The following is a 115,343-nucleotide window of genomic DNA, read 5'->3' on the forward strand; positions in this document are numbered from 1 at the left end:
ATCACAGACAAATCTGCCAAACGACTGTATGTGGTGAATTTAGATAACGGACTAACCGAAAAACAGTTCCAGTTCACCTTCATGCCTGAGCGTATGACGCTTTCTACTGATGGTAACCAGCTTTATGTTGCGTTATTAGTACAAGAGCACAGCTCATATACCTGGGAAGAAGAACAATCCGGTTATATAGCCACCTTTGATTTGACCCAGCAGACACAAACTAACCTGTTCAAAGTGCCTGCAGACCCGTACGATCTAGTCGTTAACCAGCACGGTAAACTCATCATTTCCTCCGGCTCTGGTCAATGGACAAATATTTATGCACTTGATGTCGAAGACGGCACGGTGTTAGGTACAGCAATGATACGTCAAGCATCAAGGCTTACCTTACATCCTTCCGGTGATTATGTGTTTGCAGCCGATACTGATTCATCTCCTTCAGATTTTGAAAAATTTGATATTAGTGGAACAGGCATTCTATCTCTCGGTGACAGTCCTTATCATGGCGACTATAGTATTAGCGGCAATGTCTGGGCGACACCTGACGGCCAATACATCATTTCTCGCGGCGGCAATATCTTTCTGGCCAGTGATATGACTTACGTAAACAAGCTAAATAATATCAGCGAACCTATTCAAGATATCGTGTTTGACGTAAACAACGGGCTAGCCTTTATCACGACAGATAACGGCTCGTTAGAATACTTCAACTTAGCATCATTGCAGCATATCGGACAATTATCTGCCGACGGTACTCAGCATATGTTATTAAGCGCTGATAAAATCGTTGTAATGACACAATCACAAGACTCAACGCTCAATTTAGACTCCCTAGCTCACCCATGTCTTGACTGTAATAGCAATGTCCCCCCTATCGCTGACTTTTCTTACACTTACGCAGCTGATGGTACGACTTTCGATACGTTTGAGTTTGACGCCTCAGCCAGTAGTGATGCAGAAGATAATACTTCATTACAGTATCGCTGGGACTTTAATAATGACAATGCCTGGGATACTGACTTTACCACTACCTCAGTTTATAAGCAGCAGTTCCTAATAGCAGGTACTAAACAAGTTACCTTGCAGGTTAAAGACGCCGCTGGACTGGTAAACAGTAAAACCCTGTCCATTGATATTGCACAAGGCATTGACTCCGGTAGTGAAGTTGATAACAGCAATGCTTATCAACTACAGTTCAGCGTCACAGATGTCATCACAGACACAACTCGTAACAAAGCCTACATCACAGACAAATCTGCCAAACGACTGTATGTGGTGAATTTAGATAACGGACTAACCGAAAAACAGTTCCAGTTCACCTTCATGCCTGAGCGTATGACGCTTTCTGCTGATGGTAACCAGCTTTATGTTGCGTTATTAGTACAGGAGCACAGCTCATATACCTGGGAAGAAGAACAATCCGGTTATATAGCCACCTTTGATTTGACCCAGCAGACACAAACTAACCTGTTCAAAGTGCCTGCCGACCCGTACGATTTAGTCGTTAACCAGCACGGTAAACTCATCGTTTCCTCCGGCTCTGGTCAATGGACAAATATTTATGCACTTGATGTCGAAGACGGCACGGTGTTAGGTACAGCAATGATACGTCAAGCATCAAGGCTTACCTTACATCCTTCCGGTGATTATGTGTTTGCAGCCGATACTGATTCATCTCCTTCAGATTTTGAAAAATTTGATATTAGTGGAACAGGCATTCTATCACTCGGTGACAGCCCTTATCATGGCGACTATAGTATTAGCGGCAATGTCTGGGCGACACCTGACGGCCAATACATCATTTCTCGCGGCGGCAATATCTTTCTGGCCAGTGATATGACTTACGTAAACAAGCTAAATAATATCAGCGAACCTATTCAAGATATCGTGTTTGACGAAAGTAATATGCAGTTTTATGTATTAGCAGAAGAAAATATAACTCTGTTTAAATCTGATACTTTTGAAGTTATAAATACAATATCATCACCTTCTTCAAGTAGACTTTTACTTACAGCCGAACAAGTATTTACTATAAATACCAGCAGCCCATCAATACAGCAGGTTACTTTATCCTTGTAAATTAAAAACCAGAGTAAGTGTATTACCCATAGAGAAGCAAGTCCTGTTGAGCTTGCTTCTCTTTCACAAACTGAATTCAGCGGTATTGAGGGGCACCTCTGTATTATGGAAAGCTTGATTAGTTTTGTTAATGAAAAGTATTTTTTCATAGAAGTTATGATATTAAAAAATAGGTTCTATACGATTATCAGATAGAACATAGGCGGCGTTAATACAGATTGAGAGGGAATTTTTTTAAAAGAAAAATAAGGATTGAAGCGACAGCAATACGGGATATAAACCCAGTATCAAGAACAGTAACTAATGTAAGCCTTTGATTTTATTCCCCACAAAATCAAAGGCTTAATTTACAAAAAGAAAAATACAAGACTTAACTATATGCCTGTATTAATAAAAATCAGTGTGAATGCTAGTTTGCTACGATGCAATTAGCTTTGGGGGCGGTGCTATGTTTCCCACAACAAAGTCTAATAACCCCTGCCTTGTGAGCTCATCTAACCCTAACGAAGCCAGTGTTCTGCCTTCTTTATAGAAATCTATTCCTAGAAGGCCGCCGCACATCTCAATCAAACGATTACACTCAGGCATGTTAATACCTAATTTTTCACCTAATGACGACAATAAAACCAGCCCCATAGGAACATCCTCTGTGATGTACCTATTATCGAAACTATAAGGCCCTGGTGGTGATGATAGTTTATAGCTTTCAAAAACGTCTCGAGGATCCTGGGTCATATCTTGTTCATTTCTGAATAAACACGCGTCCAGGTAAGGAATTGGTTTACAGCCTAGCGCACTTAATACCGCCATTTTTTCCGCGTCCAATTTTGCTATCATCAGCCATGCCATTTCAGTTGAAAGTGCATCTCTGTACATATACGGGACTTCCTCAGGATGATGTTTTGCACAATACTCAAGCATTGGATACATAACATACAGACCTATTGTGTGAACAATAATATTGGGATTATGCAGTGCCGATTCGAATATATTTTTGCGAACACTATTCATTTCAATGTTGTAGGCAGGAAACAAACGGGATGCAACGGCCATTCCTTCTTCCGTTCTTGCGGCAGGATTAAATGCCAGTGAATTCCTAACATTTTTAAATAATACTTTTACAGTGCCAGGCTCAACTATTCTTGCGTCATTTGGGGTAGATTCTCCCTCTGCAAAGATTGGATTATTATCGCAAAACCGGCTGTAGAATATACTGCCTGCATATCCTGGGATTAAGATAACCAGCTGCTCATCTTGAAAATATTTTGCGATTCTTTCAGCTAAGGCCCGATGGTATGTGGTTTGAATAAAAATCATCACCACATCCGCCCCCTCAATCGCTTTTTTAGGGTCCCTAGTAATCAATTCTAATGGTTCGAATGTTTTTCCGGCATCATCCGCGCTGTCTGTAAAATGCCCTTTTTTTGTGTTATCAATGCAGTATATTCCTTTATTGCTGACCATTGCTTCAAAATGTTCATCATGAGTTATCTGATTTGAAGTCTTCAATAGTCTAACTTTATGTCCTGCCTCAGCAGCCATAAACGCACAAGCCGAACCAGCATTGCCAGCTCCAACTATGGTGATTTTCATTTATTTTCCTTTTATAGTTTGATCTTATTTCAAAGGTTATAAAAATGAACTCCCTTGAAAGCGTAAAACAGTCGAGATATGGAAATGTGAAAATGTTGAGATATGGAAATGTCGAGATGTGGAAATGTCGAGATGTGGAAATGTCGAGATGTGGAAATGTCGAGATGTGGAAATGTCGAGATGTGGAAATATCGAGATATGGAGATGTAAAAGTGTTGCAATGTCGAGATGTAAAAATTTTAGAGATGCTGAAATGTAAAAGGGTACAGATGTCGATACGCGGAGACGGCTTTAAAGTGAATTTTCTAAAGCGCTAATTATGCAGAATATAATTCCAATCACCGAACAACAATTGCAAGCAGTAACGTTGTCAGTGTGAATTAAACGAGTCTATCATACCCTATACTTCTTTTTTATGTCGGGATATATTCAGATCAGCCCAAGCAAACACCGGACTTTATAAATTTTCAGAGTTAATCGGCGTAAATTTCGAGTGTTGTATGAAGTTATTCATTGCTCTAATATCCCATATTAATGAATAACTTAAGGGTATGTAAAATGCGGAAAATCTTAAAAGAAAAAATGCTTTGTGTCTGCGATAAAAAAATTGCACAAAAAGGAAACAATGTGGGTTTATCCTTTTATGCATTTTTTGCCAATAAAAACGATGATCCGCAGTTGTTAATGGAAGCAGCCCGCTGGTGGATTGAAACACACAAGCTTGATCACTTTGAGAAAGCGGTGAAAATCAAAAAAATGGTTGAAGCGATATAGTCGGCCGTTTTAGGGCGATGCTCCGAGACTGTAATAAAAACTGTTCCGTTACATTATTTTAAATTAACTTTATCGCTATTCTGATGAGCTTTCATATTAAAAATATAATCCCCCTGTGCATCAGCAGTTATTTTTTCAAAAGGTAACGCATCCCAATTTTTGGTTATTAAACAGCGATAAAACTCGGTATCTGGTTTAATAAGCTGAAACAGTGGATCGCGCACTAGCTTAGGTAAGTTTTTCCCTTTACTGTGTTGATTTGCCAGCACTAATGCCCATCCTGCAGCTGTAAAATGCCCACCACCTAATGTACTTACTTTGCCAGCCTTTTTTAACGCTAATACTTTAGCTGATGTATTAATTGTACTAATAAATACATCTTCACCAGCTTGTAAATCATGTGCGCCTAAGGCATCTAAACTGCCAAATGCCATAAGATCATTAGCTGTCCAAATATATTTAAGTTTAGGAACGCGACCCACTAGCGTCAGTGATTTCTTATAACTAACCTTTTGGCTCCAGTCTGCATAAACCACATGGTTAAGTTTTATATGCGGCTGCGAGTTAAAATAATCGATCGCACCGGCTTGGCGCTCTATGGATGCTGGAGTTGTTTTATCGCCCGATATCATAATGACATCCCCTGCTTGACCGTTGCCGGCGGCAATAAGTCCTTTTGCAGTCTGCAGCCCTATCCAGTAATTATCGGGAATGAGACTCGTTAGCAGGTATTTTTGCCAGTGCGGCTTTTCTAATAATTTACTGCGCTGCTGAGGGGGTAAACCATTTAAAATAACAAATACATAGACATCCTGACCTTCTAATAAGGTGAGTAATTTGGGTAATATTTTTTTCTCATTGACCAGCAGCAGGTAATCTGGAAGCTGTTTATTTTTAATTAACCTTTCAACTTCTTTAATAATTAAATAATTATTACGCTCTGCATGGAATATATTAAATTCAAGCTCAAGGCGGGCAGCCGCTGCATTGGCAAACAGATCAACGTCTTGCCAAAAACTTTCACTTCTTTTCCCAGGGTTAAGTAATAAAGCTGAAGGTTTAGCGAATCCTAGAGCAGGGAATAAAACGATAAGTAAAATGAGCTGTTTGAGTATTTTATGCATATTAACCCAGAGGTAATGACTACAGGCTGTGATAGCTAAATAATGTCTAAAGCATGCCTATTGTGAAGAATAATATTCTTAGCATAGTTTTATTTATGCATTATTGAGACATCATTATTCTCATAAATATCTAATGATTCATTACCGTAAGCGGTGATAATTGGTCTGTATTTAAAAACGTGACAGGTTTAAATCAGCCGCATAGTTAATGATAGCGCGCCTTAAATCACTAAATGTAATTTGAGACGCGAATTCAAAAAGCCGTTAGCTATTACGCTGCCGCTCTTTAACAGCTTTTTTCTTAATACGATTGTTCTCAAGCTGAGTTAATGCTGCTGAGCCGATGTGTGTTTCTCCACGCGCTTTGGCTAAACCTATTTGTTTTTCACGTTGTGCGAAGCGCTGTTTCTGCTCATCAGTGATCCTGTCAAAACACTGGTGGCAGCTGATGCCTTTCATGTATTCAGCTGATTTTTTATCATCTTCTGTAATCGGTAAACGACAGCCATGACATTGATCATACTGACCTTTTTCTAACTGATGGTTAACCGATACACGGTTATCAAAAACAAAACACTCACCTTTCCACATGGTTTCCTGTTCAGGCACTTCTTCAAGGTATTTAAGAACACCACCTTCTAAGTGATAAACCTCATCAAATCCCTGCTCTTTTAAATAAGCCGTTGATTTTTCACAGCGGATCCCACCCGTGCAGAACATCGCTACTTTTTTATGCTTTTCAGGATCTAAGTTATCTTTAACGTACTGCGGAAATTCTCGGAAATTAGTGGTATTAGGATCGACTGCATTTTCAAAAGTACCAATGCTGATCTCATAATCATTACGGGTATCCACCAGCAAGACTTCCGGATCGCTGATTAAGGCATTCCAGTCTTTTGGTTTAACGTAGGTACCTACGGTTTTCTTAGGGTCAATTCCTTCAATCCCCATGGTCACAATCTCTTTTTTAAGTTTTACCTTAGTACGGTAAAACGGATTTTCTAGATCATAAGACTCTTTAGTGGTTAACTTAACTAAACGAGGATCTGACTTTAACCAGTTGATTAAATTATCAATTCCCTCACGGCTCCCTGCAACGGTACCATTAATACCTTCGCTAGCTAATAGTAAAGTACCTTTAATATCATTGGCCTGCATTATTGCTAATAAAGGAGCTTGGATCTCTTGGTAATTTTCCAATGAGACAAATCGATATAATGCACAGACAACAGTGTTTGACATGTTTTCTTCCTCATAGCTAACTGAAACGTAAATTCAGCGCGGTGGTTAATTGAGCAGAGATTATACGAAGTTGATAACAGTCCTCAAATCAATTGTTTAACATCCCCGTTACATTAGTGCAAAGAAAAGCGACAGCATAGCGGCGGTGTTTAACTAACTATTTTATTTTAAAGTGAAAATTTATATGGAAGGAAAATCATTGCACATCCAAAATACTGTGTGATTTTTGATATGTTGGTGATTATATTTATTCAGATATAATAATCATGTCGACGTTATCGTTGTAAGCAATTCATTGGCTCATTTGAAAAGTAGATAAAACAGCGCACTTTTTGCAGCAGGTAACTGTGATGTGCTAAATCACAAACAGACCAAAACTTAAGGTTTTATGTTCAGGTAAGACTGCAGTCAGCAAACCTTGGTTAAGTGCAGCACGATCCTAAGACCTTATTTGGAGGTGCCGAAAAGGACTTACTGATTACCCGGAATATAGTGAGTAGGTTATAACCGTAAAACAGCGTCTGCAGGTAATATGAAGGGCTGTTTTATCACCATCAGCCTAAAATCATATACGGCAGCATTTGAAGACAGCCTTAAAAGCTAGGTTTAAAATTATCACTATTCCAGCGCATCTAATACTTCATCCAACAGTTTTTTCTGAGACTCAATACTCATCTCAATCACTTTGGCGTCACGGAAATCCTGCTCTGTTTTAATTAACAGCTCGGCATTGTAATGGTAGGTTTCACCACCTTCTATTTGAGAGGTTATTTTGTCGCCAGCCATAAACCCTTTTTTGAATTTTTCTTGTCCTTCAAGACTGCTTAGTTCTAAACTGCCCTCTTTCAAGAAATATAAACTGTTGCTGCTTTCACTCTCCCGCTCTGTCTCCTGGAACCGGTATTCACCCAAACCATGATATATTTTTTCACGCAGATACTCTTTGCTGTCACGATTTTGTTTCATCGCCTGCATTGAAAAATCTTGAATAACCGCGCTCACTTCATATTTTTCATTTAATCGATGATCTCGTTCACTAATACCGCCGCGCATCACGCCGTCAAATTGAACTGTGCGGGTTTGTTTTACGGCATCTTTAATCCCGTCGGGTGTTGTTTCAACAGCGACGCGAGTTCGCTGTTTTAAATCAATCTGGTAGCCGGTTTTAGGATCCTGAGCGCCCTGACTGATCATACCGCCTTCATTACTCATAAAATTCGCACTAAAATCAACCATACGGTTAAAGCCTTCTTTAAACCGGGCTTTATCTTCATCTTTCAAACCTAAACGGGTGCTCTGCTCATGATTCATTTTAGTAAACACTGTATCGGCTAACGTTCTCGCCTGATCAAACTTTTTATCCGCTTTATCAAGGCTTTTACCAAGATCTTCAGCTAAATTCATAAAATTGGTCAGCGTATTTTTAAACAGATCACTGCTTCTATCTTTTTCTTTTTCGTTTTCATTAAATTTATAACTTGCATCGGCGGCTTCTTCAATCAAATCTAAATACTGAGCCAGTTCATATTCATTGGTTGTACCACCAAGTTTTGAGTTTAAACTGAACTTAGCCATCACCTGATTATCCTGAGTCCAGCTCCCCTGCAGATTCTGATCACGGCCGTCTTGGTCATAATGATATTCAACGGTTTGACCACTGCCTTTAAGATTTAATGAAAAATCAGCTAACTGCCTGCCGTTAAATTCTTTAATCCCCATTATTTCATTTAAATCAGCGCCCGCTAATAAACTGTCCGACGCACTGCCGATAGCATTCATCAGATCGCTCAAAGCTTCGTGTTCACTGGCCGATAAGTAGCCTTCGACTTCATATTTCACACTAATTTCATCACCACGCGTTAAATCAAATACACCACGGCTTTGCCTGATTGAAATACTTATTTCATCACCTTCTCTGGTGGTTACCTGTAGAGAGAACTCTTTTTTATGATCCGTTGTTTTATCAAATTGTTCATCCACACCAATCTTCGAGCTTAATTCAGTTATACCTAAACGCGTATAACTCTGGCTTTCGCTGATATAACTTTCCGTGGCCGGATCGAGTTTACTTAACCCGGCTAATATATTACGTGTTTCACTGTAAGCCTCTTCCGCACCACGGCTGATTCGATCCATTAATGAATTAAGCTGCTCGGCACTTTCACCCTGCGCTTTACCGTAATTAACATGGCGAGTCACCTTATCAATAAATGCTTTGTGGGGCTCTAGTGCACCATCTTCATTTTTAGCATAAATTGTCACCCGGTTATCGACGGCAGATTCATAAACCTGGTTAAGTTTCTGTGGAGAGTATTCATGCAGTGCAGAACGCAGAATTTGTTTGGTTCTTTTTAACTCTTCCGCACTTTGCGGCGCTTCTACAACTACTTTTGGAGCAGCCGCTGCCGTGCTTACTTCTGCCTTGCCGACAATGAGATTGTGTTTCTGTAATGGTGCAGCGGCGGTTAACAAAGGGCTGGACAGATCAAAGCGAACATTCATTAAGTAGCTCCAAAGAACAAATATTGACTCTGTTATCGGCTTCAAAACAATAACCTTTAGCAGTTATTTACAGTTAAGTGATTATAATTTGACGCCACATTGGGGTCTGTTGATCTTTGCCGGCTGAATTTCGTTCTACAAAAAGCAGGACTTTATCTCATACATTGAGCAAGTTTTTTTATCTGTTCTTCTCGAAATTAAAAACTTAAATACCTGACCATGTCGATGCTATTTACTGACCCTCTTTACTGACTTTCCCCCGTCGAATTTTAGTACAAACTGACATTGCAGCAGTGACATTTACACAACTAAAACTTGACACGCAGTGCAGTTAAGCCCACTTTTAAGTGTAATAAGAAGTTTCTAAAAAACTCAATCAGTAGGAATCTTTGATGCGTAAAATCATTCCATCACTAAGTACTGCGCTAGTAAGACGCCTGATCATTTCCACTATTTTGTTCACATCATTACTATTAAATTCGATTTATTGTCTGGCTGCGGCTCCCAGTCAAAGTCCAGCAAAGATTACTTTTCTGACTTGGGGAGATTATATAAACCCCGAGCTAGTTACTCAATTTGAAGCCGAATATAATGCAAAAGTTAATTTTGTCTATTTTGAGTCAGACGACGATCGTGATGAACTATTAATCAACACGGATGCGCTGGGTTATGACATGTTGATGGTGGACTCCGTTAATCTATTATCCTACAAAAAACTGGGCTGGATCAGTGCGTTTAATACGCAGTCTGCCCCTAATATTAACTTTGCACAGTTACCTGAGTTATCCAGTTTAAATAAAAGAGATCAAATCTGTGCCCCTTATAGCTGGGGAACTACAGGTATTGCATATCGTAAGGATCTTGTCGCTGAGCCTATTACCAGCTGGAAACAGGTATTTACTCCCGCTCCTGAATTACAGGGGAAAATACTGATGTCGAATATGAGCAAAGAGGTAGTCGGCATGGCACTAAAATCTCTGGGTTACTCCATGACCAGCTCAGATTCTCAAGAGCTTGAACAAGCTCGCCAGCTGCTGCTCGCCCAAGCCCCCTCAGTGGCAGGCTACTCACCTGTTGCCAGCGATACTAAAAAAGCAAAACTGGTCACGGGTCAAGCCAGTGTTACGCTTACCTATAGTGGTGATGCACTGATGCTGCAGGCGCTAGAGCCACAAGTTGAATACGTTCTGCCTAAAGAAGGCGGCGGTGTCTGGGCTGATTTTATCTGCCTGTCAGCAAAAGCAAGCAGCGTTGAATTAGCACATCAGTTTATTAATTATATTAACAGACCTCAGCAAGCCGCAGATAATGCCCAATATATTTACTGTGCCACGCCCAATTCGGAAGCTGAAAAACTGCTGCCCAGTGAATTCTTAAACAACTCGATTATCTATCCAGATAAAGCGCTCGTCGCACAATCTGAAACATACACGCTGCTTTCTCCCCGCACTATTAAAAAGCACAATACGATTATGAGGGAACTGAGAAACGCAATTAAATAATTATCTTCTTCATGATTGAACTGGTAACTAAATATGCTCCTGAAACCCAAAATTGCATTGTCAATTTTACCCGTAATACTGCTGCAGATTATTGTATTAGTTATTCCTTCCTTCCTGCTTTATCAGGAGTATTTTGCTGAGCAGATTAAAGAACATATTAGTGATTCAATCTCGCAAGTAGAAAACCCCCTGCAGCTGCAGTTAAATGCAATGCAGGCTAACAGCTTACTTTTTTCGCAAAGTTCGATACTTAGTCGTTATCTTCGTACTGAAGATGAAAGCATACGTTTTAATTTAATGCATAAAGTGCTGGTAAATGAGTTCTCCTCTTTTATAGATGCCTATCCCGAATATCTTGAAATTAGCCTGTTGATGCTGGACGGTTATGAGGAAGTGAGTTTACTTAAGAATTCCGGCCGCAGCCTTAGTGATCAAGAGCAGAATAATTTATATTTCAAAAGCATTGCAAAATCACCACATAATTTCACCATCATTCCGCAGATCAACCCCGATACAAAACAGTGGGTGTTAGTGCTAGCTCGAAAAGTTTTTCAAAAAAACATTATTGAGCAGTCAACCACCACGAAAGAGGAACTCAAGGCTTATCTTATTATTAAAACCAACTTTGATTTTATTGATAGCATCATTACCAGCAATAGCTTGATAAAGCATGGCTTTATGGTGCTGCAGGACACTAAGGGCAGCCCTATTTTAGTTAATGGCGATAAAAAACTCACTGGCAGCTCCCTATCTGAAATATTTACAACCATGCCCCGTAACCATGAGCTGAAGCTTACCGATTGGCGGCTGCAGAAAAAAAACTATATTGTTGGGCAAAAGGAACTGTTCAACGGCTTGTTCTTCAGCATTGGCTGGTCTAAATCGGAATTAAATCACCTATTAAAAGAGATGGGCTATACCTCTTTAATCAGCTCTTTTTTGGTGATGCTGGTCAGTGCGGTAACGCTGTTTTGGCTGCTTAATAAACTCTTAATTCACCCTATTCTTAAGTTAAGTCTTTCTGCCCGAAAAATGGGAGTAAAAGGCGGGCGTTGGTCATTCTACTCAAAATCTAATGACGAACTAAGCGATCTGGCTAATACCGTCAAAGAGATGGGCGTAGGGCTGCTTAGGCAAAAACAAAAAGTACATGAAATAGCCTATATTGACAGCCTTACTAAATTACCTAACCGCCGCCAGTTTACAGATGAGCTAAATCACCACTATTGCAGAACGAATAATCAATTACCCGATATTGCTTTATTGTTTATTGATTTAGACGGATTTAAAGAGGTCAATGATAACTTTGGCCATGTGACTGGTGATCACCTGCTGATAGCCGTCGCTAAACGACTTAAAAATGTACTGCGAGCAGAGGATTATATTAAGCCTGGACAGCATAACATTGCCCGTTTAGGGGGGGATGAGTTCACCGTTTTATTAACAAGTACAAATGGCCGTCATGCTGCAGAACAGGTTGCTAAGCGGATACTTAAGGTATTCAGCCTCCCCTTTATGATAGCGGAGCGGGAGTTTTTAATGGGAGCAAGTATTGGCATTGCTATCGCGGCAGAGACAGGTGAAAGCGCTATTGATCTTCTTAAAAATGCTGATACTGCGATGTATGAAGCTAAAGTGATGGGCAAAAATACCTATCGCTTCTTCAGCAAAACAGCCGCATTAAAATCATTAAAAGCGATGGAGATAAAAGAAGATCTGCGCCGTGCCATCAATAATAACGAGCTCCAGTTGAACTATCAGCCGCAAATCTGCAGCAAAAGCGGAAAAATGGTTGGTTGCGAAGCACTAGTACGCTGGTACAAACCGGGTAAGGGCTGGATACCACCGGATGTATTTATCCCGATTGCTGAAGAGTCGGGGTTGATTATTTCGCTAGGACGATGGGTAATGCTGGAAGCATGTCACCAGGTTAAATTGTGGCAGGCAATGGGCTACCCCGTAGTACCGGTGTGGGTCAACGTATCCTGTGTGCAGTTAGAAAGAGAAGATATGCATAGCGTCATTATTGACTGTCTAATGGAAACCGGGCTGAGTGCTGAGTTATTAGCAATGGAAATCACTGAGACCAGTATTATGCAGGGTAAAGATTCAATTCTTCAACTGAAGAAAATTCAATCTTCCGGTATTCAAATAGCGCTGGATGATTTTGGTACCGGCTACTCTTCATTAAGCGCATTAAGAGGGTTACCCATTAATAAATTGAAAATAGATAAAAGTTTTATTACGGATCTAAATAGTGGTGATGACGGTAAAGCAATTGTTTCCGCTATTATTGCCATGGCACATCAACTGCATCTGCAGGTAGTCGCAGAAGGGGTAGAAACAGCCGAAGAATTAAATTTCCTGAAGCAGTGTAGTGCAGATATTATTCAGGGCTATTATTTCAGTAAACCACTACAGCCTAATGAACTCAGCGAAATATTCGCAAAGTCTGTAAATATTAAAGCAGTGAGCTAATACAGCGTTAAAGAATAAGGTGAAACAGACTGTATTTCCCAGTTTTATAAGCAGCACAACCCGCCCCTAAACAGATGTATTTCCTAACCGTTGAGTGGTGCTGGCTAGCCGCAAGCATTCAGCTATTTTAGTGAGTACTGCTTCATCGATCATTGGTGAATGAATCATATGCATATTGAGCAGTAAATTACTTTTTAAAATATTTGAAGGTACCTCTTGGGTTTTACACACATCAAATATCGATTCTGGCAACAGCGATATAGCGAAACCGGAATTAACGGCCGTGGCAACATTCTCAAGTATTGAACTACTGAACACCTGCCTATATGAGATATTGGATTTTTTCAATTCACTGATACACAAATCGCTAACGATGCAGTTATCATCATAAATGGCGACAGGTACTTCTTTCTGCTCTTTTAAATTGATGCGGGGAGAGACTGACCATATCAGTCGCTCACTCCAGAGTAAGAGCTCATCGGTGTAGTCTGCTTCCCCTGCAACAATCGCAATATCCAATTCGCCGGCCTGCAGCCTCTCTCGTAAGTTTCGGCTGCGATCACAGACTATTTTCGCTTCAAGGTTGGGGATCTCACGCGTCAATACCGGCATAAAGTAATTTATAAAATTCTGCGCATAATCCGTCGGAACGCCAAAATTGAACTGACCAGATAAGTCTCGCTCATTTAATGCCGAAAAAGCCGCATTATTGAGTTTCAGAAACTGTTCGCTGTAGCCGAGTAAGGTTTCTCCTGCATCGGTCAATTGTATCCCCCGGTTGCTGCGTTCCATCAGCGTACAGCCAACCAGTTCTTCTAGCCTCTTCATCTGCATACTTACAGCAGCCTGGGAACGAAAAATGGCCTCAGCTGCTTTCTTTAATTCTCCAGTCTTAACGACCATGACAAAAGTACGTAATAACTCAAGATCGAGCAATAGATCCATTTTCAACTTTTTATCCATCTCAGCCATCTCTTCTGCTTTATAAATTAGATACTTACCATTCAGTTCACAAATTCTGAATCGAAGGTTAACTATTATTCGTTTGATTGAAGTATACGTTTTTTCTATTGTGATAGGTAATTGAGCTGTTCCAGCTTTCAAACGCAGATACATGAATAAAGAATAGGAACAGCTATAAAGTGAACACGTTGTTGTCGTTCAATAAGATCAAGGAGAGTAATATCACAATGAACAAGCTACCTAAGAAAATGTCTGGCGTTCTACTGAATGGTCACGGAGGTTTAGAGAAACTGGAATATCGCACTGACTTGCCGCTGCCAATTCCCGAAAAAGGTGAGGTACTTATCAAGGTTGGCGCTAGTGCAGTGAACAATACCGATATTAATACCCGTATCGGCTGGTATTCAAAAGCCGTTATAGAACAAACTAATGCAGGCGCTTCCGACGGCTTTGAAACTATTAATGACAATGATGCCAGTTGGTCTGGTATTCCAATCAAGTTTCCCCTGATACAAGGTGCCGACTGCTGCGGTGAAATAGCAGCAGTCGGAGAACAAGTCAACTCTAAGCGAATTGGGGAACGGGTGCTGGTGCGATCTTTGCAGCAAACGGGAATGACAGAGGCTGATCACCGTTGTATTACTTATGGCTCTGAGTGTGACGGCGGCTTTGCCCAATATACCAAGGTACTGGCAACAGAAGCATTTCCGATTCGAAGTTCATTGAGTGATTCTGAATTAGCTTCGTTTCCATGCGCCTATTCAACGGCTGAAAATATGATCGAGCGGGCTAACGTTAAGCCTAATGACACCGTCATCATTACCGGTGCATCCGGTGGTGTTGGTTCAGCCGCAGTGCAGTTGGCCAAACGCCGTAATGCTAAGGTGATTGCTGTCTGCAGTGAAAATAAAATGGAACAACTTACTGCACTAGGGGCTGATAAAGTGATTTCACGAGGACAAAAACTGCTTGATTTTTTGGGGCAAAACTCAGTGGATGTTGTCATTGATCTTGTTGCTGGGAAGCAATGGCCGGAACTGCTCGATCTACTACGAAGAGGCGGCCGCTATGCTGTTGCAGGAGCAATTGCGGGGCCAATAGTGGAACTGGATGTTAGAACGTTATATTTAAAGGATTTGAGTTTTTTTGGCTGTACCTACCAGTCTAGAGAAGTATTCGAGAACCTGATCCGATATATTGAGCGTAGTGAACTTCAGCCCTTAGTTGCAAAACAATATCCATTGAAAGAAATTAAAAACGCACAACAAGATTTTATGGCTAAAAAATTTGTGGGGAAACTGGTATTACTGCCGTCTCAGTTGTAATAAACCCTCATACAATGCGGCTAGCATCTTAGCTTAGCCTTTGTTGTTTGATTTCTAACTTTAACATAAAACAAAAATGGGGCATCCAATGGTTATAAACCATAACGTAATGATTTTAAATAACTCAACGTATGTCCTATCTTTTTTCAACTTGAAGCAATGAAATTACCCATCTTTGCAGTGCATCTTCATTGTAGCGAGGATGCCAGGCGGCGATAACATCAAACTTATCAGGTGATTGTTCAAGCGTGATTTCTACCAGATCTAACTCTTTAACCGCTCTAGAAGGTAAAAATGCAATTGAATCCGTTGTTTCAAGATACATAGGAACAATAGAAAAACATGGTGCTGATACAACAACATTACGTTTTAAGCCGAATTGCTTAAACCAGTCATCGATAGAGCCTTTAAAATTTGGCCGTGAAGGTGAAGCTATAATGTTTGGATAACCAGCTACATCCTCTAAAGAAGGCTTTGTTTGCGAAATAGATGAATTGGGCGATGCGACGCAAACATGATGCTCTTCAAACAATTTAACTAACGGGTAACTGTCAGGGATGTAATCAGGAAAGGCTATTGCTAAGTTAACTTTACCGCTTTCCATTAATTCATGCAGCTTATCAATTTCAAAGTCTCTGACTATAAGCTTTAAATTAGGCGACTGCTGCCTTAACTTTGAAATCAAAGAGGGTAAAACAACTTGTTGAGCATAATCGGTTGCTGCGATAACGAACGTACCACTAACAGTTTCAGGGTCAAAGGCTGCAGGTGATAACAGTGCCTTAAAATCATTTAACAGCTTGTCGACACCAATAGATAACTCTTCAGCGAACGGGGTTGCTACAAAACCATTGGTTTTTCTTAAAAACAGCCTGTCATCAAACACATCACGTAATTTTTTTAAGTGTTCACTTACGGCTTGCTGGGTCAGCCCTAACTGACCAGCTGCTTTCGAGGCATTTTTTTCTCGAATAAGCGCCTGAAATACCCTTAGCTGCTTAATGTCTAACCTGTCTAATTTACTCAAAACTTACCGCCGTTATTATCTATTCACCCTACAACAACTTAGCACATAACAATAAAACCTTGTATCACTAACAATAAATGATTGTTTCTAATTGTTTTACTGGTTATTTATGATTTCTCCATCAAATCAAGTTCAATAAATGGAGAAGAAAATGAAAACAGTTATTTTAATCGGTGCATTAGGCAAAATGGGTCAAGCAGCATTAACAGGTTTGGGTAATCACAAGGTTATTACAGCAGGCCGCAGTGGTGATGTTGACCATATTGTTGATATTACCAGTGAGCAATCCATACGAGACTTATATAAAAAAGTAGGCCATTTTGATGCAGTAGTTAATACGGTGGGGTTTTGTGAGTATACCAGTTTTGCAGAAATGACTGAAACGCAGTGGATGACAACAGTCATGAGTAAAATGATGGGCCAGATTAATCTGGTGCGTATTGGTCAAGAATATATTGCAGACAGCGGCTCATTTACTTTAATAAGCGGTATTTTGAATACTAAACCTATTCCGTATGCGATTGCTGATGCAACCACAAGCGGAGCAATTGATACCTTTGTAAAATGCGTAGCCTTTGAAATGCCTAGAAACACTCGTATCAATGTAATTAACCCTACTGTGCTGGCGGAAGCCTGGCATGTATATGGTGAAATGATGCCGGGATTCGAACCTGTACCAGGAAAGCTTGTAGGTAAAGCGTTTGAGCGTTCCGTAGATGGATTCATTACAGGTGAAATTATTTTTGTTGATGCTTAGTATTTAAAATGCGTTAACCATCAGGGACAGATTTTTAATCTTGCTCCTGTATTTTTTATCTGTCTTCTTGAAATTCAAAACTAAAAAGCAGAGCTAGTCGCTCGCTGACTTCATTGTTTTCAAAATCAATCTGGGAAGTTTACTTATTATAGTTGTGAATTCACTATTAAAAGCTCTCTAATCAATACTTCAGGCATACATATGTTTAGATTAGTTAAAAACATCCTTAAATAATGACAGCACTTGTTCAGCCTCTACAACGACCTCTTCCTGTGTCGGCACGACAGCCTGCCAGCTTCCACTATTCTCTGCAATAACAAATGAGAAGGGGTAGAGTTCTTCGGTTCCCATACGAATGTCGGTGACAATCAGTTTATTATCTTTGCTGTCAAAACGTAGATAACCACGGCTCATCCATTCGAGCTGTTTCAGATGAGTGGTTTGTAATCCTTTGATTAACTCCCGATTATGTTTATAGGCATGCCATTGCAGCGGTTGATTTCTGCCTAATAGTGCCAACGCTTCATAATATTTGTCATCATGGTAACTCACCACTCGCCAAAGCAGAGTATTAAATGGTGTCGGCACAATTAATACCTGACCATTTTCAACAATTTTATCATTTTCAATCTGTCTGCTGATAGACCATTGCGCATATTGCCCAAAACCTAAATATAAGCAGCTTAAAAACAGTGCAGCTGAATTGATACGCTGCCATTTTTGTGTGTTACGGCTAAACCATAAACCTAATATCGCAATCAGCAGCGGTAAGGTATACAGCGGGTCGATAATAAAGATACTGTTCCACGCGACGGGGGTAGTTGATAGCGGCCAAAACAGTTGAGTGCCGTAAGAAGTAAAAGCATCAAGCAACGGATGGGTAATTAAGGGTAGGAAAATTACCGTAAATAGTATGCCTTTATGAGCCGCATAGTGAGGTTTAAACTTAATAGTAAGCAGATAAAGAATAATAGAGAATGCAGCTAAGACAAACAGTGAGTGGCTGAAGGAGCGATGAAAAACATAGTTTTCCACAACACCGCCATAATCGACAAACACATCTAAATCCGGAACGGTACCTAATACTGCACCGGCAATCAGCACCTTGCGCCCGAAAACTTTACTTCCAACCGCCCCCGCAATACTGGCGCCTAATGCAATCTGTGTTAATGAATCCATGGTCTGATTACCCCTGATAAGCTTCAATGTACGTTATAGCAGATTATTGTGGCAATTTGTTATAACGTCCCCTTAAAATAGACTAAAGCTTGTTGATAACGGGCTGCATAATGGCGCGGGTGAGATGCCGCTGCTCGGCATTCCTATCACCCGCTAACAAGGACAAAGTTCAGGACACCCAAACCTTTTGACTGATTTGTAATTTATACCTATAAAAGATTTGACTGTCCCGCCTTTTTTACGCCTTTTTGCCTTGCGAATAATTCCCAGGAGTGCTGATACAACCTTGAAGAACCCAATCCTGAATAATTAATCTTGATCTAGTCTGGCGGCTATACATTACTCAGCAAGAAACACACCTTTAATACTTAGAGTGCAACTCATTATATTATCATTTCCTCTGACTTATAAACCATTAAATAATTAGGCAACTAACCTTTACCTTCCTTGCACCACCCATTTTTATGCATAAATATGCGGTTTAATGAGTACAAGTCAGACTTATTTGGCTTTTTTCATCACTTTTGATACTATCCTGCAAAATTTTTATTAAGTGCACTAAGTAATTTGTTTTTTAAACATTACAAAAAACCGCTTCAATGCCACTCAAAATGATTAGTGCACGAATCGATTAAGGAAAAAAATGTCGCAAGTTACAGATAAGTACAGTATCGACAATACTGACTACAGTGTCGGTCAGGATAACGTCCAGAAATGGGGATTTGACGTTCATAATCCAGTGTTTGGCATAAGTGCAGGACTGATTATATTCTTCATCGTTGCGCTGCTTGCAACGGATGCCTCAACAGCAAAAGCAGCACTAGACGATATCAAGTGGCAGATCATCAATAACTTTGATGGTTTGATCATGTGGTCAGGTAATATATTTGTTATTTTCAGTTTGGCTTTGGTTGTCTCACCTTTTGGTAAAATCCGTATCGGCGGAATAAATGCCAAACCGGAACACTCCAATATCTCCTGGTTTGCGATGTTATTTGCAGCAGGTATGGGTATTGGCCTTATGTTCTGGGGGGTCGCAGAGCCTGTTGCTTACTATACAGGCTGGTATGAAACGCCGCTTGGTGTAGATGCATATACAGCTGAAGCTGCTAAAGTCGCCCTAGGTGCAACGATGTTTCACTGGGGCTTCCACCCGTGGGCAATCTATGCCGTAGTTGCACTTTCTCTCGCTTTTTTCGCCTACAACAAAGGCCTGCCGCTTTCAATGCGTTCCATTTTTTACCCTATCCTCGGTGATCGCACCTGGGGCTGGTTTGGCCACATCATTGATATATTATCGGTTATTGCAACGTTGTTTGGCCTTGCGACCTCACTTGGCTTAGGTGCACAGCAGGCTGCAAGCGGTATTAGTCACGTATTTGGTATCGATAGCGGCATTGGTCTGCAGATTGGTGTCATTATTTTTGTCACCTGCCTGGCTGTGGTGTCGGTAATTCGCGGTATCAATGGCGGTGTTAAAGTTCTCAGTAATGCAAACTTACTCATTGCATTTGCCTTGTTATTGTTTGTGACCCTTGCTGGTTTTGCAATTGCACTTAATACGCTTCCGACAACCCTGATGGGCTATATTGAAAACATTTTACCGCTCAGTAATCCTCATGGTCGCGAAGACGAAGCCTGGATGCATGGCTGGACAGTATTCTACTGGGCCTGGTGGATTTCCTGGTCTCCATGTGTAGGTATGTTTATTGCACGTGTATCAAAAGGCCGTACCGTACGTGAGTTTATCATTGCAGTGATCTTCATCCCTACTCTGATTACGCTGCTTTGGATGTCTGTCTTTGGTGGTATTGCCATTGACCAGGTAGCCAATAAAGTAGGAGAACTCGGTACAAACGGTTTGACAGACATTACTCTATCACTATTCAATGTCTACGAGGCGCTGCCGTTAAGCACGATGCTTTCAGTAGTCTCGATTATCCTTATTATGGTATTTTTTATTACCTCTTCGGACTCCGCTTCTCTGGTTATCGACAGTATTACAGCGGGCGGTAAAATAGATGCGCCAGTTCCTCAGCGTATTTTCTGGGCAACAACTGAAGGGACAATTGCAGCCGTTCTACTTTGGGTTGGCGGGACAGAGGCAATACAGGCGCTGCAGGCAGGGGCAATTTCCACAGCCTTGCCATTCACTATTATTTTATTAATAATGTGCGTGAGCCTGCTGATGGGGATGCGAACCGAAATGGTTCACTACAAGCCAGCCGATAACTAGCAGGAAATTCCTATAACACTACAAAACTCCACCAGCGCGGTGGAGTTTTGTATTCATCCAATATGTTGTGGCCGAGTGCTATTCGTCATAAATTTATCGCTTTCTGAGGTGGAACGGGACATAGCGTCTTAGCTTTTTATTCTTTAATATCAACTGACTCAACCGATATAGACTCATAGATCTTGCCTGTTTCCATGCGTAATAAGGTGTAAATTAATACTTGCTCTTTCGAGTAACATCTCCGGTTATCTATTTAAGCTCTGTCTACAATAGATTGATTATATTGACGATAAATTTTTAGGTTAGTAAATTATTTAGGATAACGGTTATGATAAAAAATCTATTAATGGAAGCAAAGACTCTATGCATAGCAAGTTAATTAAAAAAGGAATAATGTGTGCCTTTGCCCTGTAATATGTCACGAATAGGCGTTAAATCAACATGACTCATAGTGGAAGCACTATAATAGCTGCTCTGAGAATTTCTGCTCTCTCTAAACACCTGCATTTATCGTATTGAAAATACCAAGTTTTACAAACCAAGCATCATTTATAAATAACTATTTACAACAATGACTTGCTTTTAACTATTGCAGCCAAAGTTATCATAGCAAACAAGGACGAAACATGAAAAATCATAAATGGAAGCGAATTACATTAAAAGTAGGAAGCGCATTAATTGCACCGGATCGCAAAGGATGCACTTCTCGCTATCTCTTACATATCGCTAAATTCATTTTGCAATGCCGGGATATGGACATACAGGTTATTCTTGTTTCTTCAGGGTCAGTTGCCGCCGGCGCTCACTTTTTCGGCAATATAGAGAATCCTTCGCTGGCAATAAAAAAAGCGATGGCTGCTGCAGGACAGAATGAGATGATGACATCTTGGGATCGTTTTTTTGATTTTCCATCAGCACAAATTTTATTAACCCATGGTGACCTGCAGGACAGAGAACGATATGACAGTGTTCGCGAAACGATATTTGCGTTACTTGAACATGGTATTTTACCCGTTATTAATGAAAACGATACTGTGACAACCGATGAGTTAAAAGTAGGTGATAACGACAACCTTTCTGCCATGGTTGCGGCGGCCGCAGATGCCGATGCACTGATTATCTGTTCAGATGTAGACGGCTTGTACGATAAAAATCCTCATACCCACGACGATGCCAAACTGATTAAAGAAGTGTGTAATATCGGTCATGATATTTTTGCGATGGCGGGCGGTGCACAAGTGAGCGGTGTCGGCACTGGCGGAATGAAAACCAAGATAGAAGCAGCTGAAAAAGCCACTTCACACGGTATTAGAACCTACATTGTCAATGGTTTTAAGGAGAGTTCATTTGAGCTGTTGATGAGCGGTATTAATCCGGGAACTGTTTTCACCGCTTATGATCTGCCCATGCAGGAAAATCTGCATTGGATGACCCACACTTCCAAGGCACAAGGTGAACTGGTCGTTGAGTCTAACTTAGATCATCCTCTTGATGAACATAGTGAGCAGCTAACCAGTAATGAGATAGTGGAAGTCCATGGGGACTTCTCCGCAGGAGACACTATTTTAGTGCGCAGCGAGGATGGTAAACACTTAGCTAAAGCTGAGGCTAATTACAGCAGTTGTCTGCTTAGTTTTATTAATGACTACGATAGTGGTGAGGACGGTAGTGAATTACAACATCAGACTGGCCCTATCATTTCAGATAAAAATATTGCGGTTTTGGAGCAGGAAGAGCCGGATGATGATGATCAAAATAAGAAGTAAAGGACAGCAAAGCAGCCTATAGAGACCGCCATCGGGGGGGGGGGGGTTGCCTTTTAATGAAGCGACCTATAAAATTTCCGGCAGTTTTTTGTTGTCCGTTCACTGACTTCAACAAATGAAATCATAGATAAAACCGAATCACAGTTCAGGTATATAAGCGGGACAAGCTCTACAGCCCCGCTTTTTCATCCTTACCTGCAGCAAGCTAGATGCAATGCACTACAGTCCTGTCAGCTGTTAACTAGCAGGCAGAATGCTCGGTACTGTATTCTCCACAGAATGTTTTCGAGCTTCAATTTTTTTCCATACTTTTTCATGAAAGTAGAAAACAACAGTATTCACCGCAGGTTCAACTAGGGCAACCGCCCCGCCGATCACTATGCTGCCGGTTAATAAATAAGTAACCGTAAAAGCTACTGAGAAATGTAATATTGCAAAAGTCATTGTCTTTTTCATGCTCGAGCCCTCTTTAGTGATGATTAAAAACGCCACTAGATGATAACGATTATCATTTACAATGTAAATAGCCCGCATAACAAATTGCATCTTTTAAATTTTGATAGCCCCCCCCCTATTACAATAATAAAAACAATCGAATATACCTATCTTTATTTTAGGCTTATTATTCACCTTCAATCACCAACATGTATTCACAAAGCAGTTTTTAGGAGAACAATATGAGCACAGCAGTGGTTAAAGAAATAATGAAAAAAAGTCCGTTCACCGTACAGTGCCAGACACCGTTAAACGAGATTGTTAAAACCTTAGTTAAAACGCAGCAGAGCCAGCTTCCTGTGGTTAATCAGTCGAATAAACTCATTGGTATGGTATCGCAGGTTGACTGTCACAAAGCATTGTTAGTGAGTGGTTACCACTGCGATCAGCCGGTGAAAGTAAACAACATTATGGCAGAATCTTACCCTGTACTTAATCCGCAGGACAGGCTCTCAGAAGCAGCTATTAAAACCCAGGAAGAAACTGCAGATATTTTTGCGGTAGTAGAAGAAGACAGGTTAGTGGGGATAGTAAAGCGCGTGGACTTATTGACCCTGTTAAATGAAAACCTTTCTTTATGCTCACCGGCTTAAAGATAATTAATGCTTTATCACTAGGCGGGACAGCCAGGCCTTTCCCCCTCGTACGCTGCATTGAATGATACCTCTAATACCAATTCGTCAAACTAACTGGTCTCTTTTTTTATTTGGAAGTGCAATTTTAACCCAGCGTTTTTGATTTTTGCTCTCAACATAATGCCGAAGCTAAAGCACCGGCTTCGGGTGTTATGGCAGTGTCTTTGGAACTGAGGTTTTAACCTCGGGGGGTTGTGCTTTCAGCGCAATGCCGGAGCTGAAGCACTGGTCCCGGAAGCGTTTTCTGCATGTATGGAACAGGGGCTTTAACCGCGCAAGACAAGAGGCGAGGCTGAAGCCTCACTTCCTAAAACATAATATTAAGCGGATTGATATAACGATAAGTTATGACCTTACACAGATAATAATTATTCCTGAGCGCATCATTAATTTCACTTAATAACGCAGCACGTTACCTTCCCGTTACCCGTCCTTTCGTAAACTAGCTCTGTCAACTTGGTGCAAACACAAACAAAAGGAAAGGCTTATGTTCTGTTCTTCTCGCTATCTACAAAATATCTTTATTTTGAGTGCTTCAGCTGCTTTGGCTGCATGCTCTCCCGACTCAGCATCCACCACAGCCTCAACCGGCTCAACATCAGCAATCACTTCAACTGAGTCGCCGTCAACAATAACTCCAGCCGACACAACTAATATACGTGTTCCAGCTGAATGGGAACCCCAGGCAGCAGTGTGGATGCAGTATCCTGATCAATGGGAATCAAGTATGCGTCCGGCATTCGCCAGGATAGTTTCAGTCGTACAGCAGTATCAGCCGGTGCACATGCTTACACGTACCGAGCAGGAAAAAACTCAGGCTCAGGAATTATTAGGCGAACTCGAGGTCGCAGATAAGAATATTGAATGGCATGTTGTGCCGTTCGACAACGCCTGGATGCGTGACAACGGCCCTATTTATGTCACCAACGGTAAGAAAACCTGGATTCAAAACTGGAGTTTTGACGCCTGGGGAGGCAACTTTGGCGGTAATGTAAGCTACAGTAAAGATAACCTTATCCCGGATTATGTAGCCAAGCAGCTAAATGTCGAGTCTAAACAATATCTTGACTACATATTAGAGAAAGGTAATGTAGAGGTGAACGGCGACGGCATTCTAGTGATCAACTGGGACTGCCAGGATCAGCGTAACCCGGGTAAAACCAAACAGGAGCATGAAGCGATCTTAAAAGAAAAGCTTGGGGTACACACCATTGTCTGGGCTTATGGTCATTACCCGGAAGACGGCACAACCGGCCACATTGACGGCACAGCGCGATTCATCAGCAGTGATACATTAGTTATCACGGTGCTTGATGACAGTACAACAGACGATCAGTTAGTGACCGATGCTGCAGCTGCCGGGATCAAGGTGCTGCGTTATAACGGCAATCCTAACTGGCTGGTAGGAAACGGCTTTATTGTTGCTATGGGTGAACAAAATGACGACTACAATAAGGAGCTGAAAGTCCGGCTTGAGTCTTTCTATCCCGATAGAAATGTCCATCTGATCGACGCTTCTATTATTGCTGAAGCGGGAGGCGGCATACACTGTGTCACCAATGATCAGCCACTGTTTTAATTCAAAAGGAGCCGTTGAATGCAGATACTGCTTGTCGAAGACAATATGGACCTGGCTGAACTAATTATTGAATACCTTCAAGCCGAATATATTGAGTGTGATATTGCCTATAACGGCTCCATGGCTCTTAACCTCCTTGAAGATAATGCCTATCAGGTTATTGTCTCTGATGTGATGATGCCGAAAATGGACGGCTTCAGCTTCCTGGATCAACTGCGCAGCAGCGGCAATAACACGCCCTGCATGCTGCTCACGGCACGGAGCAGGCTGGAGGACAAGCTTAACGGCTTTGAAAAAGGTGCAGATGATTATTTAGTTAAACCTTTTGAGCTGGCCGAGCTGAGCGCACGGATCAAAGTCCTGGCACATCGACCCCGCCCGCCTGCAGATAAGATTAATATTGCCGACTTGGAGCTCGACCTGACCGCGCAGCAGGCCTGTCGAGCAGGTCAGCAGCTTACTCTAAGCGCAGCTGAATGGCGGCTGCTGAAAATTCTGGTCAAACACAGCCCGTCAGTAGTAGCAAAGGTTGATATTGAAAACTATGTCTGGGGCAGTGAAGCACCATCCAGAGATGCACTTAAGATGCTGATTTACCGATTACGTAAAGTTGTCGATACCCCGGAACTTAGCCCTCTTATCACCACTGTTCGCGGCCGGGGAGTGATGATCGCGACACCAGAGGAGCAGTCATAATGCAGCCTCGCAGTATCATCCGTTATATTTCAGTGCAGATCATGCTTCTGATTACGATTGTTATGCTGGTATTTATCGCCATGATCAATCTGGTTTACGACTGGGCCAGCGATGATTCAGTACATTACTTTATGAGCCAGGAAGCGGAAAACTATATCCAACATGAACGGCCGGCTGAAAGTAATGCATCTATAGCGGTTTATCCTGAATACAGCAGCCTGCCTAAAGCTGTTCAGAAAATATTCGAAAATCAGTCCTGGCTGGAGGAGGATCTCTATTATGAATACCAGAACGGCCGGCATCTCTACTTACTGCCCTACTACAATCCCAGTACAGAGCGGCTGCTTTTCATATTACACATCTATGATGAATCGCTCGATACAGCCATGCCCGGCCTGACCATTAGTCAAGTGACAACTCTGTTAGCATTAGTACTGGCGGTACTGAGTATCGGCGTCATTTACAACTTAGGCTGGTCTGTATTAATGCCTATCAAGGCATTATGCGAATGGAACCGGCAGATAGCCTCCAAAGATCTAAAATCCAAAAACACACTGCAGCAGCCCGATTTCCGTTTTGACGAGCTCAATGAAGTGGCCGGGCAGATCCAAAGCTCACTGATAGAAATCAGTCAACGCAACGAAAAAGAAAAGCAGTTATTACGCGCTTTAAGCCACGAGCTGAGAACGCCTCTGGCCATTACCAAGGCTTCATTAGAGCTGATCAACAAAACCGAATCGCAGCTGACGGCTAAACTTAGCAGCAAGCTGAGCAAGATCCAGCGGGCCAATAATAATATGTGCGCCACCAGCGAAACCCTGCTGTGGTTATGGTCTGATGATTTAGCTCAGTTTGACACTCAGTCCGTCAACCTTGCTGAAGTCATTAAACAAGAGTTAGACAACAACCGCTATTTAGCAGCCGATAAACCACTGGATATCAGCTTATTTGAGCAGGAAGTGAAAATTGAGGCTAATCCGGTATTGATACAGATATTAGTGCGTAATCTAGTTAGAAATGCCCTGCAGTATAGTGCGCAAGGTAAACTAGTGATCGATTTCCAGCTTGATACGGGGTTAACAATCCGCAATCCAGTCGCAGTTAATACTGATTATGCCAATGAATCCAATGATTACGGCTATGGCGTAGGCATGTACCTGGTCACCACGCTTTGCCGAAAAATAGGATGGCAATGCACGATTTCACAAGAGACTGAACAGTTTACAGTTCGAATAGATAAATTTGTAATATCGGCAAAGGCATAAACTTATATGGCCTGTAATACACTCTTATATAATGCGCCTGCCATACCTTTAGGTGATGAACTATCACCTAAAGGCAAATTTATATACACAGCTTTTTTACCGTAAAGTTCTCTATAGGCTTTTTCTTTGAATGCTAACGGCTCCTCAATATAAACACTCAAACTGTCTTTAATGCGTTTGGCAAAGTCTCTATTTTCATCACCTTTATAATAAACACCTTCACTTCCCGGCTCTGCATGCAGATTGATCAACATACAACCCGGATCATTACTCACGATATCAACCCGCTCATTCAAGCTTATGTAATCATCAGTCTTTCTAACGTTATTAACCTCTATTCCCTGAGCTTCTAGCAGTGGTTCAAGCTGCTGTGCGACCTCTAAAACAAACTGGCTTTCCATAATACTATTATGCATAAAGCCGCTGTCTCTGCCGCCATGCCCGGCATTGAGATTAACACACAGCTCTTCTGATACTGCGTTTAAAGAAAAAAAAGTGCATGCTATAACAATATACTTATTCATTTATATTCCTCTGCGTAAAGATTATAACTGCCTCTGCATGGGCTGAAACAGTTGTTATTAAAACTGATGATATTTGTTACCTCGTTCCCGCGCTCCGCGTGGGAATGCATAGATTGATAGTTAACACAGCCGACACTGACCGGAGCTCCTGCTCAGAGCATGGTAACCAGATAAATTTGTAAGCGGCAGCTAACTAGCTATGCGTCTCCACAGCTCTTCAACAGGTCCCATCTTTCTTCGTTTCAACCACTCGATAGACAGGAAAAGCTGCACGGCAATAATCACTATACTGAGAATATAGGCCTGAAAGAGAGGCACTTCAGCGAACAAACCAAGCCCCTGAAAGATCACAAAGCCGATGACCGACTGCAGTATATAATTAGTCAGCGGCACACGGCCCAATGTCTGCAGCCACCTGCCGACAAGGGTCTGCTGCAGATTATTTCCAAAATAGGCAATAAGGGCAATGTAACCTAACGACATGCCGGTAACAGAAATAACATACAGAAATTCCTTCACCAAAGTCGCGGTCATTTTGGTAAAACCATAATCATAATAACTGGCACCGGTTTTTAATAAACTCAGCGGCAGAGCAACAAGCAGCGCAAATGCTATCAGGCGTTTCTGCATAAGAGATGAGCGGGCTGATTCAGTGAAAAAACGGATCTGCCCGAAATAGTAACCCATAATAAACATGCCCATAATCCGCAGTAATCTGCCGCTGTTAATATTTCCCTGCAGCCCTATCAGCATGCGGTCAAAATTGGCATCAAACCATTGTCCCTGCTGATAAAGACCAAGCAGTACCGTTTTATTTGACTCAGGCGCAAAAGACAAATTCAGTGATATAGACCACTGGGCATTAACAATATCCATTAGAAGCGGTGTCAGCAGTAAAGCCAGCGCCAGTTTAAGAAGATGCTCAGGTTTCCAGTCCTTTATCAGCAGCAGCACTAGCCCTATCAGGGCGTAATAGCGCAGGATGTCTCCCCACCAGATAAACACGGCATGAATGCAGCCGATAAGGAAAAGAATCAGCTGTCGTTTGATAAAATAGCGCGAAAATGACGGATAACGGCTGCTCGCCCTGCTGTACAGAATATAAAAACCAAGCCCGAATAAAAATGAGTAGATAAAGTAAAACTTGCCGTGAACCAGCAGCCGGGTCAAAAATAAAACCGTTTCATCGAAGATGCTGGTATTAAGCAGATCCCCTCGTACAATGTTCGGGCTGTCCAGATAGCCGCTGTACCATAGAATATTTGCAAATAAAATGCCGATTAATGCGAATCCTCTGAGCATATCAACAGACTGGATCCTTCCCGGGTTTTCTTTTTTTGTTGTTATATTTATTGATTTAGCATCAAGGTTCGCTGCCTGCTGCATTTTTTATCCTTTATATTTGAAGACATTTGTCTGCTGTTGATGACAGAAAAAGAACAAACAAACCATACTTATTATAACTTTATAGTTTTAAAGTTCTGATGCAGTCTCTCCACTTTTAACATTCTGATTTTCCATAAAAATATTGTTCTACAAGCCAAGTCACGGCATGTTCTAATCTAACCAGTCAAGCGGATAAACACTGACATAAAATAAACCGAGAGCCCACATATATAAGGTTATTGATTATCATTGATAATCAAAAAGGTGAAACTTGTGGACATGTCCCCTGCCCTTACCATTAAGCCGGTCAAGTTAAAGCCATAACGAAAATACAGGCAACCACTTTCCAAAACATTAAAAATCAATCAGTTACACCAAAAACACCATAAGATCACCCACATTTTTCCTCGCAGATAAGCCCTTGCCATTTGCTAATATTTAACGTTTAATAATTGTATTATTTTGAACGGTAATCGTCCTGCAGAGGACTTTCATCGTATCAGTTCGCCCATGAAGGGGTACACGAGACAAAGCACCTACTCATTACGGCATTAACTCTTTATTAAAGCGATTATATGGAACAGATTATTTGGTCAGAAGACCTCAGTGTTGGAGTAAAGTTATTCGACGAACAGCATAAAGTATTGATCGCCATGATTAATAAGCTGATTAACGACCCGGCGGCGACAACTATGTCAGAGACGGTCTCTGATATATTGACAGAGATGACACTTTACGCTCAGCAGCACTTCAAGTCAGAAGAAGATTTAATGATTGAATATGGCTATCCTCATTTTGATGAGCACAGGAGCCAGCATATAGCGTTCAGGAAAAAAGTGATTGAACTCTGTACATCAGCAGCAGGCGGCGCTGATGTTGTTCCTCAAGTTCTGCTTGAATATCTTAAGGAATGGATGACCCAGCACATATTATGTGAGGACATGGAATATAAACAATTTTTTAAGGAAAAAGGCGTCTGGTGAGAAAAGACAAACAGGAGAGCCAAACCTTTACAGTTTATGAGTATCCAGCCCAGTCGTTCCCCTAGATCGTCTGTTATTAAAAAAACAACACTGAAAAAAAGCCTGCAGCACTGAATTGAATCAGCGGCACAGGCCTCGTTTTTAGTCTGCTGTTTTATAAAGCTTAGCTCTGAGGCTGCAGTTCACTATCATCGCTCGTTCCCGCGTTTTTATCCGCATCAAAGAACAGTTTAGTTTCTGCAATAACAACATGACGTAAAGCGATTAAACCGATCAGGTTAGGAACAGCCATTAAGCCGTTAACGATATCAGCGATAATCCAGATCATATCCAGATGCAGGAATGCGCCCGATGCTACTAATCCAACAAAAATAACTTTATAAGTCAGTATACCTTTGGTGCCGAACAGGTAGACAACACAGCGTTCACCGTAATAGTTCCAGCCTAAAATGGTGGTAAAGGCAAAGAATATCAAACCGATAGAAACCAGTAACGGACCAACTGTCTGCGAATCCAGACCAACCGCAAATGCATGCGTGGTCATCTGCGCACCCGCTAAATCTGTCTGCCATGCACCGGTTAAGATAAGTGCAAGCCCGGTCATGGTACAAATAATAATGGTATCAAAGAAGGTGCCGGTCATAGAGATAAGCCCCTGCTTTACGCAGGAGTCCGTTTTGGCAGCAGCCGCCGCCATCGGCGCACTTCCAAGACCCGACTCATTTGAAAACACACCTCGCGCAACACCCGACTGAATGGCAAGCATAATACCCGCGCCTAAGAAACCACCGGTTGCCGCTGTTGATGTGAACGCTGAAGTAACCACAAGCTGCAGGGCGTCAAGCAGATGCTCGGCATTAGTAATAAGTACACTTAGGCAGGCCAGAATGTAAAACAGCGCCATAGTAGGAACGACTTTTCCAGCTACTTTAGCAATGGATTTGATCCCGCCTAGAGTAACAACGGCAACTAATATCGTTAGTACTGTCGCTGAGATTCCTCGTGATACACCAAAAGAAATTTCAGACGCGTCGAGAATGGCATTTACCTGCGGAAACGTACCGATACCAAAACAGGCTACGCCAAGCGCAAATACCGCAAACATAACCGCCAGCGCTTTCGAACCTACGCCGTACTGCAGGTAATACATGGGCCCGCCGACCATTTGTCCGTTCGAGTCGACTTTACGGTATTTAACCGCAAGCAGACACTCAGCATATTTGGTGGCCATGCCGAATACGGCAGCCAGCCACATCCAGAATAGTGCGCCGGGACCGCCGAGTTTTATAGCAGTCGCAACACCGACAATATTACCCGTTCCGATGGTTGCCGAAAGCGCAGTACACAGTGCGGCAAAGCTGGATATATCACCGCTGCCGGATTTATCTTTACTGAAAACCATTTTAAGTGCTGTAGGCAGGTGACGGAACTGCAGTAACCCTAAACGGAAAGTGTAATAGACACCCGTTCCGACCAGCAGAATAAGCAGCGGTGGTCCCCAGATAAAACTGTCGACGGTTTGTAATAAAGATTGAAAGTTGTTCATGATTTCCCCTTAATAAAAAGTAAATTTAAGGAGAAGAGGGAAAGGGCAATAGATCCATAGAAAAATTCTATAGACTATAGCTAAGCATTTCATTGTGCATTAGTTTGTGTAGCTTTCCACTCCTCTGTCCTTTGGCCTGAGAGTTTCACCCTAAACATTTAGGGCTTGCTCCTTCGGCGGCCGAGTTAACGGCTCTCTCCAGAGGTTCCTCCAACTACAGTCCTCGCTTCGCTCATCTAAACATTTCTGTTTAGCGCTATTCAAAATGAATAGAAAGCACCTGAAAGATTTAACTATGTAACGACTTACGCTACTTAGCCTTGCTTCTTCGGTAAGTTAAAACGCCAACGTAATCAACGTTTTAACTAATCTCCTGTAGTCTTCATCGGACCTTAGGCGGCTATGATATAGAATAGGGAATACAAATGACAAGTAATTTTATGATTAAATTAAGATGATTTTAAGGGGTGAAGGAGCTGACAGACTCAAGAGGGACACTAGAAACATAACAAGAGCTCAACTTAGCAGCAGGCATAAGCCGTTTTTAGCGGTTAAATACTGATAACTAAATGTAAATACTAATAAGCAAGGGGCACATTTACTTTAGCACCCGCAGGCAAAATCATACCTGCTATCATTCAAGACACAAAAGTCAATTCTACAAAGGATAAAGTAAATATAATCTGCGCATTGCTAGATATTTATCTAAGTCACTTTGCCAGCCTGCTTCAATCTGATGATATGGAATACGTGTTTTAATCATTTCTAAAACACTTTCACTACCGATTAAATTCGCCAGCCATTCTGGTCGATCCACAATTTCTTCACTTTTATAACCTAAATCACGCATTTTCCAATACCAGTCATAAAATGGTTTTATGCTGAATCGAGTATCTTGAGGAGCACTAATCCGATAACTTTCACCGTAACTATATCGCCCGCGCTGCGGCCATGCCTCAGGAATGTCTTGAATCTGCAGCTCGACATTAATTTTCAATTTTTCATCCGGATAAGCAATTACTTCAAAAGGCATTTTTGTTCCACGCCCTACACTAATCGTCGTTGATTCAAATAATCCAAGTGAAGGATAGTAACTAACGGCTTCATCAGTACGTAGATTAGGAGACGGTTCAACAGGTAAAGAATAGCCGTCGGCATGAGAATAATTAGCGACTTTAACAATGTGCAGATCTTGTGGTGCAAGTTGTATACCTTTATCCATCCATTTTTCACCATTGATCATCAAAGCGAGTTCACCAACGGTAAGCCCGTGCACAACCGGAATCTTGTGCATACCTACAAATGACTTCCATTTATCTTCACGAATTGGTCCTGCTGCATAATGCCCGTTTGGATTTGGACGGTCTAAAATAACAACCTGCTTGGCGTTTTCCGCAGCTGCCTCCATAATATAATGCATGGTACTGATATAAGTATAAAAACGAGTTCCCACATCTTGTATATCAAAAACTAATACATCAATATTTTTCAGGTTGTCGACGTTCGGTTTTCTGCTCTTTCCATATAAAGAGATAACCGTTATTCCCGTTGCTTGGTCAATAGAATTTTTAACCTGCTCTCCAGCGGCTGCATTGCCACGAATTCCATGCTCAGGAGAAAATAAAGCCGTGATATTAACCCCTTTACGCAGCATAAAGTCTATCAAGTGCTCATTATCTGAAACATAAGAGGTTTTGTTCACCACAAGGCCGACACGCTTGGAGGCTAACAAAGGAAGATACTCAGCACTGCGCTGTGCGCCGACAATAATTTGATTATGCTGACAGTTCTGGTGATCACATTCATTTGAATATGCATTAAGACTAAAAACAACAGCAATAATGAACATCATATATTGGATATTATTACTCCATAATATTCCAACGGGCTTGTTGTATTACAAGCCCGTAATAGCTATCAATAAATTGAGAGCTTAGTTGACGACGGTACTTACCAGTTATACTTCCAGCCAATTTGCCCGAGGTAGAACTTTTGGGTATTATCCGGACCGGAAGTTAACCCAGAGCCTTTAGCATCAGTCCAGTCAGTACTTTCATATGCTAACCCCATCCAAAATGTTGATTTCGGGGTAAAATTATAAAATATATTCATACCGATACGCAGGCCGTTATCCGTTTCATTCACAACGTCATAGTTTGCATCTCGAATTTTTTCCGATAAGAAATACCTAAAGTACGGCATCACAGACCAGGTCTCATTTATCTTGGACGGGAAATAACCACGGATCTGGTTCTGCTCCCATGTTTTTTCACCTGAATCATCCCATGTCCAGTCATTATACAAGTACACTTTAGCGGTGATATTTTCATTTACCTGATAAATTAAGCCATGCTCAGCTTCCCATTCTGTGCTGTTTTCATTGACGAAATTATCGTAGTAATAAAATGCATCCCAATATGAAAAAGCAAGTTTATCCGTTATTTTAATGCTGCCGCTGGGCATTAACCAGTACAGATTATAGGCACCTCTAGCATCCTGCCCAGGGGCCGCATCATTTGATTCTTTTCGATAGGTTGCATTTAAATTAAAAGTCCAATTTTCATTTTTTACAATATTTCGTGTCGCACCAATCTGCATTCTATTACGTTGAAAGGAGTTTTCTGTTGACTCGAGACCGTCTGTAAAATTACGCATTGCAACTTTATACTCTAAAAAATAGCTCCATGCCGAATCCGGATTACTAAGAAACAGCTGTCCAACAGGTGTCTGCTTGTCTGTTACAGAATTCCCATCTACATCTACATGGCCCTCAAATTTTTCAATTTCATAAAATAAGTTTGAGGTAATATTCCATGATGCCTCTGCGCTTTCTACTTCATTTAATAAGCGCGTGTATCTCTCTTTATAAGAGTCATCTCCCCCTTCACCGCGACTAGCTAAAGCATTGAAAGATAACAACATTGGGATAACCACTAACCCGCATTTAAATTTATTCATTTTATTTCCTTGCTGTTTTTATCAACAGATTAGTAAGTTAAACCAAGACCAATTGGATAAATTACTTTATTGCTTTCTTTATGTTTAATATCAACCGGTAATTTTCCTGACGGACTGTTAATCGGTAAGTTTGTCATTGGATCTAAAAATAATGTACGCACACCAGCTCTAATATTTGCTTCTAAGCTATTACGGTTATTATTTGTTACGTCAAAGCCTGTAATACCGTAAATTGCAATGTTTGCCTTAACCCCTTCTAAATATGCAATGTCATATGGATTCCTTGATGAAATAACAACGGTAGGTTTGCCCTGCTGATTAGTAATATCAATCAGCTTCTGTGCATTTGGCGAAGAACCCGTTAAGTTATAAGTAGCAGCGATGACATAGTCAGCATTTTCTACCGACTGCTTAAATTTATTTTCCTGGAGGTTATTTTCAATCATTTTTAGCGCTATTTTTTCAACTGAAATATCGATACCTTTGAACTTTTCGCTGATTAGCGCAATTTCGCCGGCAATCAAATTATTACGTGCAGACTCATCTGAAATGACTAATATTCTGGTTTTATTTTTCAGTTTGAAAGGCAAAACACTTTGGTTTTCAATTAGTGTTATTGAACGCTCAGCAATATGAGATTCTGCTGATTTATTAGCAGCGGACTGCACCACTTTTTCAGCGTGTTCTTTATCAACAGGCTGCGCTGATATCTTTTCTGACAACTTTTTAGTCACAACACGCAATGCTGACTGATCAATTCGTTTTGCCAGCTCAGGGTTAGACTTTGATTGTGTTTCTAGATGTGAGTAGATTTTTTCTAAATCAGAAACCGCTTCCTGGCTCCACACCCGTAACGGCATAAGTGTTATATCGGCACCAGCTAATAAAGCATGTTCTACTGTCCAGCTTGGTTCAAAGTTGTTTGCAATTGCCCCCATATCTAATGCGTCAGTTAAAATTAGGCCGTTAAATTTAAGCTCTTCACGCAGAACCCCAGTTAAGATCTTTTTAGAAAGAGTTGCAGGAGTACCGATGACTTCACCTGTTAATGGAGAAGTCAGTTTTGCATCATCCACGCTTGGTACAATTACATGCGCTGTCATTACTGAATCTGCACCGCTTTTAAATATGTTTTTAAAAGCTTGTAAATCAACAGCTTCCCATTCTTCTCGGGTATAAGGAACTGTCGCCAGTCCATAATGAGAATCTACTTCAACATTGCCGTGCCCTGGAAAATGCTTAACAGAATTCAATACACCGTATTCACTTAATCCTTCTATATAGGCACTGCCCATCTCATCAATTAATGTCAGATCACTACTATATGATCTCACCCCGATGATCGGGTTACGCTGCTCAGTATTAACATCCACAACAGGGCCGAAATTGAAATTAATACCTAAAGCAGAAAGCTCTAAACCGTGTACCTGCCCGGATTTTTTGGCTAATTGACTATCTCGAGTGGCTGCAACCGCCATATTACCCGGCATTTCAGTACCTTCTCGTAAACGGGTTACATAGCCGCCTTCTTGATCGGTTGCAATAAATAACGGCAGATTAGTACGTGAATCCTGCAGGTCTTGAATAAAATTAATTGTCTGCTCTGTGTTATATAAATTTTCTCGGAATAAAATCACATTACCCAGTTCATAATCACTGATTACCTTCTGGATTTGATCATTAACATTAACAACTAATTTAGGCTCATTATTTTGATCCATTCCCCAGTAGCGAAAATCCAGCATGATTAACTGACCGATCTTTTCTCTTAAACTCATTTCTGCAACAAGCTGCCGGGCAGCGCTTTCGGGAGTTTGATAAGCCTTATCTAGCTCCTTTTGACTTAATACATGTGCGTTAACTGAAAAAGCACAAGAAAGTAAAACGGATAAAGCTGTTTTCTTAAACATTGTTAAATTCCTCTATTAATAATAGTTATTTCAGGCATAAAGATTCATACAGCTTTGTCTCAACAAGCAAAGCCGGGTTATTTATTTAATTAAAAACAGTGAGTTAGGTTAGATCTATGTCTTTGGTTGCAAAAAACCAAGTTGCTAAAAAACCAACGACATATGAGATAAGTAAACCCGCGGCAAATACAGCCATTCCGGCAAAAATCCCCGAGTTAGAAGTCATCAGAGGCATTGCAACCACCCCCGAAGGGCCAAATACCGTGTTCAATCCGACCGGTAAGCCCATGTAAGAGACCATACCGATGAAGAATCCACCGGCAGCGCCACCAATACATGCTGTAATAAATGGTTTAACACGCGGCAGCGTTACGCCGTAAATCAGCGGCTCACCAATTCCAAAGATACCAGGTACAATGGCACCTTCTATTTGAATGCGTGTCATAGAGCCTTTTTCTGCTTTAAAAAACAGAGCAATAGAAGCCCCGACTAAACCACCGCCAGCCATTGCTAGAATAGGAAAAAGGGAGTTAAAGCCCTGAGTTTCCATTAGTGCAAAATAAACAGGCACAAAACCTTGATGGATACCAAACATCACTGAAATTAAGAACAACCCGGCTAAAATTGCACTCCCGAACGGATTTCCGTTTAAGTTAATAAACAACCACGACATACCTTGAAACAGCAGTCCGCCAACCGGCATGATGATAATAAAAACCATCGCCCCCATAATCAGCAAAGTAAAAAGTGAAGTGAGGATCATATCTAAGCTGTCAGGTATAAATTTCCGCACTTGACGCTCAACCCAGGCACCTAAAATAGCCGCAATCAATACACCGATAATGTTACCGCGAGGATCTATCGCAAAACCAAAAAAGTCTTCCATTCCGGAGTAGATACCCGTTGTAACTTCTGCGTCATAACCCATTACAAATAACGAGGCTAGAATTGCACCGTTTACGCCGGATCCGCCAAAAGCCTGCTGAGCATTGTAACCAATGAGAATACTTAAAAAGCTAAATAAACCTTTACCAAAGACGCGCATATACTCAATTAATTCAACTAAATGGGCATTAGGTGCAGAATTACCTACTATCCATATCTGCTCCATTAATGTCGCAAAACCGAGTAATAATCCAGCAGCAATAAAACCGGGAATTAACGGGGTAAATACAGTCGCAAATTTACTTAAAAAGCGTTGAACCGCACTGGTCTGCTTTTTTTTCATCTGCTGCTTTTTATCCGAGGCAATGTCTGCAAGCTGTGAGTTATCAGATGCATTACCGGCTCCACTCTGCTGAGATGAGTTTTCAATTATCTCATTCATCATTTCTGAAGCCTGCTGCGCTTTACCAGGCCCTAAAATTATTTGAAACTGATCGTCACTTTCAACGACTCCCAGTACACCGCCAAGTTTTTTAATCGCATCTTGTTCTGCTAATGAATCATCTTTAAGCGTTAAACGTAATCGAGTCATACAGTTACCACAACTTCTGACATTAGCCTGTCCGCCAATTAACTGCATTAACTGATCAATCATTGTGCTTGTTATTTTAGCCATGCTAGTAACCCTAATTGAGATAAATTATGCCGTGATCACTTGGCGTACAAAGCCGTTACATTGATTAAGCTGTTTTTCAGCATCAGCGACATCAATATTTAACAGCAGCATTACGATCGCTGTTTTACAATGATTATTGCATTCTGAAAGCGCGTCAGCCGCCTCTTTTTCACTGCACTCAGCGGCCTGCATCACGATGTTTTTCTGGCGCTGAACCAGCTTTGCATTGGTTGCTTCAACATCAACCATCAAGTTGCCGAATACTTTGCCGGTACGGATCATCGCACCTGTAGTGATCATATTTAGAACCAGCTTTTGCGCGGTTCCTGCTTTCATACGAGATGATCCCGTCACCACTTCTGGTCCCACAACAGGTGTGATAGAAATCTGTGCAAGCTCTGCCATTGGACTGTGCGGATTACAACTTATACTGGCAACAGTTGCCCCCACGGATAAACCATACTGCATCCCGCCTAATGCATACGGGGTACGACCACTGGCGGCGATACCGACCAATACATCATTTTTGCTCAGTGAAATTGACTGCAGATCTGAAACTGCAAGCTCTCTATTATCTTCAGCATTTTCAACAGCTTTTAAAATTGCTTTTTCACCACCGGCAATTAAGCCAATCACTAATTCAGGTGATGAACCGTAAGTTGGCGGACACTCACTTGCATCCAATATACCTAAGCGCCCGGAAGTACCTGCTCCGATATAAATAAGGCGGCCTCCTGACTGAAATGCCAGGGTGGCGGCATCAACTACTCTGCATATTTGCGGAATTGTTTTTTCTACAGCTGAGGCCACTTTTGCATCTTCATTATTAATCACTTTAAGCATCTCAAAAGTTGACAGAATATCTATTTTTTCAGAAGCACTGTTGCGGCTTTCAGTTACCATTTGGGTCAAATCAATTTTCATTTTTTATCCAGTTTTAAAGATTAATCTAATTCTTATTTGCCAGCATAATACCCGCCAGAACGAATATTAACGTGACTTAGATCGCACTAAAAATCATTCCCACAAGCAATATATCTGGAATAATTTATTCACAACTAAATGAAAAACAATCCATTTACAAAGTGATTTAAATATTTTCAGAGACTTAGCCACCAACTTGACTATGGAATAAAAAAACACAACAATGGAATAATATATTACAAAAAAAGAAGATTTTATGTCTATTCATCATGTTCTCTTGAGCCAACGCAGTTCACTTTCTCCAAGTGCAGCTCGAATTGCCGACTTCATTTTGGAAAACCTGCAGCTATGTAGTGAAATCACCAGTCAGGAACTCGCTGAAAAAGCGAACGTAAGTCAGTCGAGTATTATAAAATTTACTCAGAAGCTAGGATATAAAGGTTTTACTGCGTTCAAACTAATGTTGATAAAAGAGCAAAATCTTGAGTCAGTACTGCTCAATCCCCATACACCAATTCATAGCAAAATTAATGATCAAGACAGTGCTCTGACTGTGGCGCAGAAACTTGTCCAAGAAAAACAACAGGCGTTACTCAATACTACCAATGCAATAAACTATATTGAGTTTGAAAAAGTTGTTAACTTTATTAACCTGGCCGGCAGAGTACAAATTATGGGAATTGCCGGATCGGCATTAACCGCAAAAGATCTCTCGTTTAAATTATTAAAGTTAGGGATAACGGCCATCTCTGAGCAGGATAGTCATATACAAATGGCAACAGCTAATACCTTAAAAAAAGGAGATGTGCAGATATTAATCTCCTATTCAGGGACACGAAAAGAGATCTTAATTGCAGCACAGGCTGCACATGAAAAAGGAGCGACAATAATCGCTTTAACTGGGCTCAAAGCAAACCCTCTTAGAAAAATCGCACATTATTGTATTGATACAATTGCCGATGAAGAAAAGTACCGCAGTTCCTCTATTTCTTCACGCACCGCACAGAATGTAATAACAGATCTTATTTTCATGTCTGTTCTGCAAAAGAGAGGTGACAATATAAAACGTCTAATGCATGACATTTCATCAACAATAAAAAAAGTTTAAAGACCATATCGCCTTTTCAGCCGTATCCCTGTTCTATGTAGAACAGGGATATTGACACCAGCCTAAAAACCGCTTGAATAATTTTTACAATACGCACAGAAAATACCGTTTCAAACATCTATTTACACGATTATGAAGACATAACTCAGTCTTTCTATAGGAATTTCAACATAAAAAACATATAAATTTAGACATTTAACCAGAAGCTGACTCCCTACTAAAAACAATCTAACAGGTTGAAAAACAACCACTATAACTTAGTTCAACCCAAACAAACCCTATATCACATAATAATCAATAACGCACTTAAGAACAAAGTTGTGATTTAAAATACACTTACGCCTCAAAGTTTTCCCTTTTTGCGATGAACATCAATTTGTCACATTGAGTGTCTGTTAATATCCGCCCCGTTTAAAATTCTATTAACCACGAATTTATTAAGGATTATGTAATGTGGAATAAACTCAACAAGTCTATGATGTTCTGTCAGATGATGTTTGGACTTTCTTTCTATGGGGTGATGGTCATTCTGACCAGATTCTTTTTAGAAAACTTAAATTACAGCGAAGCCGATACCATGATGGTGGTCGGTGCGTTTGCATCCATCGGTCCATTATTTGCTATCGCCGGCGGTTTTATCGCTGACAAATTTTTGGGCGCATACCGCTCATTAACCATCGCTTATCTGGTTTTTGCCGCCGGTTATGCGTTACTGGTGCTTGGTGCGTCAATCGTTAACATACCAATGAGCTTATGCGGTATCGCGCTGGCCAGTTATGCCCGCGGTTTAATGTCCCCTTCTTACCCAAGCTTGTACAAACGTACTTTTGCCAGCCAGGAAGATTTTGAAAACGGCTACTCGGTAAACTATTCTGTGAATAATGTCGGCGCGCTTTTAGGTCAATATCTATTCCCGATGTTTGCACTGGCGATTGGTTTCTACGGCAGCTTCTTATTATCTTCACTATTAGCTTTCAGCGCTCTGGTACTTCTTGTTATATTCCGCAAGCCGTTACAAGGCGTTGGGGCAGACATTGACAAGCAGCCGGTCAGCACTAAAAACTGGATAACCTTTGCCGCTGTTTCTGTCGCGATGATCGCTTTAGTATTCTTTATGTTCTCTAATATGGACATTGGTCAGAATATTGTTTATGCCATTGGTGCAGCGGCAATTGCTTACTTCATCTCGCTGATGTTCAAAGCTAAAAAGTCTGACGCGTTAAAGATGGGCACTATTCTGATTATGACCGTATTAACTACCGCATTCTTTGTCTACTACGGCCAGATGATGACATCAATGACCATGGTAACCATCAATACAATGCGCGGTGATCTGTTCGGCATTATCCCTATCGCACCTGAAGCATCTATGGCGATGAATCCGTTATGGTGTATTGTCGCAGGCCCGGTAATCGCGCTCTTATTCTCTTCATTAGAAAAGAAAAACATTAATTTCTCTACGGCAACTAAAATCGGTTTTGCATTTATTCTTACCGCCGTGGCTTTCGGCATACTAGCCTTTGCAGTAATGAATATAGGCACTGATGTTATTATTCGTCCGGAAGTATTCCTGGTTATTCACTTCTTCCAGGCATTTGCAGAGGTTATTGTCGGCAGTATGGTGGTGGCATTTATCCTGTCAGTTGCACCAAAACATATCGAAAACTTTTCGGTCAGTCTGTTCTCAGTTGCTATTGCAATGAGTGGTATTGTCGGCGCAGTATTCTCAACATCCATCGCACTTGAAAAAGGCCAGGAGATCACCCAGGAGATTGTTCAGCAGGTATATGGTGATTACTTCAGCACATTAACATTCTGGGCAGTTGTAATGGTTGCAGTGGCATTCGGCGCATCAGTCGTTATCCGTAAAATGCTTGAAAAATGTGATGATTCAGACGATCTTAACCTTGCTGAAGCGAAGAGCTAAAGCTGATAATTTACTGAAATATCATTGTAGTTAACTACGAAATATACAAAAAGGGACAAGCAGTCAGCGAGTCCCTTTTTTGTATCCAATAACACAAAAAATTAAGCGGAAATTTCTTTAATCATCGCAAGCTCTTGTTGAGTAAAGTTCAGATTTTTTAATGCGTCTACCGCACTGCGGATCTGTTCTTTTTTACTCGCACCGATTAAACAAGAGGTAACAGCTGGATTATTCAGAGTCCACGCCACAGCCATTTGCGCAAGGTTTTGACCACGCGCTTGCGCCAGTTCATTTAAGGCCTTCACTTTTGTTATTTTTTCAGCGGTAATATGCTGCTCGCTTAAATGCACTATTTCCGAACGAGCTGCTCGTGAGTTCTCTGGGATCCCTTGTAAATATTTATCGGTTAACAAGCCCTGTGCCAGCGGTGAAAATACAACAGCCCCGACTGCCTGCTCCTTTAAAACATCTGTTAAGCCGTCTTCTATCCAACGGTCAAACATATTATAACGGGGCTGATGGATCAGCAGAGGCGTGCCTAACTCACGTAAAATTTCAACCGCTTTTTGAGTTTGCTCCGCTTGATAATTCGATATCCCTACATACAGCGCACGGCCGGAGCGTACAATAAAATCAAGTGCCTGCATGCTTTCCTCTAACGGCGTATCAGGATCGGGTTTATGGTGATAAAAAATATCAAAATAGTCGAGACCGGTTCGTTTTAAACTTTGATCGCAGCTTGAAACTAAGTACTTTCTGGAACCACCAATGCCGTAAGGTCCAGCCCACATATCATAACCGGCCTTACTGGAAACCAGCATCTCATCACGATAAGGCTGTAGATCCCGCTTGAAAATTTTTCCAAAAGTACTTTCAGCAGCGCCGTAACTAGGGCCGTAATTATTGGCCAGATCAAAGTGGTTAATACCCAGGTCGAAAGCAGTATGTAACAGGGTTCGAGCATTACTTAACGGATCAGTTTCACCAAAATTCTGCCATAAACCTAATGATAATTTAGGTAATAAAATACCGCTATTGCCGCAGCGCTGGTACTGCATTTGTGTATATCTATCTGCTTGTGCGCAATAAAGAGTATTGGGTTGTTCTGTCAGCATTTTATTTCCTCATCATATAATACGAAAGTAGTAACTTGATCAATCGTCACCAGTGTATATTAGACACGCCAAATAGTGGTGTAAAACTGACAATCTTTACACATCAATTCGAAGATTTTAAACTGCTGAATAGGAAGCTGATACAGCTAATTTACAGAAACAGCTGCATAGTCAACTGTAGAAAAAGAGCAAAGTAAACAAACCATAACGAGTCCTTTTTTACTTAAAATTCCAGCTCCAAGGCCTATTCATTTCATAAAATATTAACCAAACAATAATAAAACCTCCATAATAAGAAGGCAGTAGACATTACCTGTTACTTTCCATTAAAACAGCAAAGCGATTCAATTTTAAAATATCTCCAACCCGCCTTAATAACTGAAGTTAGGGCGCGTACCTCTTCTACTAAGCGTAAATAAAAAAATTAATCCTGTCGATTTCCCAGTATTTGCAGCCATCTCTTTAGAGGCATATAAATCACCAAGACTTTAACTTACATTGATTAATTCGAGGTGCGAAACATGTGTGTTTTATCACATTTAAAATCCCCCCCCTGCATTAGACTACCTCCTTCGAAATAGAGGGATATTCGTTTTTCTTTGCGCAGTAATAAAATGGCGCACATAACACACACTACTTTATGAGTATTTAAAAAGGTTGAATATGAAGAAGAAAACTATATTAGTTGCGATATTAGGATCATTAGGTTTATTTGCCTGCAACAATGACTCTGAGACTGAAAACATTGAGAATCTGCCGTTAAACGAAAAACCGATGGTGATCCCTTCATTATCAGAGTGGGAGTCAGGCCGCGGTGATTTCACTTTAACTGCACAAAGTAAAATTATCGTTGACTCAGTCGATCCTGAAATTCAAGAAACACTCGTTAGAACCGCACAGCTATTGAGTGAAAACATTAAAATCATGTCCGGCTTAGAACTGCCTGTTGTTGAATATACAGCCGCAGAAAAAGGCGATATTAAAATTAGTGTCGCCGGTGATACCCCGGAAACTAACGCTTTAGAAAGTGAAAACTACCAGATAAACATTGGTGAAACCTTAGTTGTTGAAAGTTCGACAGTACCAGGCGCAGCCTTTGCCACACAAACCATAAAACAGATTTTGATACAGGATAAAGACGGCGCGAATGATATTCCCCAGGGGATCATTAATGACCAGCCGAAGATTGAAACCCGCGGCCTAATGCTTGACCTGGGACGCCGTGCTGTCAGCCTGGATTTTGTCAAAGATTACGTTAAATTTATGGCCTATTACAAAATGAACGACCTGCAGCTGCACCTCAATGATAATCAGATTATCTGGGGTGACAGCGGTACACCGGAAGACGGCAGTAACTGGGATATAAACACCTGGCAGGAAACTATTTATCACGGCTTTAGGGTACAAATTGATGAGTATCCGGATTTAGCATCTGAAGATGTGGCTTATAGCAAAGAAGAATTAGCCGAACTGAAAGAGTTAGCAACTTCTTTAGGTGTTCAATTGACCGGTGAAATTGAAGCTCCGGCACATGCGGTATCCTTCAGCCGCATTGCACCGGAAATAAAACATCCTGATATGCGTCCGGATCATTTAGACCTGTCTAATCCGTTAACCTTTGAAATGATTGAAAACGTCTGGGATGAAATTTACCCTTACTTCGATAATGTGCATATCGGCGCCGATGAATACGGCGGTGCTAAACTGGAAGAAAAACTCTCTAAAGAGATGATTAACTACATGAATCACTTTAATGAGTTTTTGAAAGACAGAGGTCATGAAAATATTCGCGTATGGGGTAATACAACAACGCTGCATGATTTAGGGGATACATTAGATAAGGACATAGTACAGCAGATCTGGCTGGGTGGATTTGCAGATCCGCAGGACACGCTGGATAGAGGCTTCGATGTCATCAATACCAATGATGCTTTCTATACCGTACCTACCGGTAATAACGGTTATCATGACACGGTTGATCCTGAAGTGATGTACAGCGACTGGGAAGCAAACGTTTTTTCCGGCGGCTTTGAAATCGGTTACGATAACCCGCAGTTTAGAGGTGCTATTATTGCCCTGTGGAATGACCTGGGCTGGGACCCTGACTGGGCTTACACTGACGCCGATATTCATGTCCGCTTAAGAAACAAAGTAAAAGTAGCGGCACAGAAGATGTGGGCAGAAGAGCGTGAACTGCCCTTCGATAAATTCCAGAATGTTGCTTATAAATTAGGTGAGTCACCGGATTTCAGTGTCATTTATCAAATAACGGAAAATGATCTGGCATCTAAAAAACCTGTTTATGCTTCATCTTACAAAAATATTTTATATAGACTAGGTGATATTGAAGGCAAGCTTCTGGACAATAACTTCCTGGGACATCCAGCGGCCGTTGTTGACGGTTTAGATAATTCACGCTGGATAAGCGGTGACACAACCGCAAATGAATGGATTATGGTGGATCTACAGGCTGAAACCACAATCAACACAATTAATATCTCATGGGGTGTTGACTGGGCGGCAAAATATGAAATTGAACTGTCCAATGACGGCAAATCATGGACAACAGCAGCGTCAGTCGATAATGCGGTCGGTAACAATAATGACATCATAGAGATTGAACCCGCGGAAGCACGCTTTGTGCGTGTGAAAATGATAGAAAATGCAACGGATCAGCCTTATCAGATCCACTCCATAGAAATATTCAATAACTAATATTTTCCTGCATCTTCAAATTCAAGGGCTTAGATATTAAGCCCTTTTTCTACAAAGAAGCCTGCCTTTTCACTTTAACGCAGTAATAAATGCTGAAACGGCGCTTTGCGGATCAGCTGAATCAAAGCTAATGAAACAAAGAAGGCAGCCAAAGGCGTAATAATGCTCGCCAGGCTGCTGTTCATTTGTATTATTCCATTAATATTCATCATCACTATCACTACCAGCATATGCACCAGATAGATGCCCAGGCTGTGCTGCGCTGCGTTCTGCAGCCAGCGGTAATTTCCCCAGTTAGGGTGGTTTAGCAGCAGCATAAATAGGCCTAATGTCCAAAACAGTGTGCCGAACAGAAAATCATGTACGCTAAAACTCTGCCCGAAATAGGTCAGGTAATAGGCTTCACAAAAGTGAATAACGATGCCGGTGACAATAAACAGCCAGGCGCCGATATTCGTCATGGTAAATTCTCGACGGCGTATTTCAAATCCAATCGCAACAAACAAGGTCGAAAAAAATGGTCCGTTTCTGGTAAAAATCGGCGCACTCAGTTCGGTCATCGGCTGGTAAGAACCAGCCGCCACACCATAAATAAACAAGACAGCCGCTATGGTTAATAACCAGCGCACCTGTTTAGTCAGCAGCAGTAAAGCGATAATTGCAACGGCACAAATTAATGCAGGTAAAAACCACAAGTGGACAAGCCCCCCTTCAAACAAGCTGTTTAATGGTGATGCAGCTAACCTGTCCCAGTAACTTAAACGTTCCGCAAGATAACCCTTTTGGCTCAAAGCCAAGGCATTTATTGGGAATAATAGATAAATAACACTCCAGCTTACCCATATTTTCAGCAGAGGAAGTGAATAAATTTTCAAGTGTGCCAGCGGCGAAGCTATTAATTTAGGGGCAATAAAATAACCAGAAATAATGAAAAATAACGGTACGGCAAAACGACTGATTTGATTTAAAAACAAACCGAAGCTGGTGTCTTCTCCGCTGCCGAAAATCGTAGTGATAAACGGGCGGGTATGAATAAAAATGATAGCTATAATCGCTAACAGCCGTCCCAGCTCGATACTGGAGATCTTATTTTGGTGCATAGTTTCTTTCCTAGAATTGACAAATAAAGCGCCTGGAATACAGTTCATTCAGTCGCAGCAGTAAATTACCCTAGCTTTGAGACAATACCGTCATCATTACAGCTCGGTTAGTTATCATTTTCATTCTTAATTGTTTTTATTTGATCGCAGTCAAGTTCTATAAAAAGCAGAGATCTCTATATAAAACAGTGATTTTACAGAAGTACAAATAAGGAGGAAACGGCCGGACTGATGCGCCGCCAGCCCGTTAAATACATAACTAAGATTGATAGATGATATAGCTGGAGCTGATGTTTCTTCACTGCCAGCTGCTTTACAATAAGCCCTTTAAAGCTTAACCGCTTTTAACCCTGTTTATCCGGCCAGGCTGACATTCCTGTGCATACTTTTGAGGCGCTTATGAAATTCAAACAACCATTATTACCGGCATTACTTTTAAGTTTTTTGTCCATTTCCCAGGTTAATGCGGCAGCCGTCACCTTAAAAGACGGGCAGAGTTTTACAGGCCAGATAAAAAGCCAGAACACTGAAACACTTATACTCGATGCCGACGGTATTGAAATGCGCCTGCCGGTTAACAAAATCGCTTTCATTGATATCAATGATAACAGTCTAAATGCAGCCGAGAAGCCCGTTGAAAAAAACACACCGGCGGCAGACAACAGCACACCGGCAGCCGTCAATGCTGGTACTGCACTTACGATACGTATGTCTGAATCGGTCAACAGCCGCCACAATAAAAGCGGGCAGCGTTTTACTGCGGTACTGGAAACTAACCTGATGGCGGGTGATGTTATTGCCGCCCCAAAAGGCGCTAAAGTTTACGGCGTGTTAACGAATGTTAAAAAGGCCGGACGGATAGCGGGCTCAGCTTCTATGACTATGCAGCTGACCGGGATTTCTGTGAATGATCTAATGGTTGATATAAAAACGCAGAGTATCAGCGGTGAAGGTATAAATACCGCCCGAACTACCGCAAAAAGAACCGCAGGAACAGCAGCTGTCGGCGGTCTGATTGGCGGCAGTGACGGCGCAAAAACCGGTGCAAAAGTCGGGCTAGGCCTAGCTGTTCTGACCAAAGGCAACGATATTCAAATGCCTAAAGACGAATTAATTGATTTTGTTTTAGCAGCCCCGCTTAACATCTAAACGTCAATAAATGAAACCCTGCTGTATGCCGGGTTTCATTATCCATTGCTTAAAAGTCAGGCTGCAGTCACCGTTAAATTATTCATCCAGTAACGTTTTAAGTAGCGCTGGAAACACAAAGCAAACTTCACTAGTTCTTCTGCCAGCATCAGCATATATACGTATTTAAAATCCCAGTCCAATATGAATGCAGCAAATGCAGTAAGCGGCACCCCCACCATCCACATGGAAACAAAATCCATACGTAGACAAAAATAATTATCGCCGCCGGCCCGCAGAATACCGTTGATAATAATCATATTAAGCATACGCAGCCATATCGCACAGCAAAGTACCGTTAATGCTGGTGATGCAAGCAGATATAATTCCGCACTGCTCAGGTTTAACCCGGACAAAATCATATCTTTAGCGAATAAAAGCAGCAGCCCGACACACAAGCCAAATACCAGTACCGTCTTGATAAAGAACTGCGACATCTTAAAAGCTTCAGCAAATTCATCCCGCCCTAACGACTGTCCAAGCAGTACAGAACAGGCCACTGAAATACCGAAAAACAGTGAATAACACAAAGATTCAAAGGGCCCGATCATACTGAACACAGCCAGCTCTGTTGTGCCCATATGTCCGAAAATCATTTGGTATACCAGCGTACCGATTGCCCATACTACTGCGCTGGCAGTAGAAGGGATTGCTATGTGTTTGTATGACGCCCATAATTTAGCTGAGTCAGGCAGTGTTGCTGCACTGAGCAGCCAGTGTCTGCGCCAGTATAAAAAGCCGAACATCAGTACAACCTGCAGTAAGCGGGAAATGGTGGTCGCTAAAGCGGCACCTGCCACTCCCATTGCAGGAACACCGAATCCGCCTTTAATAAGCCAGAAATTCAGAGCTATATTAACGATAATTGTCAGTGCACCTAAATATAAAGGCGTGAGGGTATCACCAGTAGAGCGCAGAGCTGATTCAGAAACAATAATCAGATGGGTTAGGATCAAAACCGGAAAACTGTACCACAGGTAAGTTGAGCCTAACTCAATAACCTTTAAATCCGTTGTCTGCAGCATCATGATGCTGCCGGAAAACAGCGTAATAGCTAAGGTGACCGGCACTAATATTTTGGCACCGCAGCTCATCACCAGCATAGTAATCGTTTTAGCAGAACTGCGGTCATTTTTACCCCAGTACTGGGCGACTAATACCCCGTTAGCTGATGCCATTCCGGCCATGATCATGATTGCAACAAAATGCCATTTTGAGGCGATTCCCACAGACGCCGTTGCTTCGTTGCCGAAATCACTGACCATTAACACATCTGCCATGGCTAAGACGGCAACTAATGCACTTTGCACTGCGACGGGAAATCCAATTTTGATTACCTTAGATAACATACCATCAGGTGTGGATTTACGGTTTGAATTGAGGTAGTTTTTAACAGTCATATGCGCTCCTTATTTTGCAGGGCAACTATAGTTGAAGAGGAATTGAAATAAAATGTGCAAAAATAGACAAAACCTGTGCAAATCCGTCATCAGCAAAATCAAGCCTAAATCACAATGGCAGGAAGATGTCTATTTAGCGGATGCCTGTAAAGAGCGTTTTCTAACCACTTCTGATATTCCCGAGCTTCATCAGGAACAGATATTTATGGCAGGAATGGCCGAGCTTGCCGACGGTTATCATGTTGAGCGCTGCGGCGTTGCAATTCATACCTTGATTTTCACCTTAGAGGGCAGCGGGATTTTAACCACGGCAGAGCGGGTTGAATTGATCGAACCTTATACTCTACTGGTTATTCCTGCGCATATGCCGTTTCGCTTTGAACTCAATCCAGTTGATAACTATTGGAAGATGGTCTGGCTGCTGCCTCAGGTCAGCGAAAAATGGAAGCAGTTTGCAGAGCTGGGACAAACAATTCTGCCCTACCATCAGTGTGAACAGATATGGTCTCTGCTGAACTTGATTCATTGTGAAATTAACGGAAGAACAGCCTTTCGCCGTCTGCTGGTAAGTGAACTGAACTTGAAACTGACGGGGGTTGAATCCAAGTCCACCAGCTCAGTATCGCGTGTTCATACTTTGTTTAATGAAGTACAAAGTCAGCTGCATCTGCCGTGGACAGTGAAAGAGATGGCATCGCAATGCTTTATCAGTGAAGAGCAGCTGAATCGGATTTCAAAAAATTTGTATGCTATGTCCCCCAGAACCAGACTCATTCATCTGCGCATGGAGAAAGCTGCTGATTTACTGCAGTATCGCGAATGGACCATTTCGATGATCGCTCAGCGTTTAGGTTATAAAGATCCTTACAACTTCACCCATCGTTTCAGGAAATACTTCGGCTGTTCACCAAGTCGATATAGAAAGAACATTCTAGAAACGCATTTATGATGCTGAATATAAAAACGGAGCTGCTTCAACCCTGTAGAAGCGAAGGTAAACGGGTGCTCTAGTATCAGGCAATAATAAGAAATTGAAGCAGGCATTGCTCTGTTCGCTTTTAGGCAAGCCCCTCACTCAACAAAACGTAACAAGCACAACAAGTATCGTAAAAATTATCTATAATTACAGTCATTAAAAACAAAAAAAATCCAAACCAACCTCAAAATAACAGCCGTTAATAGAAAGAGGAGAAGAGCCAATGAATGAGTTCAAAGGACTAAATGTGCTGGTTTGTGATGACTCTATCACCAATACTGTCATTCTGATGCATTTAGTCGAACAAGAAATAAATACTAATGTTATTACTCTTATTGAGTCTCGAAAAATTGAAGCAACATTAGCCAAACAATCCGTTGATTTAATTCTACTTAATTTAGAAATGCCCGGTATGAAGGGGCTTGAAGTGATCGATATTGTAAGAAAATCCTATGAACAGGAACAGCTGCCTATTTTGCTTATTAGCGACGTTGAAAATAAAGAAATTCGCAATAAAGCTTTGAAAAATGGTGCAAACGATTTTCTGAATAAACCTTTCGATCAGGTTGAAGTGATATTACGGGTTAAAAATTTACTGAAAACACGTCAAAGTTACATTACACATACAGCAGGTAAATACCAGGTTGAACAGCTGGTACAAGAACGCACACGAGAATTAAATCTGTCAATTAAAGGACTGCTCTACAGCCTGGCTGCCGCGGGGGAGCTAAAAGACAATAGTAAGGGTAAACATGCTGTTAGGGTCGGAAAATATGCTCGAATATTAGCGGAAGGTGCGGGATTTCCGTTAGAATTAACCGATATGATCGAGTTAACTGCGCCTCTTCATGATATTGGAAAAATTGCTACGCCCGAAAGCATTTTATTAAAACCGGGCAGGCTCAATGGAGAAGAAAAGGAGATCATGCATCAGCACACCGTTAAAGCCAGATCTCTAATCAGCTCTGTTAACTCTCCGCTAATTCAAATGGTGCAGACTATTGCTGCAAACCACCATGAATGCTGGGACGGCAGCGGCTATCCCAAAAAGCTGTTAGGTGAATCAATACCAGTTGAAGCACGTATTACCGCTATTGCGGATGTTTTTGATGCATTAACCAGCAAAAGACCCTATAAAGATGCCTGGTCGCTCGATAATGCCGTTAATTTTGTTAAATACCAGGCAGGAAAAATGTTTGATCCGTTATTAGTCGCAGTGTTTGTGCAGCAGCAGCCGAAAGTTGTTAAAGTGATGCACGAATTAGCAGACTGATTAACTCAACTTTGCAAATAATTATACATACGGATTTTGCTTCTTGGGAAAAGACAGGATCCGTATCATACAAAGAAATGCCCCTGCCAAAGAACTTAAAATCCAAATCAATATGCTTTTCCAGCCCTTTAACAGCAGACTGCACACATTAATACATAAATATTTCTTATGTATTGTATACAAAATAGTTTATTTATCAGCCGCTGATACTCGTTCAATATACACGTCTCGAAACAAAACAGATATTTAGAGACGATTAGGAGTCCCTCATGCAAAAAACATTTAAACTGTCATTATTGACACTTGCCGGCCTTACCGCTGCAGCCCCAAGCTTTGCCGGCGGGCTTGCTTTATCACAAATAGGGACTGCTGAAAGTGTTGCTACTGCTGGTGTTGCCGGGGTTACCAATAATCGTGATTCATCCGCAGTGATCAGCAACCCTGCCGGTTTATCGGGTATTGAAAATAACAGCACAGTTCTTGGTGTACAGTATTTAAATTCAGAAAGTGAATTTGAACGTAATCTGGGTGGAGGTACAACCGCTAAATCGGACCAGGTTCTTCCACACCTCTCTTTTGCTCAGCGTATCAATGAAAACTGGGTCGCAGGTTTATCTGTACACTCTCCTGGCGGACTCGGAGTGGAGTACAGTAACGGTTTAACAGGAGGAGTTAACGGTGCCAGCCTGGTTGATGAAAACAGCATTGAAATGCTCAACCTGACGGCATCTGCCTCTTACCAGGTTAATCAGTAGCTTGCTTTAGGTGCTTCAATAATCGCCCAGTATGCTTCCGTCAGCACAAACTTTTCAGCAGGACAGCAGCAGGGCAATATTGATGCGGATAACTGGTCACCTTCCTTTGCACTGGGGGCTATTTACCAAGCATCTGATGCCACCCACCTTGGATTAACTTATAACTACGGCGGCAAACATAAATTAAATCTAGACACTGAAATCACCGGGCTTAACGAACAAGACTTAAACTGGCCGCAAAGTGTTGAAGCAGGCCTGCAGCATCAGGTTAATCAAGACCTTGCACTGATGTTAAGTGCAAACTGGCAGCAGTGGAGCCGTTTAGCTGACGATTTTGATGATACCTACGGCGCAGGTATTGCGATGAGTTATCAGCTGAGTGACTGGACTGTGCAGACAGGTTTCAGTATTGACTCCAGTCCGCTTAACTCAAAAGATCGCGGCCATGCATTACCCCTTGATCAGCAGTGGCGTTTCGGTGTCGGCGGTACAAAAACGCTAAGTAACGGTATGGGGCTTGGCTTAGCTTACCAGTATCAGTCTCTAGGTGACGGCGATATTACCGGCAGTCTGCTGAATAAGGGGCATTACGATACTAACCGGATTCATTTTATCACCGGCTCTTTAAGCTTTTAATTGTTTAGATTAGACCTTGTGACTGACAGCTCTGCACAATAGCTTTATGCTGAGCTTTTTTTGTTTTCTTATATGCACTCATCAGTAATAAAAACAGCTGTTCCGACACTACTGAAATTACTCATATCCCCCATGAACGACAGGAAGTACCTCTGCAGACTCATCATCCAGCATAGCAAGCAGACTTTCGTAACCCTGTTTCGGCGACCAGTCTAATTCGCACTGCGCCAGCGATGAATCATAAACTCGATCAAGTTTTCCAGGTAAACACCAGCCTCGTTCTGTAAATTCCTGCGCAAGTTTCGGTACATACTCTTGAATGACTTCATCTACACTTAGATACAACTCTTTGCAGCATGTTTTTTTAAAGGGTGTTTTGCCGGAGATTATATACCGCCTAAAACCTGATAGACGTTTCTCTACTGCACAGGCATGTGCACTGGCGGCATCCCGCGCGTCAATACCACGCGTTAAACGATAGACAGCCATTAAGTTTGCCGGTTCAGGGAAACAACGAGACATCTGCAGCACAGTAACAGGTAAAGCAAACAGGTTTGAGATATCTTCCAGAAGCTGCTCAGCCTTAATCTTTGATCTATGGTATATCGTTTTAGGTCTTGGAGTAACGGTTTCATTTATCCAGCCAGCTCTGCCCTCCGGCGTTGAAGCAGAACCATAAAGAGCTGTGGTACTGGTGAAAACAAAATGTTTAATCCCCTTTTCGACTGCCAGCAAAGCTAACTGCTCCGTTGCTTTTATATTAATTTCTTCAAATTCATTATCTGATACCAGCCCGACATGAGGAGCATGCAGCGCGGCGGTATGAATAATCACCTCCACGCCCTGTAAAGCTTTAGTTAACAAGGCTGTATCACGGATGTCTCCGACATAGTCAGCTGTTGAACAAGGCGTTCTATCTATCCCTACTACCTGGTGTTTTTTCATCAGGTTGATATAAACAGCGCGCCCTACCCGGCCCGCGGTCCCTGTAATTAAAATTTTCAATTTATGACACCTGTTTGAACATGGTAATGAGAAAAAGACAAAACTCTTAGCAGTCGAATCTTTAACAGATTATATGTTAAGGGTAAAAAACGGGATAGAAAAACCTTTTAATAACGCCTGTATCTTTATCTCACTAAAATAAGTTAGAAAGAGTTAGAAACCTATTGAATATCAGTATTGGCAGCCGATTAAGAGATATTCCACGCTCTAGCCTTATTTAAGGCTAGAGCGTTTTTATTCGTACCTTATTCACAATATCAAACAGACAGGCGTTTAACTACGCAATAAGCAGCTGCTGCAATTGATTAAATAAACTCTCACCTCTAACATGAACAGTGAAAATTGATCTTAATCAATTACCTTGCCTCTGTATAAATGGTTTCACTCATGTAACTTTTATCTTTATAAGGATATATATGTCCATAAAATACCGCTTAACTGCAAGCTATGCTGTCATTCTTGCGTTTCTGTTAATCACATTAACCGTTACGCTTTTTCGTTTTAATGGAGTTGCAGGCCAGGTTAGAGAAGTTGTTGAAGGAGATGCCTATAGAGCCGAACTGGCCAGTGAAATTAATATACAGGCAGAAAGCGTCGCCGGACGACTGTTATTACTTTTCATCCTTGAAGAACAGCAGCAGCGCACCGCTATTTATAATGAAATCGATTCACGAAATATAAAAATAGATGAGGCGATTGAAAAAATTTCCCCTTTAATGATCTCAGCTGCAGATAAAATTTCTTTACAAAAATTAATCGATCTCAGAGCCAGCTACCATAAGCAATTTTTTCTTACCGTTGATGCCATCGAATTTGGAGAAGAAAACGAAGCACGCGATCTGATGACAAACAAAACACGCCCTGCATTACAGGCTTTACTGGCCGAAACAACACAAATGAAACAACGTCAGCAGACCTCGATGAAAAGCCGGCAAAACGCAGTTGTAGAGCTGACTGAAGAGTCACTGCTGCTTGTCCTGGGACTGGGCATAAGTGTATTAATTATTAGCCTGCTGATGGCCGGTAAAATTACCCGCAGTATTATCAGCCCGCTTAATCAATCGCTGTCAACCGTTAACAGTATCGCCTCTGGTGATTTATCACAGGACATTTCCCCGGGTAAAAACGATGAACTGGGCAGCCTGCTTGCGAGCATGTTAAATATGCGCGATCACTTAAAAAGCATCATTAGTGAAATCCGCAATAATGCTGAAACGGTTAGCCAGTCGGCTGTTGACATGCAGGAAAGTACGGAGCACGTTAAAATCAGCTCTACTGCCCAAAGCCAGATGGCTGACAATATTAATATCAGTGTTTCCCATTTATCTAACGGTATCAAGACAACAGCAGACAGTGTAGCAAAGGCCAAAGAGCAGGCGACCAAAGCGCAGGACTTAGCGGTTCAAGGAGTGAGTTCTATTAATAATGCCTCACAGGAGATAAACCTGACGGCAGATATTGTTGCTGAGTCTGCACATTCAGTACAGTGTTTAAGCCAGAGCGCGGGCCAGGTTACCGAAGCTGTTAATCAGATTCGAGGCATAGCCGACCAGACTAACCTTTTGGCATTAAATGCATCTATCGAAGCCGCGCGGGCAGGAGAAAGTGGCCGGGGTTTTGCGGTTGTCGCAGATGAAGTGCGGGTACTTGCCAAACGGACAGCCGAAGTTACTGAACAGATAGACACGGTAATAGCCACCATGAACCAGCAGACCGAAGAAGTTTCCAGCCGGATAAATGCCGGAAAAGAAGGCATCGACCACGGGGTTGCGCTGATTGATGCGATCGTTGTACCGCTGCAGAATATGGAACAGGACGCTCAACAGTCAGTCGAAAATTTACAAGATATATCGCAGCTGTCCATTCATCAGGCAGAAGAGAGCAGCATAATTGCAGAAAATGTCGGTGAGATAGTCAACATGGCAAGTTCAAACACACAAACAACTGATAAACTGGCGGCGATTACAGAGCAGTTACTGGATACAGCACAACAGGTTGAGTCTTCATTAATGACTTTCAAACTTGAGCACAATAAATAACAAACGCAGGTGTCAAACTATATCACTAAAGGTGACTTAGGCACCTGTAATGGCACAAGAGAAAATATATAAAACAGAAAGCGGCTGCATTGGCAGGACACAGCCTAGTTCCTTAAGTGATCAATCCAAGTTATACAGCGAGCACTTAGGCATGCTGACCTTGCATTCAGCATGCCCTAATGGCTCCGCCAACAAAAACATCAACAAAACACCGCTATAATTTAAAGCGCCCGACAATACTCATAAGTTGATTATTTATATTAGAAATATTTTCTGCTTCTGAAAATGTTTCTTTTCCGTTGTTATCCAGCTCACCGACAATTTCACTGATGGCTGACATATTGCGGCTTACTTCTTGAGTAACACAGCTTTGCTCTTCAGCAGCTGTCGCAATCTGGGTGCTCAAATCATTCATCTCGCCGACAAACTGGGTCACTGTGCCAAGACTTTCAGTCATACCGCTCATCCCGTTTGCTGTTTCCTGGCAGCGCTCTTTGGTCATATCCATTGCATCTACAACCGATTGATTTCCTTTCAATAAACTACTGAGAGCGGACTCAATTTCTTCGGTACTGTCCTTTGTTCTACTTGCCAAATTCCGTACTTCGTCAGCAACGACAGCAAATCCTCGCCCTTGTTCTCCCGCTCTAGCCGCTTCTATTGCAGCATTAAGCGCCAATAAATTGGTCTGCTCTGCAATTGCACCAATAACGCTGAGAATTGCATTTATCCCGTCAGTTTCATCACTCATCTGCTGTACATTTAGTGCAGTAGCATCTACATCCTGCACCAGTGCAGTAACTGTCTGCTGGGCCTGGTTTACCGTTGATTGTGATAAATCACTGGCATCACTCGCCTTTTGAGTTAACTGCGCAGTATTAGCGGCATCTGTCGCCATTGCATCTGCAGTCGCGCTCATCTCTTCGACTGCAGCGACAATCTGCTCTGTTTCAGAAACATGGTTTTTCAACATAGAGGTATTCTGCGCTGACATCCCTTTAAGCCCGTTTACATTATCCTGCAGGTTGACAGATGCACTTTGAATTTCCAGCATCATGCTCTGCAGATTTTCAATAAACTTATTTACACCATCGGAAATCTGCCCAAGATCATCACGAGTTGTCACTTCTAACCGCTGAGTTAAATCTCCATCTCCTTGAGATAATCCTACTATGGTTTTTTTCAAATCAAGGATAGGCCGATACAGAATTTGAATGACAAAAAACGCAAGAGCAAGACTTAATAAACACGCGCTCAGCGATACGACAATCGCATTGAATTTGACATCTTCCAGCTGGGAAAATGCCACCGCTTTATCCAGACCTATGGCGAAATACCAATTTTTGTCTCCTACCTGAATCTGTTTAGAGAACATCAGTTTTTCGACACCATTTAAAGTGTATTCCTGCAGCGTACTGTTTTTCTGAGTTGCCGTAGTCAATACATTTTTAATTGATTGAATATCCGCCCCTTTATCTCCTACTTTCAATGAGGCAGAGCTAGACGCCAGAATTGATGTGTCTTCAGTCATGATGATGGCCGCAGAGCCGGGTATCTGGGCGGCATTTTTTACCATTTCATTCAGAAAGCCCAGCTTCATATCGACAGAAATCATACCGTTAAATGTTTGTTCGACGATACTTATCCAATAGACATCACCATCAGAGCTTAAATAAGGTTCCGTCACTGAAGTGCCGCTGCTTTTAAAGGCGGCCTGATACCAGGATCTTGTCGTTACATCCCCCTCATATTTGTGATTCGGCCAGGTAGGAGCGATCTGATTCCAATAAGCATCACCATTTTTAAACCCGATTACTGCACTGTTTAAATTTGCCGCGTTAGCTATCATTTTTGCTTGTTCAATAATCTCTTCGGGAGTGCCTTGAATACCTTTATTTTTGAACTGAGCAGCTAACTTCCCTATTGCATTCACTTTTTCACCCAGCAGCACTTCAACGAGTTTTGCCTGATCCGAGACATAATTACTTGTAGAATCACTTATCATGCCCGTAATCGTATTAGACTCCTTTGTATAAGATATGTAACTTGATATAGACACCGAAAGTGCGACTAAAACTAATATAGATATAAGTAGTAAATTTTTAAACCCAAGGTTTTTCATAAAGATCCGTCCTATTGATAAATACCTAAGGTAATTATGGGGAAACATCCTCATTTTACAAATACCAAAATCAATCAATCGTCACTCACACTCTGAAAGTAGGTCATGCAGCACTCTGCTAAAAGCGGCGTTGATAAAAACCTGACATTAATAGAAAACAGGCGGTAATGACCACATGTTTCTGGTCATTAATTTGTCGTTTTGCAGGGGGAAAAAAGAGCTGCGCAACAGCATTTTATATTTTAGAGAAAACTTGGTTATTGCACCCGAATAAAGCAGAGAAATTATACTGGAATAACTACACATTCGCGGCCAGTTTTACGTGACCACTACAATACCTTGTTCCACATATTTTGCCGTTTTGCAAAAGAAAAAAATTCATAAGGATGCCAGCACTTCGGGATCAAGTCGAGCTCTTCATGCCGCTCTTCAAAGTTGCTCCAGAGTTTACTCAGTATTCCTTTGAGTCTTTCAGGGCTAATCTTCGTCAATTTTTTTCGTGCATCCGCGAAATATAAGTTATTAACCGGCGCTATATTAAGATCCCCGCCTGATGAGATGAAAACCTGGTTTCTCGTGGCAATACGGCAGATAGGACTGTATGGTTCTTGAGGATAGAGTGTATTTACTATGGCGAACTCGTACCTCTCTAAATCATATCCCTTCGAGTTTTTAGGGATATAAGCAATGCCGTAACCTTGAGGAAAGATACCGGTAATTTTGAGCAGGGTCTCTACCACCTGCTTGTTAATGGATCCTCCTTCTACGCCTTTATTTAGCACTTGAAATACTTTAGGCAGGGAGGCATAAGTAAAATTTCGTTTGGTGGACAGGACCACTGAAGTGTAAATTTGAGGGACCTTAATCAGGTTACCAATGCCCTGTTTAGGATTGAGAGAGCTTTTCAACAACAAGCGGATAAAGGCAAGTTTTTCTTTTTCCTTCTGGTTAAATATTTCTCTTTCGGCTTTTGAGCCTCCAATATATTTATCAAGCCCCAAACCATCCGTTAGATAGTTTAACGTTTGCTGATAATTGCATTTTAACAAGTCTAGCCTTTCATCAGCACTTAATACTCTGAATTCATCTGCATCACCCGACTCTCCTTTCAATATCTGTTGTGCAGCAGGATGGCAAAGACCCACATCATGTAATAAAGAAGTCATTAATAAAGGGATTTGTACTTCCGCACCAAAGGAGAGGAGTTCTTCAGTATCGTCCGGCAAAATCCATTTAAGGATATACTCATTGGCTATTTTGTTATCTTCGAGTAGTTGATCAAGCAGTTTCAGACTGAGTACGGCTTGGTATAAGTGCTGACTTTGCTGATTGTACTGCAAGGCAGGATTTATTCCTTCAGGCGCCCTTAACGATAGAGTACCGAGTAACTTAGCAATTTTTTTATCTGTGTCATCCCTGTTTTGACCAATACAGAAAGATAAAATTTCATCGCATATACTTTTTAGTTTACGCAAGCGAGACAGCCGTTCTTCATCCTGTTGAGATTCAAACACCTTAATTTTTTTAAGGTTCTGTTCCACCTTAGATTTCAGTTTTTTGACGTTTTCTGATTTGCGGTTAGCAGATAAATTCTGCTGTGCAGTCGTTAAGTCCTGGTGCAGTGCAGCTAAACTTTCTTCTATCTCTGGTAATTGGGCAAAATAAGCTGCTGCTTCTTCGTATACAGAATCTTTTAGCGGTGATGATGTGTGAATTTTTTTAACAATATTGCTAATAGCTTTAGTACTTGACGATTCACTTGCCGAATTTTTTTTCATGTAATAACTTACCGTTATAGTTGATGAAACTCATTTTATAGCTTAGCATTTTTTTTCCAAAGGACCATTTGTGTAAAGTATATCGACGCAATATATACTCAATTTATGCACCTGATAATTTTTTATAATAGCCCTGCGTATTGATACATCAGATTGATTTAGATAAAAAAGTAAGCTGTCATTATATCCATCAATCTAAATTTTTATGGCGCTTTGAAGTGGTTAAGTAAGTCTAGCCACGGTTTTAGAAGAATCAAAAAAATTCTAAATCGCAATGTGCCGCCTTCCCCTTAGAAAGCAAATTCACAAAGGCCTTCTGTTTTTTCCATATCAAGAAACAAAAGCAGCTGATTTAACTCGTCGCTTTTGGTCGAACTACGAAATAGAAAAACGTTTTTTAAACTATAGAAAATAAGCATTACTGAATAAATTTTGAGTAAACTGCTGGTTAATCAGGCATTTAAAAGTGAAATTGTAAGTAATAGTTGATTTCCATATCGTTATACATATAATCTTTCCATCAAGTCGTTACGCGGCAATTGATAACAGTGACAATGGTAGGCTTCTTGGTTCCTCGCATTGATAACTTATTAACCTGGTCAGAGCCGGAAGGCAGCAGCCATAGTAGGTGATTCAAGTGCCGAGGGTTTGCTGGGGAGTCTGCCACCCACACTCTATTCTAATCATCATCCAATCTCAGCATTTTTTTTACGTACAATACCCACCGATTTTTGGTTATCTTGTTAAAATATTTCGCATCATATGAAATGCTAATGAACGACGCCTTTACGAATGCGCTATTCGTCTTCTCTAAATATCATATATAGCCCCATGCTTGTCACTGCTATGCTCGCTTCATGCCCTGTTCGTGTTTCCACTGCAAATACGAAATAATTTCCTCTTATGAGGCGCTGTACATTAAAAATACTGTGTCGGAAAATTTTACATTTTATAGTATCTAGACAATTAAAAAAACGTAACAACCAAATAAAACAACAGGTTACATGTCGTGGCATATTCTATGCTTAGTTTGTTCATACGCATCAGGACATGCCGAACTGGAATTTCAATTTATTCTGTATTGCCATAACGATGCGCTGAACGCAAATACGATTTTTTATAAAATAGAGGCAAACATTATGATAATAAAAAAAATAGTTGGGTTATTGATTATCTCTGTATTTGCTATGTCAGCAAATGCTTCAGTTATTAGAACGCTTATTTCGGAGGATGCGCCGGGTACAAATGGGTCATGGTCTTTCGGTACCATATTTACAGTTGGAACAAACAATCTTAATGTAACATCATTAGGTGCATATGATTATTTAGGTGATGGTTTTAGAAGTGGGTCAATAAAAGTTGGAATTTTTGATGAGGTTTTAGGGACGTTACTGGTTTCAACCAATGTCCAGTCAAGTGACCCTCTTCTTGATTCATACCGTTATTCCGCAGTCAACTTAGCTCTTTTAGCTGGGCAGCAGTATAGATTGGTAGGTGTAAGCGGCAGCGATAATTACATTCAAGGAAACGGTACCTGGACTTTCTCAAGTGATGTTGTTTTTGATGGCTATGGTTACTGTTCAGGCACATCTATCCAGCAATGTAATTCGTATACGGAAGGCGATTACGGCATGGCAAATATGCAGTATGATACAGCAAATGTCCCAGCACCAGCCTCAATTGCATTACTTGGACTTGCATTAGCAGGATTGGGTTTTTCAAGGAGAAAAAAAAGCACTTAATCAATTAATTGATTACACAAGTATAATATCAAAGCCTCACATTAACCGGGGCTTTTTTATGGCTATTTCTGAGTTAGCTGTTGCGGTGTTCGCCCAACAGCTTCAAATAAGTAAATATCTGGTGTCATTTCCATACGATAACGTTCTAGCATTCGACGCCCCAAAAGTATGCTTTGCTGTCTCATAGGCCTCTACAATCACTTCTTCATGCAAGGCTTGATGAGTCTTAGCTAAGGTGATAAATCGATGATGCTTCATAAAGGCTGTATTATTTTCAATACCACAAAATACAGCCACTTGCCTAATGCTCAAACCATCAATTAAAGCTGGGGCGTTAATACAGTATATTCCAAACTCTAATTATAAGGATAGATAGGTCTTTACGTTTGCTCATGGGAGAGCGAGCTTAAATGGCTAGTCGCAACAGAATAATAGTGCAAAAGTTATAAGTCGGTTCGTGTCCCTTTGTGACTTATAAAAAGCAAAATGCGCCCCATTGACATTGAGACACTATATCAATTTATGCTTTTCATCCTATGACAGCTTATACTTTATAAGTGGCAACTTATGCTTTATTCAAAAAAATGCACTGTCATTTCTAGTTATTTAAAAAACGAATCCATATCAATTACCCCTCTTGTTTAGCTCAACATTAACAATAATTAATGTTTGCAACAGCTTTAGTTAACCCAATCCACTTTATTCTTAACGCGAATTTTTAAAAGTGTAATTTGGTTTAACTAATTGAGGACGTGTTATGAGTGTATTAGGTTACATGCAGAAAGTGGGTAAGGCGCTGATGGTTCCAGTTGCTACACTACCTGCAGCTGCAATATTAATGGGTGTTGGATACTGGATGGATCCCGTCGGCTGGGGCTCTGAAAGTATTCTGGCGGCCTTTTTAATTAAATCCGGCGGTGCAATTATTGATAATATGGCTTTGTTATTTGCCATCGGTGTTGCATTTGGTTTAAGTAAAGATAAAAGCGGTAACGCGGCACTTTCTGGTTTTGTTGCATTTATGGTATTAACAACACTGCTTTCACCAGCATCCGTTGCGCAGTTGGAAGGTATTGATATAAGCGAAGTGCCGGCAGCGTTTGGACGCATTAATAACCAGTTTGTGGGTATTCTGGTGGGTATTATTTCTGCTGAAATTTATAATAAATACTCAGCAGTTGAGCTGCCGAAAGCATTAGCTTTCTTTAGCGGTAAACGTTTAGTTCCTATTTTAACCTCTGTAGCAGGCATGCTTTTAGCCTTTGTGTTTTTATACATATGGCCGCTTGTATTTGAAGGCTTAAGCGTATTTGGTCAATACCTGCAGTCTTTAGACGCCGTTGGTGCGGGTCTGTTTGGTTTCTTTAACCGCTTAATGTTAAGTGTCGGCATGCACCACGCTTTATACCCGGTATTCTGGTTTGATGTAGTAGGCATTAACGATATTCCTAACTTCTTAGGTGGCGCACAGTCAATTGCTGACGGTACTGCAGTGATTGGTAAAACGGGTATGTATCAAGCCGGTTTCTTCCCGATTATGATGTTTGGTCTACCTGGTGCTGCACTTGCTATGTACCACTGTGCAGAGCCTCGCAACAAAGATAAAGTTTTCTCTATTATGATAGCGGCTGCAATGGCTTCATTCTTTACCGGTATCACAGAGCCGCTTGAATTCAGCTTTATGTTCTTAGCACCGGTGCTGTATTTACTTCACGCAGTGTTAACCGGTATCTCTTTATACATAGCAGCAAGCATGGAATGGATGGCCGGCTTTGGCTTCTCGGCAGGTTTTGTAGACTTTGTATTATCCAGCCAGAATCCACTAGCGACTAAATGGTATATGTTAATCGCTCAAGGTTTAGTGTTCTTTGCTCTTTATTACACACTATTCCGCTTTGCGATTACCAAGTTTGATTTTAAAACACCAGGTCGTGGTGAAGATATGAATAATGATAACGGCAAAGAGGTAAACATTAACGAATTAACACATGCATACATTGCCGGCATTGGCGGTGCTGATAATATTCTTGAAGTAGATAACTGTATTACTCGGTTACGTTTAACAGTGAAAGACTCATCAAAAGCTGATGCGGCCGCATTAAAAGCAATTGGAGCTGCCGGTGTGGTTGTTATGGGTAAAGATGGTTTACAGGTAATTATCGGTCTCGGTAAAGTTGATAAAGTCGCAGCTGAGATGAAAAATATTCTTAATGTATAGCGGTTAATTTTATAAAGCATAACTCAAGAGCCTTAACCTGTTACAGTCAGGGCTCTTTATGATGTGTTTTGTGATAATTTCACATCGAATAAAGTAGCTCTCCGCTATTTATGGTGACCCTTATTTTAATAAAGGTCACCTTTTTTATTTTCCCCGCTTTTTGTTACACTGACCGCTTCATTCATAGAGATAATTAAATGAAAATACTAGTTGTTGAAGATGATCAAACTACCCGTGAATTTGTAATTAAAGCGCTGGAGCAGCAGGGTTTTGTGGCCGACGGGGCTGAGGACGGCAAAGAAGCACTGATTATGATTATCAGCTGTGAATACCAGCTAATTATCTTAGACCGCATGCTGCCGGGTTTAAACGGCTTAAAGGTATTATCTGCCATGCGCGCGGCCGGCGTTGATACCCCGGTGCTGATTTTAAGTGCCATGGATAGTGTTGAACAGCGGGTAGAGGGTTTAAATGCAGGCAGTGATGATTACCTTACAAAACCTTTTTCACTGGCTGAATTACTCGCGCGGGTAAATATTATTCTACGGCGAAACCGCCCTATCTCAGAAAATAATGAGATTGTTATCGGCAGCCTCTCTGTGAACCTGCTGTCACATAAAGTTTTTTTAAATAATCAAGCGATCACTCTACAGAATAAAGAGTTTATCTTATTAAGCTATTTAATGAAAAATGCCGGGGAAGTGATCTCCCGCATGCGTCTTTTTGAAGCGGTTTGGGATTATCATTTTGACCCTAAAACCAATGTCATTGATGTACATATCGCTAAATTACGTAAAAAATTAGAGGTTGATGGTCAGCCCTCCCCTATCGAAACCGTACGAGGCGCGGGTTATGTCATTCGCCAACCCTAATGAACTGTACCGTTCATCAATATTAAAGCTGCTTATCGGCTTTGCCGCAGCATTGTTTCTTATGATGAGCTTATTGATATATCAGCTCTACGCTACCTCGGTGAAGCTATACAACAGTAACCTTGATGACTGGCTAAGAGAAGAGAGCGCTCAACTTCTAGCGTTAGATAAAAAAGGCGGTTATCAGGCAGTACAGGGGAGTATTAACAACCTTAATAATGAGACCCGCTTTATCTACAAAATAGTCACGCCGGCAAAAAAAAAAGCGGCTGGACGCCCCGCCAATATGTACCCTGTGATTGCTCAGATTGATGCTGGCAGTGAGTATCAAATAGGCAGGTATACCCATAACCCGGCGATGCACGCTACCACAATACAACTTACCGACGGTCGTAAGTTATTAATTGGAATAGAAAAAGAGCGTTATAAAGAGTTTAAAACTAAACTAAATATCTCATTAGGCTGGGGGTTGTTATATCCTTTTCTTGCACTGCTGGTCATTGCAGCCTGGATTGCAGTACATGTCTTGAAACGCTTAAACCTAGTGAATGTAACCATGAACCGGGTAATGAGTGGTGAACGGGGAGTACGTTTATCCGTCGGCTCTGCAATGGATGAATTTGATCTGTTAGCGGTACACCTTAACCGTATGCTTGAGCAGATGGAAAAGAGTGAGTCACGTTTAAAGTCATTAACGGTAGATATTGCCCATGACCTGCGGACTCCGATGGGACGAATTAAATTACGCATTGAAGAGCTGCTGCAAAGCGGACAGTTTAATGAGCACAATGAAAATGAGTTAGAGAACATCCAGCAGGATTTTGCACTGTTATTAGATACTTTTAACGGCATGATGGAGCTGTACAACCTGGAAACAGGCCGTATGCCTATCACTAAAAAACGCTGTAATTTAAGTAAAATTGTCCATGATGTCATGGACTTCACAGAGCCCTTAGCTGCCGATAAAAATCAGAAAATTTATCTTACGATAGAAATGCCCTGCTTTTTACAGGCAAACCCGAGTTTATTATTCAGAGCCGTATTTAATGTATTAGATAATGCGATTAAATATACACCTGTTGATGGTGTTATTGAGATTATTATTGACTGTTTCGGCCTAGTTATAGCCGATAACGGCAGGGGAATAAAACCTGAAGATAGAGAGCGCGCATTAGATCAGTTAGTGCGTCTGGATCCGAGTCGTTCGGTTCATGGTTTTGGTTTGGGGCTGGCTTTAGTTAACACCGTGATGAAAACTCACAATGGTCAAATAAGCCTAAGTGATAATTACCCGGGGTTGAGAGTGCGTCTGCTGTTTAACGATTTAGTTGATAATTAACTTATAACGCGGATTAACCAGTACAAATCTAGACTGCGATAACTGTTTTACAGCCTAAAGATGATTACCTGCCGCCAGTAATGCTTTTTGATTAATTAACGGACTGCTTATAATCAGGATATTGCCATTGTTATCTTTCACCCTAAAATCCCGGCAGCCGTAATCACGATCAGAAATGTCACCGACAAACTCTATTTTTTTATCTTGATACTCCTGGTAAACCGCATCTACATCCGCCACAAACAGCAGACAAACCCCGGTGCCTGCTGACTGTTTACGCCCTTCACCAAACTCAATAACCGCCATGCCTCGAGCTACTACACCATAAGGTGGATCTTTCCAGAGTGTTTCAATATCAAAACCGAGCTGCTGCTGATAAAACCGAGCAGTATCAACAACACTGTTAACGGGTAATATCGGCGTTGCCCCCAAAAACAATTCATTCACCTGCTCATTGTGTTTCTGCAGTCTGCTGACGGGAACCAGCAGGCTGGCTGCAATACATTTTAATGACTCCAAACCCGCGTTTTGTCCCCGCTCTATACGCTGTATAGTACGCACACTCAGACCGCTAAACTCAGCTAGCTGCTCCTGAGACCAGCCGTTTTCTAAACGTAACTGCTTAATCATTATTTTCTCCGTCATTTTGTTACTTAGATAATCTCATAAGTAATGAAATTTGATAACGACAGAAACATGACAATAGATTAAAAAAGCCAAATATCATCTTCTGCATTTATTAATAAGTCAGCAGCCTCTAGGTTTATTATATTTTCACGATTTCTTGACGAAAGTACGAAAAATGGCTGATAGTTGAATGGGTGAATGGGAAGCTTACAGGAGCATGGATCTGTGAAAATTATCAATATTGTATTCGTATGTCATATTTCCTGCTCCAGTCTCTTTATTCCCCCGGGATTTGCGGACGAAGCAGAACCAGAGTTTGTCATTAATATCGGACGGCAGCAGGGCTCGTTTGTCGCTCTTGTCTACGAACGGGTGTATTCAACCCTCCTGCCCAGACTGGGACTCAAAGCAACGTTCAAATATCTGCCTTCGAAACGCTCCTTACGTGAAGCTAATTCGGGAATTACAGATGCCGATGCAGGGCGAATCGAAGGTATTGAAGAGAAAGATGTCGGCAGTAATCTGATTAGAATAGCTGAGCCGGTGTATGTTGATCATATATCGGTATTTGCCGTAAAACCGATAGAAATCAGTGGCCGCGGATGGGAAATATTTACCGATCTGTACCGTACACAGAGCATCATTCCTATTGCAGTTCAGGGAATAGTAACCATCAAAGTTCATATGCCGGAGGAGGTCTATCGCCATGCATGCCTGGTGAGGAACATTGACCTGGCACTGCATAACCTAAGAAACAAAAGTAACAATCATCTGAGAGATGTTTTAGTTCATTCCGAAAGCGCGACCAACGATGCGATAAAGAGACTGAATATTAGCGACGTCAAAAAAATTAAACAGCTTAACCAGCATACTCTCTATCCTGTTATTCATAAACAATGGAAACACCTCAGTGAACCGATGCTGGCAGAATTAAAAAAGATGAAAGCAAGCGGTGAGTATCAGGAGATTCTCTTACAGGTTGAGAATGAATTCTTTGTACAATAAGCGCTGAGACGGTTAAGCTCTCCATTAGAGATAAATCACCACAAAAATATAGGAAGCAGCAAATGAAATTTAAACAACTAACAGCGCTGACCTGCTGTTTTTACTTAAGCGGCTGTGCATATTTCTCCAGCCCGACATATTCGGTTGAAGAAGGCATAATTACTACCGCTGACGTAACCATTACTGCACTTGACAATTCCTATAAATTAACCAGCGGAGAGCGCTTTGAAATACCTCTGCAGTCTGGTATCGGAGGCCCTGTCGACGAACTGAAAAGCAGTGCGGGCAAGCTATTAACCGAGCATCAAGGCACAAAAGTCCGCGTCAGCCTTGCTGATAAAAACTTAGAATTGTATGGTTTATTAACCTTTTATGAGATCAACAACAGCGCAGACTGCAGAGGTTTGGCAACAACCAGCCACACCTTAATAATCCCCAAAAAAGTGATTAAGCAGGCATTAAGTGGTGAAACTGCGGTCGTGTATGATTATTACACCTGCGCAGGAACTGATACTGAAACCACTTCATGGGTCCTGTGGTTATCAAAAGAACCATTTTAGCCGCGTATTGCTAAAGTACTCAGCGGCTGTCCGAAGCAGCAAGTGTTAATGCAGACACAATAAGTGTCTGCTTCAGGCGGCTAAACCTGCAGCCCTAATGTTACTAATAATGATTTAAATTCATCATCAAGCGGCGCATGTATCTTCACTTTATGCCCGCTTACCGGATGCCTGAAAGCAAGATAAGCGGCATGAAGAAGCAGACGATGACTGGCAAATTCTTCCCTGAACATTTTATTATGCGGGCCGTCACCATGCGTTGTATCACCGATAATCGGATGGCACAGGTGTTTTAAATGACGGCGAAGCTGATGCCTTCTGCCTGTTTTCGGACTCAATTCCACCAGCGAATAACGTGACTGCGGATAAGGACGCACCGCTATCGGCAGTTCACATTGTGCGACGCCTTGATAGTAGGTGACAGCGGGCTGTGCTTCACTGTCCGGATCTGCATGTTTATCTGCAATTTTATCCAGTTTCTTTTTCAGCGCATAATCCAGCTTACCTTCGCCGATATGCCCTCTCACCACTGCTAAATAGCGTTTTTCTGTACTCTGCTGTGCAAACTGCTCCATCAGATCCGTGGCATAGGATTTATCTAGTAGAAACAGTAATACACCGGATGTTGCTCGGTCTAATCGATGTGCAGGGTAAACTTCCCGGCCAATCTGGTCGCGTAATTTCTGCACCGCGAACTCTGTTGCATGACTGTCCAGCCAACTGCGGTGCACTAATAAACCAGAAGGTTTATTAATGGCAATAAGCTGCTGATCTTGATAAATAATATCAAGATCCGGGCTTGTATTATTAATCGCTGAATCGGGTTCATTTAGCGGTTCATTATTTTCAGGCATCAAATTTCTCATTCATTAATCGTTCACTAGAGCCATTATCTCAGCTGCGGTAGATGCTCACAAATTAAAATAAACGCAGAACTGTGATAAAACGATGAAGACCGCCTGAAAACATTGATTTAGATCAACAAACTTTTATCAAGATGCGCCCCGATAAACCCACCAAACTCAGCAGCATATTCGTTACATGTAAGGCGTCTTTTGTAACAAATTCATCTACAGCACTACTAATTACTGGTGCAAATGTTAAATCCACCAAGGTGATAGTAAATTGATGTATTTAACATATACCTTTATGGGTAATTCCAGCCCCAGCAAACTATTGACCTAGATCAATTTTCATTCTAATTTGGACACAGTTTATTATTAATCTTAACCGAGAGGTCAACATGGAAAACTTCCAATTATCCCATCAAAAACCCAATAAAGTTTCAGAGTATATCGCTTACAAGATCACCCAGATTTTAAAGTTTATGCTCAATATTTTTTACGGTAGTAAATATGCAAAACGCGCCGTGATCCTAGAAACCATAGCTGCAGTACCCGGCATGGTGGCCGGTATGTTTAATCATCTAAAAGCACTGCGCCGTATGCGTGATGATCAAGGCTGGGTGCGGGAATTATTAGACGAAGCGGAAAATGAACGCATGCATTTAATGATCTTTTTAGATATTGCTAAACCCACCTGGATTGAACGCACCTTGGTATTATTAGGTCAGGGTGTATTTTTAGTGGTGTACAGTTTCTTATATCTTGTGTCGAGTAAAACGGCACACCGGGTAGTGGGTTACTTTGAAGAAGAAGCTTGTAAAAGTTACAGCGAATACCTGGAAAAAATTGACCAGGGTGTAGTAGAAAACACAGCAGCGCCGAGCATCGCAATTGACTATTATCAGTTAGCAAGTAATGCAAAATTAAGAGATGTGATACTGCGTATCCGTGAAGATGAAGCAGCCCATCGCGACCGCAACCATGAATTTGCAGACTCTTTTGAATCCGGTGTCCTACCGGCCCACCAGCAGTAATTGCTTTTACAGAGCCGTCTAAAGCGGCTCTATATTTTCTCAACAAAAGAGCTCACTGCTCTTTTGTTGAAGAAGAGTCACTTATCATGCACTCTTCGCTGTCTGCACACATATATGCCCGGCTCGAACAAAATGGAGTTAATGGTAAAGAGGAACTGACCGGCAGCTCATCTTGCTCATGCTCATCCTTACCTAAACGCTGCAGAATACGCTGCGCCCAGAACCAGGCCAACAAACCGAATATAACAGATCCCATCGCCTGGCCTGCCACTACCCCGACCGCGCCGTACCACTGCCCGCCAAAATAAACAAAGGGAATGGTTCCAAGGGTTGCTTTACCAATATTCATTAGCGTAGAAGTACTGGGGTAACCTAAGTTATTAAACGCGGCATTAGCGATAAACATAATACCGTTAAAGATAAAGGCGGCGCATAACCAGGTACAATAAAAACGGATCAATTCAGCGGCATCACCTTGTGCGCCAAAAATCAGGACCACTTGTTCCTGTAATAAATAAATCAGTAGTGCAAGCAGCGCAACGTAACCAGCAGTAAACTGTACCGCCCGTTTAACACTTAAGCGTACACGCTCATATAATTCAGCACCAAAGTTTTGTCCTATAATCGGCCCCACTGCCCCTGACATAGCGAATATCATTGCAAAAGCAACCGGTATTAATCGGCCGACAACAGCCCAGCCGGCTACATAACTATCACCAAAAGACGCAATCATCATGGTGACATACGCATTGCCTATCGGTGTTGCCACATTGGTGGTCATAGCAGGAATGGCTACTTTAAAAATTTCTTTTTGATCTGCTAACCACGGCTTATAGTGAAAGCGGCCGACTAAATGATGTTGAGTCATAACACCATGAAGCGCCACCCAGGCAACGGCACAACGCGCGACTACAGACGCAGCGGCAGCACCATGTAAACCCAGGCTGAAAGTAAAAATAAACAGAGGATCTAAAATCGCATTAACTCCGCCACCCGCTAAGGTTGAATACATTGCGCGTTTAGCATCACCAACCGAGCGAAGTGCAGCACCCGCACTCATGGCTATGCCTAAAACAGGTAACGAAGGAAGCAGGATGCGCAGATAGGTTACAGCGAGATCATGAGTTATACCTTTAGCACCAATCAGGCTAACCAGCTCAGGCGTAAAATACCACGCCACGGCAGCCACCACAGTACTGATAATCAGCCCGGTCACCAGCACATTAATCACCAGTCTGCGCGCTTTTTCACGGTCCTGCTGACCAATGGCTTTAGATACTAAAGCCGTCATCGAGATAGACAAACCAATAGAGATAGAAGTAGTAAAAAAAGCAATCGTGCCGGCATAACCAACAGCGGCCGCCAGTTCTGTTTCTCCAAGCAGACTGATGAAAAATAAATCTGCCAAGTCAACGAGAAACAGCGCGGTTAAACCAATCGCATTAGTTGATGACATGATAACTATGTGGCGGAAAATATTACCGCTGACAAACTTGCCTTTTGCCATATAAAAAATCCATTTTTTAAAAGAGTATATCAATGTAGCAGTCGGACCCAATTTAGTCATTAACATGCAGATGCTGCAGTATATTTTGTTATTACTCATAATAATGGATCTTATTTAATTCGACTTTTCTCGAATAATAGCTTGACGATAAAGTTGACCTGCCTTATATTTCGATCAATCCAGAAATAACGAAGAGGTTAAATAAATATTATGAGTCCTGAAATCTTAACTATGGCCAGAGAGACCCTAAACATGTTCGCTTTCTTAGCGACAGAATTAATTATTCTTTTTTTAGCCATCAGCTATCTTGTTGGTGTGCTGCAGGAGTTTATAACACCCGAAAAAATCCAGTCGATCCTGAGCTCACGCAAGGGAAAAGGCTATATCATAGCGGCGCTGCTGGGATCCATTACTCCATTTTGCTCCTGCTCAACTATTCCATTTCTAAAAGGACTGCTTAGAGCCAGGGCTGGATTTGGTCCTATGATGGTATTTTTATTCTCCAGCCCGCTGCTTAATCCCGTCATTATCGGCCTGTTTATCGTAACCTTCGGTATTAAAGTCGCCCTTTTCTACTTCCTTGTTGCCATCATTGTGGCAGTAACATCTGGTTTTGTGCTGGAAAAACTAGGGTTTGAAAGATATGTAAGACCTGAGGCCTATCAGGCAGTAGAAAGTTCAAGCGGCGCCACGTCATGCGGGACTGCAAAAGAACCAGCGGCTGCGTCTTGCAGCAGCGGACCAGAGCCGCTAAGCGCATCATGCAGTTCAGCCGCACCGGCTATGGCCGCGGCTGCATGCTGTGGCAGTGCTCCAGCAGCACCTTGCGGCGGCAGCGCCTCTGAAGTCAAAAAAGAAGATAACCGCTGGATGCGTATCTGGCTTTCAACCTGGAAAGATTTCAAACAGGTTTTTCCTTACTTATTAATAGGGATCACATTCGGTGCATTTATCTACGGCTTTATGCCGACAGATTTAATCGCTGAATATGCCGGCGAAGGTAAATGGTATGCTATTCCAATAGCGGCTGTTATCGGTATTCCATTATATATTCGAGCAGAAGCCGTTATCCCTCTCAGTGCGGCTCTGGTTGCTAAAGGCATGGCTTTAGGATCTGTAATGGCACTGATTATCGGCAGCGCCGGCGCCAGTTTGACCGAAGTTATCCTGTTGAAATCTATATTTAAAAACCAGATGATTATAGCATTTCTAACGGTGATCCTGGGTATGGCAGTTGCAGCCGGTTATCTTTACTCCTTTATATTCGGCTGATTAATCTGCAGATAAGGCCGGCGATTGCCGGCCTTACTTTTTATTATCGCCCAGCAAAATAACGCATAAGCATATTACTTATAGCTGTCAATAATCTTTTCAATTGTACCGTCTTGCTTCATTTTTCGGACTGCCATATTAATAGACTCCAGCAGCTCTGGCCGAGAGTTATGAATACGAATTTTTAGATCCGAACGATTGATAACCGGACCAATTTCGATTTCTGCGTATCGCTCTTTTAATACTTTGCTGTTTTTAAGCGCATAATAAAGTGCAGCTCGATCAATAATGCCTGCATCAGCTCGCTCCAGCGCCACCTTTTGTATTTGTGAAATGTTATCACTGCTGTCACTGCGTATAAAGAACTCACTGCCGACATAACCGTAACCTCGAACTGTTGATATTAATTTATCCTGCAGATCTTCAAGTTTATTAAATTCAAATGACTTACCAACAGGAAAAATCAGTACTTCTTCAACAGTCATTAATGTGTCTGTCCACAAAGAAACGTTAACCTGCTCTTCGGAGGCTCTCCAGGCTTCATTCACACAGCATTCTATCTGTGTATCTCCCTCTTTAAACCTTTTTTGTGCTCTTTTAGGCGGGCAAGGCTGATCTGCTGTTAATGATGATGCTGTACGTTGGTCAAGCTGAAGCATAATGTCATTCAGAATACCGCTGACATTCTTGGAATGAACTATCCAATAAGGGCTCCAGCTTTCATCTGTTATAGAGTACTTCGCTGATTGTGAAAAGGATGAAAGTGATAAGCTGAGCAATAAAGAAAACAAAACAAACTGCCTGCAAAGTTTAGTCATAAAGCGAACCTTCTCTATAGTGCTTTTCTATAGTTTAGACGTAAACGTCCTTTTATAGATTCTTCAGGCGCATAGGATGAATAAAAATTCTTCTTATTAGACTTACCTCTTTTATTTTCATCTCATCCTAAGTGGTAACGCTCTGAAATAAACAACTTACCCATTTCACTATGATCCGCTAATTTCCCCTTCCGAAAAATGAGACTACTCTCAATAGAGATCGCCATGTGGAGTTGAAAAGAATGAAAGCAGCCTTGTTCGTCTTGAGTTTTTTACTCTCACCTTTATGCTCAGCACTCGATCTAGATAAAATACAGCTGCCGCAGGGTTTTAGTATCGAGGTATATGTCGATAATATTGATAATGCCCGGCAGATGGCATTAGGCGACAAAGGTACTCTTTTTGTCGGCAGCCGCAGAGCCGGTAAGGTATATGCGGTGACTGACGTTAACGGCGAAAATCACGCCAGAAAAGTGTTTGAAATTGCAGCCGGATTGTTTATGCCGTCAGGACTCACATTTCATCAGGGTGACCTCTATGTTGCAGAAGTAGATAAGATCTGGCGCTATGCCGATATTGAAGCCGGCTTACCAGACGTTCCTGAACCTGAGCTTGTTTACGATAAATTGCCCGATAAGTCTCACCACGGCTGGAAATTCATTGCCTTTGGTCCGGACAATCAGCTTTACATTCCTATCGGTGCTCCCTGTAATATTTGTAAAAGTGATCCGCCTTTTGCCAGCATTATTAAAGTAGATCTGCACACAAAATTATCAACAGTAGTCGCTAAGGGAGTACGCAACAGTGTCGGCTTTGACTTTCACCCGCAAACCGGTGAACTGTGGTTTACTGACAACGGGCGCGACATGATGGGCGATGACCTGCCTGATGATGAACTTAACCATGTATCAAAACAGGCCCAGCATTTCGGCTTTCCTTATGTACATAATGACAATATCCTGGATCCCGAGTTTGGCATGGGCCGCAGGCCGCAGGACTACCGTAACCCTGCATTAAAACTTGGTGCTCATGTCGCTGCACTGGGCATGGAATTCTATAGCGGCAGTCAGTTTCCCGCTGAATACCAGGATAATATATTTATCGCCGAACACGGTTCCTGGAACCGCAGTTCCAAGGTCGGCTATCGAATAGTACGCGTTATACTAGAGAACAGTAAGGTGGTTGACTCACAGGTATTTGCATCAGGCTGGCTGCAGGGGGAAAGCAGCTGGGGACGCCCTGCTGCAGTATTGACAATGCCGGACGGCTCACTGCTTGTATCAGATGATGCTGCCGATGTCATTTATCGAATTAGTTATCGAGGGAAATAGAAAGCGATTTAGAACTGTAACGCAGGGCGAATTTTGAATACAAAAAACCAGTCCTAAGACTGGTTTCTACTTTAGTTTTAGATACTCAAGGATTTATTCCCCAGTGTCTGCAGTCTCCACTATAAAGCGCTCCTTTATTATCTCCGCCAAAGCGTTTAAACCACCTGCTTTGTTTACTTCCTTCATCGCAGCAGCGCCTCCAACCAGAAAAATATGGATCACCTTGTCTCAAGTCACGGCATACCGATTTTGCAGGGACGGCTTTTATCCCCCAAGACTCGCAGCTGCCTGTATAACGTATTTTTTCACCATTTCCTCCTCTTTTGATCCAGTAACTGTGTCCAACAGAGGTATCAAGATCACAGCAATAGGTCCAGCCGCTGTAATAAGGATCTGTTTCAACCAGGTTACGGCAGGCAGCACCAGCTTGTTGAGACAGCAAAAATCCAAAGGATACTATTAGAAGGACTTTTAGCGTACGTTTCAAATACTTCAATTCTTTCATTTAAATAACCCCTCTTATTCAGGAAGATACCAAAAGCTGCCATTGAAACTGGACTTGTAGAATTACTTTTTATCAACGACAGTAAACTGTATATATAGCCAAACGACTTGAATATGTAGGAATCAGCAAGTGGTTTGGCTATATTTATCTCCCTGTGAGAAATATGTCCGCTTCATTATTAATATAGACAGCCTGCAATGTTTTGCATTTATCCCACGTAAGTTGTTATAGCTAGTTAAAATTGGCCGCAGGAATAGAGTTATTAAAGAATATGCTAAACAGTTTTATGCTTCATAAAGCCTTAGAAAGCAGATCACCTAATTAAAGCTTGAAAGGAATCAGTTTTTGTTTACGCTAGATCAGCAGCTCGAGCATTTTTTCTTCCTGGCTTGGAAATTCATTACGCGGCCTTGGTTATCGATGGAGAATTCACAACACTCATTAAATAAACTGTGGAGTATCTTACGGCTTTTCTGCACTCTGGACTTAAGTGTTGAATATTTCATTCCTATCTTCTCGGCATACTCTTTCTGGGAGATACCATCAATTTCGACAGCAGTGAGTAAAGCAGCGTCTTCTCTAGGTAATTCATTGATAAACGGAACGACACACATTGATAACTGCTGCAGTACATTTTCTTCAGTATCGCTGTACCAAAGCTTATCTTGAGAGAGTTCAGCCCCTTTACCTCGCTGCCGGTAAAAATCAATAATAGTGTTATTGGCTACCTGAAATAACCAGGATTTAATCTTATTGCTGTCGTGTACAGTGGTTAGATTATGATAGGTTTTAATTAGAATCTCCTGCAGAAGGTCGTCGACATCATCTGAATTAGATATATTTTTGTGCAGAAATGCTTTGAGACTGGTTTGGTACTCAGAGCATATTTTTTCTATATTCATAACGATTCACTCCCAGAAGGGTTTCTCAATACTCGTTCACAATGAAAACAAGAAGTGCTCTTTCGAGCACTTCACTTATAAAAATCAGTTACAACAACTGCCGGAACTGCATCCCGGCTGATGCACATCTTTATCTTCTATCAGGTAAGTACCTGTCAGATAGAAACTTTTGAATAACTCTTCAAAATCCGGAGAAACGCTTTTCTCAACAAGGCCGGCAGCCAGAACAGCCTGCTGCCAGGCTTGTACTTTCGCTAAGCAGCACAAGAAATCGTATCCTGAGTGTTCTTTTACAATCGCGGCACGGTGAAGCAAAGGGAGCCAGGCAATATCTACATTACTCAATTTATCTGATTTGAAGAATAATGAATGGCCTGAAAGCTGCTTTTCAGCTTTCTCAAATGCGCTCTGGAGCTTTTCTGCGCGTAACTCAAACGTCACTTTATCTTTACTGCTCATTATTCCACATTGGGGCAGATAGTTTTTTGAACCTAAATAACTCCATGCTCTATCCAATGCACGTTGTTCATTACTTACACTTTGCTCTAACGGGCCATATTCATCATCGATATACTCGATAATCGCATCTGATTCAAACAGAGCTGTATCATTTTCTGTGATCATTACCGGGACTTGTCCATTTGGAGAGACACCAAGAAACCACTCCGGCTTATCTTTTAGATTGATGTACTCAATCTCATAAGGAATCTGTTTTGCTTCAAGTGCAGCAGTAACACGTTGAACAAAAGGACAAATTTTAAAACTAATTACTTTAAGCATTTTGGCTTCCTCTACAGGGGTTAAATTTAACTTCCACCTATAAGACGAGTGAACCATGAAAAAGACGAACTTATTTATCGAAATAAATTCAGCAGACAAGCAAAAGAAATAAGGGTTTTAATATATATCTATTATCAAAAACTTTTTTTTCACTTTAACATTGTATAATGCCCCCGGTTTAATAGATTTATTAATTTTAGGGCAGAGAGCAATGAGTAAAGTATTTACCTTTTTAAAAGGTATGGCGATGGGAGCCGCCGATGTTGTACCCGGCGTATCAGGCGGGACAGTCGCATTTGTCACTGGTATTTACGATACACTGCTGGAAAGTATTCGACGCATAAATCCGAGCTTAATAACTATTATTAAGCAGCAGGGAATTAAAGGAGCGTTCAATCATATTAACGGGAAATTCCTGATTCTTTTATTTTCAGGAATTTTAACCAGTATTTTCACTTTCGCGCAATTGATCACCTGGATGCTTGAAACACACCCCATTCCATTATGGTCATTTTTCTTCGGTTTAATTATTGTGTCAGTTATACATATGTTCAAACAGGTTGAGCAATGGCAGATAACACGCTTTATTTCAGTCGCTGCCGGCATTTTCTTTGCCTACGGCATCACCGTTCTTCATCCCGTGAGCATGGAACCGACGCAGCTTAATATGATGCTTGCGGGATCTATTGCAATATGCGCCATGATTCTACCGGGTATTTCCGGCAGCTTTATTCTGCTGTTACTGGGTATGTACGGTCCTATATTAACCGCGGCTAAATCATTTGATATTGTCACTCTGGCGCTCTTTGCTTCAGGCTGCTTAATCGGTCTGCTGTCATTCTCACATCTTTTATCCTGGCTGCTGCGCCGTTACCGTGACATCACCCTGACCTTCTTAACAGGCTTAATGATTGGTACATTGAATAAAATCTGGCCGTGGAAAGAAGTACTGACATGGCGGACAAATTCAAGCGGCGCACAGGTTCCTTTATTAGAGCAGAATTTATCGCCATTTGCCTTTGAGCAAGTTACTGGTAACAGTCCTTTAATGGCAGCGGCGCTTACTTCAGCACTGCTGGGTTTTGCCGCAGTATGGGCATTAGAAAGGTTTGCAGATAAAACGGCATAATCGGTTTTAAGCCTAAAAAGCCTTTGAGGTCTGCTCAAAGGCAAGTTCGAAAGTGGGCGGTCTAACCCTACTCGGAAGCCTTAGCGCATATTAAACAGCTCCCTTTGAAAGCGGACGGGGGCATTTTTACTTTTTGCTAAAGCATCACTCAGGGTCTCAGAAAATAGCGCCGGACCGCAAAAGCTCAGTGAATAGGCCTGCTTTTTAACTTTACTGATAATCTCATCAGCATTCAGAAGCTGTCCCTCCTGCGCAGTTAAAATATGCAGCCTCACATTGCTGAAAGACTGCGTCAGTGTCTGTAAACGCTGAGCAAAATAAGCATCGGATTTACAGTTAACACAATAATAAAAATCTACTTCAGCACGGCAGACTTTTTCTCTAACCATAAATTCAAGCCAGGCAATAAAAGGGGCAATACCAATCCCGGCCCCTACCCAGATCTGCCTTGCATGACTGTCAGGCTGAAATTCACCATAGGGCCCTTCCAAGGTTACAGCCTGCTTATTCGTTAAACTGGTAAGTAGAGACTGGGTATAATCCCCCAGATTTTTTATTGCAAACTCCGCTTCCCGGGTGCGGGGACAGTAATTAAGCACGGTAAAAGGATGCGGGGATTCTTTATCGTGAAAATCCAGGTAGGCAAATTGCCCAGGTTTATATTGAATTGTTTTTTGAAGGTGGATTTTTATATGTACACCATTATTAAACGGCTGCACATCGGTAATTTCGCCTGACGTTTTACGCTTTGCACCGATCTTACCCGTAAGAGAAATCAAAGAAGCCGCAGTACCCAATAGACATAACACCCAGATCAGTGCATTAAAAGGCAGCATAAAAAGATCATAGTCGAGCAGGGTTAAACTATGAAATGCACCCGCAATAAAAATAGCTCCCCCCAGTTTATGTATGAAACGAAATTTTTTATAACTAACGGCTTGAACCAGACTGATGACGGCAAAAACTAAAAATATCTTAAACGCAAAGTCCCCGACACCTTCACCGAGTTCCTGCCAGTCTATCCCCTCGATAAGTGTGCTGTTCTGTTTTTCAGGACGTGGAGCATACCCGAGCTGTACTATCCACTTACGACTATGCGCCAGCAGCCAGTGAACAATTAAGCTGATTAAAGCCGCTATACCCAGCTGTTTATGCAGCCGGTACATTTTATCCAGACCGTCGAAGGTTTTTTCTAACCATACAGGGCGAACAGCCAGCACCATCGCCAGGCTCATATATGTTACAGCTAAGCCGCCGCTTAATAAAATTAACTGATGCTGCCAGAAAAAAACAGACAGAGGTTCAGGTCGAAGTTGTGTAAGTAAAACCGGCAGCCAGAGAAGCATCACGAAAGCTGTGATTAAATAAAGGTAACGACTCATAATAAATTCCAAAATAGATATTTGATAAGCGATTAATTAAATCGCCGCATTAGGGCCGGTTTATCCCGCAGCATCGGAGTACGGCCCCTAAACACTAAAATCGATAGGTCAGCCCCGAACCGATTATGTATTCCTTTTTATCGTAGAAATTAATATTCGAATTATTAACATCAAATCCCATAAGACCGCTAAGCGCCCAGTTTTTCCAGCCCATTATCTGCTGATATTCATAAGCAATAAAAACGCCGTATTCAGTATCTTCCCGGGTTTTATCAAAGACAGGGTGCGATGAGTCAAAAGAAGTATACCCCCAGCTGACTGCGGCAGAAAAACTATGCGCCCCCATTTGACTTCTATAGCGGGCATCAACAGCGAATGCATCATTGGACATTGCACTGCCGTCTGCATCAAATGACTGATAAGTTAAAACCGGCTCAAATACTGATGTTTCACCGACTCTTACAGCGTATGATAATTGCGAATAAATCCCCGTTCCGCTTCTCTGAAGTGCTTGTGCCTCTCCAGCATTTAAAATGGATATACCAGAGCGTTCGTTCTCAACATCCAGAGTGTAATAGGCAATATCCACTGAAAACGGCGTCTGCAGTACACTGTTATACTTAACTCGATAAGCCGCACCTGAAACATCGGTAGTGCTTCGTTCCTGACTGGTCAAAAAAGGATCCTGCCATGTTTCACCGTCTATAATGGTCGGCAGAACAGAAAAAGCTACGCTGGAACGTTTATCCAGTGCAAACTCATAACCCAGTTCTAATACAAAATCACCTACCGCTATATCATCACGAGAGGTCCCGACAAATACTTTCTGCTCGTTCTTTGCGCCGAATGTATAGCGCAGCTGTCCAAGCGGCGCTATCAGAAATTCCGACTCAGATTCACCGGCACTATAAATACTTTCCAGCTTATTGTTATCCGTATTAAAGTTCGATTTCTCTGAGCTGTAGGCGGTAAAAGCGGTGAGTTCACCAGAAAACCCCGGTTTATCCTGACCTGCCGTTACCGCTGTAGATACCAAAGCAATACAGCCTGCTAATTTTATTTTTTCCATAATGCTTAATTTCCATCCCTGTTATTAAATTTAGTTTTCGAAACTGTTGTAACTTCTAGTGCACAAACTCCTCAGCGATGACTTTGGACTCCCGGTTTAACGGCCTTTTTATCAGCAGCTTAAAGACAGCCGGCACAAAGTAAAATGAAAGTATGGTGGTTAATGCAGTACCGCCGGCAATCGCAATAGCAAATGGGGGCCAGAATCCGCCGCCGGCTAAAATCAGCGGCAGGAATCCGCCTATAGTGGTAATAGTGGTGGAAGTGATATGACGGGTACAGCTCATGACCGTCTGCAGTATCGCTTCAGGATCCCCCTGACTGGCTTTAGGGCATGCTCTAAGTTCTGCGATAATAACAATGGCGGCATTGATAGCCAAACCTATTACCCCAAGTAAAGCGATGATAACGGTAAACCCGAATGGGTAGCTGAACAACCAGACAGATAATATTCCTAACCCGGCGGCGAGTCCGGCAACGGCAAAAATAATCCCGCTTAAACGGAAAGAGTTAAAAGACAACACCACCACCAGGATCATTAAAACAACAACCACAAAGACATTTCCAATCAGCTGGTTTACCGACTCATCCCTTTCAGCTGCTTCGCCACCGAACTCAACGCGATAACCGGGAGGAAACTCATAACTATCCAGCGCTTGTTTGAATTCATTTAATACCGTTTGCGGTAATACACCTGCTTCTATATAACCCTCAACGGTATTGACTCTTGTGCCGTTTCTTCTGGTTATTCCCCCGCTGCTCGGCACCAGCTCCAGACTAGCCAGGTTTAATACTGAAACACCGACATTTCCCTCTTGTGAAGGCACAGGAAATCTCAAATTACTCAAATCACTGTGATTTTCCCTTTCTTCATCTCGAACTCTGACCCTAACCGGTATAGATTCTGTTCCTTCTATAATACTGCCGCTCTCTCTGCCGACTAACGTTGACTGCAGCAGCCCGGCAAACTGGTTAAGACTGATATTATTCATCTGGATTGCTTCCTCGTCCACATCCAGCATGAACTGCGGGATCCCGGATGGAAGGCTCTCACGTGTATGGGTTACATGGGAAATATTAGACAGCATCAGGCGCATATCTTCGCCGATACTTTTCAGCTTAGCCAGATCACTACCGTATATTCTTAACTCAACCGGCGCGTTAAACGGAGGGCCCTGCTCTAACTTACGGACAAGTATCTGCGCCTGCGGGATACGCTTATTGAGCTTTTCTTGAAGCTCTGGAATGAGTTTATTTGCGGACTTAAAATCAGTGGTTTTAACCATAGCATGGGAGAAAAACGGCGCATTTTGTTCCGCTGGAATAACATTATAATAAAAAGACGGGAAAGAAGAGCCGATCAGCCAGTGGACCTGCTCTACCGAGGCTTCCTCGGTGATAAGCGCATGGATCTCTTCAGTGGTCGCTTTGGTCGCATAGATACTCGCCTGAGGGGGTAAATAAACTTGAATCTCGAACATATCTCTGTCGGAGGCTGGAAAAAACTGCTCAGTCAGCTGCGACGCACTCCAGTAGCCGCAGACAGGCAGCGCGGCGGCTAAGACTATCGCCGGCAGCGGATAACGTATTGCAGCAGCCACTGAACGGGAAAACCATTTGCTCAACACAGGAATACTGATCCCGGTTTGATACCAGCTTGACAATGTTTTGGTGCTTGGAAGACAGATACTGGATAGCGCAGCAATAATTGTATGGGAAATGACATAGGAGCCGACCAGCGAAAATGAGACGGTAAGTGCAATCGCGCCTACAAACTCTCCTGTCGCACCGGGCATAAGGAAAATAGGAGCAAACGCCAGTACTGTCGTTAACGTCGAGCCCAGCAGCGGCACCCAAAGATGCTCAATTGCCAGCATAGCAGATTCAAGCTTTTCCATCCCCTTAAGGCGGTAACTCTGTATGGTATCAACCATAACAACTGCATTGTCCACCATGATTCCAAGCGCAACAATAAAACCAGTTACGGACATTTGATTAATAGGAATACCCACATATTTCATCATCGTCAGTGTCAGCAGCATTGTCAGCGGCAGTGCTGAGGCAATGATAAAAGCTGCACGAAAGCCCAGGGTAAACAGCAGTACAAACACAACAAGACTAAATCCTATAATCAGGCTTTCCGAAAGTTCCAGTAAGCGGTTTTCTGTGTACCCCTGCTGGCTGAATATCACATCAGCTTTGATATTAGCGGGCAGTTCTTGACGAAACTGCTCCAGTAAATCCATGGAGGAAGGCGTCCATATATCAACGCGAAGCTTTGACTGCATTCGTACAGCCACAACCACTCCGGGCTGTCCGTTAATTAATGCCAGCTCATCGAAAGGTGTTTTATGTGAGCGTCTCACCTCTGCCACATCACCTACCCGAACTGTATGCCCACTGCTGTCAATCGAAACAGGGACCTGTTTCACCCGCTCAATTGAGTCAAGGCTTGAAGACAGCTCTAATCCAAATCTTGTCTCTTTATTTACTAACTGCCCGGCAGAGTTTTTAGCGTCAGCACCTTCCAGGGCGCTTGCTACCTGCTGAGCAGAGTAACCAAGTGCCACTGCGTCATTAGTATCGATATTGACGATAATCTCTTCATCGAGCAGACCGTACTCGTCTACAAATTCAGTTCCCGACAATACCCGCAGTCTTGTCGCCAGTTCTTTCGCATAGCGCCCTAAAATAAGTAAATCAGCTTCTCCCGGCCCCTGCCAGCTTAGCGAAATCATAGTTGTAAACGCACCAGCATGATCACTATCTAGTTCAGAAGCTAATGCTCCCTCAGGCAGCTCCGGCTGTACATCGGACAATTTGTCCCGTACTTTTGACCAGACCGGCTCCGCATCGATAACTTCTTCACTCAATTCAATACCGACAACTGAAATACCCAGCCGAGATGTGGAAGTGATAAGTGTGATTTCGTCAAGCTGTCTAAGCTTATTTTCAATCGCTTCTGTGACAAGAGACTCTACCCGCTTAGCACTTGCTCCCGGGTAAATGGTGGAGATGGTTGCATTACGGTTAACAATAGCCGGGTCTTCTGCACGCGGCAGTGTATTGAAAGCAGATAAGCCACTCACGATTAAAAACGCCACAACTAAAGTCATAAGGCGCGTGTTAGAGATGATATTTGAATAATTCATAACAGCCCCTATTGTGCAGCGTATACGGACTGGCCGGGTACAACTTTATGAAGCCCCGTCATGATAACTTCATCCCCGTTTGACAGCGCTCCCTGAACATAAACAGACTGACTATTGGCAAAAAGAACTTGAACGCTTCTACGCTCAACGATCTTGTGATTGTCTACAGTATTAAGGGTAAAGATATTCCATGTCCCCCGCATTCCGTCGATTAAAGCCGTATTCGGCAGCCAGTACCCCTTAGCCGGGTATATTTTCTTATAGGATAAATAGGCAAGCTCACCATCTAAAAGAGAAGGCTCATTTTCTAACAAAAATCGTAGGCTGACACTTCTTGAAGTACTGTCAATATTAGAGGCTTGAGAAATTAATTTAGCGCTATACCCTTTGTTTTCTACACGAATAACATAATGACCTTGGGATTCTATTCCTTTAATATCATTATTATGCACACCGATAACAGCTTCTTTATTACCTTCTGATAATAATAATAATGTAGGTGTGCCCACCGCGACCACATCACCTAATGAAACAAAGCGTTTACTCACAATACCTGAATAAGGGGCTTTTATTGTCGACTTTTGCTGTTTAAGTTTATTAGTACCAACCGCAGCCTGGATCCGCAGAATATTTGCCTGAAGTGCTTCTTTTTGACTTATCAACAAGTCAATTTCGGAGTCCGAGCTAAAGCCTTTCTTTTTTAATGAGTACTGTCTATTCAGGTTCGCCCTGATTAGTTTCTGCTGCGCTTTAATTTCTTCCAGTTGAGCTGCAAGCTGCTCTAATTCGGTATTTAGAAGCTGAGTATCTAAACTAATCAGCGCCTGCCCCTTTTTTACAACCTGCCCTACATCTACTCTTATTTCAGAGATTTTACCAGACAGCTCAAAGCCAAGATTTGCTTTTTGCCCGGCGAAAATAGTTCCAACGTATTCCCGTTCTACCGTGTAACTTTCGCTCTCCTGTACTTTTTGAGATACGACAGTAAGGAGCTCTCTTGGCTTCTTTGCCGCTTCTATAGAATCAGTGCAGCCTGACATAAGAAACACAGCCGCAGCTGCAAGGATATTTATTGATGAAATGTGAAACAGCATAACGCAGTCCTTTTTTGTAACAACCCCACAAATCACACTAGACAGTCCAGTCTGATTTCGGTATTAGACACCAAATAAACTAGACTGTCCAGTTTGATTTTTATACTATAGCGCCCAGTCATTCAAATTAACGTGCGCTATTATGTCTAAAATCAGTGAATTAAAGAGAATAAAAATATTAGAAGCTGCCGATGAATTATTCTGCAGACACGGGTACGGTGCAAGTATGGACAGTATCGCCAAACTAGCCGATGTCTCTAAACAAACTGTTTATTCGCATTTTAAAAACAAAGACATACTGTTCGAAACCAGTATGAAATATAAAGTCATGGAATACCAAGCTAATAAAACGGCCTTTGATCCCAATGCTCCGATTGATGAAGCGCTGCTTCTTTTTGGACAAAATTTACAGCAGACACTTCTTGAGCCGGGTGCACTGCACACTTTTCGAAATGCTGTAAGCCAAATTGATACTCATCCTGAATTTGCGGCGACATATTTACAGTTTGGTCCGCAAAAATCGATGGATCTACTTGCTGCCTACCTCGATAAAAAAGTGAAAGAAGGAGTTATCAAACTAGACTGCTCTAGTCATGAAAGCGCAATACAGCTGCTGCTTATGTTTCATGGAAAAACAGTATACTGGCGTTACCTTGGAGCAGATATCAAAGAGACGGAACAGCAGCGTGATGAATACCTTAAAAACTGCATTGATATGTTTTTAAGCCATGTACGCATTAAATAAGCAGTGAACATTTACTAAGCTAATACGTATTAAAGCGATTGATAATATTCAATCTGGCCAGCCGTTTTATTCTATCCGGCCTGATGGGTTAAATATAAAAAAGCCGCCAGAAATAAGGCGGCTAACTTACTAAAGTTTATTAAACAGTTAAATCACTGCTAGAAGGACTGATTTTGATTAAGCGCTCCTTTTGTAGCAGGTGCCGGAGCCTGCCAGCTAAAGGCACTGTATTCCGAACCCGTACCCGAAAGCTGTAGGGAATATCCGCTTTGGGTAGAAGACGTTTCTGCAACACCTACATCAGTTGAAGTCGTGCCGGAAGCTGTTCCGCCAGCAGCAGTCATCGAGCCTTCGTAGCTAAGGAATTGAACCACAGTACCGCTGTCATCGACTAACGCGAAACCATCCGGACCGCCGTTTTGTAAACTCGCAGTATCAAAAGCAATAGTTCCTAATCCATTGTCCTGATTGGCAATGACACCGGATAAATCGAAGGTCTTGTATACAGTACCGTTACCGCCGTTATAGGCCTCTATTTTCCAACCGCTAAGGTCTGTACCGGCGCTGCCTGCTATTTCGATAAACTCGTTTACATCCGTTGATGCATTATCATAATGAAACTCATTAATCCAAGGTATAATAACCACATTTTCTACCGTCACCGTCGTTGAAGTACTGCCGGAAGCGCCGTCATTATCAGTCACGGTAAGCGTCACTGTGTATGAACCGTCGGCGCTATAGCTATGACTTGGGTTTGAAGTCGCGGCGTTAGCACCGTCACCAAAGCTCCAGCTGTAACTGGTGATAGTACCGTCTGGATCACTGCTGGCAGCCGCATCAAATGTACAGCTTAGGTTATTACACAGCTCTGTAATAGATGCTGCTGGTGCTTTGTTTACCGGAACAGACGAAGCAAATACCTGCCCGTTGTTTAATGAACCTGAAGTATTAGCCGCGGCCGCCTGCCAGCTGAATTCAGCGTAGCTTGTGCCGCTGCCGCTCAGCTGCAGGGAGTGACCAGAAGGGGTTGATGACGTTTCTGAAACGCCGACATCAACAGATGTCACACCGGCAGCTGCACCGTCAGTCGCAGTAAACGAACCTTCATAACTGATGAACTGTACCAGCTTACCGCTGCTGTCAACTAGCGCAAGACCATCCGGAGCACCATTCTGCAGGCCGGAAGCCGCAAAACTTAAAGTACCAAAACCAGCCTGCTGATCAGCAATAACGCCGGATAAGTTTACTGTTTTATAGGCAGCTCCATCCTTGCCGTTATAAGCGACAATTGTCCAGCCGCTTAAGTTAAGACCGGCAGTACCAGCCACCTCAACAGATTCACCTACATCAGTACTCGCATTGTCATAGTGAAATTCATTGATCCATAGAGCCGTTTCAGCAGAACCGCTGTCAGTGGTCGCAAATGCTTCACTACTTTGTGCAGATTCATTATTTGAGCTGTCGACAGCCGTTATAACGTAAAAGTAAGTTGTACTTGCAGTGACATTACTGTCGCTATAAGCGCTGGTTGTCACCAGAGAACTATTAACTTGCACGTAACTGCCGCCGGCTCTTTCACTGCGGTAAACATTATAACCAGCCATATCCTGTTCTGTATTAGCATTCCAGGTCAGCTCAACCAGACCACTGCCGCCTGTCGCAATAAAGTCTGACGGTATTGCCGGTGCAACAGTATCTCCTCCAGTGCTGCAGTTATTTTCAAATACACAATCTATATATTCAGGATGATCAACAAACGGATTACGGTTGCCCTGGAAGCTGTAAACCGCTTCATTATGTCTGTACTCATAGGCATCAACCGGATCATCTTTGTGCCACTGAAGCAGTACCGATTTTAATCCCATATAAGCAACGGTACCGTTAGCACCAGTATTTGATGCACCAATCAGGGACCTGTCATCGGTAAGAATCAAATCCGGCTCGGCTACACCGGTAATTGAATGGGTGCCGCCTTCGTAACGGACACTCAGGTACATCAGAGCACGGGCAACATCTCCCCTTCTGCCCTGCCATGTTTCCCAGCTTCCTGTTTCACCTGAACCGGTAGTCCAGCTCGACTCACTGCTGCTGCCTCCGCGGCCGTTATTGAGTAAGGTTACCTTCTCACTGCAGCCCGTATCACAGGTTCCATAAGGTTTATTATTTCGGCTTGAGTTGTAGCCGCTGTCTGCAATAAACAGGTGGTGGGTATCGGTATAAGGATAATTAGTGCTGCCGTCTTTGGGGAAACCGTAAGATTTAGGCCAGCTGTGCTCACGGTTATAGAATGAATTACCGCCGCCGGCTTTGCTGTAACTGGCATTTTTATAAACATCAATAACATTGTTGGCGTTATCAGGATCCTGATCCGCAGCCTCTAGAATATCCCAGGTATCTGTTGAACTAGATGTATAAGGAAAGCGCTGGTGATCATCAATTATCTCATGTAATGAGCTTCGAAGAGTCTGTGAGTCGGTCGTGTCCACCGTACTATAATAACCGTCTGGGACAGCCGCATAAACAGAAGTATTCACCAATAACATGGCTGGAAATATAATTTTTACTGCATGATTTTTTTTAAAATACATAAATAGTAGATCCTAAATTAATAAATTTATAAATACTTTCCTAATTACCTGCTAACCTCGCGAGATATTGAAAAACCAATGAAAACAACCTCATTTAGTTTTCTAATTTGACAAAGCCTGCAGACTCATTCGTTAAGTATTTGTTAATTCAATGACATCCTGTGCATTAATTGATCGCTTTCAGTTTATTTAACGAACAACACGGAAATGTGAGCGAACACTATTTAATAGGAATTACCGGCATATTTTTTTTGGGTGCTAACAAAATCTGTTGTTTTTTTGTGCGACCTGCGCCACATAAAGACAAATGGCTTACTTGGAGGTGACTTTAAATTCATACAAAACAGCGGGTTATTGAGACTAACATAAAGCGACATCGGCGCTTTTAGCGGAGCACCATTGAGAAAATACAGATGAAAACGACAAAATAAAGCCAAAATCTCCTGTTAATATTTTGATCTGCAGCGATGCTAGGAGCAGTAAGATTTAAACGAAAAGAGCTTCATTGAAGTTGCTTTACAAAGTGCAAGTGACAAAAAGGAGAGATCTTGTCGTTTGTTAGAATGAAACCGCAGTCGATAAAAGTTCACACGCACCGCCCATGACCTTAAATGAATCACTCATTATTTGTAAATATCAAAAAGTTCATAGCACGTGATTCACCCTAGAAAATATCTGCAGGAATTACCGAGGAAACGTGAATAGACCAGAATAACGGTACAGAAAGGTTGCAGCAATAACGCCCATCTGCTGACGGCTCTGCAGGTGATTGATGAGCATTATTAATAATGCCGTTTGAAAACAACTCACTAGTAACACATCAAACAGAAACTCACATAACAGGCAAAAAATTAGATTTAAAATAAACTATTCATAATGAAAATCAGACAGGTTATTGAAAAATAAATATAATCACCAGCTCTGTGCTTTGACCTTTAATGAATGTAAACGTTTCCAGTAACACCCCGAACAAAAACACACCTAAGAGATTGATTATCTTAACTTATCCTTTAACTTGCGAGCAACAAAAAGATCGAATATTAAGCGGATCCCGCTCACAAAACAGCCACCCAATTATTGTTTGTAAGTTAGTTTTTGTTCATGATTATTTCGCCGGCTTGTTGATAACTACTGAAAATTATTCGTAACTTAAGGAAAAGCAATGAAAAAGTTAAACGTCAAAGGAAAATGGATTAAACCAACCATTTTAGCTACCTTAATCGCAGTGTCCGCACCAACATTAGCAGCCACGAACGGCACTATGATGCAGTATTTCCACTGGTATAACAGTCAGTCTGACAACCTGTGGGCTAAAGTTTCCAGCGAAGCACAAAACCTTTCTGATGTCGGTATCACTGCACTGTGGCTTCCACCTGCATACAAAGGTCAAGCTGGTGCATATGATGTAGGGTATGGCGTTTATGACCTCTACGATCTAGGAGAGTTTAACCAGAAAGGTACAGTACGTACTAAGTACGGTACTAAAGACCAATACCTGGCAGCCATTAACAGTGCTCACAATGCAGGTGTAAACATCTACGCAGACGTTGTGCTCAACCATATGATGGGAGCGGATGCTACTGAGTCTGTTACTGCGGTCAGAGTCGATCCGAACAACCGTAACCAGGAATACTGGGGGGATATCAATGTCGACGCCTGGACTGTATTTAACTTTACTGCACGTAACAATAAATACTCCTCCTTCAAGTGGAGCTGGGTCCACTTTGACGGCGTAGACTGGGATGATAATACCAAGGAAAACTGCGGCGGCTCTTGTGTTTATAAATTTCGCGGCACCGGCAAAGCATGGGACAGCCAAGTCTCCAGCGAAAAAGGCAGCTACGATTACCTGATGGGCGCCGATCTGGATATGGATCACCCGGATGTGGTCAATGAACTAAAAAACTGGGGCAGATGGTATGCCGATTTCACCGGTGTTGACGGTTTCCGTGTGGATGCTGTAAAACATGTCAAAGCAGGCTTCTCTAGAGACTGGATTAATACAGTACGTGCTCATACCGGCAAAGATATGTTTACAGTAGCTGAATACTGGGACTATGACCGAGGCACACTGCAGGGCTACCTGGCAGATTCTGGATATACAATGTCACTGTTTGATGCACCGCTGCATATGAATTTCCATACAGCTTCCAAGTCGAACGGCAACTACGATATGGGCAGCCTGATGAACGGCACCCTGATGCAGTCTAACCCGATGAATGCGGTTACTCTGGTTGAAAACCATGATACCCAGCCTCTGCAGGCATTAGAGTCTCCGGTTGCAGACTGGTTTAAACCTTTAGCTTATTCCTTTATCCTGCTGCGTCAGGAAGGTTATCCGAACGTATTCTACCCTGATTACTATGGCGCAACTTATACAGACAAAGGCGGCGACGGCAACAACTACACTATCAACCTGCAGTCGCACAAAACGATTCTTGATATCCTGTTGAAAGCACGTAGAGACTACGCTTACGGCGCACAGAACAGCTACCTGGATCACTCCGACGTAATCGGCTTCACTCGCGAAGGTGATGCTGAACACTGGAAAGGCCTGGCAGTACTAATGACCGACAACAGCTACGAAGGTTACAAGTGGATGAAAGCCGGCGACGCACATAAAAATGCCTGCTTCACAGACATTACAGGCAGCTACACTTCCTCTGACAAAGTCTGCACCAATAACGACGGCTGGGGTAATTTCAAGACTAAGCCGGGCAGTGTATCAGTCTGGGTTAAAGACTAGTTAACAGCACGAACTACAAAAATAAGTAAATATGAAAAGCTCGGGTATAAATACTTGAGCTTTTTTATTTCTATTAGATCTTCACCTTCACGTCAAAAACCAGTCCAACTCTCGACTTGCTGATTTTTGCATCTTGAATGACAACGGTTATATGCATAAAAAACAAGCATATCTGTTTCGAAATTATCTCTCCTCAAATAAATGTGCCACTGCTTGTTTGATAAAAAGCCCAATGTGAGAAAAAACTGCTAGACAAAACCGCTGAAAACAACACTATTGCCTAATAAATTACTGAACAGCATATTAATAAGAATTCGATATGAATGCATATAAAGATAAAAAAATAGTCGCTGTCGGCGGCGGGCATGGTTTAGGACGGATACTAGCTGCATTAAAAGGATTCGGCGGCAATGCTACCGGCATCGTCACCACAACAGATAACGGCGGCTCTACGGGACGCATTCGTCACTGCCAGGGAGGCATTGCCTGGGGAGATACACGCAACTGTATTAATCAGCTGATCACTGAACCGTCGGTGCAGTCAATGATGTTTGAATATCGATTTAAGGGGACGGGCGAACTTGACGGCCACAATCTCGGTAATCTCATGCTCACTGCGTTAGATAATTTATCGGTTAGACCGATGGAAGCTATTCAGCTGATCCGCGACATGTTAAAAGTTGAAGTTAATATTGTCCCAATGTCTGAACACCCGTCAGACCTTAAAGCTCTGTCCTGTGACGGAAAGTGGGTGCACGGCGAAACCAGTGTTGATGAAATGCGCCAGGATCTGCAGCGCCTGGATTTAGAGCCGGAGGTGCCTGCCACCAGTGAAGCGATAACTGCTATTAATCAGGCCGACTGCATTGTGCTGGGCCCGGGCAGTTTCCTAACTAGTATCATGCCGCCGCTGCTGCTGCCTGAAATCGGTCACGCAATACTCGAGAACCAGACTGCAAAACTCATTTTTATTGAAAACCTTTCTCCAGAATACGGCCCAGCCGGCAGAATGGGCATTAAACAGAAACTTGAATGGTGTGAAAGAGCCTGCCGCGGACGAAAAATTGATGTGATAATTGGTGACACCCCTCACCCTGAGCTTGAATCAGAGTGGAACTTCTTTAAGGCCGATTTAGCTTCTCCCAATAGAGACTGGCGTCATGATAGAGAGAAACTGATGAGAGCTATTGTCGAGCAGTTTGATAACTAGAAAATAATTTAACATCCTGGATGCTGTAATTCCGCTAGCGCCTCAAACAGTTACATTCAGTGCAGTTATATGATGAACCTCTCAATTTTTTACGGGCTTTTCAGCAGCCTCTGTCCATAATTGAAAGTATAAAACTTTATATCAGCTCTGCTTGGAAATGTTTATGAATAAACAAGCTGCTTTTACATTGATAGAATTAGTTTTAGTCATCGTTGTTCTGGCTATCTTGTCTAGCGTCGCTATTCCTAAGTTCATCAATTTAAAGTCTGATGCAGAACTGGCATCCATGAAGGAGATGAGAGCGGCATTAGTCTCTGCCAGGGATTTAAATTATGCTCTCGTTGAAATCAATCCGGGTAACAAAAACAGTAACAGCACTATTTATACTAAAGACAACGGCGAACAGTTTCGAATAAGAGGAAACTATCCCGACGGCCGCTGGGTAAATAATGGTATTCAGACCTTTGAATCCTTAGTCTCTTTTGATGACGTAACTCTCATAACAACAAGTACCTGCCCTGAAGACGGCAGTGACTGGTGCGTTCACCATAAAGGGCAGCTATGGTTTACAAGCCGGCAGTACAGCGATGCAGCTGTCGGACACGGATTTGTGATTTTTCCTAAAGGAAATAACTTTAATCAAATCCGTTGTTATGTTTATTACTTCACCCCCAATCCCAGCGGGTTAAGTACAACAGGAATAATACCAGTTGTCGGCATTGACAGCAGCGAATGCGGCTGAATATATCCGTATGTTTAATTAAATAATGCGACGTTCTGATATTTTTGATAGATTTTTTCTAAAGTCCCATCCCGACGCATTTCCCGGATAGTCGCATCAAACTCAGGCAGGAGATGCGTATAAGCAGAGTTTTTACCAATGCATAAATGAAATCTGACCGGTTCAAACGGTACTGGGATAGACAACAGTTTGTCATGATGATCAAACCTTTGGATATAAGAATTAATCGCATAGGTAGCTTCAACAAACACATCATAGCGGTTGTTTTCCATCAGCTCCAGTACCCGTTCAATCGTCAATACCCAGTAAATATCCATTTCTCCAAGATTCTTTTTAGCCCAGCCGTTGCCGAGATAAGAGATCAGCTTATACGGCTCTAGCTCCGACAGCTGTCTGATCTGCTGAATCTTTTTCAGCTGAGTATTTTCTTTATGTACCAATAAAGAAAAAGTTACAGGCAGCACAGTTTCTTTACTTATCAGAGTATATTCCTGGCGCTCAGGAGTCGGCACGGTAATAAAAGCATCTCCACGCCGATGTTTAACAAGCTGCTGAGCTCGTGCCCAGGGAAAGCCCTGATGAACAACGTCAATCCCCATGCGTTTATTAAGCGCTTCAGCAGCAACCTCCACCAGAATACCTTTCATGACGCCGCCGTCATTCCAGGAGTAAGGCGGGTAACTGTCAAAATAGTTTATTATCATCACTTCTTTGGCAGACACCTGTAATGGAATCAGTAATATGATCAGCAGCAGTAAACCTTTCATCACCCCTTCCCCAGTACAAGTTTTGTCTTTACAGTATAAAACCCATCTTAAATTTTTTCATTTGTCTTTTAACGTTTAAAAATTATTCTGCTCTTTCTCACTCGCTATCACGGCTTTAATATCTGCGCCGTGTACCTTAATACAGATGTTATCCAGCTTAAATGCAATGGTCGGGTTAGCCAGTCTTTCACCTTCAGCCTGTGGTGCAGAGCGTTTTATCTTAATCGCGGGGTTGGCGGCCAATACTGCTTTAATATCAGGGGTCATTGCATCTAGAATCTGCTCTAATTCAGCTATCGTTGCCGCATTACCCGGCAGCACTAATTCAATATGTTCCCAGCCTTGCTGCGGGTAAGGTTTACCGGGAAAAGGCAGTTCAACGCAGTCAATCTGCCAGTCACCAAGCAGCAGAGGCTCATGCAGCGCGATAATATAAATAGGCCGCCCGTTAATAATACTGTCTGAGATAACCTGCCCCTGCTCCTGCCACTGCTCCAGCAGCACTTGAGCAGCAGCCTGATCATTCACCCGTAAAGCGGCATGATCACATACTAAAGGCAGGTTTGTTAATCCTAACTGCAGTGCAAAATCCAGGATGTTTTGCGAGAAGTCCGGCCACTGAGATTTAAGTTGTTGATACTGCATAGTAATTCCTTGGTGTTATTATTGGCATAATATTAACATAAGCAGACAGGCAATTAAGCACAGCTTCTGAAGTATCGCTTCTGTCCCGCTGCCGCATGATCCGGCAGTTTATACATAAGAGAGGTCAAACAGCCTGGCAGTCGAATACTCAACCAGTGAAAGAACAGCTGGAACAGCACGAGACACCACAGCGGCATCTGTGAGTTACTGTCGTACAGTGCCTTGCCAACACGCTGAACATTGGTGATTTTGGGGGCCGTTTTGCCCTGAATACCTTGAAAAAAAGAGCCCCCAAACACCCAGGCAATTTCAAAATCACAGACAGCTGGTGGCTCTCTATTCCACAAAGCCAAGGCGTTTAACCATTTTATCAAGGCGGCCTTCAGTCACATGCCACTAATCTAGAGACGGTGTTCTTTTGGGCCGTCATAACAAACGCCGGATCGGGACTGGTGATACCTCGCGTCGTCAGACGAGAGCGTTACCCAGAAAAAGGAAAAGATGCCGGTGTTCAGAGCCTGCCGCGCAGTTTTAGTGATGTTTAAACAGCCCCCCCCTCTCAACTTCATAGTTATGCCAATTGCTGTTGGCCCCTCCTTGACTCTGTTATATATTGACCGGGTGTATCAAAAATGAAGTCAACTAATGTCAAAGTAATAATAAATTCAAAAGTATAGAGAGGTTCTATGAGTAAATTCGAATTCGCCCCCATGCCTGATAATCACGGTTTCTTTGGTGAATATGGCGGTCAGATTATTCCGCCCGAGCTAAAGAACGCCATGGATGCGATTAATCAAGCCTACGAAGAAATTCGACAGACTCAAGGCTTCCAAGATGAGCTGATGCAGCTGTTCCAGGACTACGTCGGACGTCCAAGTCCTATCTATCATGCCAAACGCCTTAGCGATAAACTCGGCGGCGCACAGATCTATCTCAAGCGTGAAGACCTTAACCATACTGGTGCCCACAAGATCAATCACTGCCTTGGTGAGGCCTTACTCGCCAAATACATGAACAAGAAAAAGGTAATTGCCGAAACTGGTGCAGGCCAGCATGGTGTTGCACTTGCTACAGCCTGCGCCTTGGTGGGTATTCCCTGTGAAATCCATATGGGTCAAGTCGACATAGAGAAAGAGCATCCTAATGTCACTAAGATGAAAATCTTAGGCTGTAAGCTGGTCGCTGTTACTCAAGGCACGGCCACCTTAAAAGATGCAGTCGACAGCGCTTTTGTGGAATATCTTAAAAACCCGACAGATTATCTCTACGCCATCGGCTCTGTTGTCGGTCCTCACCCTTTCCCTAAAATGGTGCGAGACTTCCAAAGCATTATCGGCCGTGAAGCCAGAGAGCAGTTCCAGCAAAGATTCAATAAACTGCCCGATATCATCACCGCCTGTGTTGGCGGAGGCTCAAACGCCATTGGTCTGTTTACAGCTTTTCTGGATGACAGTGAGGTCAAAATAGTCGGCGTAGAACCTGCCGGTAAAGGACTGGATACCACGGAACATTCAGCTACCCTAACTTTAGGAAAGCCGGGCGCTATCCATGGTTTTAAATGCTATCTGCTGCAGGATGATGCAGGTGAGCCATTACCTGTTCACTCAATTGCTTCCGGCTTAGATTACCCGGGAGTTGGCCCGCAGCACTGTTACCTTAAAGATATTGAACGTGCAGAGTATGACTCAGTCACCGATGATGAGTGCTTAAATGCCTTTATGACACTCTCGCAGGTTGAAGGGATTATCCCGGCACTAGAGAGTGCCCATGCCGTGGCCTGGGCGATGCGCGAAGCCGTCAAGCTATCCAAAGACAAGCAGATCTTAATCAATCTGTCTGGCCGGGGTGATAAAGACGCTGATTATGTTGCCGATAAACTAGGCCTTTAACATTATCCAAAAGGGATGAAGTATTTACTTTGTCCCTTGCCTTGTTCCTACGAGAAGCACCGAAAACTAATTAAACTTTCTTACCGGAGTTATATACCTGTTACAAAAGAGCATTTTGATGGAATATCGAGTTTAGTTCCAACTCCTGAAGAACTGCATCGAATTTATCCGAGTGCGGCTTTCCCTCTAGATACACCTCAATTACAAAAATTATTAGAGCCGCGCAGAGACTTAACGGTACTTATGGATGGGCAGCAGATAATTGCATTTGCAAATTTGTATGATGTTAAGCCTGACATATCTGCATTTATAGGAAATGTGGTTGTAGCAAAATCACATCGCGGGCTTGGAATAGGCAAAGCTTTGATACTGCATATGAAAGAAATTTGTACAAATAAATATAATGCGGCAGTTCATTTATCTGTGTTTAATTTCAACACAAATGCCTTATTGCTGTACTCAAATATTGGCTTTATTCCCTATGCCGTTGAACAGCGTTTTAACTTAACAAAAGAGCCAGTGGCGTTGATGCATATGAAATCAACTTAGTTCCATAGTTAACACTGACAGTCTGAATACCCAGCGCGGAGCATGGAAACTAGTGCCTAATCTGGATACCCGCGACAATAGCCTCCCCGTATAGTGTATTACGAGAAGACATTTCAATAGAGGTTATGATTTCAGTTTAGCAATAACTCCGAACGAAGCGCTGCTTGATTCTTCTGCATCAAATCCATTTACGATTTCTATCACCTCAAATCCGTTATCAGCGAGTTCGGCACTAATGCTCTCATGTGTAAAGTACTGCATCCAGTTATATACATCCCATGTTCGATGCTCTTCAACAATGGTGAAATGGTCTAGTGATACATTATCGTCTTCATAACGAAAGGCATTATGGAAAGTAAAATAGTTGTTTTTAGACCAAAACTGGTTCATGTAATCTGGTGCAAATGAGCAATGCTCTGTGAATGCATCAAATGCACGGTTTGAAAAAACATCGAATATGAATAAACCATCTGGCTTTAAACTTTCTCGTACTTGATGATAAAGTGTCTGCCGATGCAGCGGCGAGAGAGCCCCTAGATCACAATAGATTAACGTTACTAAATCTTGCTCTAAAGGCAGTGTGGAAACCAGATAGTCTGCAGCAGCGTAGCTAATATCCAGCTTATGTTCAGCAGCAGAATCTTTGGCATATTGAATTGAATTAGCAGAGATATCTAAACCATAAACCTGTGCACCTAGCAGAGCATATTTCTCCGCATATAGTCCAGGACCGCATCCGAGATCACAGATAGATTTTCCATTCAGATCAAACATCTTGTCTATCCATGTTACCACCCTGTCTATTGCTGCTAGGGGACGTGATGCCATAGGTGTTTCCTGGCTTAGGTGAGCCTGGAGCATTTGTTCAGCAAGATGGGGCTCTGTCCATAATTTGTCGGTGGTATAAGCCGAGAACAATTCTGGTTTTTGCTGTATTTGAGTTAATTGTTTGAACATGTAATAAATCCTAGTGTTTAGCAAAAGTATTGTTCTGCTATGTTGGTTTCATTACATGCTAAAGGAGTGCTGTTAAGGCGTATTGAATAAATCAGACAGGACAGGAAATTTTAAGACGCTAACAAATGTGTTCCCCCTAGACACAAGGGAGCTAGAGAATGATGCCTGTATCCAGCATTTTCCGCAGTATGAGTGGTGTCTGACCCATGTAGTTTTTAATTTCTCTGGTCATATGGGCCTGATCTGAAAAACCACAATCCACAGCTATAGATGAAACGGCATAGGATGAATTAGTCAGACTGTCTATCGCTCGTTTTAACCGGACAATGGATGAGTACTGCTTGGGGGATAGTCCTACAGCATGGGTAAATTTTCTGTTGATTGTTCGTTCTGATACTTTTATCTGCTGTGCAATACTGTTGACTTGTGTAATACCTTGATCCTGGTGTATTAAGCTTAGAATATCTGCAACCATTGTAGTTTTTGACTGTGGCGGAAGCGCACAAATATGTCGATTAATACCAGTGATTAGCTGACTAACATTGTTTTTGTCACTGCACAGATTTTCGATCCACGGTACATGCTCCGCTGCATCTTTCCCGTATTGGAGACTGCCTGAGATCATAGAGAGTGGCGTGCTTAAAAAAGAAGCGGTAAAACCAGCTCTTAATCGAAGGCCGATGAAACCTTGATGGGCTCTAATCTTTATTAGATGAGCTTTAGTAAAAGGCGGGGAGATAATGGGGATAATATTGTTTAACTGCCCGTTCGCCTGAATATCAAACGTAAAAATAAGGTCTGTTCTCCCGTCCGGCACGATATAGTGGTGATTCCCTTGAACATTGTAATAAGTCCAGACGGCTTCAACACTTTCATTTTCTAGTGCATCAATCTCAATTTCATTGAAACCAATTTGAAAATCCATAGCAAATGCGACCATTGAGAAGTGAGTAATAAAAAGCTTAAGTAAACTTAGAGCTGAAGAGTATCACTAGTTTACTCGGGCCGACAAGTAGAAAAATAGACGGGGCATCCGATGGTTGATAAATCATAAGTGAATTATTTAAAATAATTCACTATCTGCATATCCCTCTTTTTTGTTGTCTGTGGCTACATAAGTCATTTAACAAAGCATGCAAAACTTTCTGCTCTTGTTATATTTCGTAACTACGCAGCTAATCTGCCATTCTGCAATAGATAAATCCGATACATTTACACAAATGTTGATAAGACTCACAAATATATGTAAAGTGTATTTCCATCACGAGTTATTGACTATCCTTTGACATAAAGAGAAGAACGTATGGTCGGCTCTGTACAGTTATTATCGAAAAAACGTGAAGCATGGCTGATTTTAAAATTATTTTCTATACAACTGATAATCTAAATAGATAAGTAGGATCTCATGAGTAGATGGTATGACAAACGGCCTAGGCTGGGAAAAAGACTGGACGAGTTTAAAGAAATGGATCAGAGAATCAGGGAGCCTATTTTAAACGATATAATAGATCTGGTAGAACAAGCGCAGCCAAGCCTTGTCACCCTAGAAAAAGCTTTTGACTTTCGTTTCGATTCTTATCGCCTACGCTGGTATGAGCATGATCCCCATTGCTGGTTTGTCTTTAACATCTTAGAATCAGCCGATGTCAGCACTTTGGAATCAGTAGAAAATTACCTAGAAAACAGATTACTGCTTGTAGCGTAATTAAAAGTAACCACAGCCTGGCACTTTTATCTTATCTAATTAGAAACAATAAAGCAGAATCTAAATAATGCATTAGTACCTCGGTTAACCGCTCCTGCTAAGTCGAAATATCTGTTCTATGATTAAAGCTTGGCTTATTAATGAACAGGAGTTAGTAATGAGATACTTATTCATTTTAGTTTCCATATTTGTTTCATTTAACCTCTATGCTGATAACATATCTAAACTTTATGAAGATAAAGAAAAACTACAGTACGACGATTTAGTGGTCGATATTAGAGGCTATAAAGTACCTACCCGGGCAGCCTTTAAAGGCTGGGTTTTATTAAATCACGCCGAAGATAAAGTTAAAGGTATCGCGGATTATTTTCGTGCCGAAGGCATTGAGGTGAGCATGCCCTTGTATTTAATTTTGCTTCAGGGAACAGACTGGGTAATGAATAACACCTCATTATTTACCCTGCCGAACAAAAAACACCTGCCGGATATGGTTAATACCATAAAGTTTATACAGCAGTATATTGAGCCTGAAATAGGTATTGTTATTCCTGTTTCTGGTGAGCGCAGCGCAGCTTTCAACAAAAGTGCAGGAGGAGCGGGGCTCAGTAAACATCTTATTTTTTGTGCATTAGATATGGTGCCGCGGGAAGATATCAGCCGTCCGGAATTACATAAAAAGCTCAAAGCGATACATAAAAAATACGGGGCTAAATACAAGGTTGGGCTGGGATTATATTCTGGAGTGCGCTTTCATATCGATACCTGCGGATATCGCGCCTGGTAATTGCTAAGATAAAAATGTTTCTTGGTTATCTGCATAACCAAGAAACTGGCGTTCTGCCGGAGGCCGATTAACTAGTCTTTAAAAATTCGTTTTCTACGTAAATAAACAAGTGCGAATAAAACCAGCAGGCCGGCAGCGTTCATTGCTCCCCCAAAAAGTTGGATCCCATCATCATCACCATCATCTTCTTCACCCTGCCCTTCATTGATGGTAATAAATTCATCATCAGAAAGGTGTAAAGTCCCCTCTTCACCTTTACTGCTTATTGAATAAGTACAGGTTTCAAATCCATCGAGTGAATTATCATCACAGGTACTCGACGCAAGATTAATTTCCGCATCCCCGGTTGTGTAAGCAGCTGCTGTTACGCCGTTTAAGTGCAGGCTCTGCACGGTGATCTCCGTTGTGCTGCTGGTATTAACCAGTGTTGGATAATGCCAGCCGTCTATTGTTTCTAATATCCAGCTCTGGGTGTAATCATGATCAATACGACTGCTCAATGAACCATTCCCGCACTCATAGCTATTTGCATTATTCTCGCTGTATACACCTACAATCTGATTACTACTGTTTAAACTGGCTGCTCCCCTATCACCGGAAGTAGTTGTTCCATCACAGGTATTTTTCAAATCAAGACGCTGCTCGAAATTATTTTCAATTTCCAGCGCTTCAAAACCACCGGATACTAGCTCTTCAGTGCCATAACCCCAAATACTGACACGCTCCGACAGTTCAACAGTGTCTAGTGAAAAAAGAGAAATTTTATTAATCTGCGCTAGGCTTTCTAATTCCCAAAGTGCCATATCAAAACCATCACTACCATGGTTAGGATGATCAGTGACGCTGATCCGTTTAATCTCCTCTTCATCCCAAGTTTCGATGCTGCCGCTGGAGTGACTGCTGGAGCATTGTTCCGCAGTTAAAACCCATTTCCCGCCAATGATCGTGCTTGAGCAGGTACCTTGATCTGACGTCGCCTTTACAAATTGCGGATTATCCTGTTCCGATTTAGCTTCTCCATCTTCAACAGCTAAAACAGGTAGGGTTGTTAACAAAGCGGCTAATAGTAATTTTTTCTGCATGATGCCTCACTTCTTTAAGAAAAAGGCTTCCTGCCTCAATTAACTCGAATTATTTATTCTACCTAAAATTATTGAGCATTCATACGTACTTTATTATATTCCAGTGATGGTGCACGGCTATAATGAGAACTGCTCAAATGAGAACTGCTCAAATGACTCAATATAGCTACTAATCCTGATTATTTAGCTTACTTTTATAGCTATTTTATTGTGTCGCATTGTTCTTTAAATCTGTTTTGAACAGTTATCGTTCAAAATTAGGTTGTTTTTTGTAATGCGCTTGCAGCCCCCGCCATAGTACTGCGAACTAATATATCCCGTGTCCCCATAGATACTTTTTATTCCCCTGCATCGATCATCATTTATATCAAATCAACTGGTTTGATATATGACATTTTACTTCCCTGTATATTGATAAGATAACGATAAGAGAAAAGCAGCCCTATAACGAATACTTACGAAGCACTAAAGCAAAAAATACGCAAAATACAACCAACATACTAATAACAGCAGATTAACAAAAAAAACCAGAACAACAATAAATAATAACGCATCGAAACAGTGCATTAAAACACACAAAAAGCACCAAATTTTCGAGATTAAAACTGATTTAGATCAAGTGGTTAAATTCAAATAGGGGGAGCAAAAATTTATCGCTGTCACTTAAATCTGCTATAAAAAAACCAACAATCCATTGAATCTCGAGCAAAGATAAATTAGTGTGTTGTTTTTAAAAAATCCGGCTGAAAATAAGCAGTTTGACGGTCTAGTAATATGTAAGGAAAATTTATGTACACAATAATATATCAGTGGGAAGTTCACTCTCATAAATGCGATGAGTTTTTAAATGCATGGGAAGCTGTAACCGAACATTATATGGAAAATCATAATGCGTTAGGCTCTCGACTGCATAAAGCAGGTGAAAATTATTTTGTTGCTTATTCACAGTGGTTAAATAAAGAAGCAAGAGATGCCGCTTTTTCTAAAAATGACGCGCCGCAGGAAGCAATAACAACAATGGAAGACTCAATAATCAATACGCATCGTGCCATTGAAATGGATGTTCTATCCGATAAACTAGTTAACACTTAGCATCAGTTTACAGAGCAAAAACTGTAATCTCGAGCAATAACAGCACTGCTCTGCAATTCGAGCGATTATTATCTTTCATTCCGCTTTCAGAAAATCGCATTACACAGCAGCACCTAAAGGAAAAGGCAGGAATAACATCTTGCCTTTGACTATACAAACAAGCCTTTTTCATCCTAGCGACCTGTTTTTTATACTATAAAACATAAAGGTCTAGCGCCACACTTTTCATGTTCATCTCCCTCATCATTACAACTACATGATTTAACATAAAACTCAATTAAAGTTAGTAAAAATTGATATTACCATGAACAATTATTAAGCAGCAAAATTCAACAGAAGCTAGTAATAAACAGTATGACGATGTATAAATGAAACACCGTTTCATTTATTCATCAAGGTTTATATGACTGCACATAAGACTGAAAAATTAACAGCACCTACACAAAGTGATTATTTACCATGGACACGAAATGCAGAACAACAGGAGAAAAATACTCAATATAAAGCCAAGCTAAGTAAGCAGTATGGCTATCTAATCAATCACGATGCGTTTATCTCAGAGCAGGCTGTCATTTGTTGTGATGATTTAACACTAGGAAGTAAATCCTATATCGCTGCACAAGCCATTTTACGAGGCTCATTAAATATTGCTAATAATGTTTCCATAAATAACCATGTGCAGATTTCAGGTAAGGTTACAATTGGTCAGCAAGTACGTATTGCCTCAATGACAACCATTGTCGGTTTCAACCACGGTTTTGAAGATATACATACCCCGATCTATAAACAACCCTGTACAAGTAAGGGAATAGTTATCGGTGAAAATGTCTGGATAGGTGCGAGCGTAGTTATTTGTGACGGTGTTAAAATTGGCGCTAACAGTATAATTGCGGCAGGCTCGATTGTAGTTAAAGATCTGCCGGCGTCCTCAATCTGTGCAGGTAATCCAGCTAAAGTGATCAGAAGCCGTATTCCTAATACCCCAGTTGTAAGCACCTGCAAAGTAAGCAGCAGTCTAAGAAAAATTAGTAAACAAATTCAACAGCAGTGGTCTAATATCCAGAAGTTCCATAACTGTTCACTAATGCTGGAGCAAATACAGTCACAACAACCTTTCCCGTCCGATAATATCAGACCGCTTTGCGACATGGTCGAAATAGCATCCGCATTGAATAGGCCTGTTGAATTTTGCGAGAAAGGTGTATTAATAGAAAAACTCCAGAATTTACAACTCCCCTGTTCGGGTTTAATAGGCATACCAGGAAAAGAGCAAAGCCTGCTTGATATATCTGATCATTATCCATTATTAAGCCTGGGTTATGCACTGCAGTGTTTAGACAGCCAGCTAAAATGGCCTGTTCATGCAGTTAATAAAATCAATAAATATGATTTATACACACATCTATCCCAGTTAGACTGGAAGCATAGAGCCTGGGGATCCGGTGCTTGGATAGATTTATTTAGCAGCGCTGTTTATTTACAAAAAGATCTTATTAATCAAGATGAAAAAGACAAACTATTAAACCCTTTATTTGCCTGGTTAAATATTAATAACTTACAAGCAACTGGAATGTGGGCATCTGCAAACCAAGAATCACAATGGCTGAAAGCTGTAAATGGTTTTTATCGTTTAACACGCGGCAGCTACGCACAATTTTCACAACCGCTACCGTATCCAGAATCATCTATTGATACCATACTCTGCCATAGTCGAATCAACGGGCATTTTTTAAGAAATAATATTACAGCGTGTAACGTACTGGACATTATCCACCCTCTTTGCCAGTCCGCTTTACAAACTGATTATCGCCAAAGCGAAATAAAAGCGCTGTTTGAACAACAGATCCCTGCAATTACTGAGCGCTGGCAGAATAACCAGGGTTTTGCATTTTCTCCAGATCAAACGGCTAGTTTACAAGGCACAGAAATGTGGATGTCAATATTAGCGACTGCGGCTGAGTATTTAGGAATGCAGGAGGAGCTGCAGTTCACTCCAAAAGGAATTCACCAGTTATCAAACTAAAGGATCGGATCCTGTGTTTCCCTTCCGGTGGAATTTAGCTCTATCCTAAAGACGGTTTTGAAGGTAATCATAACTTTCTTCAAAACCATTTTCCTGTCCCAAAAGCAGTTAAAAATAATAATGGATATTCACGCTCTTTTAACAGTCAATTTGTCTGAATTAACAACATGAACTTTTGGTAATGTTTTGTCCATCTTCCCGCTAAGGTGCTTTGCTAAACTCCCCTCATCAATTAAACATAAGGGCACCGACATGAAACTTATCAAACGAATCATTTTTTCCAGCAGCTTAACTCTTATCTCTTTTATGACTACTGCAAATAATGACGGGCTGTCTGAATTAGCTTTAAAGCGGGCCGATTTTTCGATTGAACAGGCGGTCGAGAAAATCACAAATAATTTCCCAGGTAAAATAACGGAACTGAAACTGGATGACTACAACCACCAGTCAGTCTTTGAAGTAGAAGTCATTAATGAACAGGAAGAGATAAAACATGAGCTTAAACTCAGTACCGCTGACGGCAGCTTGCTAAAAGATGAAAGAACCAGTTTAAGTACTGTAGGTATCAGTTCGTTAGACGATAAAGATCGTAATATGCTTAATCAGCTGGATACCTCTAAATTTAATCTACAGGCAAGCATCAGCAGTGTGCAGGAAGAATACGGTTCCAGCGTCGTTGCACTGGAATTAGAAAATAAAAAAGGCATCACTTTTTATGAAATTGAGCTTTTAAATGATAAAGAGCTGATTATTGATGTGGTTACCGGTGAAGTCGTTATGCTCACAAACCGTTTTCACGATTAACAAAGCCCCTTAAACTCTATGCTTAATTGAATTATTTTGATGCTCTGCAAACATTTATGACGGCATTTTCAGAGCATATTTATGCATTTTAAAACGGCAGCAGTACTATGGAAAAAATTATGAAATATAAAAAATCAGCATCAAATGCACTTTGGGGTATTTTGGCTTTTATTCGTTTAATAACCTTTAGTTTTATTACGTTAATCTCTTTTCTTTTTATCAGCTTAATGTCCTTTTTATTTATGGGTTTAATGCTTGTTATCGTAGGTATCCAGAAAATTGAAAACCATATAAAAACTAAAAATGTGTCGCAGCAAACAGCTGAGATCAAGTTATTAGAACTAAAAAAAGATGAATAATAAACAACCGGCCTAAAATCTGAAAATATAAATAACATTAATCTAACTGTTAGCACTCATTCAAGTGCCGGGAAAATATGTCAGTATTTTACAGCAGCTTGATGAGTCGGCCGTTAAATTGTCCTGCTAGGTGAGTAGAGTAATAATTACCGTCTGATAATCAAAAAAAGCAGGCAAACCGTGACTATTAAGTACAGGGCGGATTTATTTTTATTCAACAATAAAATTATTGTCAGAGGAGAAATCGTCCATTGTATACTTCTCGAGTATTTTATGTATATAGCCCTTTTTTTTAATTTCAGACACTGCTTTTATAAACCTGACCGCTAAGCCTTGATCTACAAACTGCTTTGACAAACCGATATGATAGTTAATACTTTTGTGTGTGCTAGTGTATTTTACATTGGATAATCCAAGCTTATAAATAAGAGCCTGGCCAACAATTCTGTTGGAATAAACTGCATCAAGCTTTCCTGCCGCCAGATCTAAAAATGAGAACTCATCATGCGGGAACATCACGATGTTAAATCTATTGCTTTTATTCAGCTCTCTTAGGGACTTTGCAGTGTTCGATGGGCCATATACACCAACACGAAGCCCGCCGATATCAGATTCATAGCTAAATGAAGGCAGCTTGTCTTCTTTTACAAAAAAACCATACTCCGACTTCATAACCGGCGCTGTAAAGTGCAGCAGCTCTTCTCTCTGGCTGTTTCTTCCTATAAGGAATAAACCGTCAGTCAAACCAGAATAAACCCGACTCTGAGCTTTAGGCCAGTCAAGGACATATATTTCACACTTGATTTTGGCCTGAGTACAAGCCGCATTTACAACCTCAACTGCCGGTCCGGCTGGCTTATGCCCTATTTCATAACTAAATGGAGCAAAATGCTGGGTCACAAAGGTCAACTTATCAGCGTATACGGCGAAAGAAAAAAACACAGCTGCAAAGTAGTAATACGTTGTTTTTAATTTCATTCTTACTCTCCCTTTAACCTTTTAACATCCGCATACACGTTAGTTATTTGGTAGCCGTTTCACGATAAAATACCGAATAACTGGACAGTATGTTTTCAATAATGCCTTCAGTAAGCATGTGTGAAATAGTATCCATATAATCTTCTGCCAGATCCGGCGTGGTGTTAACCTTAGACAAGCCTATATAGTAATTGATATCAGAATGCTTCCTATAATAGTTAATATTAGTCAGACCCAGCTTTGCTATCAATGCATTACCAACCAGTCGATTGGAGTACACAGCATCCACTCGGCCTGCCGAGAGTTTTTTAAACGGAAACTCATCATGCGGTGTAATGTCCAGCTTAACGCCGTTTACATTTTTGGTTAGTTCCATTAATGTTCTGGACGTATTTGAAGGGCCGTAAACAGCAATAACAAGCCCGCTCAGCTCCAGTTTGTCAGCTACATTGAAATTACGGTTATCACGAGCAAAGAATCCATACTCGGTATGCATTACCGGTTCTGAGAAATAGAGCCGGGCCTCTCGTTCTTTACTCCAGCCTATAGGGAAGAAGCCGTTAATTACTCCCTGACTTACATATTTCTGTGCCCGGGGCCAGGGTAAAACGGTTACGCGACACTTAATGTCGGCAAGTTCACATGCAGACTTAACAATTTCAACCGCAGGACCATGAGCCACACCGCCCACTTCATAAGAGAACGGGGAAAATTCCTGTGTGGCAAAGCTTAGTTCTTTATTGTCATCTGCTGAAGAAGGAAGCGAGACCGCAGCTGCTAATAGATATACAGCAGCTCTGAACATATTTAACCTCCCTGTCAGTATTATGAAGTATTCGTTTCTGCTTAACTCAGCACTGCTTTCAACTACTTTGTATTAGAGTATAGGAAAAATCCCCTGCCTTTCAATATGCGAGAATGCAGCTGACTTAGTGCGTTCACCCCCTCTGAATATCCAGCCTTGTAGCAGGCTTTTTATTGATATCAAAAGTAGGACAAGCAGTTAGACTAATGAAGCAAATTTACTATAGTGCTATTACCATCGCTATTAAACACTGGAGCAGTCCATGTCAATTTTCTCCTCTCATATTAAATTATTATCTATCTGTCTATGCTCTTTTCTCTTACTGCCACTCGCGGCTAATGCAGAACTCACATTAAGAATGTTAACCTGGGAGGGCTATTCTCCTGACCTTCAAGTTAAAGCATTTGAAAAAGCAATGACTGATAAGTACGGTGAAAAAGTAAGTATGGAAATCACCTATATTTCTTCTGCTGACGAGTACTTTACAAATTTACGTAAAGGCAAAGTTGATATTATTGTACCCAGCCATAATATCATCCTCGATGAACGTTATAAGCTGGTGACTAAGAAACTGTTAATCCCTATTGATTTGAAAAACATCCCCAATTACAGCAAAATTATTCCCAGCCTGCAAAAGGCTGATTATGCAGTCAAAGGCGGCAAGCTTTATTCTGTACCGTTAGTGCACGGCCCTTACGGACTTGCTTATAACTCAGAAAAAATGACGTCTCCCGACTCATGGAACGTATTGTGGGATAATCAGTATAAAGGAAAGTACACACTTAGCTCCGATTACTCGGAAGTTAATATTTATGTAGCGGCACTTGCTTTAGGCATAAATAAAAATGATATTGCTAATATCGAACGCCTAAGCCAGCCTGATGTACAGCAGAAGCTCAACCAGTTAATCGCCAATGCCAGTCATATGTGGAAAGGTGTCGATGCGCCTGAAGACTTAGAAAATAACCTGCTTGGTGCTGCATGGGGGTTTTCATTTCCCGAGCTAAAACAAAAAGGCCAGCACTGGGCGATGGCTGAGCCAAAAGAAGGGACTACCGGCTGGGTTGACGGGCATTCATTAAGTAAAACTCTAAGCAGTAAACCTAAACTGAAAGAGATTGCAGAAGCCTGGATAAATTACACTATTAGTGATGGTTTTCAACTTGATGTTATTGTTCATGGAATCGGCAGCGCGCCGGTTAATACCGCGATAAAAGCCCGTATGACAGCAGAAGAAATATCAGCCTTTCATATGGATGACCCGGATTATTTCAAAAATAACCGTATTTTATGGCCGACACTAAAAGTGCGCCAGAGAAACTTATTGAACCAGCTCTGGGAAAATGCGTTAAAAGCAGCCAAATAGAAAAAACGCCAGAAGCCAAGTACAACTTGGCTGACGGCCCTTGCATATATCCATTAACTTAAAGAGAATACTTTACAGCTAAGCCTGCTTATTCAGATTATTGTACAGCGTATCAATACTGTTATTTTTATTAACCAGCCCGCTTCTTTCTCATCTTTTCTCACACATAAAAAAATACAAACAACAAATTAAAATCACATACAGAGCATTTCCACACAGCTTTTAACCTCAAAAACGTTCAATAAACGCACACCCAAACCCTGCCGTTACTGACCTGCATCTTGTTTTTATGTTTAATTCACAATTATTGTAAAATAGTTGAAGCTCATCACTGAGCCTGCTATAAAAATAATATAAAACACAAAGTACATTGGTATTAAAATACAGGGAAAATTAATCATGCAATCACTCGGATTCAAAAAAACAATAATTATCTCCATTATCGCATTAGTGACATTGTGTTTATTAACCTCCAACTGGATTGCATATGTCAATCTCAGGGATAACACCATTGAGAATGTCAGGGAACATTCCAAAACGATTGTCAACTTTGAAGCTGCTAAAATCGCTTCATGGTTCCAAAGTAAAGTCATTGTTATCGACTCGCTTGCTGAGCGTTATAAAGGCCGAACCTACAACACTGATTACGTAGAAATTGCCCGGTTATCTAAAAGTATTGCTGAAATAAGCGCTGTCTATTTTGGCCTTAAAGACGGTAGTATGCATGGAACAGCAGCGGGAGATATCTGGACAAACGGCGTTGCTGATCCTGAACAATATGATCCGCGCACTCGCCCCTGGTATCAGATGGCCAAGGCGGCAGATACACCGATTGTTACCGATGCTTATATAGACTCGGTAACTAATCAGCCGGTTGTTTCTGTAGCAAAAAGCTTCGGTGAAGGAGTCGCACTGGCTGATGTATCATTAGCAATTTTATCGCAGACTGTAAAGAACATTGATTTTCCAGGTGCTGCGGCTGTCATTACCGACGGAGCAGGAAAATCATTAGCTTCCAACTCAACTGCGCTGAAGGTAGGCACTAAACTGACAGATATCGGCATGATCGATATTCAGAATGCAATGCAGTCTCAGGATGAGAGCTCAATAGCTTACACAATTAACGGCGTTGAAAAATTAGCATTTACTAAAGCAATACCATTAATTAACGGTAAGAAGTGGTACTTAGTTATCGGAATCAATAAATCCATTGCTTATGCAGAAGTTGACCAGGCATTAACGGATGCAGTTCTCGCATCACTGGTTATGCTGGTTATTGCTATTACGCTTGTTATTACTACCTTAAATGCACTGTATCGCCCTATACTCACGCTTAAAGCGATGGTACTTGATTTATCAAAAGGGCATGGCGATCTCACTAGACGACTTCCAGTTACCAGTAATGACGACTTAGGACAGATATCAGAAGGTATAAACCGATTTATTGAAAATCTGCAGTCTTTGATGCAGGAAGTCTCGCAGACATCAGGGGACATCTCCAGCAGCGTTGATCAGCTTAAACAGCAGACCGATGCAAATAACCAGGTATTAACAGCTCACTCAATGGAAACTGAACAAGTTGTTTCTGCTATTGAGCAGATGAGTGCTACCGCAAGTGATGTCGCTGGTAATGCATCTGAAGCATCCCGATTTACCCACGATACTAATTCACAGGTAACAGACTCACGCAATGTTGTTACACAGGCAACAAATACGGTGTCACAACTTGCAAATGATGTTGAAAATACGGCCGTCAGTATTGAAGATATCGGTAAAGATTCTCAAGAGATCACCAGTGTACTCAATGTGATTGGTTCCATTGCAGAGCAGACCAATTTACTGGCATTAAATGCGGCTATAGAAGCGGCCAGAGCTGGAGAGCAGGGACGAGGATTTGCCGTTGTTGCAGATGAAGTAAGAGCGCTGGCGGCAAGGACGCAAAGCAGTACTGCTGAGATTGAGCAAACGCTGAATAAACTGCTTAACGGATCGAAAACGGCAATTGATGCAATGAGTGCCACCAAATCGACCTGTGAAAGAACAACTCAAAGCACTTCACTGGTGGCGACAGATCTGGACAGTATTGCTGTTTCAGTGACTAATATCAACGATTTGAATACCTTGATTGCCACAGCAGCAGAGCAGCAGAGTTCTGTTGCAGAGGATATCACCCGTAATATGAACGCAATACAAGAGATAGTTGGTGAATTAACCGTCAACGGACAATCTACCGCCAATGAAACCATTAACCTTTCGGCAGCCAACAGTCAGTTAAAGTCAGTGGTTAATAAATTTAAACTGCATTAATTAAAAATACAGGCTCTGGTTTTGTTCTTTTGAACAAAGGACAAGACCGGATAGTCAGTATTATTTTCTATCCTCCGGCTGCCGACTGTCACGGCACACTTATCATACTCATGATTACTTTTGCTTTATAAGCCGCATTGCCTTTCCCATTATTTATAAAACAGCCTCATCAGGATGCATAATTAAGCTTTTTTTAATCTTGTACATCAACATCAAGTTGTCAGCTTTTTTTACACTTGTAATTAAAATCACCAGGGGATTCATTTAAAGCACTTTAAAAACAATGAGATACAAAACTGGAATAAAAAATGCAGAAAAGATAGTCATAAGTATGTGTTTTTAGACAAAGGAGGCAAAAATGAAAAAATTTATTCTAGCGGCGGTACTTGCTGCTGCATCCCTTAACCTACAAGCAGTCCCCCTTCTAGTCGGCTCTTATCAAGTTAACGATGGCCCTCGGTGGACTACCAACCCAGATGTTTACTCAGCGACCGAAGCCGCTGCACTTATTTTTGGCGGCTCTAATACTGATTATTTCATCTCTATCATTGACTCTCTTGATTACACCACCATCACTCATACTGGCTGGTATGACGGCTGGGGCGAGCATTTAGGTATGGAGTTTGATGAAAACTACTCTCTAGATGTTGGCAACGACGGCTACCAATACCCAAGTGCTACAAACAGCGCGCGTTCTGCCTATGTGGAAGACGGATTAAATGATAGTTTTGTAAACTACGTTTGGACGTCTGATGTAAATGTGCCGGAGCCTGCAGGTATTGCGCTGCTTGGCCTAGGTTTATTAGGACTTGGATTTTCAATCAGAAAAAGAAGAGCATAAATAACAGCTTTTATGCTTAGCAAAAGCCTCTGTTCGATAAAAATCCCTAACTCTGTTTAAGGTTGGGGATTTTTGCTTAATAATAAAATTGTTGATTTAGCGATATATTTATACTTTATGGCGATTATTTGTTGTCGATTTTTTTTACATAGCAGCAGAAGGTTACCAGCTTATGAAAAATGGATCATTGACAACTACACAAGCAGGCTGCACTGAACGAAGTTCCGACAATGCGGATATGGTTTATAGGTTCAACGACGCCCTGACTATGGGCGAATTACATTATTGCTTCTAAAGTATTTTTCTGCCGTTATTTCGACTCTATACAAAGCTTCTGAGTATTGAAGTTAAAAACAACCTATTTATCATCAACTTAACCAGAAATACTGATCAAGTATTTATGCGCAAAGTTATTAATCTACGGCTCTATTCACACTTGTTAGCTCACAACTCTGTTATAAATATTCAAAATCTAGTGAGTTGGTTTAAAATTCTTATTATCGTGAGTTTATAAGTTGCTGATAAACAGCACAGTATATAACTGTGCTGTTTGAGGAGGGAATTATGAATAAATCAGTAGTTGCAGCAAAGTTTTCATTTCCTCTTGATGCAAACATTGCAAAAGCAAATTTAGAAAGCGTCGGCATTCCTTCATTCGTTGCTGATGAACACACTGTAAATATGCAGTGGTTATACTCAGATGCAATGGGAGGAGTGAGATTATTTGTTCCTGAAGAGTATTTGCAGGAAGCAAGAAACGTGCTGAGTGAAGATTTTTCAGATGCTGTTGATTCTCTATATGACTCTAAACCAGAAAGCTGTCCTCATTGCGGCTCTCAAAACATAGAGCCGCATACCAAGGGAAAAAGGCCGGCATTTTTAGTTTTTATCCTTGCAGGATTTCCATTGTTTTTTTACAAGCATGGACTTAGGTGTTCACAATGCGGGAACTTCTGGGAAACATAACAAAAACAACTAAATACTTATTATATAGACAATCAGCATCTTCAGTTCTGTAAGGTATTAAAAATCTCGTTTCCTATTTCGACTATTGCTTTATTGCGCAGAGCAAAGGATGCATCCGTTTGAGTGATATAAATACTGATCAGAAACGGAGCCTGTTTGTCTTGCCAGACTACAGCTGTAATTCCCCTGGAACCATTCCCGCCTGCACCGGAACGATCTGCAATCTGCCAGCTGCCGGGCAGCACCGAGCGCAAAAGGTTATCTGCAACTTTATTAGCCGTCATCCACTGTTTTAACTGTTTTTTTGACTGCTCAGACAACTCATTGCCGAACAGTAATTTATGCAAGCTGTGATTGATAGCGTTAGGAGATGTGCTGTCTCGCAGATCTCCCGGCAAAGCTTCATTCAAGGCCGGCTCAATTCTGTCCAGGCTAGTTACCTGATCACCAATTTTACGCATAAAAGCAGTTAAGCCTTTTGGACCATTAATACTTTCTAAAACAATATTAGCGGCCGTATTGTCACTCATCAGCATAGCGGCCGAGCAAGCCTGATAAAGAGTAAACTCTTTATCCACATAGTTTTGCGTAACTGGTGAATAGGTAACTAATGAGCTCTGCTTTATTACTATCGAGGACTGCAGAGAAATATGCCCGCCATCAACATCGGCAAGCAGCTTTGCACATGCCAGTGATTTAAACGTACTCATTAAAGGAAAGCGCAGATCCCCCTTGTAATCCCAACTTTTTTGATTACCTGCGTCATAAATTGAAACCCCGACACGAGCATCTAGCTCATTCTCGATTTGTTTAATCTTTTTAACAAGAGGTCTGCTGTCTGCGAGAGAGAATAAAGAAACACTGATTAATATAATAAATACAGCCAAAGCACACTTAAAACGAACCGATTGAAACTTAAAAAACATAACTAACACAAACCTTTATATAGAAATTATAAATATAACCCTAACATAAAAAATTAAACGGCTATGAGGTTAATCCATTAAAGCACCAGCTTAATTTTCTAAGTCTAAATACGGCGATATTATTAACCCGGTTACCCTTTAGAGATGACAGCTAAATTAATACCATCATGGATAAATAAAAGCAGTGATGGTACAGGGATTCGGCCGTTACTGCCTGCAGCTTTCTTACAGAGCATCCTTCCTGCTTTTATAAAACATTAAACTGTATTTATTTTGCTCTCCTTTTAATCCTGCAGACTGCGGATATCTGCTCCGGTCGGTCTCTGATACACTTTTAAGCCGAACACAGGCAGAACAGCAAAGATATGATCAAAAATATCAGCCTGGATATCTTCATAAAATGCCCAGCGGGTATCATTAGCAAAAATATAAATCTCAATCGGCACGCCTGATTCGGTCGGTGCTAACTGGCGCACCATTAATGTCATCTCTTTATGGAGCTTGTCGTGCTGACGCAGATACTCCAGCATATAGGCTCTAAACGTACCGATATTGGTAAGGTTACGACTATTAACCGGCATATCAGCGTCACTCACCTGCGCATTAAAGACATCTATTTCCTGTGACTTTTCAGCAAAATAACCTTTAAGATAATTGATCTTACTTAAGCGTTCTTTATCCTCTGTAGTTAAAAAAGCTATCGTTTGAATATCAATTTGTACCGAGCGTTTAATACGGCGCCCGCCTGATTCCGACATGCCCCGCCAGTTCTTAAAAGCATCTGACACTAATGCGTACGCGGGGATCATGGTAATGGTTTTATCCCAGTTTCGTACTTTAACCGTGGTCAGCGATACCTCTTCCACCGTGCCGTCTGCACCGTATTTATCCATCTGGATCCAGTCACCAGTACTCACCATTCGGTTAGCCGCTAATTGAATGCCGGCCACAAAACCAAGAATCGTGTCTCTAAATACCAGCATAACCAAACCGGTCGCGACACCTAAACCACTAAGAAAATACACCGGAGACTGATCGGCAAGTACTGAAATCGAGATGATGATGGCAACAAAGAACATAAACAGTTTAAACAACTGTACGAAACTCTTGATCGGCAGACGGCGGCTTACCAGGTTGAC

At 41.7% G+C, this 115,343-nt stretch carries 90 protein-coding genes, 1 other RNA gene, 2 pseudogenes and 1 riboswitch (1 of these 94 only partly in view); of the genes and pseudogenes, 49 read left to right on the top strand and 44 right to left on the bottom strand.

Going from position 1 to position 115,343, the window contains the following annotated elements:
• The coding region (locus G327_RS23720; RefSeq protein ID WP_033297642.1) for a PKD domain-containing protein at window positions 1–2,079 on the top strand (2,079 nt) is incomplete at its 5' end.
• Window positions 2,080–2,496: 417 nt separating this feature from the next.
• On the opposite strand, the gene G327_RS0100485 is transcribed toward G327_RS23720, so the two are convergent.
• Window positions 2,497–3,672, bottom strand: coding sequence for an NAD/NADP-dependent octopine/nopaline dehydrogenase family protein (locus G327_RS0100485; protein ID WP_019612796.1), 1,176 nt, complete (start codon window positions 3,670–3,672; stop codon window positions 2,497–2,499).
• Between the two features lie 92 nt (window positions 3,673–3,764).
• On the opposite strand from G327_RS0100485, the gene G327_RS0100490 reads away from it, so the two are divergent.
• Both G327_RS0100490 and G327_RS0100495 read left to right on the top strand, forming a co-directional pair.
• Entirely contained in the window at window positions 3,765–3,989 is a 225-nt protein-coding gene (locus G327_RS0100490; RefSeq protein WP_157600943.1) for a hypothetical protein, read from the top strand.
• A gap of 241 nt (window positions 3,990–4,230) precedes the next feature.
• Complete coding sequence (locus G327_RS0100495) at window positions 4,231–4,446, top strand: DUF6500 family protein (protein ID WP_019612798.1); 216 nt, start codon at window positions 4,231–4,233, stop codon at window positions 4,444–4,446.
• A 53-nt stretch (window positions 4,447–4,499) separates the two neighbouring features.
• On the opposite strand, the gene G327_RS0100500 is transcribed toward G327_RS0100495, so the two are convergent.
• From G327_RS0100500 to G327_RS0100510, 3 genes are all read right to left on the bottom strand, one after another.
• Window positions 4,500–5,570, bottom strand: coding sequence for an ABC transporter substrate-binding protein (locus tag G327_RS0100500; protein WP_019612799.1), 1,071 nt, complete (start codon window positions 5,568–5,570; stop codon window positions 4,500–4,502).
• 264 nt (window positions 5,571–5,834) lie between these two features.
• On the bottom strand, window positions 5,835–6,812 hold the full coding sequence (gene trhO, locus G327_RS0100505; protein ID WP_019612800.1) for an oxygen-dependent tRNA uridine(34) hydroxylase TrhO: 978 nt from the start codon (window positions 6,810–6,812) through the stop codon (window positions 5,835–5,837).
• A 618-nt stretch (window positions 6,813–7,430) separates the two neighbouring features.
• Entirely contained in the window at window positions 7,431–9,314 is a 1,884-nt protein-coding gene (locus tag G327_RS0100510) for a DUF5610 domain-containing protein (RefSeq protein WP_019612801.1), read from the bottom strand.
• A 392-nt stretch (window positions 9,315–9,706) separates the two neighbouring features.
• On the opposite strand from G327_RS0100510, the gene G327_RS23725 reads away from it, so the two are divergent.
• Together G327_RS23725 and G327_RS25825 are read left to right on the top strand one after the other, a co-directional pair.
• The gene (locus tag G327_RS23725; protein WP_019612802.1) at window positions 9,707–10,816 is read left to right on the top strand and encodes a polyamine ABC transporter substrate-binding protein; all 1,110 of its coding nucleotides are present in this window, start codon (window positions 9,707–9,709) and stop codon (window positions 10,814–10,816) included.
• 33 nt (window positions 10,817–10,849) lie between these two features.
• Window positions 10,850–13,294, top strand: coding sequence for a bifunctional diguanylate cyclase/phosphodiesterase (locus G327_RS25825; RefSeq protein ID WP_019612803.1), 2,445 nt, complete (start codon window positions 10,850–10,852; stop codon window positions 13,292–13,294).
• A 66-nt stretch (window positions 13,295–13,360) separates the two neighbouring features.
• On the opposite strand, the gene G327_RS0100525 is transcribed toward G327_RS25825, so the two are convergent.
• The gene (locus tag G327_RS0100525) at window positions 13,361–14,266 is read right to left on the bottom strand and encodes a LysR family transcriptional regulator (RefSeq protein ID WP_019612804.1); all 906 of its coding nucleotides are present in this window, start codon (window positions 14,264–14,266) and stop codon (window positions 13,361–13,363) included.
• Between the two features lie 218 nt (window positions 14,267–14,484).
• Here G327_RS0100525 and G327_RS0100530 point away from each other — a divergent pair, with 218 nt between their 5' ends.
• On the top strand, window positions 14,485–15,582 hold the full coding sequence (locus G327_RS0100530) for an alcohol dehydrogenase family protein (protein WP_026339112.1): 1,098 nt from the start codon (window positions 14,485–14,487) through the stop codon (window positions 15,580–15,582).
• 136 nt (window positions 15,583–15,718) lie between these two features.
• On the opposite strand, the gene G327_RS0100535 is transcribed toward G327_RS0100530, so the two are convergent.
• Window positions 15,719–16,609 carry a LysR family transcriptional regulator gene (locus G327_RS0100535; RefSeq protein ID WP_019612806.1) on the bottom strand — a complete coding sequence of 297 codons (891 nt, stop codon included), beginning with the start codon at window positions 16,607–16,609 and terminating at the stop codon, window positions 15,719–15,721.
• 151 nt (window positions 16,610–16,760) lie between these two features.
• Here G327_RS0100535 and G327_RS0100540 point away from each other — a divergent pair, with 151 nt between their 5' ends.
• Window positions 16,761–17,366 (top strand): short chain dehydrogenase, encoded by a 606-nt coding sequence (locus G327_RS0100540; protein WP_019612807.1) that lies wholly within the window; start codon window positions 16,761–16,763, stop codon window positions 17,364–17,366.
• Window positions 17,367–17,576: 210 nt separating this feature from the next.
• On the opposite strand, the gene G327_RS23735 is transcribed toward G327_RS0100540, so the two are convergent.
• A complete protein-coding gene (locus tag G327_RS23735) occupies window positions 17,577–18,545 on the bottom strand; it encodes a metal-dependent hydrolase (protein WP_019612808.1) in 969 nt (322 codons plus the stop codon).
• Between the two features lie 643 nt (window positions 18,546–19,188).
• Here G327_RS23735 and G327_RS0100550 point away from each other — a divergent pair.
• Window positions 19,189–20,781 carry a BCCT family transporter gene (locus G327_RS0100550; RefSeq protein WP_019612809.1) on the top strand — a complete coding sequence of 531 codons (1,593 nt, stop codon included), beginning with the start codon at window positions 19,189–19,191 and terminating at the stop codon, window positions 20,779–20,781.
• Between the two features lie 626 nt (window positions 20,782–21,407).
• Window positions 21,408–22,547 carry a glutamate 5-kinase gene (proB, locus tag G327_RS0100555; RefSeq protein WP_019612810.1) on the top strand — a complete coding sequence of 380 codons (1,140 nt, stop codon included), beginning with the start codon at window positions 21,408–21,410 and terminating at the stop codon, window positions 22,545–22,547.
• A gap of 237 nt (window positions 22,548–22,784) precedes the next feature.
• On the opposite strand, the gene G327_RS0100560 is transcribed toward proB, so the two are convergent.
• A complete protein-coding gene (locus G327_RS0100560; RefSeq protein ID WP_026339113.1) occupies window positions 22,785–23,003 on the bottom strand; it encodes a DUF2061 domain-containing protein in 219 nt (72 codons plus the stop codon).
• A 221-nt stretch (window positions 23,004–23,224) separates the two neighbouring features.
• Here G327_RS0100560 and G327_RS0100565 point away from each other — a divergent pair, with 221 nt between their 5' ends.
• The 4 genes from G327_RS0100565 (at window position 23,225) to G327_RS0100585 (ending at window position 27,217) form a co-directional block, all read left to right on the top strand.
• Window positions 23,225–23,635 carry a CBS domain-containing protein gene (locus G327_RS0100565; protein ID WP_019612812.1) on the top strand — a complete coding sequence of 137 codons (411 nt, stop codon included), beginning with the start codon at window positions 23,225–23,227 and terminating at the stop codon, window positions 23,633–23,635.
• A gap of 529 nt (window positions 23,636–24,164) precedes the next feature.
• The gene (locus G327_RS0100575) at window positions 24,165–25,256 is read left to right on the top strand and encodes an agmatine deiminase family protein (RefSeq protein WP_083938410.1); all 1,092 of its coding nucleotides are present in this window, start codon (window positions 24,165–24,167) and stop codon (window positions 25,254–25,256) included.
• 18 nt (window positions 25,257–25,274) lie between these two features.
• Window positions 25,275–25,952 carry a response regulator transcription factor gene (locus G327_RS0100580; RefSeq protein ID WP_019612815.1) on the top strand — a complete coding sequence of 226 codons (678 nt, stop codon included), beginning with the start codon at window positions 25,275–25,277 and terminating at the stop codon, window positions 25,950–25,952.
• Window positions 25,952–27,217 carry a sensor histidine kinase gene (locus G327_RS0100585; RefSeq protein ID WP_019612816.1) on the top strand — a complete coding sequence of 422 codons (1,266 nt, stop codon included), beginning with the start codon at window positions 25,952–25,954 and terminating at the stop codon, window positions 27,215–27,217. Before G327_RS0100580 ends, G327_RS0100585 begins: the two co-directional genes overlap by 1 nt.
• 2 nt (window positions 27,218–27,219) lie before the next feature.
• Here G327_RS0100585 and G327_RS0100590 read toward each other — a convergent pair whose 3' ends face one another.
• A complete protein-coding gene (locus G327_RS0100590) occupies window positions 27,220–27,741 on the bottom strand; it encodes an N-acetylmuramoyl-L-alanine amidase (protein WP_019612817.1) in 522 nt (173 codons plus the stop codon).
• A 189-nt stretch (window positions 27,742–27,930) separates the two neighbouring features.
• Window positions 27,931–29,127 (bottom strand): DUF418 domain-containing protein, encoded by a 1,197-nt coding sequence (locus tag G327_RS25830; protein ID WP_019612818.1) that lies wholly within the window; start codon window positions 29,125–29,127, stop codon window positions 27,931–27,933.
• A 575-nt stretch (window positions 29,128–29,702) separates the two neighbouring features.
• Here G327_RS25830 and G327_RS0100600 point away from each other — a divergent pair.
• Complete coding sequence (locus G327_RS0100600) at window positions 29,703–30,110, top strand: bacteriohemerythrin (RefSeq protein ID WP_019612819.1); 408 nt, start codon at window positions 29,703–29,705, stop codon at window positions 30,108–30,110.
• 163 nt (window positions 30,111–30,273) lie between these two features.
• Here the strand turns inward: G327_RS0100600 and G327_RS0100605 are convergent, their stop codons facing one another.
• From G327_RS0100605 to murQ, 6 genes are all read right to left on the bottom strand, one after another.
• On the bottom strand, window positions 30,274–31,656 hold the full coding sequence (locus G327_RS0100605; RefSeq protein ID WP_019612820.1) for an alanine/glycine:cation symporter family protein: 1,383 nt from the start codon (window positions 31,654–31,656) through the stop codon (window positions 30,274–30,276).
• Window positions 31,657–31,770: 114 nt separating this feature from the next.
• A riboswitch (glycine riboswitch) is annotated at window positions 31,771–31,868 on the bottom strand.
• A 446-nt stretch (window positions 31,869–32,314) separates the two neighbouring features.
• The gene (locus tag G327_RS0100610) at window positions 32,315–33,508 is read right to left on the bottom strand and encodes an exo-beta-N-acetylmuramidase NamZ family protein (protein WP_019612821.1); all 1,194 of its coding nucleotides are present in this window, start codon (window positions 33,506–33,508) and stop codon (window positions 32,315–32,317) included.
• 98 nt (window positions 33,509–33,606) lie between these two features.
• Window positions 33,607–34,614, bottom strand: coding sequence for an OmpG family monomeric porin (locus tag G327_RS0100615; RefSeq protein WP_019612822.1), 1,008 nt, complete (start codon window positions 34,612–34,614; stop codon window positions 33,607–33,609).
• Between the two features lie 29 nt (window positions 34,615–34,643).
• Window positions 34,644–36,524: a glycoside hydrolase family 3 protein gene (locus tag G327_RS0100620; RefSeq protein ID WP_019612823.1), complete on the bottom strand. Its 1,881-nt coding sequence runs from the start codon at window positions 36,522–36,524 to the stop codon at window positions 34,644–34,646.
• Window positions 36,525–36,627: 103 nt separating this feature from the next.
• The gene (murP, locus tag G327_RS0100625) at window positions 36,628–38,085 is read right to left on the bottom strand and encodes a PTS N-acetylmuramic acid transporter subunit IIBC (RefSeq protein WP_019612824.1); all 1,458 of its coding nucleotides are present in this window, start codon (window positions 38,083–38,085) and stop codon (window positions 36,628–36,630) included.
• A 24-nt stretch (window positions 38,086–38,109) separates the two neighbouring features.
• The gene (gene murQ / locus G327_RS0100630) at window positions 38,110–39,009 is read right to left on the bottom strand and encodes an N-acetylmuramic acid 6-phosphate etherase (protein ID WP_019612825.1); all 900 of its coding nucleotides are present in this window, start codon (window positions 39,007–39,009) and stop codon (window positions 38,110–38,112) included.
• A gap of 256 nt (window positions 39,010–39,265) precedes the next feature.
• On the opposite strand from murQ, the gene G327_RS0100635 reads away from it, so the two are divergent.
• On the top strand, window positions 39,266–40,117 hold the full coding sequence (locus tag G327_RS0100635; protein ID WP_019612826.1) for an SIS domain-containing protein: 852 nt from the start codon (window positions 39,266–39,268) through the stop codon (window positions 40,115–40,117).
• A 451-nt stretch (window positions 40,118–40,568) separates the two neighbouring features.
• Window positions 40,569–42,044 (top strand): peptide MFS transporter, encoded by a 1,476-nt coding sequence (locus G327_RS0100640; protein ID WP_019612827.1) that lies wholly within the window; start codon window positions 40,569–40,571, stop codon window positions 42,042–42,044.
• A gap of 101 nt (window positions 42,045–42,145) precedes the next feature.
• On the opposite strand, the gene G327_RS0100645 is transcribed toward G327_RS0100640, so the two are convergent.
• Complete coding sequence (locus tag G327_RS0100645; RefSeq protein WP_026339114.1) at window positions 42,146–43,159, bottom strand: aldo/keto reductase; 1,014 nt, start codon at window positions 43,157–43,159, stop codon at window positions 42,146–42,148.
• Window positions 43,160–43,822: 663 nt separating this feature from the next.
• On the opposite strand from G327_RS0100645, the gene G327_RS0100650 reads away from it, so the two are divergent.
• Window positions 43,823–45,874, top strand: coding sequence for a family 20 glycosylhydrolase (locus G327_RS0100650; RefSeq protein WP_019612829.1), 2,052 nt, complete (start codon window positions 43,823–43,825; stop codon window positions 45,872–45,874).
• A 74-nt stretch (window positions 45,875–45,948) separates the two neighbouring features.
• Here G327_RS0100650 and G327_RS0100655 read toward each other — a convergent pair whose 3' ends face one another.
• Window positions 45,949–46,974, bottom strand: coding sequence for an acyltransferase (locus G327_RS0100655; protein ID WP_019612830.1), 1,026 nt, complete (start codon window positions 46,972–46,974; stop codon window positions 45,949–45,951).
• Window positions 46,975–47,373: 399 nt separating this feature from the next.
• On the opposite strand from G327_RS0100655, the gene G327_RS0100660 reads away from it, so the two are divergent.
• A complete protein-coding gene (locus G327_RS0100660) occupies window positions 47,374–48,123 on the top strand; it encodes a hypothetical protein (protein WP_019612831.1) in 750 nt (249 codons plus the stop codon).
• A gap of 56 nt (window positions 48,124–48,179) precedes the next feature.
• Here the strand turns inward: G327_RS0100660 and G327_RS0100665 are convergent, their stop codons facing one another.
• Window positions 48,180–49,562 (bottom strand): MATE family efflux transporter, encoded by a 1,383-nt coding sequence (locus G327_RS0100665; protein ID WP_019612832.1) that lies wholly within the window; start codon window positions 49,560–49,562, stop codon window positions 48,180–48,182.
• A gap of 52 nt (window positions 49,563–49,614) precedes the next feature.
• Between G327_RS0100665 and G327_RS0100670 the strand changes: the two genes are divergently transcribed.
• The 3 genes and pseudogenes from G327_RS0100670 (at window position 49,615) to G327_RS27255 (ending at window position 53,202) form a co-directional block, all read left to right on the top strand.
• Entirely contained in the window at window positions 49,615–50,511 is an 897-nt protein-coding gene (locus tag G327_RS0100670; protein WP_019612833.1) for an AraC family transcriptional regulator, read from the top strand.
• A 250-nt stretch (window positions 50,512–50,761) separates the two neighbouring features.
• Complete coding sequence (locus G327_RS0100675; protein WP_019612834.1) at window positions 50,762–51,811, top strand: HD domain-containing phosphohydrolase; 1,050 nt, start codon at window positions 50,762–50,764, stop codon at window positions 51,809–51,811.
• A 269-nt stretch (window positions 51,812–52,080) separates the two neighbouring features.
• A pseudogene (locus G327_RS27255) lies at window positions 52,081–53,202 on the top strand (OmpP1/FadL family transporter).
• A gap of 117 nt (window positions 53,203–53,319) precedes the next feature.
• Here G327_RS27255 and G327_RS0100690 read toward each other — a convergent pair.
• Entirely contained in the window at window positions 53,320–54,207 is an 888-nt protein-coding gene (locus G327_RS0100690) for an NAD-dependent epimerase/dehydratase family protein (protein ID WP_019612838.1), read from the bottom strand.
• A gap of 416 nt (window positions 54,208–54,623) precedes the next feature.
• Between G327_RS0100690 and G327_RS0100695 the strand changes: the two genes are divergently transcribed.
• Window positions 54,624–56,246 (top strand): methyl-accepting chemotaxis protein, encoded by a 1,623-nt coding sequence (locus G327_RS0100695; RefSeq protein ID WP_019612839.1) that lies wholly within the window; start codon window positions 54,624–54,626, stop codon window positions 56,244–56,246.
• A gap of 214 nt (window positions 56,247–56,460) precedes the next feature.
• Here G327_RS0100695 and G327_RS0100705 read toward each other — a convergent pair whose 3' ends face one another.
• On the bottom strand, window positions 56,461–58,368 hold the full coding sequence (locus G327_RS0100705) for a methyl-accepting chemotaxis protein (RefSeq protein ID WP_026339116.1): 1,908 nt from the start codon (window positions 58,366–58,368) through the stop codon (window positions 56,461–56,463).
• Window positions 58,369–58,697: 329 nt separating this feature from the next.
• Complete coding sequence (locus G327_RS0100715; protein ID WP_019612843.1) at window positions 58,698–60,146, bottom strand: hypothetical protein; 1,449 nt, start codon at window positions 60,144–60,146, stop codon at window positions 58,698–58,700.
• A gap of 563 nt (window positions 60,147–60,709) precedes the next feature.
• Between G327_RS0100715 and ffs the strand changes: the two genes are divergently transcribed.
• Both ffs and G327_RS0100720 read left to right on the top strand, forming a co-directional pair.
• Window positions 60,710–60,807: signal recognition particle sRNA small type (gene ffs / locus G327_RS26345), an RNA gene on the top strand.
• 478 nt (window positions 60,808–61,285) lie between these two features.
• Window positions 61,286–61,888, top strand: coding sequence for a PEP-CTERM sorting domain-containing protein (locus G327_RS0100720; RefSeq protein WP_019612844.1), 603 nt, complete (start codon window positions 61,286–61,288; stop codon window positions 61,886–61,888).
• 177 nt (window positions 61,889–62,065) lie between these two features.
• On the opposite strand, the pseudogene G327_RS27260 reads toward G327_RS0100720, so the two are convergent.
• A pseudogene (locus G327_RS27260) lies at window positions 62,066–62,221 on the bottom strand (IS1595 family transposase); the annotation flags it as partial.
• Window positions 62,222–62,645: 424 nt separating this feature from the next.
• Between G327_RS27260 and nagE the strand changes: the two are divergent.
• From nagE to G327_RS0100740, 3 genes are all read left to right on the top strand, one after another.
• Window positions 62,646–64,106: an N-acetylglucosamine-specific PTS transporter subunit IIBC gene (gene nagE / locus G327_RS0100730; protein ID WP_019612846.1), complete on the top strand. Its 1,461-nt coding sequence runs from the start codon at window positions 62,646–62,648 to the stop codon at window positions 64,104–64,106.
• A gap of 197 nt (window positions 64,107–64,303) precedes the next feature.
• Window positions 64,304–64,978, top strand: coding sequence for a response regulator transcription factor (locus G327_RS0100735; protein ID WP_019612847.1), 675 nt, complete (start codon window positions 64,304–64,306; stop codon window positions 64,976–64,978).
• Window positions 64,959–66,317: a HAMP domain-containing sensor histidine kinase gene (locus G327_RS0100740; protein ID WP_019612848.1), complete on the top strand. Its 1,359-nt coding sequence runs from the start codon at window positions 64,959–64,961 to the stop codon at window positions 66,315–66,317. Before G327_RS0100735 ends, G327_RS0100740 begins: the two co-directional genes overlap by 20 nt.
• A gap of 54 nt (window positions 66,318–66,371) precedes the next feature.
• Here the strand turns inward: G327_RS0100740 and G327_RS25845 are convergent, their stop codons facing one another.
• Window positions 66,372–66,947: a helix-turn-helix domain-containing protein gene (locus tag G327_RS25845; RefSeq protein WP_019612849.1), complete on the bottom strand. Its 576-nt coding sequence runs from the start codon at window positions 66,945–66,947 to the stop codon at window positions 66,372–66,374.
• 222 nt (window positions 66,948–67,169) lie between these two features.
• Between G327_RS25845 and G327_RS0100750 the strand changes: the two genes are divergently transcribed.
• Both G327_RS0100750 and G327_RS0100755 read left to right on the top strand, forming a co-directional pair.
• Window positions 67,170–67,949 carry a hypothetical protein gene (locus tag G327_RS0100750; protein ID WP_019612850.1) on the top strand — a complete coding sequence of 260 codons (780 nt, stop codon included), beginning with the start codon at window positions 67,170–67,172 and terminating at the stop codon, window positions 67,947–67,949.
• Window positions 67,950–68,011: 62 nt separating this feature from the next.
• Window positions 68,012–68,509 carry a hypothetical protein gene (locus G327_RS0100755; RefSeq protein ID WP_019612851.1) on the top strand — a complete coding sequence of 166 codons (498 nt, stop codon included), beginning with the start codon at window positions 68,012–68,014 and terminating at the stop codon, window positions 68,507–68,509.
• Between the two features lie 80 nt (window positions 68,510–68,589).
• Here the strand turns inward: G327_RS0100755 and truC are convergent, their stop codons facing one another.
• The gene (truC, locus tag G327_RS0100760; RefSeq protein ID WP_245542662.1) at window positions 68,590–69,375 is read right to left on the bottom strand and encodes a tRNA pseudouridine(65) synthase TruC; all 786 of its coding nucleotides are present in this window, start codon (window positions 69,373–69,375) and stop codon (window positions 68,590–68,592) included.
• Between the two features lie 377 nt (window positions 69,376–69,752).
• Between truC and G327_RS0100765 the strand changes: the two genes are divergently transcribed.
• Complete coding sequence (locus G327_RS0100765; RefSeq protein WP_019612853.1) at window positions 69,753–70,388, top strand: alternative oxidase; 636 nt, start codon at window positions 69,753–69,755, stop codon at window positions 70,386–70,388.
• Between the two features lie 52 nt (window positions 70,389–70,440).
• Here G327_RS0100765 and G327_RS0100770 read toward each other — a convergent pair whose 3' ends face one another.
• On the bottom strand, window positions 70,441–71,895 hold the full coding sequence (locus tag G327_RS0100770) for an MATE family efflux transporter (protein ID WP_033297679.1): 1,455 nt from the start codon (window positions 71,893–71,895) through the stop codon (window positions 70,441–70,443).
• Window positions 71,896–72,105: 210 nt separating this feature from the next.
• On the opposite strand from G327_RS0100770, the gene G327_RS0100775 reads away from it, so the two are divergent.
• Window positions 72,106–73,167, top strand: a complete 1,062-nt coding sequence (locus tag G327_RS0100775) for a permease (RefSeq protein ID WP_019612855.1) — start codon at window positions 72,106–72,108, stop codon at window positions 73,165–73,167.
• A gap of 74 nt (window positions 73,168–73,241) precedes the next feature.
• On the opposite strand, the gene G327_RS0100780 is transcribed toward G327_RS0100775, so the two are convergent.
• Window positions 73,242–73,985 (bottom strand): substrate-binding periplasmic protein, encoded by a 744-nt coding sequence (locus G327_RS0100780; RefSeq protein ID WP_019612856.1) that lies wholly within the window; start codon window positions 73,983–73,985, stop codon window positions 73,242–73,244.
• Between the two features lie 242 nt (window positions 73,986–74,227).
• On the opposite strand from G327_RS0100780, the gene G327_RS0100785 reads away from it, so the two are divergent.
• Window positions 74,228–75,316: a PQQ-dependent sugar dehydrogenase gene (locus G327_RS0100785; protein ID WP_019612857.1), complete on the top strand. Its 1,089-nt coding sequence runs from the start codon at window positions 74,228–74,230 to the stop codon at window positions 75,314–75,316.
• Window positions 75,317–75,401: 85 nt separating this feature from the next.
• On the opposite strand, the gene G327_RS0100790 is transcribed toward G327_RS0100785, so the two are convergent.
• From G327_RS0100790 to G327_RS0100800, 3 genes are all read right to left on the bottom strand, one after another.
• Window positions 75,402–75,821, bottom strand: coding sequence for a hypothetical protein (locus G327_RS0100790; RefSeq protein WP_019612858.1), 420 nt, complete (start codon window positions 75,819–75,821; stop codon window positions 75,402–75,404).
• A 359-nt stretch (window positions 75,822–76,180) separates the two neighbouring features.
• Complete coding sequence (gene sigZ / locus G327_RS0100795; RefSeq protein WP_019612859.1) at window positions 76,181–76,723, bottom strand: RNA polymerase sigma factor SigZ; 543 nt, start codon at window positions 76,721–76,723, stop codon at window positions 76,181–76,183.
• 84 nt (window positions 76,724–76,807) lie between these two features.
• Complete coding sequence (locus G327_RS0100800) at window positions 76,808–77,503, bottom strand: glutathione S-transferase family protein (protein WP_019612860.1); 696 nt, start codon at window positions 77,501–77,503, stop codon at window positions 76,808–76,810.
• Between the two features lie 211 nt (window positions 77,504–77,714).
• Between G327_RS0100800 and G327_RS0100805 the strand changes: the two genes are divergently transcribed.
• A complete protein-coding gene (locus tag G327_RS0100805; RefSeq protein ID WP_019612861.1) occupies window positions 77,715–78,632 on the top strand; it encodes a polyprenyl-phosphate transporter in 918 nt (305 codons plus the stop codon).
• Between the two features lie 80 nt (window positions 78,633–78,712).
• Here the strand turns inward: G327_RS0100805 and G327_RS0100810 are convergent, their stop codons facing one another.
• From G327_RS0100810 to G327_RS0100825, 4 genes are all read right to left on the bottom strand, one after another.
• A complete protein-coding gene (locus tag G327_RS0100810; protein WP_019612862.1) occupies window positions 78,713–80,014 on the bottom strand; it encodes a ferredoxin reductase family protein in 1,302 nt (433 codons plus the stop codon).
• A 94-nt stretch (window positions 80,015–80,108) separates the two neighbouring features.
• Complete coding sequence (locus tag G327_RS0100815) at window positions 80,109–81,083, bottom strand: DUF2860 domain-containing protein (RefSeq protein ID WP_019612863.1); 975 nt, start codon at window positions 81,081–81,083, stop codon at window positions 80,109–80,111.
• A 55-nt stretch (window positions 81,084–81,138) separates the two neighbouring features.
• Entirely contained in the window at window positions 81,139–84,234 is a 3,096-nt protein-coding gene (locus G327_RS0100820) for an efflux RND transporter permease subunit (RefSeq protein WP_019612864.1), read from the bottom strand.
• A gap of 8 nt (window positions 84,235–84,242) precedes the next feature.
• The gene (locus tag G327_RS0100825) at window positions 84,243–85,328 is read right to left on the bottom strand and encodes an efflux RND transporter periplasmic adaptor subunit (RefSeq protein ID WP_019612865.1); all 1,086 of its coding nucleotides are present in this window, start codon (window positions 85,326–85,328) and stop codon (window positions 84,243–84,245) included.
• Window positions 85,329–85,470: 142 nt separating this feature from the next.
• Between G327_RS0100825 and G327_RS0100830 the strand changes: the two genes are divergently transcribed.
• Window positions 85,471–86,073 (top strand): TetR/AcrR family transcriptional regulator, encoded by a 603-nt coding sequence (locus tag G327_RS0100830; protein ID WP_019612866.1) that lies wholly within the window; start codon window positions 85,471–85,473, stop codon window positions 86,071–86,073.
• A gap of 158 nt (window positions 86,074–86,231) precedes the next feature.
• Here the strand turns inward: G327_RS0100830 and G327_RS23760 are convergent, their stop codons facing one another.
• Complete coding sequence (locus G327_RS23760; protein ID WP_019612867.1) at window positions 86,232–88,661, bottom strand: endonuclease; 2,430 nt, start codon at window positions 88,659–88,661, stop codon at window positions 86,232–86,234.
• Window positions 88,662–89,823: 1,162 nt separating this feature from the next.
• On the opposite strand from G327_RS23760, the gene G327_RS0100840 reads away from it, so the two are divergent.
• From G327_RS0100840 to G327_RS27490, 3 genes are all read left to right on the top strand, one after another.
• A complete protein-coding gene (locus G327_RS0100840; protein ID WP_019612868.1) occupies window positions 89,824–91,407 on the top strand; it encodes an alpha-amylase in 1,584 nt (527 codons plus the stop codon).
• Between the two features lie 319 nt (window positions 91,408–91,726).
• Entirely contained in the window at window positions 91,727–92,617 is an 891-nt protein-coding gene (locus G327_RS0100845) for a YvcK family protein (RefSeq protein ID WP_019612869.1), read from the top strand.
• 163 nt (window positions 92,618–92,780) lie between these two features.
• The gene (locus G327_RS27490; protein WP_019612870.1) at window positions 92,781–93,359 is read left to right on the top strand and encodes a type II secretion system protein; all 579 of its coding nucleotides are present in this window, start codon (window positions 92,781–92,783) and stop codon (window positions 93,357–93,359) included.
• Window positions 93,360–93,373: 14 nt separating this feature from the next.
• Here the strand turns inward: G327_RS27490 and G327_RS25855 are convergent, their stop codons facing one another.
• Both G327_RS25855 and G327_RS0100860 read right to left on the bottom strand, forming a co-directional pair.
• Complete coding sequence (locus G327_RS25855) at window positions 93,374–94,126, bottom strand: substrate-binding periplasmic protein (RefSeq protein ID WP_019612871.1); 753 nt, start codon at window positions 94,124–94,126, stop codon at window positions 93,374–93,376.
• A 75-nt stretch (window positions 94,127–94,201) separates the two neighbouring features.
• The gene (locus G327_RS0100860) at window positions 94,202–94,771 is read right to left on the bottom strand and encodes a VOC family protein (protein ID WP_019612872.1); all 570 of its coding nucleotides are present in this window, start codon (window positions 94,769–94,771) and stop codon (window positions 94,202–94,204) included.
• A 686-nt stretch (window positions 94,772–95,457) separates the two neighbouring features.
• Here G327_RS0100860 and trpB point away from each other — a divergent pair.
• A complete protein-coding gene (gene trpB, locus G327_RS0100870; RefSeq protein ID WP_019612874.1) occupies window positions 95,458–96,660 on the top strand; it encodes a tryptophan synthase subunit beta in 1,203 nt (400 codons plus the stop codon).
• A gap of 15 nt (window positions 96,661–96,675) precedes the next feature.
• The gene (locus G327_RS26350) at window positions 96,676–97,209 is read left to right on the top strand and encodes a GNAT family N-acetyltransferase (protein WP_083938413.1); all 534 of its coding nucleotides are present in this window, start codon (window positions 96,676–96,678) and stop codon (window positions 97,207–97,209) included.
• A gap of 123 nt (window positions 97,210–97,332) precedes the next feature.
• Here G327_RS26350 and G327_RS0100880 read toward each other — a convergent pair whose 3' ends face one another.
• Together G327_RS0100880 and G327_RS0100885 are read right to left on the bottom strand one after the other, a co-directional pair.
• Window positions 97,333–98,166 (bottom strand): class I SAM-dependent methyltransferase, encoded by an 834-nt coding sequence (locus G327_RS0100880; RefSeq protein ID WP_026339122.1) that lies wholly within the window; start codon window positions 98,164–98,166, stop codon window positions 97,333–97,335.
• A 151-nt stretch (window positions 98,167–98,317) separates the two neighbouring features.
• Window positions 98,318–99,091, bottom strand: a complete 774-nt coding sequence (locus tag G327_RS0100885) for a helix-turn-helix transcriptional regulator (protein ID WP_019612877.1) — start codon at window positions 99,089–99,091, stop codon at window positions 98,318–98,320.
• A gap of 480 nt (window positions 99,092–99,571) precedes the next feature.
• On the opposite strand from G327_RS0100885, the gene G327_RS0100895 reads away from it, so the two are divergent.
• Window positions 99,572–99,871, top strand: coding sequence for a hypothetical protein (locus G327_RS0100895; protein ID WP_019612878.1), 300 nt, complete (start codon window positions 99,572–99,574; stop codon window positions 99,869–99,871).
• 157 nt (window positions 99,872–100,028) lie between these two features.
• A complete protein-coding gene (locus tag G327_RS0100900) occupies window positions 100,029–100,655 on the top strand; it encodes a hypothetical protein (RefSeq protein ID WP_019612879.1) in 627 nt (208 codons plus the stop codon).
• A 71-nt stretch (window positions 100,656–100,726) separates the two neighbouring features.
• Here G327_RS0100900 and G327_RS0100905 read toward each other — a convergent pair whose 3' ends face one another.
• Window positions 100,727–101,737, bottom strand: a complete 1,011-nt coding sequence (locus G327_RS0100905; RefSeq protein WP_019612880.1) for a trypsin-like serine protease — start codon at window positions 101,735–101,737, stop codon at window positions 100,727–100,729.
• Window positions 101,738–102,526: 789 nt separating this feature from the next.
• Between G327_RS0100905 and G327_RS0100910 the strand changes: the two genes are divergently transcribed.
• The 4 genes from G327_RS0100910 (at window position 102,527) to G327_RS0100925 (ending at window position 106,015) form a co-directional block, all read left to right on the top strand.
• A complete protein-coding gene (locus tag G327_RS0100910) occupies window positions 102,527–102,829 on the top strand; it encodes a hypothetical protein (RefSeq protein ID WP_019612881.1) in 303 nt (100 codons plus the stop codon).
• A gap of 403 nt (window positions 102,830–103,232) precedes the next feature.
• The gene (locus tag G327_RS23775) at window positions 103,233–104,852 is read left to right on the top strand and encodes an acyltransferase (RefSeq protein ID WP_019612882.1); all 1,620 of its coding nucleotides are present in this window, start codon (window positions 103,233–103,235) and stop codon (window positions 104,850–104,852) included.
• Window positions 104,853–105,104: 252 nt separating this feature from the next.
• A complete protein-coding gene (locus tag G327_RS0100920) occupies window positions 105,105–105,656 on the top strand; it encodes a PepSY domain-containing protein (protein WP_019612883.1) in 552 nt (183 codons plus the stop codon).
• A gap of 119 nt (window positions 105,657–105,775) precedes the next feature.
• Complete coding sequence (locus G327_RS0100925) at window positions 105,776–106,015, top strand: hypothetical protein (protein ID WP_157600947.1); 240 nt, start codon at window positions 105,776–105,778, stop codon at window positions 106,013–106,015.
• Window positions 106,016–106,225: 210 nt separating this feature from the next.
• Here G327_RS0100925 and G327_RS23780 read toward each other — a convergent pair whose 3' ends face one another.
• Window positions 106,226–106,993, bottom strand: a complete 768-nt coding sequence (locus G327_RS23780; protein WP_019612885.1) for a substrate-binding periplasmic protein — start codon at window positions 106,991–106,993, stop codon at window positions 106,226–106,228.
• 43 nt (window positions 106,994–107,036) lie between these two features.
• Entirely contained in the window at window positions 107,037–107,798 is a 762-nt protein-coding gene (locus G327_RS23785) for a substrate-binding periplasmic protein (protein ID WP_019612886.1), read from the bottom strand.
• A gap of 262 nt (window positions 107,799–108,060) precedes the next feature.
• Here G327_RS23785 and G327_RS0100940 point away from each other — a divergent pair, with 262 nt between their 5' ends.
• From G327_RS0100940 to G327_RS0100960, 4 genes are all read left to right on the top strand, one after another.
• Window positions 108,061–109,164, top strand: a complete 1,104-nt coding sequence (locus tag G327_RS0100940; protein WP_019612887.1) for an ABC transporter substrate-binding protein — start codon at window positions 108,061–108,063, stop codon at window positions 109,162–109,164.
• Between the two features lie 399 nt (window positions 109,165–109,563).
• Entirely contained in the window at window positions 109,564–111,471 is a 1,908-nt protein-coding gene (locus G327_RS0100945; protein ID WP_019612888.1) for a methyl-accepting chemotaxis protein, read from the top strand.
• 358 nt (window positions 111,472–111,829) lie between these two features.
• A complete protein-coding gene (locus G327_RS0100955) occupies window positions 111,830–112,312 on the top strand; it encodes a PEP-CTERM sorting domain-containing protein (protein WP_019612890.1) in 483 nt (160 codons plus the stop codon).
• Window positions 112,313–112,876: 564 nt separating this feature from the next.
• The gene (locus tag G327_RS0100960) at window positions 112,877–113,278 is read left to right on the top strand and encodes a putative signal transducing protein (RefSeq protein ID WP_019612891.1); all 402 of its coding nucleotides are present in this window, start codon (window positions 112,877–112,879) and stop codon (window positions 113,276–113,278) included.
• A gap of 41 nt (window positions 113,279–113,319) precedes the next feature.
• Here the strand turns inward: G327_RS0100960 and bla are convergent, their stop codons facing one another.
• Both bla and G327_RS0100975 read right to left on the bottom strand, forming a co-directional pair.
• Window positions 113,320–114,204 (bottom strand): class A beta-lactamase, encoded by an 885-nt coding sequence (gene bla / locus G327_RS0100965; protein ID WP_019612892.1) that lies wholly within the window; start codon window positions 114,202–114,204, stop codon window positions 113,320–113,322.
• 284 nt (window positions 114,205–114,488) lie between these two features.
• Window positions 114,489–115,343: the 3' portion of a mechanosensitive ion channel family protein gene (locus G327_RS0100975; RefSeq protein WP_019612894.1), read on the bottom strand. Its footprint extends 399 nt past the window's final position; 855 of the gene's 1,254 nt are visible here — the last part of the coding sequence; its start codon lies beyond the right edge, outside the window — the gene reads right to left on this strand; the stop codon is at window positions 114,489–114,491.

Source organism: Psychromonas ossibalaenae ATCC BAA-1528, assembly GCF_000381745.1.
Lineage (GTDB): Bacteria > Pseudomonadota > Gammaproteobacteria > Enterobacterales > Psychromonadaceae > Psychromonas > Psychromonas ossibalaenae.

Coding starts and splice junctions, on each gene's coding strand:
- G327_RS0100485 (WP_019612796.1), bottom strand. CDS start 3,672: ATGAAAATCACCATAGTTGGAGCTGGCAATGCTGGTTCGGCTTGTGCG.
- G327_RS0100490 (WP_157600943.1), top strand. CDS start 3,765: ATGTTGAGATATGGAAATGTCGAGATGTGGAAATGTCGAGATGTGGAA.
- G327_RS0100495 (WP_019612798.1), top strand. CDS start 4,231: ATGCGGAAAATCTTAAAAGAAAAAATGCTTTGTGTCTGCGATAAAAAA.
- G327_RS0100500 (WP_019612799.1), bottom strand. CDS start 5,570: ATGCATAAAATACTCAAACAGCTCATTTTACTTATCGTTTTATTCCCT.
- trhO (WP_019612800.1), bottom strand. CDS start 6,812: ATGTCAAACACTGTTGTCTGTGCATTATATCGATTTGTCTCATTGGAA.
- G327_RS0100510 (WP_019612801.1), bottom strand. CDS start 9,314: ATGAATGTTCGCTTTGATCTGTCCAGCCCTTTGTTAACCGCCGCTGCA.
- G327_RS23725 (WP_019612802.1), top strand. CDS start 9,707: ATGCGTAAAATCATTCCATCACTAAGTACTGCGCTAGTAAGACGCCTG.
- G327_RS25825 (WP_019612803.1), top strand. CDS start 10,850: ATGCTCCTGAAACCCAAAATTGCATTGTCAATTTTACCCGTAATACTG.
- G327_RS0100525 (WP_019612804.1), bottom strand. CDS start 14,266: ATGGCTGAGATGGATAAAAAGTTGAAAATGGATCTATTGCTCGATCTT.
- G327_RS0100530 (WP_026339112.1), top strand. CDS start 14,485: ATGAACAAGCTACCTAAGAAAATGTCTGGCGTTCTACTGAATGGTCAC.
- G327_RS0100540 (WP_019612807.1), top strand. CDS start 16,761: ATGAAAACAGTTATTTTAATCGGTGCATTAGGCAAAATGGGTCAAGCA.
- G327_RS23735 (WP_019612808.1), bottom strand. CDS start 18,545: ATGGATTCATTAACACAGATTGCATTAGGCGCCAGTATTGCGGGGGCG.
- G327_RS0100550 (WP_019612809.1), top strand. CDS start 19,189: ATGTCGCAAGTTACAGATAAGTACAGTATCGACAATACTGACTACAGT.
- proB (WP_019612810.1), top strand. CDS start 21,408: ATGAAAAATCATAAATGGAAGCGAATTACATTAAAAGTAGGAAGCGCA.
- G327_RS0100560 (WP_026339113.1), bottom strand. CDS start 23,003: ATGAAAAAGACAATGACTTTTGCAATATTACATTTCTCAGTAGCTTTT.
- G327_RS0100565 (WP_019612812.1), top strand. CDS start 23,225: ATGAGCACAGCAGTGGTTAAAGAAATAATGAAAAAAAGTCCGTTCACC.
- G327_RS0100575 (WP_083938410.1), top strand. CDS start 24,165: ATGTTCTGTTCTTCTCGCTATCTACAAAATATCTTTATTTTGAGTGCT.
- G327_RS0100580 (WP_019612815.1), top strand. CDS start 25,275: ATGCAGATACTGCTTGTCGAAGACAATATGGACCTGGCTGAACTAATT.
- G327_RS0100585 (WP_019612816.1), top strand. CDS start 25,952: ATGCAGCCTCGCAGTATCATCCGTTATATTTCAGTGCAGATCATGCTT.
- G327_RS0100590 (WP_019612817.1), bottom strand. CDS start 27,741: ATGAATAAGTATATTGTTATAGCATGCACTTTTTTTTCTTTAAACGCA.
- G327_RS25830 (WP_019612818.1), bottom strand. CDS start 29,127: ATGCAGCAGGCAGCGAACCTTGATGCTAAATCAATAAATATAACAACA.
- G327_RS0100600 (WP_019612819.1), top strand. CDS start 29,703: ATGGAACAGATTATTTGGTCAGAAGACCTCAGTGTTGGAGTAAAGTTA.
- G327_RS0100605 (WP_019612820.1), bottom strand. CDS start 31,656: ATGAACAACTTTCAATCTTTATTACAAACCGTCGACAGTTTTATCTGG.
- G327_RS0100610 (WP_019612821.1), bottom strand. CDS start 33,508: ATGATGTTCATTATTGCTGTTGTTTTTAGTCTTAATGCATATTCAAAT.
- G327_RS0100615 (WP_019612822.1), bottom strand. CDS start 34,614: ATGAATAAATTTAAATGCGGGTTAGTGGTTATCCCAATGTTGTTATCT.
- G327_RS0100620 (WP_019612823.1), bottom strand. CDS start 36,524: ATGTTTAAGAAAACAGCTTTATCCGTTTTACTTTCTTGTGCTTTTTCA.
- murP (WP_019612824.1), bottom strand. CDS start 38,085: ATGGCTAAAATAACAAGCACAATGATTGATCAGTTAATGCAGTTAATT.
- murQ (WP_019612825.1), bottom strand. CDS start 39,009: ATGAAAATTGATTTGACCCAAATGGTAACTGAAAGCCGCAACAGTGCT.
- G327_RS0100635 (WP_019612826.1), top strand. CDS start 39,266: ATGTCTATTCATCATGTTCTCTTGAGCCAACGCAGTTCACTTTCTCCA.
- G327_RS0100640 (WP_019612827.1), top strand. CDS start 40,569: ATGTGGAATAAACTCAACAAGTCTATGATGTTCTGTCAGATGATGTTT.
- G327_RS0100645 (WP_026339114.1), bottom strand. CDS start 43,159: ATGCTGACAGAACAACCCAATACTCTTTATTGCGCACAAGCAGATAGA.
- G327_RS0100650 (WP_019612829.1), top strand. CDS start 43,823: ATGAAGAAGAAAACTATATTAGTTGCGATATTAGGATCATTAGGTTTA.
- G327_RS0100655 (WP_019612830.1), bottom strand. CDS start 46,974: ATGCACCAAAATAAGATCTCCAGTATCGAGCTGGGACGGCTGTTAGCG.
- G327_RS0100660 (WP_019612831.1), top strand. CDS start 47,374: ATGAAATTCAAACAACCATTATTACCGGCATTACTTTTAAGTTTTTTG.
- G327_RS0100665 (WP_019612832.1), bottom strand. CDS start 49,562: ATGACTGTTAAAAACTACCTCAATTCAAACCGTAAATCCACACCTGAT.
- G327_RS0100670 (WP_019612833.1), top strand. CDS start 49,615: ATGTGCAAAAATAGACAAAACCTGTGCAAATCCGTCATCAGCAAAATC.
- G327_RS0100675 (WP_019612834.1), top strand. CDS start 50,762: ATGAATGAGTTCAAAGGACTAAATGTGCTGGTTTGTGATGACTCTATC.
- G327_RS0100695 (WP_019612839.1), top strand. CDS start 54,624: ATGTCCATAAAATACCGCTTAACTGCAAGCTATGCTGTCATTCTTGCG.
- G327_RS0100705 (WP_026339116.1), bottom strand. CDS start 58,368: ATGAAAAACCTTGGGTTTAAAAATTTACTACTTATATCTATATTAGTT.
- G327_RS0100715 (WP_019612843.1), bottom strand. CDS start 60,146: ATGAAAAAAAATTCGGCAAGTGAATCGTCAAGTACTAAAGCTATTAGC.
- G327_RS0100720 (WP_019612844.1), top strand. CDS start 61,286: ATGATAATAAAAAAAATAGTTGGGTTATTGATTATCTCTGTATTTGCT.
- nagE (WP_019612846.1), top strand. CDS start 62,646: ATGAGTGTATTAGGTTACATGCAGAAAGTGGGTAAGGCGCTGATGGTT.
- G327_RS0100735 (WP_019612847.1), top strand. CDS start 64,304: ATGAAAATACTAGTTGTTGAAGATGATCAAACTACCCGTGAATTTGTA.
- G327_RS0100740 (WP_019612848.1), top strand. CDS start 64,959: ATGTCATTCGCCAACCCTAATGAACTGTACCGTTCATCAATATTAAAG.
- G327_RS25845 (WP_019612849.1), bottom strand. CDS start 66,947: ATGATTAAGCAGTTACGTTTAGAAAACGGCTGGTCTCAGGAGCAGCTA.
- G327_RS0100755 (WP_019612851.1), top strand. CDS start 68,012: ATGAAATTTAAACAACTAACAGCGCTGACCTGCTGTTTTTACTTAAGC.
- truC (WP_245542662.1), bottom strand. CDS start 69,375: ATGAGAAATTTGATGCCTGAAAATAATGAACCGCTAAATGAACCCGAT.
- G327_RS0100765 (WP_019612853.1), top strand. CDS start 69,753: ATGGAAAACTTCCAATTATCCCATCAAAAACCCAATAAAGTTTCAGAG.
- G327_RS0100770 (WP_033297679.1), bottom strand. CDS start 71,895: ATGGCAAAAGGCAAGTTTGTCAGCGGTAATATTTTCCGCCACATAGTT.
- G327_RS0100775 (WP_019612855.1), top strand. CDS start 72,106: ATGAGTCCTGAAATCTTAACTATGGCCAGAGAGACCCTAAACATGTTC.
- G327_RS0100780 (WP_019612856.1), bottom strand. CDS start 73,985: ATGACTAAACTTTGCAGGCAGTTTGTTTTGTTTTCTTTATTGCTCAGC.
- G327_RS0100785 (WP_019612857.1), top strand. CDS start 74,228: ATGAAAGCAGCCTTGTTCGTCTTGAGTTTTTTACTCTCACCTTTATGC.
- G327_RS0100790 (WP_019612858.1), bottom strand. CDS start 75,821: ATGAAAGAATTGAAGTATTTGAAACGTACGCTAAAAGTCCTTCTAATA.
- sigZ (WP_019612859.1), bottom strand. CDS start 76,723: ATGAATATAGAAAAAATATGCTCTGAGTACCAAACCAGTCTCAAAGCA.
- G327_RS0100800 (WP_019612860.1), bottom strand. CDS start 77,503: ATGCTTAAAGTAATTAGTTTTAAAATTTGTCCTTTTGTTCAACGTGTT.
- G327_RS0100805 (WP_019612861.1), top strand. CDS start 77,715: ATGAGTAAAGTATTTACCTTTTTAAAAGGTATGGCGATGGGAGCCGCC.
- G327_RS0100810 (WP_019612862.1), bottom strand. CDS start 80,014: ATGAGTCGTTACCTTTATTTAATCACAGCTTTCGTGATGCTTCTCTGG.
- G327_RS0100815 (WP_019612863.1), bottom strand. CDS start 81,083: ATGGAAAAAATAAAATTAGCAGGCTGTATTGCTTTGGTATCTACAGCG.
- G327_RS0100820 (WP_019612864.1), bottom strand. CDS start 84,234: ATGAATTATTCAAATATCATCTCTAACACGCGCCTTATGACTTTAGTT.
- G327_RS0100825 (WP_019612865.1), bottom strand. CDS start 85,328: ATGCTGTTTCACATTTCATCAATAAATATCCTTGCAGCTGCGGCTGTG.
- G327_RS0100830 (WP_019612866.1), top strand. CDS start 85,471: ATGTCTAAAATCAGTGAATTAAAGAGAATAAAAATATTAGAAGCTGCC.
- G327_RS23760 (WP_019612867.1), bottom strand. CDS start 88,661: ATGTATTTTAAAAAAAATCATGCAGTAAAAATTATATTTCCAGCCATG.
- G327_RS0100840 (WP_019612868.1), top strand. CDS start 89,824: ATGAAAAAGTTAAACGTCAAAGGAAAATGGATTAAACCAACCATTTTA.
- G327_RS0100845 (WP_019612869.1), top strand. CDS start 91,727: ATGAATGCATATAAAGATAAAAAAATAGTCGCTGTCGGCGGCGGGCAT.
- G327_RS27490 (WP_019612870.1), top strand. CDS start 92,781: ATGAATAAACAAGCTGCTTTTACATTGATAGAATTAGTTTTAGTCATC.
- G327_RS25855 (WP_019612871.1), bottom strand. CDS start 94,126: ATGAAAGGTTTACTGCTGCTGATCATATTACTGATTCCATTACAGGTG.
- G327_RS0100860 (WP_019612872.1), bottom strand. CDS start 94,771: ATGCAGTATCAACAACTTAAATCTCAGTGGCCGGACTTCTCGCAAAAC.
- trpB (WP_019612874.1), top strand. CDS start 95,458: ATGAGTAAATTCGAATTCGCCCCCATGCCTGATAATCACGGTTTCTTT.
- G327_RS26350 (WP_083938413.1), top strand. CDS start 96,676: ATGAAGTATTTACTTTGTCCCTTGCCTTGTTCCTACGAGAAGCACCGA.
- G327_RS0100880 (WP_026339122.1), bottom strand. CDS start 98,166: ATGTTCAAACAATTAACTCAAATACAGCAAAAACCAGAATTGTTCTCG.
- G327_RS0100885 (WP_019612877.1), bottom strand. CDS start 99,091: ATGGATTTTCAAATTGGTTTCAATGAAATTGAGATTGATGCACTAGAA.
- G327_RS0100895 (WP_019612878.1), top strand. CDS start 99,572: ATGAGTAGATGGTATGACAAACGGCCTAGGCTGGGAAAAAGACTGGAC.
- G327_RS0100900 (WP_019612879.1), top strand. CDS start 100,029: ATGAGATACTTATTCATTTTAGTTTCCATATTTGTTTCATTTAACCTC.
- G327_RS0100905 (WP_019612880.1), bottom strand. CDS start 101,737: ATGCAGAAAAAATTACTATTAGCCGCTTTGTTAACAACCCTACCTGTT.
- G327_RS0100910 (WP_019612881.1), top strand. CDS start 102,527: ATGTACACAATAATATATCAGTGGGAAGTTCACTCTCATAAATGCGAT.
- G327_RS23775 (WP_019612882.1), top strand. CDS start 103,233: ATGACTGCACATAAGACTGAAAAATTAACAGCACCTACACAAAGTGAT.
- G327_RS0100920 (WP_019612883.1), top strand. CDS start 105,105: ATGAAACTTATCAAACGAATCATTTTTTCCAGCAGCTTAACTCTTATC.
- G327_RS0100925 (WP_157600947.1), top strand. CDS start 105,776: ATGAAATATAAAAAATCAGCATCAAATGCACTTTGGGGTATTTTGGCT.
- G327_RS23780 (WP_019612885.1), bottom strand. CDS start 106,993: ATGAAATTAAAAACAACGTATTACTACTTTGCAGCTGTGTTTTTTTCT.
- G327_RS23785 (WP_019612886.1), bottom strand. CDS start 107,798: ATGTTCAGAGCTGCTGTATATCTATTAGCAGCTGCGGTCTCGCTTCCT.
- G327_RS0100940 (WP_019612887.1), top strand. CDS start 108,061: ATGTCAATTTTCTCCTCTCATATTAAATTATTATCTATCTGTCTATGC.
- G327_RS0100945 (WP_019612888.1), top strand. CDS start 109,564: ATGCAATCACTCGGATTCAAAAAAACAATAATTATCTCCATTATCGCA.
- G327_RS0100955 (WP_019612890.1), top strand. CDS start 111,830: ATGAAAAAATTTATTCTAGCGGCGGTACTTGCTGCTGCATCCCTTAAC.
- G327_RS0100960 (WP_019612891.1), top strand. CDS start 112,877: ATGAATAAATCAGTAGTTGCAGCAAAGTTTTCATTTCCTCTTGATGCA.
- bla (WP_019612892.1), bottom strand. CDS start 114,204: ATGTTTTTTAAGTTTCAATCGGTTCGTTTTAAGTGTGCTTTGGCTGTA.